At 52.2% G+C, this 115,343-nt stretch carries 107 protein-coding genes, 1 tRNA gene, 2 other RNA genes, 2 pseudogenes and 1 other annotated feature (1 of these 113 only partly in view); of the genes and pseudogenes, 49 read left to right on the top strand and 63 right to left on the bottom strand.

The window, feature by feature from the left end:
- Positions 1–513, bottom strand: partial view of a Na(+)/H(+) antiporter NhaB gene (gene nhaB, locus ACLD3P_RS06535; protein ID WP_000406446.1) — the start only. The gene continues 1,032 nt to the left of window position 1, outside the view; only the first 513 of its 1,545 coding nucleotides appear in the window; the start codon lies at positions 511–513; the stop codon falls past the left edge of the window.
- Positions 514–732: 219 nt separating this feature from the next.
- On the opposite strand from nhaB, the gene fadR reads away from it, so the two are divergent.
- A complete protein-coding gene (fadR, locus tag ACLD3P_RS06530) occupies positions 733–1,452 on the top strand; it encodes a fatty acid metabolism transcriptional regulator FadR (protein ID WP_000234826.1) in 720 nt (239 codons plus the stop codon).
- Between the two features lie 46 nt (positions 1,453–1,498).
- On the opposite strand, the gene ACLD3P_RS06525 is transcribed toward fadR, so the two are convergent.
- Positions 1,499–3,031, bottom strand: a complete 1,533-nt coding sequence (locus ACLD3P_RS06525; RefSeq protein ID WP_000190832.1) for a SpoVR family protein — start codon at positions 3,029–3,031, stop codon at positions 1,499–1,501.
- Positions 3,032–3,353: 322 nt separating this feature from the next.
- Between ACLD3P_RS06525 and ACLD3P_RS06520 the strand changes: the two genes are divergently transcribed.
- Both ACLD3P_RS06520 and dadX read left to right on the top strand, forming a co-directional pair.
- The gene (locus ACLD3P_RS06520) at positions 3,354–4,652 is read left to right on the top strand and encodes a D-amino acid dehydrogenase (RefSeq protein ID WP_001266935.1); all 1,299 of its coding nucleotides are present in this window, start codon (positions 3,354–3,356) and stop codon (positions 4,650–4,652) included.
- A gap of 13 nt (positions 4,653–4,665) precedes the next feature.
- Positions 4,666–5,736 carry a catabolic alanine racemase DadX gene (dadX, locus tag ACLD3P_RS06515; RefSeq protein ID WP_000197906.1) on the top strand — a complete coding sequence of 357 codons (1,071 nt, stop codon included), beginning with the start codon at positions 4,666–4,668 and terminating at the stop codon, positions 5,734–5,736.
- Positions 5,737–5,797: 61 nt separating this feature from the next.
- Here dadX and ACLD3P_RS06510 read toward each other — a convergent pair whose 3' ends face one another.
- Positions 5,798–7,531, bottom strand: coding sequence for a potassium/proton antiporter (locus tag ACLD3P_RS06510; protein ID WP_000338372.1), 1,734 nt, complete (start codon positions 7,529–7,531; stop codon positions 5,798–5,800).
- A 96-nt stretch (positions 7,532–7,627) separates the two neighbouring features.
- Positions 7,628–8,542, bottom strand: a complete 915-nt coding sequence (ldcA, locus tag ACLD3P_RS06505) for a muramoyltetrapeptide carboxypeptidase (protein ID WP_080108490.1) — start codon at positions 8,540–8,542, stop codon at positions 7,628–7,630.
- A gap of 170 nt (positions 8,543–8,712) precedes the next feature.
- Here ldcA and emtA point away from each other — a divergent pair, with 170 nt between their 5' ends.
- A complete protein-coding gene (emtA, locus tag ACLD3P_RS06500) occupies positions 8,713–9,324 on the top strand; it encodes a membrane-bound lytic murein transglycosylase EmtA (protein ID WP_000776974.1) in 612 nt (203 codons plus the stop codon).
- Positions 9,325–9,337: 13 nt separating this feature from the next.
- On the opposite strand, the gene ycgR is transcribed toward emtA, so the two are convergent.
- Positions 9,338–10,072: a flagellar brake protein YcgR gene (ycgR, locus tag ACLD3P_RS06495; RefSeq protein ID WP_000017415.1), complete on the bottom strand. Its 735-nt coding sequence runs from the start codon at positions 10,070–10,072 to the stop codon at positions 9,338–9,340.
- A 168-nt stretch (positions 10,073–10,240) separates the two neighbouring features.
- On the opposite strand from ycgR, the gene ACLD3P_RS06490 reads away from it, so the two are divergent.
- Positions 10,241–10,495 carry a GlsB/YeaQ/YmgE family stress response membrane protein gene (locus tag ACLD3P_RS06490; RefSeq protein ID WP_000511323.1) on the top strand — a complete coding sequence of 85 codons (255 nt, stop codon included), beginning with the start codon at positions 10,241–10,243 and terminating at the stop codon, positions 10,493–10,495.
- Between the two features lie 62 nt (positions 10,496–10,557).
- Here ACLD3P_RS06490 and ACLD3P_RS06485 read toward each other — a convergent pair whose 3' ends face one another.
- The 11 genes from ACLD3P_RS06485 to hyaA all read right to left on the bottom strand — a co-directional run bounded on the left by ACLD3P_RS06485 (position 10,558) and on the right by hyaA (position 22,512).
- Positions 10,558–12,270, bottom strand: a complete 1,713-nt coding sequence (locus tag ACLD3P_RS06485) for an alpha,alpha-trehalase (protein WP_131046291.1) — start codon at positions 12,268–12,270, stop codon at positions 10,558–10,560.
- A gap of 213 nt (positions 12,271–12,483) precedes the next feature.
- Positions 12,484–13,758, bottom strand: coding sequence for a Glu/Leu/Phe/Val family dehydrogenase (locus ACLD3P_RS06480; RefSeq protein ID WP_001519734.1), 1,275 nt, complete (start codon positions 13,756–13,758; stop codon positions 12,484–12,486).
- A 394-nt stretch (positions 13,759–14,152) separates the two neighbouring features.
- Complete coding sequence (cbdX, locus tag ACLD3P_RS06475) at positions 14,153–14,242, bottom strand: cytochrome bd-II oxidase subunit CbdX (protein WP_000270306.1); 90 nt, start codon at positions 14,240–14,242, stop codon at positions 14,153–14,155.
- Between the two features lie 12 nt (positions 14,243–14,254).
- Positions 14,255–15,391 (bottom strand): cytochrome d ubiquinol oxidase subunit II, encoded by a 1,137-nt coding sequence (gene appB, locus ACLD3P_RS06470; RefSeq protein ID WP_000888110.1) that lies wholly within the window; start codon positions 15,389–15,391, stop codon positions 14,255–14,257.
- Between the two features lie 11 nt (positions 15,392–15,402).
- The gene (gene appC, locus ACLD3P_RS06465) at positions 15,403–16,947 is read right to left on the bottom strand and encodes a cytochrome bd-II oxidase subunit 1 (RefSeq protein WP_114047112.1); all 1,545 of its coding nucleotides are present in this window, start codon (positions 16,945–16,947) and stop codon (positions 15,403–15,405) included.
- A 74-nt stretch (positions 16,948–17,021) separates the two neighbouring features.
- Positions 17,022–17,870, bottom strand: coding sequence for a hydrogenase expression/formation protein (locus ACLD3P_RS06460; RefSeq protein ID WP_001604952.1), 849 nt, complete (start codon positions 17,868–17,870; stop codon positions 17,022–17,024).
- A complete protein-coding gene (hyaE, locus tag ACLD3P_RS06455) occupies positions 17,867–18,271 on the bottom strand; it encodes a hydrogenase-1 operon protein HyaE (protein WP_001262569.1) in 405 nt (134 codons plus the stop codon). The genes ACLD3P_RS06460 and hyaE overlap by 4 nt, the downstream gene beginning before the upstream one ends.
- Positions 18,261–18,857, bottom strand: a complete 597-nt coding sequence (hyaD, locus tag ACLD3P_RS06450) for a hydrogenase 1 maturation protease (protein ID WP_000993804.1) — start codon at positions 18,855–18,857, stop codon at positions 18,261–18,263. Before hyaD ends, hyaE begins: the two co-directional genes overlap by 11 nt.
- Positions 18,854–19,585, bottom strand: a complete 732-nt coding sequence (gene hyaC, locus ACLD3P_RS06445; protein WP_000147031.1) for a Ni/Fe-hydrogenase b-type cytochrome subunit — start codon at positions 19,583–19,585, stop codon at positions 18,854–18,856. The genes hyaD and hyaC overlap by 4 nt, the downstream gene beginning before the upstream one ends.
- Before the next feature lie 18 nt (positions 19,586–19,603).
- Positions 19,604–21,397 carry a Ni/Fe-hydrogenase large subunit gene (gene hyaB / locus ACLD3P_RS06440; RefSeq protein ID WP_411006464.1) on the bottom strand — a complete coding sequence of 598 codons (1,794 nt, stop codon included), beginning with the start codon at positions 21,395–21,397 and terminating at the stop codon, positions 19,604–19,606.
- Positions 21,394–22,512, bottom strand: a complete 1,119-nt coding sequence (gene hyaA, locus ACLD3P_RS06435; RefSeq protein ID WP_001058312.1) for a hydrogenase 1 small subunit — start codon at positions 22,510–22,512, stop codon at positions 21,394–21,396. Before hyaA ends, hyaB begins: the two co-directional genes overlap by 4 nt.
- 492 nt (positions 22,513–23,004) lie before the next feature.
- Between hyaA and ACLD3P_RS06430 the strand changes: the two genes are divergently transcribed.
- Positions 23,005–24,270: a DUF4427 domain-containing protein gene (locus ACLD3P_RS06430; RefSeq protein WP_411006465.1), complete on the top strand. Its 1,266-nt coding sequence runs from the start codon at positions 23,005–23,007 to the stop codon at positions 24,268–24,270.
- A gap of 158 nt (positions 24,271–24,428) precedes the next feature.
- On the opposite strand, the gene ychF is transcribed toward ACLD3P_RS06430, so the two are convergent.
- Both ychF and pth read right to left on the bottom strand, forming a co-directional pair.
- Positions 24,429–25,520: a redox-regulated ATPase YchF gene (gene ychF / locus ACLD3P_RS06425; RefSeq protein ID WP_131046079.1), complete on the bottom strand. Its 1,092-nt coding sequence runs from the start codon at positions 25,518–25,520 to the stop codon at positions 24,429–24,431.
- Positions 25,521–25,636: 116 nt separating this feature from the next.
- The gene (gene pth / locus ACLD3P_RS06420) at positions 25,637–26,221 is read right to left on the bottom strand and encodes an aminoacyl-tRNA hydrolase (protein WP_000985595.1); all 585 of its coding nucleotides are present in this window, start codon (positions 26,219–26,221) and stop codon (positions 25,637–25,639) included.
- 275 nt (positions 26,222–26,496) lie between these two features.
- Here pth and ychH point away from each other — a divergent pair, with 275 nt between their 5' ends.
- Complete coding sequence (gene ychH / locus ACLD3P_RS06415) at positions 26,497–26,775, top strand: stress-induced protein YchH (protein ID WP_000823878.1); 279 nt, start codon at positions 26,497–26,499, stop codon at positions 26,773–26,775.
- A gap of 44 nt (positions 26,776–26,819) precedes the next feature.
- Here ychH and dauA read toward each other — a convergent pair whose 3' ends face one another.
- From dauA to lolB, 4 genes are all read right to left on the bottom strand, one after another.
- The gene (gene dauA, locus ACLD3P_RS06410) at positions 26,820–28,505 is read right to left on the bottom strand and encodes a C4-dicarboxylic acid transporter DauA (RefSeq protein ID WP_001037186.1); all 1,686 of its coding nucleotides are present in this window, start codon (positions 28,503–28,505) and stop codon (positions 26,820–26,822) included.
- Between the two features lie 124 nt (positions 28,506–28,629).
- Entirely contained in the window at positions 28,630–29,577 is a 948-nt protein-coding gene (gene prs / locus ACLD3P_RS06405) for a ribose-phosphate diphosphokinase (protein ID WP_001518537.1), read from the bottom strand.
- A 265-nt stretch (positions 29,578–29,842) separates the two neighbouring features.
- Complete coding sequence (ispE, locus tag ACLD3P_RS06400; protein ID WP_000988253.1) at positions 29,843–30,694, bottom strand: 4-(cytidine 5'-diphospho)-2-C-methyl-D-erythritol kinase; 852 nt, start codon at positions 30,692–30,694, stop codon at positions 29,843–29,845.
- Positions 30,691–31,314, bottom strand: coding sequence for a lipoprotein insertase outer membrane protein LolB (gene lolB / locus ACLD3P_RS06395; protein ID WP_000174484.1), 624 nt, complete (start codon positions 31,312–31,314; stop codon positions 30,691–30,693). The genes ispE and lolB overlap by 4 nt, the downstream gene beginning before the upstream one ends.
- A 313-nt stretch (positions 31,315–31,627) precedes the next feature.
- Between lolB and hemA the strand changes: the two genes are divergently transcribed.
- The 6 genes from hemA to kdsA are packed head-to-tail and all read left to right on the top strand — an operon-like array spanning position 31,628 to position 36,931.
- On the top strand, positions 31,628–32,884 hold the full coding sequence (gene hemA, locus ACLD3P_RS06390; RefSeq protein WP_000173208.1) for a glutamyl-tRNA reductase: 1,257 nt from the start codon (positions 31,628–31,630) through the stop codon (positions 32,882–32,884).
- A 40-nt stretch (positions 32,885–32,924) separates the two neighbouring features.
- Entirely contained in the window at positions 32,925–34,007 is a 1,083-nt protein-coding gene (gene prfA / locus ACLD3P_RS06385; protein WP_000804703.1) for a peptide chain release factor 1, read from the top strand.
- A complete protein-coding gene (prmC, locus tag ACLD3P_RS06380; protein WP_000347310.1) occupies positions 34,007–34,840 on the top strand; it encodes a peptide chain release factor N(5)-glutamine methyltransferase in 834 nt (277 codons plus the stop codon). Before prfA ends, prmC begins: the two co-directional genes overlap by 1 nt.
- Positions 34,837–35,226: an invasion regulator SirB2 gene (gene sirB2 / locus ACLD3P_RS06375; RefSeq protein WP_076935314.1), complete on the top strand. Its 390-nt coding sequence runs from the start codon at positions 34,837–34,839 to the stop codon at positions 35,224–35,226. Before prmC ends, sirB2 begins: the two co-directional genes overlap by 4 nt.
- A gap of 3 nt (positions 35,227–35,229) precedes the next feature.
- A complete protein-coding gene (gene sirB1, locus ACLD3P_RS06370; RefSeq protein ID WP_001257065.1) occupies positions 35,230–36,039 on the top strand; it encodes an invasion regulator SirB1 in 810 nt (269 codons plus the stop codon).
- A 37-nt stretch (positions 36,040–36,076) separates the two neighbouring features.
- Complete coding sequence (gene kdsA / locus ACLD3P_RS06365; RefSeq protein ID WP_000811046.1) at positions 36,077–36,931, top strand: 3-deoxy-8-phosphooctulonate synthase; 855 nt, start codon at positions 36,077–36,079, stop codon at positions 36,929–36,931.
- A gap of 53 nt (positions 36,932–36,984) precedes the next feature.
- Here the strand turns inward: kdsA and chaA are convergent, their stop codons facing one another.
- Entirely contained in the window at positions 36,985–38,085 is a 1,101-nt protein-coding gene (chaA, locus tag ACLD3P_RS06360) for a sodium-potassium/proton antiporter ChaA (RefSeq protein WP_000148418.1), read from the bottom strand.
- Between the two features lie 266 nt (positions 38,086–38,351).
- Here chaA and chaB point away from each other — a divergent pair, with 266 nt between their 5' ends.
- Positions 38,352–38,582: a putative cation transport regulator ChaB gene (gene chaB / locus ACLD3P_RS06355; protein ID WP_001146392.1), complete on the top strand. Its 231-nt coding sequence runs from the start codon at positions 38,352–38,354 to the stop codon at positions 38,580–38,582.
- 79 nt (positions 38,583–38,661) lie between these two features.
- Here the strand turns inward: chaB and ACLD3P_RS06350 are convergent, their stop codons facing one another.
- The gene (locus tag ACLD3P_RS06350; protein ID WP_001179794.1) at positions 38,662–39,015 is read right to left on the bottom strand and encodes a DsrE/DsrF/TusD sulfur relay family protein; all 354 of its coding nucleotides are present in this window, start codon (positions 39,013–39,015) and stop codon (positions 38,662–38,664) included.
- Positions 39,016–39,191: 176 nt separating this feature from the next.
- On the opposite strand from ACLD3P_RS06350, the gene ACLD3P_RS06345 reads away from it, so the two are divergent.
- The gene (locus ACLD3P_RS06345) at positions 39,192–40,616 is read left to right on the top strand and encodes a YchO/YchP family invasin (protein WP_001116352.1); all 1,425 of its coding nucleotides are present in this window, start codon (positions 39,192–39,194) and stop codon (positions 40,614–40,616) included.
- Here the strand turns inward: ACLD3P_RS06345 and narL are convergent, their stop codons facing one another.
- Both narL and narX read right to left on the bottom strand, forming a co-directional pair.
- Positions 40,617–41,267 carry a two-component system response regulator NarL gene (gene narL, locus ACLD3P_RS06340; RefSeq protein WP_001633832.1) on the bottom strand — a complete coding sequence of 217 codons (651 nt, stop codon included), beginning with the start codon at positions 41,265–41,267 and terminating at the stop codon, positions 40,617–40,619. It lies immediately after the preceding gene.
- Positions 41,260–43,056 (bottom strand): nitrate/nitrite two-component system sensor histidine kinase NarX, encoded by a 1,797-nt coding sequence (gene narX / locus ACLD3P_RS06335; RefSeq protein WP_411006467.1) that lies wholly within the window; start codon positions 43,054–43,056, stop codon positions 41,260–41,262. The genes narL and narX overlap by 8 nt, the downstream gene beginning before the upstream one ends.
- A gap of 340 nt (positions 43,057–43,396) precedes the next feature.
- Here narX and narK point away from each other — a divergent pair, with 340 nt between their 5' ends.
- The 5 genes from narK to narI all read left to right on the top strand — a co-directional run bounded on the left by narK (position 43,397) and on the right by narI (position 51,841).
- Positions 43,397–44,794 carry a nitrate transporter NarK gene (gene narK / locus ACLD3P_RS06330; RefSeq protein WP_000019848.1) on the top strand — a complete coding sequence of 466 codons (1,398 nt, stop codon included), beginning with the start codon at positions 43,397–43,399 and terminating at the stop codon, positions 44,792–44,794.
- A 387-nt stretch (positions 44,795–45,181) separates the two neighbouring features.
- Complete coding sequence (locus tag ACLD3P_RS06325) at positions 45,182–48,925, top strand: nitrate reductase subunit alpha (protein ID WP_000032887.1); 3,744 nt, start codon at positions 45,182–45,184, stop codon at positions 48,923–48,925.
- Positions 48,922–50,457 (top strand): nitrate reductase subunit beta, encoded by a 1,536-nt coding sequence (gene narH / locus ACLD3P_RS06320; RefSeq protein WP_000702629.1) that lies wholly within the window; start codon positions 48,922–48,924, stop codon positions 50,455–50,457. The genes ACLD3P_RS06325 and narH overlap by 4 nt, the downstream gene beginning before the upstream one ends.
- Positions 50,454–51,164 (top strand): nitrate reductase molybdenum cofactor assembly chaperone, encoded by a 711-nt coding sequence (gene narJ / locus ACLD3P_RS06315; protein ID WP_000571667.1) that lies wholly within the window; start codon positions 50,454–50,456, stop codon positions 51,162–51,164. The genes narH and narJ overlap by 4 nt, the downstream gene beginning before the upstream one ends.
- Entirely contained in the window at positions 51,164–51,841 is a 678-nt protein-coding gene (gene narI, locus ACLD3P_RS06310) for a respiratory nitrate reductase subunit gamma (RefSeq protein ID WP_076935308.1), read from the top strand. The genes narJ and narI overlap by 1 nt, the downstream gene beginning before the upstream one ends.
- 210 nt (positions 51,842–52,051) lie before the next feature.
- Here the strand turns inward: narI and ACLD3P_RS06305 are convergent.
- From ACLD3P_RS06305 to ACLD3P_RS06285, 5 genes are all read right to left on the bottom strand, one after another.
- Positions 52,052–52,183: non-coding RNA, RtT sRNA (locus ACLD3P_RS06305), on the bottom strand.
- Between the two features lie 44 nt (positions 52,184–52,227).
- A tRNA-Tyr gene (locus ACLD3P_RS06300) sits at positions 52,228–52,312 on the bottom strand.
- A gap of 28 nt (positions 52,313–52,340) precedes the next feature.
- A non-coding RNA gene (locus tag ACLD3P_RS06295) (RtT sRNA) lies at positions 52,341–52,482 on the bottom strand.
- Positions 52,483–52,652: 170 nt separating this feature from the next.
- Positions 52,653–53,495 carry a formyltetrahydrofolate deformylase gene (gene purU, locus ACLD3P_RS06290; RefSeq protein ID WP_001191156.1) on the bottom strand — a complete coding sequence of 281 codons (843 nt, stop codon included), beginning with the start codon at positions 53,493–53,495 and terminating at the stop codon, positions 52,653–52,655.
- Positions 53,496–53,545: 50 nt separating this feature from the next.
- Entirely contained in the window at positions 53,546–54,004 is a 459-nt protein-coding gene (locus tag ACLD3P_RS06285) for a YchJ family protein (RefSeq protein ID WP_115285964.1), read from the bottom strand.
- 110 nt (positions 54,005–54,114) lie between these two features.
- On the opposite strand from ACLD3P_RS06285, the gene rssA reads away from it, so the two are divergent.
- The 3 genes from rssA (at position 54,115) to galU (ending at position 57,235) form a co-directional block, all read left to right on the top strand.
- On the top strand, positions 54,115–55,020 hold the full coding sequence (gene rssA, locus ACLD3P_RS06280) for a patatin-like phospholipase RssA (protein WP_411006691.1): 906 nt from the start codon (positions 54,115–54,117) through the stop codon (positions 55,018–55,020).
- 90 nt (positions 55,021–55,110) lie between these two features.
- A complete protein-coding gene (gene rssB, locus ACLD3P_RS06275) occupies positions 55,111–56,124 on the top strand; it encodes a two-component system response regulator RssB (protein ID WP_000193432.1) in 1,014 nt (337 codons plus the stop codon).
- Positions 56,125–56,326: 202 nt separating this feature from the next.
- Complete coding sequence (gene galU, locus ACLD3P_RS06270) at positions 56,327–57,235, top strand: UTP--glucose-1-phosphate uridylyltransferase GalU (protein WP_000729450.1); 909 nt, start codon at positions 56,327–56,329, stop codon at positions 57,233–57,235.
- A 131-nt stretch (positions 57,236–57,366) separates the two neighbouring features.
- Here the strand turns inward: galU and hns are convergent, their stop codons facing one another.
- Entirely contained in the window at positions 57,367–57,780 is a 414-nt protein-coding gene (gene hns / locus ACLD3P_RS06265; RefSeq protein ID WP_001287383.1) for a histone-like nucleoid-structuring protein H-NS, read from the bottom strand.
- Between the two features lie 662 nt (positions 57,781–58,442).
- Here hns and tdk point away from each other — a divergent pair.
- Positions 58,443–59,060, top strand: coding sequence for a thymidine kinase (gene tdk, locus ACLD3P_RS06260; RefSeq protein ID WP_000068097.1), 618 nt, complete (start codon positions 58,443–58,445; stop codon positions 59,058–59,060).
- A 197-nt stretch (positions 59,061–59,257) separates the two neighbouring features.
- Here tdk and adhE read toward each other — a convergent pair whose 3' ends face one another.
- Positions 59,258–61,936 carry a bifunctional acetaldehyde-CoA/alcohol dehydrogenase gene (gene adhE / locus ACLD3P_RS06255; protein ID WP_000301678.1) on the bottom strand — a complete coding sequence of 893 codons (2,679 nt, stop codon included), beginning with the start codon at positions 61,934–61,936 and terminating at the stop codon, positions 59,258–59,260.
- A 476-nt stretch (positions 61,937–62,412) separates the two neighbouring features.
- Between adhE and ACLD3P_RS06250 the strand changes: the two genes are divergently transcribed.
- The 7 genes from ACLD3P_RS06250 (at position 62,413) to ACLD3P_RS06220 (ending at position 70,338) form a co-directional block, all read left to right on the top strand.
- Positions 62,413–63,060, top strand: coding sequence for a YchE family NAAT transporter (locus ACLD3P_RS06250; protein WP_000615840.1), 648 nt, complete (start codon positions 62,413–62,415; stop codon positions 63,058–63,060).
- A gap of 776 nt (positions 63,061–63,836) precedes the next feature.
- The gene (gene oppA, locus ACLD3P_RS06245; RefSeq protein WP_001527794.1) at positions 63,837–65,468 is read left to right on the top strand and encodes an oligopeptide ABC transporter substrate-binding protein OppA; all 1,632 of its coding nucleotides are present in this window, start codon (positions 63,837–63,839) and stop codon (positions 65,466–65,468) included.
- 122 nt (positions 65,469–65,590) lie between these two features.
- Entirely contained in the window at positions 65,591–66,511 is a 921-nt protein-coding gene (gene oppB / locus ACLD3P_RS06240) for an oligopeptide ABC transporter permease OppB (protein ID WP_000911097.1), read from the top strand.
- Positions 66,512–66,525: 14 nt separating this feature from the next.
- Positions 66,526–67,434: an oligopeptide ABC transporter permease OppC gene (gene oppC, locus ACLD3P_RS06235; protein WP_131046076.1), complete on the top strand. Its 909-nt coding sequence runs from the start codon at positions 66,526–66,528 to the stop codon at positions 67,432–67,434.
- An 11-nt stretch (positions 67,435–67,445) separates the two neighbouring features.
- A complete protein-coding gene (locus ACLD3P_RS06230; RefSeq protein WP_411006690.1) occupies positions 67,446–68,453 on the top strand; it encodes an ABC transporter ATP-binding protein in 1,008 nt (335 codons plus the stop codon).
- Entirely contained in the window at positions 68,450–69,454 is a 1,005-nt protein-coding gene (gene oppF, locus ACLD3P_RS06225) for a murein tripeptide/oligopeptide ABC transporter ATP-binding protein OppF (protein ID WP_000994698.1), read from the top strand. The genes ACLD3P_RS06230 and oppF overlap by 4 nt, the downstream gene beginning before the upstream one ends.
- 47 nt (positions 69,455–69,501) lie before the next feature.
- A complete protein-coding gene (locus tag ACLD3P_RS06220; protein WP_131046075.1) occupies positions 69,502–70,338 on the top strand; it encodes an ion transporter in 837 nt (278 codons plus the stop codon).
- A gap of 47 nt (positions 70,339–70,385) precedes the next feature.
- Here ACLD3P_RS06220 and ACLD3P_RS06215 read toward each other — a convergent pair whose 3' ends face one another.
- Positions 70,386–70,715, bottom strand: a complete 330-nt coding sequence (locus ACLD3P_RS06215; protein ID WP_000425070.1) for an HI1450 family dsDNA-mimic protein — start codon at positions 70,713–70,715, stop codon at positions 70,386–70,388.
- Positions 70,716–70,748: 33 nt separating this feature from the next.
- The gene (gene cls, locus ACLD3P_RS06210; protein ID WP_000206886.1) at positions 70,749–72,209 is read right to left on the bottom strand and encodes a cardiolipin synthase; all 1,461 of its coding nucleotides are present in this window, start codon (positions 72,207–72,209) and stop codon (positions 70,749–70,751) included.
- A 142-nt stretch (positions 72,210–72,351) separates the two neighbouring features.
- On the opposite strand from cls, the gene ACLD3P_RS06205 reads away from it, so the two are divergent.
- Positions 72,352–72,525 carry a YciY family protein gene (locus tag ACLD3P_RS06205; protein ID WP_001531561.1) on the top strand — a complete coding sequence of 58 codons (174 nt, stop codon included), beginning with the start codon at positions 72,352–72,354 and terminating at the stop codon, positions 72,523–72,525.
- Positions 72,526–72,568: 43 nt separating this feature from the next.
- Here ACLD3P_RS06205 and ACLD3P_RS06200 read toward each other — a convergent pair whose 3' ends face one another.
- The gene (locus ACLD3P_RS06200) at positions 72,569–72,865 is read right to left on the bottom strand and encodes a YciI family protein (RefSeq protein ID WP_131046074.1); all 297 of its coding nucleotides are present in this window, start codon (positions 72,863–72,865) and stop codon (positions 72,569–72,571) included.
- 223 nt (positions 72,866–73,088) lie between these two features.
- Between ACLD3P_RS06200 and tonB the strand changes: the two genes are divergently transcribed.
- Positions 73,089–73,817, top strand: a complete 729-nt coding sequence (gene tonB / locus ACLD3P_RS06195; RefSeq protein WP_001525247.1) for a TonB system transport protein TonB — start codon at positions 73,089–73,091, stop codon at positions 73,815–73,817.
- Positions 73,818–73,876: 59 nt separating this feature from the next.
- Here tonB and yciA read toward each other — a convergent pair whose 3' ends face one another.
- From yciA to ACLD3P_RS06175, 4 genes are all read right to left on the bottom strand, one after another.
- Positions 73,877–74,278 carry an acyl-CoA thioester hydrolase YciA gene (yciA, locus tag ACLD3P_RS06190; protein WP_000210317.1) on the bottom strand — a complete coding sequence of 134 codons (402 nt, stop codon included), beginning with the start codon at positions 74,276–74,278 and terminating at the stop codon, positions 73,877–73,879.
- Positions 74,279–74,438: 160 nt separating this feature from the next.
- On the bottom strand, positions 74,439–74,978 hold the full coding sequence (locus tag ACLD3P_RS06185; RefSeq protein WP_000808682.1) for a septation protein A: 540 nt from the start codon (positions 74,976–74,978) through the stop codon (positions 74,439–74,441).
- A gap of 56 nt (positions 74,979–75,034) precedes the next feature.
- Positions 75,035–75,778 (bottom strand): YciC family protein, encoded by a 744-nt coding sequence (locus ACLD3P_RS06180; RefSeq protein ID WP_000028507.1) that lies wholly within the window; start codon positions 75,776–75,778, stop codon positions 75,035–75,037.
- Positions 75,779–75,803: 25 nt separating this feature from the next.
- Complete coding sequence (locus ACLD3P_RS06175) at positions 75,804–76,208, bottom strand: YkgJ family cysteine cluster protein (protein WP_000114955.1); 405 nt, start codon at positions 76,206–76,208, stop codon at positions 75,804–75,806.
- A gap of 337 nt (positions 76,209–76,545) precedes the next feature.
- Here ACLD3P_RS06175 and ompW point away from each other — a divergent pair, with 337 nt between their 5' ends.
- Positions 76,546–77,184 (top strand): outer membrane protein OmpW, encoded by a 639-nt coding sequence (ompW, locus tag ACLD3P_RS06170; protein ID WP_000714799.1) that lies wholly within the window; start codon positions 76,546–76,548, stop codon positions 77,182–77,184.
- Positions 77,185–77,265: 81 nt separating this feature from the next.
- On the opposite strand, the gene ACLD3P_RS06165 is transcribed toward ompW, so the two are convergent.
- From ACLD3P_RS06165 to trpL, 10 genes are all read right to left on the bottom strand, one after another.
- On the bottom strand, positions 77,266–78,144 hold the full coding sequence (locus ACLD3P_RS06165; RefSeq protein ID WP_411006404.1) for a manganese catalase family protein: 879 nt from the start codon (positions 78,142–78,144) through the stop codon (positions 77,266–77,268).
- A gap of 19 nt (positions 78,145–78,163) precedes the next feature.
- A complete protein-coding gene (locus ACLD3P_RS06160) occupies positions 78,164–78,670 on the bottom strand; it encodes a ferritin-like domain-containing protein (RefSeq protein WP_001109977.1) in 507 nt (168 codons plus the stop codon).
- Between the two features lie 73 nt (positions 78,671–78,743).
- Positions 78,744–79,247 (bottom strand): ferritin-like domain-containing protein, encoded by a 504-nt coding sequence (locus ACLD3P_RS06155; protein WP_023219046.1) that lies wholly within the window; start codon positions 79,245–79,247, stop codon positions 78,744–78,746.
- 89 nt (positions 79,248–79,336) lie between these two features.
- The gene (locus tag ACLD3P_RS06150; RefSeq protein ID WP_000807657.1) at positions 79,337–79,519 is read right to left on the bottom strand and encodes a general stress protein; all 183 of its coding nucleotides are present in this window, start codon (positions 79,517–79,519) and stop codon (positions 79,337–79,339) included.
- 479 nt (positions 79,520–79,998) lie between these two features.
- A complete protein-coding gene (gene trpA / locus ACLD3P_RS06145) occupies positions 79,999–80,805 on the bottom strand; it encodes a tryptophan synthase subunit alpha (protein ID WP_411006405.1) in 807 nt (268 codons plus the stop codon).
- Entirely contained in the window at positions 80,805–81,998 is a 1,194-nt protein-coding gene (trpB, locus tag ACLD3P_RS06140; protein ID WP_000209485.1) for a tryptophan synthase subunit beta, read from the bottom strand. Before trpB ends, trpA begins: the two co-directional genes overlap by 1 nt.
- A gap of 9 nt (positions 81,999–82,007) precedes the next feature.
- Entirely contained in the window at positions 82,008–83,366 is a 1,359-nt protein-coding gene (trpCF, locus tag ACLD3P_RS06135; RefSeq protein ID WP_411006406.1) for a bifunctional indole-3-glycerol-phosphate synthase TrpC/phosphoribosylanthranilate isomerase TrpF, read from the bottom strand.
- Between the two features lie 3 nt (positions 83,367–83,369).
- The gene (gene trpD / locus ACLD3P_RS06130; RefSeq protein WP_411006407.1) at positions 83,370–84,965 is read right to left on the bottom strand and encodes a bifunctional glutamine amidotransferase/anthranilate phosphoribosyltransferase; all 1,596 of its coding nucleotides are present in this window, start codon (positions 84,963–84,965) and stop codon (positions 83,370–83,372) included.
- Entirely contained in the window at positions 84,965–86,527 is a 1,563-nt protein-coding gene (gene trpE / locus ACLD3P_RS06125) for an anthranilate synthase component I (protein ID WP_411006408.1), read from the bottom strand. The genes trpD and trpE overlap by 1 nt, the downstream gene beginning before the upstream one ends.
- Positions 86,528–86,549: 22 nt before the next feature.
- Positions 86,550–86,645, bottom strand: a sequence feature (Trp leader region).
- Positions 86,622–86,666, bottom strand: coding sequence for a trp operon leader peptide (gene trpL / locus ACLD3P_RS06120; RefSeq protein WP_010989026.1), 45 nt, complete (start codon positions 86,664–86,666; stop codon positions 86,622–86,624). (Overlaps the previous feature by 24 nt.)
- 121 nt (positions 86,667–86,787) lie before the next feature.
- On the opposite strand from trpL, the gene rnm reads away from it, so the two are divergent.
- From rnm to rluB, 3 genes are all read left to right on the top strand, one after another.
- Positions 86,788–87,669, top strand: a complete 882-nt coding sequence (rnm, locus tag ACLD3P_RS06115; protein WP_411006409.1) for a PHP domain-containing protein — start codon at positions 86,788–86,790, stop codon at positions 87,667–87,669.
- A gap of 7 nt (positions 87,670–87,676) precedes the next feature.
- A complete protein-coding gene (locus ACLD3P_RS06110) occupies positions 87,677–88,297 on the top strand; it encodes an L-threonylcarbamoyladenylate synthase (RefSeq protein ID WP_000077250.1) in 621 nt (206 codons plus the stop codon).
- Between the two features lie 100 nt (positions 88,298–88,397).
- Positions 88,398–89,273 carry a 23S rRNA pseudouridine(2605) synthase RluB gene (rluB, locus tag ACLD3P_RS06105; protein ID WP_001291233.1) on the top strand — a complete coding sequence of 292 codons (876 nt, stop codon included), beginning with the start codon at positions 88,398–88,400 and terminating at the stop codon, positions 89,271–89,273.
- Positions 89,274–89,359: 86 nt separating this feature from the next.
- Here the strand turns inward: rluB and cobO are convergent, their stop codons facing one another.
- Both cobO and ACLD3P_RS06095 read right to left on the bottom strand, forming a co-directional pair.
- Positions 89,360–89,950, bottom strand: coding sequence for a cob(I)yrinic acid a,c-diamide adenosyltransferase (cobO, locus tag ACLD3P_RS06100; RefSeq protein ID WP_001278865.1), 591 nt, complete (start codon positions 89,948–89,950; stop codon positions 89,360–89,362).
- The gene (locus tag ACLD3P_RS06095; protein ID WP_000559309.1) at positions 89,947–90,708 is read right to left on the bottom strand and encodes a YciK family oxidoreductase; all 762 of its coding nucleotides are present in this window, start codon (positions 90,706–90,708) and stop codon (positions 89,947–89,949) included. The genes cobO and ACLD3P_RS06095 overlap by 4 nt, the downstream gene beginning before the upstream one ends.
- A 237-nt stretch (positions 90,709–90,945) precedes the next feature.
- On the opposite strand from ACLD3P_RS06095, the gene sohB reads away from it, so the two are divergent.
- Complete coding sequence (gene sohB / locus ACLD3P_RS06090) at positions 90,946–91,992, top strand: protease SohB (RefSeq protein ID WP_000422082.1); 1,047 nt, start codon at positions 90,946–90,948, stop codon at positions 91,990–91,992.
- Positions 91,993–92,033: 41 nt separating this feature from the next.
- On the opposite strand, the gene ACLD3P_RS06085 is transcribed toward sohB, so the two are convergent.
- Positions 92,034–92,285: a YciN family protein gene (locus ACLD3P_RS06085; RefSeq protein WP_000548616.1), complete on the bottom strand. Its 252-nt coding sequence runs from the start codon at positions 92,283–92,285 to the stop codon at positions 92,034–92,036.
- Between the two features lie 402 nt (positions 92,286–92,687).
- On the opposite strand from ACLD3P_RS06085, the gene topA reads away from it, so the two are divergent.
- The 5 genes from topA (at position 92,688) to acnA (ending at position 100,315) form a co-directional block, all read left to right on the top strand.
- Positions 92,688–95,285: a type I DNA topoisomerase gene (topA, locus tag ACLD3P_RS06080; protein ID WP_411006410.1), complete on the top strand. Its 2,598-nt coding sequence runs from the start codon at positions 92,688–92,690 to the stop codon at positions 95,283–95,285.
- 403 nt (positions 95,286–95,688) lie between these two features.
- Positions 95,689–96,663: an HTH-type transcriptional regulator CysB gene (gene cysB, locus ACLD3P_RS06075; protein ID WP_000776233.1), complete on the top strand. Its 975-nt coding sequence runs from the start codon at positions 95,689–95,691 to the stop codon at positions 96,661–96,663.
- Between the two features lie 280 nt (positions 96,664–96,943).
- Positions 96,944–97,084: a YmiA family putative membrane protein gene (locus ACLD3P_RS06070; protein WP_213083417.1), complete on the top strand. Its 141-nt coding sequence runs from the start codon at positions 96,944–96,946 to the stop codon at positions 97,082–97,084.
- A gap of 280 nt (positions 97,085–97,364) precedes the next feature.
- Positions 97,365–97,457: a small membrane protein YmiC gene (gene ymiC, locus ACLD3P_RS06065; protein WP_223148964.1), complete on the top strand. Its 93-nt coding sequence runs from the start codon at positions 97,365–97,367 to the stop codon at positions 97,455–97,457.
- Positions 97,458–97,639: 182 nt separating this feature from the next.
- Entirely contained in the window at positions 97,640–100,315 is a 2,676-nt protein-coding gene (gene acnA / locus ACLD3P_RS06060; RefSeq protein ID WP_039589662.1) for an aconitate hydratase AcnA, read from the top strand.
- A gap of 55 nt (positions 100,316–100,370) precedes the next feature.
- Here the strand turns inward: acnA and ribA are convergent, their stop codons facing one another.
- Positions 100,371–100,961 (bottom strand): GTP cyclohydrolase II, encoded by a 591-nt coding sequence (gene ribA, locus ACLD3P_RS06055; protein WP_001176284.1) that lies wholly within the window; start codon positions 100,959–100,961, stop codon positions 100,371–100,373.
- A 195-nt stretch (positions 100,962–101,156) separates the two neighbouring features.
- Between ribA and pgpB the strand changes: the two genes are divergently transcribed.
- The 5 genes from pgpB to yciH all read left to right on the top strand — a co-directional run bounded on the left by pgpB (position 101,157) and on the right by yciH (position 104,810).
- Positions 101,157–101,921: a phosphatidylglycerophosphatase B gene (pgpB, locus tag ACLD3P_RS06050; protein WP_000948636.1), complete on the top strand. Its 765-nt coding sequence runs from the start codon at positions 101,157–101,159 to the stop codon at positions 101,919–101,921.
- A 149-nt stretch (positions 101,922–102,070) separates the two neighbouring features.
- Positions 102,071–102,379 (top strand): LapA family protein, encoded by a 309-nt coding sequence (locus tag ACLD3P_RS06045; RefSeq protein WP_000876301.1) that lies wholly within the window; start codon positions 102,071–102,073, stop codon positions 102,377–102,379.
- A 6-nt stretch (positions 102,380–102,385) separates the two neighbouring features.
- Positions 102,386–103,555: a lipopolysaccharide assembly protein LapB gene (lapB, locus tag ACLD3P_RS06040; protein ID WP_000891378.1), complete on the top strand. Its 1,170-nt coding sequence runs from the start codon at positions 102,386–102,388 to the stop codon at positions 103,553–103,555.
- 191 nt (positions 103,556–103,746) lie between these two features.
- Positions 103,747–104,484 (top strand): orotidine-5'-phosphate decarboxylase, encoded by a 738-nt coding sequence (gene pyrF, locus ACLD3P_RS06035; RefSeq protein ID WP_134944755.1) that lies wholly within the window; start codon positions 103,747–103,749, stop codon positions 104,482–104,484.
- The gene (gene yciH, locus ACLD3P_RS06030) at positions 104,484–104,810 is read left to right on the top strand and encodes a stress response translation initiation inhibitor YciH (protein ID WP_001285199.1); all 327 of its coding nucleotides are present in this window, start codon (positions 104,484–104,486) and stop codon (positions 104,808–104,810) included. Before pyrF ends, yciH begins: the two co-directional genes overlap by 1 nt.
- Before the next feature lie 119 nt (positions 104,811–104,929).
- Here the strand turns inward: yciH and osmB are convergent, their stop codons facing one another.
- From osmB to ACLD3P_RS05985, 9 genes and pseudogenes are all read right to left on the bottom strand, one after another.
- Entirely contained in the window at positions 104,930–105,148 is a 219-nt protein-coding gene (gene osmB / locus ACLD3P_RS06025) for an osmotically-inducible lipoprotein OsmB (RefSeq protein WP_000481166.1), read from the bottom strand.
- Positions 105,149–105,406: 258 nt separating this feature from the next.
- On the bottom strand, positions 105,407–106,159 hold the full coding sequence (locus tag ACLD3P_RS06020; protein ID WP_001088594.1) for a DNA-binding transcriptional regulator YciT: 753 nt from the start codon (positions 106,157–106,159) through the stop codon (positions 105,407–105,409).
- Between the two features lie 86 nt (positions 106,160–106,245).
- Positions 106,246–106,425, bottom strand: a complete 180-nt coding sequence (locus ACLD3P_RS06015) for a hypothetical protein (RefSeq protein WP_001279854.1) — start codon at positions 106,423–106,425, stop codon at positions 106,246–106,248.
- A gap of 121 nt (positions 106,426–106,546) precedes the next feature.
- On the bottom strand, positions 106,547–108,529 hold the full coding sequence (gene pdeR / locus ACLD3P_RS06010) for a cyclic di-GMP phosphodiesterase (RefSeq protein ID WP_410044786.1): 1,983 nt from the start codon (positions 108,527–108,529) through the stop codon (positions 106,547–106,549).
- Between the two features lie 261 nt (positions 108,530–108,790).
- The gene (locus ACLD3P_RS06005) at positions 108,791–110,725 is read right to left on the bottom strand and encodes an exoribonuclease II (protein ID WP_000485041.1); all 1,935 of its coding nucleotides are present in this window, start codon (positions 110,723–110,725) and stop codon (positions 108,791–108,793) included.
- Between the two features lie 244 nt (positions 110,726–110,969).
- Positions 110,970–111,947 (bottom strand): annotated as a pseudogene (locus ACLD3P_RS06000) (CMD domain-containing protein); the annotation flags it as partial.
- A gap of 199 nt (positions 111,948–112,146) precedes the next feature.
- Positions 112,147–112,935, bottom strand: a complete 789-nt coding sequence (fabI, locus tag ACLD3P_RS05995; RefSeq protein WP_000506501.1) for an enoyl-ACP reductase FabI — start codon at positions 112,933–112,935, stop codon at positions 112,147–112,149.
- A gap of 117 nt (positions 112,936–113,052) precedes the next feature.
- Positions 113,053–113,331: pseudogene (locus ACLD3P_RS05990) on the bottom strand (hypothetical protein).
- A complete protein-coding gene (locus tag ACLD3P_RS05985; protein WP_031601759.1) occupies positions 113,306–113,485 on the bottom strand; it encodes a hypothetical protein in 180 nt (59 codons plus the stop codon). Before ACLD3P_RS05985 ends, ACLD3P_RS05990 begins: the two are co-directional and overlap by 26 nt.
- A 34-nt stretch (positions 113,486–113,519) precedes the next feature.
- Here ACLD3P_RS05985 and steC point away from each other — a divergent pair, with 34 nt between their 5' ends.
- Positions 113,520–114,893, top strand: coding sequence for an SPI-2 type III secretion system effector kinase SteC (steC, locus tag ACLD3P_RS05980; protein WP_411006411.1), 1,374 nt, complete (start codon positions 113,520–113,522; stop codon positions 114,891–114,893).
- Positions 114,894–115,343: the final 450 nt, after the last annotated feature.

Genomic DNA, 115,343 nt, shown 5'->3' with positions numbered 1-115,343 from the left:
CGATGAGGCCACACGATGGTAAATCCCGTAAAAACCGACGGCGACGCTGATCACCACCGCAACGACGGTAAGCGCGTCAAGGAAAGCCGACAAGAACGCGGCGGCGACGCAAAAGGCCAGCGACAGAACCATCTTCGAGCGGATACTGAGTAACAGACGGGTAAAAATAAACAGCAATAACTGCTTCATAAAGTAGATGCCTGCCACCATAAACATCAGCAGCAGCAAGACTTCCAGGTTGGCGGCAACCTCTTCACGTACATGGGCGGCGCTGGTCATGCCGATGATGACGGCTTCAATGGCCAGTAACCCGCCGGGCAGCAGGGGGTAACACTTTAACGCCATCGCCAGGGTGAAGATAAACTCTGCCACCAGCAGCCAACCGGCAACAAAGGGATTAGCTAAGAAAATAAATGGGTTAACAATTAAAAAGACAAGTAGTGCCAGTTTGTACCAGTCGGGCGACTGGCCTAAAAAGTTGCGCCACATGGCGCGACCCCATGAGATCTCCATGAAATTTTTCCTTACCTAGAAAAATGAAATAGCGTTTTTATGTTTAAACACAGAGAGTAGCGAGCGCGACGAATGCAAGCAAGTCCTTAACGATATTGGCAGGCGATATCAGAAATGGTGCCTTGATCCCCTTTTTCTTCATTGCGTCCGCTATCAGGTGTTACGCCCGTCTGGTATGATGAGTACAACTATGTTTTGCTGTGTAATGGAAATCTCACTATGGTCATTAAGGCGCAGAGCCCGGCGGGTTTCGCGGAAGAGTATATTATTGAAAGTATCTGGAATAACCGCTTTCCTCCTGGCACGATCTTACCGGCAGAACGAGAACTCTCCGAACTGATCGGCGTGACGCGCACGACATTACGCGAGGTGTTACAGCGGCTGGCGCGAGATGGCTGGCTGACCATTCAGCATGGCAAACCGACAAAGGTTAATAATTTTTGGGAAACGTCAGGGCTGAATATCCTTGAAACGCTGGCCCGCCTTGATCATGAAAGCGTTCCGCAACTGATCGACAATTTGTTGTCGGTGCGTACCAATATTTCTACTATCTTTATTCGTACCGCATTGCGTCAACACCCGGATAAGGCGCAGGAAGTGCTGGCCACTGCCCACGAAGTGGCCGACCATGCCGATGCATTCGCCGATCTGGACTATAACATCTTTCGTGGTCTGGCATTTGCCTCCGGCAATCCTATTTACGGCTTGATCCTGAACGGCATGAAAGGGTTATACACCCGCATTGGTCGCCACTATTTCGCCAATCCGGAAGCGCGCAGTCTGGCACTGGGTTTCTATCATAAATTATCGTCGTTATGCGAGCAGGGCGCGCACGACCAGGTGTATGAAACGGTGCGACGTTACGGGCATGACAGCGGCGAGATTTGGCATCGGATGCAGAAAAATCTGCCCGGCGATTTAGCGATTCAGGGACGATAATCCCGCGATGCCCGGTAAGCGCAAACACTACCGGGCAGCATCTCGTTTACAGCGTGTTCATGCGCGGCGGACAACGCTCCAGCAGTTCTACGCTGCCATCCTCATTTTGTTGCTCCAGCATCACATCAAAGCCCCATAACCGATGCACATGTTTCAGCACCTCTTTGCGGCCTTTATCCAGCGGCGCGCGGTTATGCGGGATATAACGCAACGTCAGCGATCTGTCGCCGCGTAAATCCACATTCCAGACCTGAATATTCGGCTCCAGGTTGCTCAGGTTATACTGTGACGACAGTTTTGATCGAATCTCCCGATAACCTTCTTCGTTATGAATGGCGGAGATCTCCAGATAATTATGCCTGTCATCATCAAGTACCGTGAAGAAACGGAAATCACGCATCACTTTTGGCGACAGGAACTGACTGATAAAGCTTTCATCTTTAAAATCGCGCATGGCGAAGTGCAGCGTTTCCAGCCAGTCGGAACCGGCAATATCCGGAAACCAGTATTTATCTTCATCCGTGGGCGACTGACAAATACGTTTGATATCCTGGAACATGGCAAAGCCGAGCGCATAGGGGTTAATTCCGCTATACCAGGGGCTATTATAGGGCGGCTGAAATACGACATTGGTATGGCTGTGTAAAAACTCCAGCATAAAGCGTTCCGTCACTTTGCCTTCATCATACAGATGGTTCAGGATGGTGTAGTGCCAGAAGGTCGCCCAGCCCTCGTTCATGACCTGCGTCTGTTTCTGCGGATAAAAATACTGGCTGACTTTACGCACGATGCGCAGAATTTCGCGCTGCCACGGCTCGAGCAACGGGGCGTTTTTCTCCATAAAATAGAGCAGGTTTTCCTGCGGTTCAGCGGGAAAGCGGCGTGCTTCGGCGACAGTTTTTTCTTCCTCGCGTTTTGGCAGCGTGCGCCACAGCATATTCACCTGGCTTTGTAGATACTCTTCCCGGCTTTTTTGTCGCGCTTTCTCTTCCTGCAACGAGATTTTCTGCGGGCGCTTATAGCGATCGACGCCGTAATTCATCAGCGCGTGGCAGGAGTCGAGCAGTTTTTCTACTTCATCCACTCCGTAGCGTTCTTCACAGCGGGTAATGTAATTTCGGGCGAAAATCAGGTAATCGACGATAGAGCTGGCATCCGTCCAGCTCCGGAAGAGATAATTATTTTTAAAAAAGGAGTTGTGTCCGTAACAGGCGTGCGCCATGACCAGCGCCTGCATGGTGATGGTGTTTTCTTCCATCAGGTAGGCAATGCAGGGATTAGAGTTGATCACAATTTCATAAGCCAGTCCTTGTTGACCATGCTTATACAGACGTTCCGTCTCAATGAACTTTTTGCCAAACGACCAGTGCGGATAGTTGATCGGCATCCCGACGCTGGAGTAGGCGTCCATCATCTGTTCGGAAGTGATGACTTCAATTTGGTGCGGGTAAGTATCCAGTTGGTAGAGTTTCGCCACGCGGTCTATCTCTGCCAGATAGACATCCAGCAGATCAAATGTCCAGTCGGGTCCATCGCTCAAACGTGTGGTGTCCTTGTTCATGGAATCAATCGTTGCCATTCGCGCACCCTCATTGTTGGCGACGCTCTCTGTATGGAGCGCCTCCTTTCAAGCATAGAACACCATGTTAAAAAACGACTTGATCGTGAAAACTTTTCTTTGCGATTTCCTCCACATTGAACGGCAAAAAAACGGGTATTGGCATCATTTTATGCTGTATAGCCATGCCGCGTAGCAGGAGATCCCAAACCAGTGGGATCGCTTGTCTTTAGGGTATATGTGAAGCACGTCACCATAAAAAAGTCATATGTTGAATAATATTTTCATCTGGGTTATCAAGATGTAATCAGAAGATTGTTCTTTTACTATTAACGGAGTGGCTATGCGAGTTGTCATCCTGGGGAGTGGCGTAGTTGGCGTGACCAGCGCCTGGTATTTGAGTCAGGCGGGGCATGATGTCACCGTCATCGATCGCGAATCCGGCCCGGCGCAAGAAACCAGCGCGGCGAATGCCGGACAAATTTCACCGGGATATGCGGCGCCCTGGGCGGCCCCTGGCGTACCGCTGAAGGCGATAAAATGGATGTTCCAGCGCCATGCGCCGCTGGCGGTGCGTCTGGATGGCACCCCGTTTCAACTGAAGTGGATGTGGCAAATGCTGCGTAACTGCGATACCCGGCATTATATGGAAAATAAAGGCCGCATGGTGCGTCTGGCGGAATATAGTCGCGACTGCCTGAAAACGCTACGCGCCGCGACCGGTATCGAATATGAAGGCCGCCAGGGGGGAACGCTGCAACTCTTCCGCACCGCGCAACAGTATGAGAACGCCACCCGTGATATCGCCGTGCTGGAAGATGCCGGGGTGCCGTATCAGCTCCTGGAAGCCAGCCGACTGGCGGAAGTTGAACCCGCTCTGGCTGAGGTTGCGCATAAATTAACCGGCGGACTGCGCTTACCGAATGATGAAACCGGGGACTGTCAGCTCTTTACCCAGCGTCTGGCGCGCATGGCGGAGCAGGCGGGCGTAACCTTTCGCTTTAATACTCCCGTGGAAAAATTACTGTACGAAAATGATCAGATTTACGGCGTGAAATGCGCCGATGAGATCATTAAAGCAGATGCGTATGTCATGGCGTTTGGATCGTATTCGACGGCGATGCTTAAAGGCATTGTTGATATCCCGGTGTATCCGCTGAAAGGCTATTCATTAACCATCCCAATCGTCGAGCCAGACGGCGCGCCGGTATCGACGATTCTTGATGAAACCTACAAAATCGCTATTACGCGTTTTGATAAGCGTATTCGCGTGGGGGGAATGGCGGAAATCGTGGGCTTTAATACCGACTTACTGCAACCGCGCCGCGAGACGCTGGAGATGGTTGTGCGCGATCTTTTTCCGCGCGGCGGTCATATTGAGCAGGCCACATTCTGGACCGGCCTGCGCCCCATGACGCCGGACGGCACGCCGGTAGTAGGACGCACCCGTTATAAAAATCTGTGGCTTAATACTGGACACGGCACCTTAGGCTGGACGATGGCCTGCGGTTCAGGCCAGTTGTTAAGCGATATCTTGTCGGGTCGTACGCCAGCGATACCCTACGACGATCTGAGCGTGGCGCGATACCGTTCCGATTTTACGCCCACCCGCCCGCAACGTTTGCATAGCGCGCATAACTGATAAAGGAAGTGAAATGACCCGCCCTATACAGGCCAGCCTTGATTTACAGGTAATGAAACAAAATTTGGCTATTGTGCGCCGGGCGGCCCCAGAGGCGCGCGTCTGGTCGGTAGTGAAAGCCAACGCCTACGGCCACGGTATTGAACGCGTCTGGAGCGCGCTGGGCGCCACAGATGGTTTCGCTATGCTCAACCTTGAAGAGGCGATTACCCTGCGTGAGCGCGGGTGGAAAGGGCCGATATTGATGCTGGAGGGGTTTTTCCATGCGCAAGACCTGGAGGCGTATGACACTTATCGGCTGACCACCTGCATCCACAGTAACTGGCAGTTGAAAGCGCTGCAAAATGCGCGGCTTAACGCGCCGCTGGATATCTATGTCAAAGTCAACAGCGGCATGAACCGACTCGGTTTTCAGCCTGAGCGGGCGCAGACTGTCTGGCAGCAATTGCGGGCAATGCGCAATGTCGGTGAAATGACCCTGATGTCACATTTTGCTCAGGCCGATCATCCGGAAGGTATCGGGGAGGCGATGAGACGTATTGCGCTGGCGACAGAAGGCCTGCAGTGTGCATACTCGTTATCAAATTCGGCAGCGACACTGTGGCATCCCCAGGCGCATTATGACTGGGTCAGGCCGGGCATTATTTTGTACGGCGCGTCGCCGTCAGGACAGTGGCGGGATATTGCCGATACCGGACTAAAACCCGTGATGACGCTGAGTAGCGAAATTATTGGCGTGCAGACGTTGAGCGTGGGTGAAAGGGTAGGCTATGGCGGAAGGTATTCTGTGACTCAGGAACAACGCATTGGCATCGTCGCGGCGGGTTATGCCGATGGCTATCCACGCCATGCGCCGACCGGGACGCCCGTGCTGGTGGACGGTATCCGTACCAGAACAGTAGGCACCGTTTCAATGGATATGCTGGCGGTGGATTTGACGCCGTGTCCGCAGGCGGGAATCGGCACGCCGGTTGAATTATGGGGCAAAGAAATTAAGGTCGATGATGTCGCTTCTGCGGCAGGCACGCTGGGCTATGAGCTACTGTGCGCCGTAGCGCCGCGCGTGCCGTTTGTGACAACGTAACCTAACTCAGGCTAAGGCGTCGACCGGTCCACCGGGGGCGGGTCGACGTTGTCCGGCGACCTTATTCTGCTTCGTCTTCGGCGACGCGTACCCCAATCTTGCGTACCACGTTATCTTCTTTTTCAGCTACCGTCCAAATCATGCCGCCAAACTCCACCTGATCGCCGACGACCGGCGCAGCGCCCAGCAGTTGCTGTATGATTTCACCCAGGGTTTGTTGTTTATCCCGGTATTCCGTTCCTTCTTCCAGCCCGTAGATAAGCGCCACGTCGGCGAATTTCGCATTCGCTTCGAGGATAAAATCCCCAAAGAAACGCTGATCTAACGAAACCGGCGGCGACTGGCTAAACAATTTGCCCAGCGCTGGCAGATCGCGCTCCCGGCCAATCACGCAGAGTACGTCGCCTTCCTGCAGGCGAGTACTGCCCGTGGGGTGAAACAGTTCATTATTGCGAAATAGCGCGGCAATGCGGGTTTCGTTCGGCATATGCAGGTCGCGCAACGCCGCGCCGACGCACCATTTGTCGGCGCTCAACTGATAGATGAATTGCTCCCACGGATTATCAGGATGGATGTCAAGCCCCACGCGCGATACTGGCCAGCCAACCGGAGGCACGACCACTTTGGCTCTTTTCGCCGCCCATGACAGCGATGTTCCCTGCAGGAGCAGCGACACCAGTACCACAAAGAAAGCGACATTAAAGAACAGGCGAGCGTTTTCAAGCCCGGCCATCATCGGGAAAACGGCGAGAATAATCGGCACCGCGCCGCGCAGTCCGACCCAACTGATGAAAATGCGCTCCCGAAGATTGAAGCCGCGAAATGGCAGCAGGCCGGTAAACACCGACAGGGGGCGGGCGAAGAAAATCATCCAGATAGAGAGAATAAGCGCAGGGACGGCAATCGGCCACAGATCGGAAGGCGTCACCAACAGCCCCAGGACCAGGAACATGGCGATCTGCGCCAGCCAGGCTAGTCCGTCAAAGTTTTGCAGGATGCCGTAACGGTTGCGAATCGGGCGGTTTCCTAACAGGAATCCGCACAGATAGACCGCGAGAATGCCGCTGCCTTCAAGCGCGGTCGTCAAAGCAAAAATCAGAATACCGCCGCTGAGCGCCAGCATCGGATACAGGCCGCTGGGCAGAGAAATACGGTTGATCATCTGCTGTAGCAGGTAACCGCCGCCCAGGCCAAAAACAATACCGAGACCGAACTGTTGGATAATATGGATGGCAAACATCCAGTCCAGGCCGGTTTCATGTTTCTGGATCATCTCAATTAATGTAATGGTCAGAAAAACGGCCATCGGGTCGTTACTTCCCGATTCGATCTCCAGCGTGGAGCCTACACGTTCGTTTAGCCCTTTGCCGCCAAGCAGAGAAAAGACCGCTGCGGCGTCAGTGGAACCGACTATCGCGCCGATAAGCAGACCTTCGATAAGATCCAGATGAAACAGCCAGGCGGCCATCATACCTGTTAACCCCGACGTGATCAGCACGCCGAGCGTCGCCAGCGACAGCGCGGGGCCCAGCGCTACCCGGAAAGAGCTGGCCTGGGTGCGCATGCCGCCATCGAGTAAAATAATCGCCAGCGCCAGGTTACTGACCATATAAGCGAAAGGATAATTATCGAAAGGAATACCGCCAATGCCATCCACACCCGCTAACATCCCAATGGCGAGGAAAATGACCAGAATCGGGATACCCAGTCGCGATGAGAATGAACTTAACAGGATACTGCTGGTTACAAGGATGGAACCTAAAATAAATAGACTAATAATTGTTGCAGCATCCAACGTTTTATATCTCCTGACTCACACGACTTCGTATTATTTAACATTAACATAATAACGGCCAGGGCAGCGTTTTACTTAGCCTGTCGGGGACTTTTTTTACAATTGCAGCGTAGGATGACCAGATAAAGTGAGTTGAGTCCCCTGGCGCGTATTTTTAAGCGTCGCGTTTGCCCCGATAGGGAGCGTTACCGTACGCTGTTCATGCCCGAAGTCGAGACCGGTAATCAGCGGAACGGACAGACGGGAACGTAAAAACGCGTAGACGCTCTCCAGAGAATAGCCGGCGTCATACTCGTTGGGCGCCGCGCCGCTAAAGCTGCCGAGAACGATGGCGCTCTGGCGGTTTAAAATTCCGGCGTACTCCAGTTGCAAAAGCATACGCTCCACCCGGAAAGGATGCTCATTGACATCTTCCAGCACTAAAATTCCTTTATCGATAGTCGGCATCCAGGGCGTACCGATAAGGGAAATCAACATCGCCAGATTTCCGCCCCATAAGGTGCCCTGTACGTCGCACTGAGGGCCGTCGCCTTGCCACTCTACGGTAAATTGCGCCTTGCGTAGCGCCAGCCAGAAATGTTGCTCGGTGAACGTATTCAGCGTTTCGGCGCCAAAATTTGCCGCCAGCATAGGACCGCTAAAGGTGATGACATTGGCCTGCGCCAGGAGTCCAGCCTGAATCGCCGTAAAATCGCTATGACCGCAAATCAGTAAGGGATCGCGCTGTTGCCGGGAGGCGAGCGCCTGCCAGTCGATACGATCCAGCAAGCGGCTGGCGCCATAGCCGCCGCGAACCGGCATGACGATCGTATCCGGCGAAGTTAGCGAGGCCAGCGAATTAACATCGGCCAGCCGTTCCGCGTCCGTACCGGCAAAACGCTGATAGCGGCGACGAATCACCTCGTCATTCTCCACCTGATGACCCGCGTCAGTCAGGCGCTGAACGCCGCGGAACGCGGCCTGTTGGTTAATACAGTAGCCCGAGGGGGCGATTAAATGAAACAGAGACATGGTAATTCCTTGCTGACAATAGAATGCAAATGTATATCATGCCGCATATATTAGGCGATGTCCCTCGTTGTGCGACGTTTCTGGATGCGCACCTGGGAGGCAACCTAAGTGCCTGGCCGGGGCGGTATGACCTCTTCGGCAGATAAGTTACGGCTATAAGGATAGATGACGTGAAATTAAGATGGTTTGCTTTTTTGGTAGTAATACTGGCTGGCTGTAGCTCAAAACAGGATTACAGGAATCCGCCGTGGAATGCCGAAGTGCCTGTAAAGCGTGCGATGCAGTGGATGCCCATCAGTGAAAAAGCCGGGGCGGCATGGGGGGTTGATCCGCATTTAATCACCGCGATTATCGCCATTGAATCCGGCGGCAACCCTAACGCGGTCAGTAAATCCAATGCGATTGGCCTGATGCAGTTAAAGGCGTCGACCTCCGGGCGCGACGTTTACCGTCGCATGGGCTGGCGTGGCGAACCGACCACCAGCGAGCTGAAAAACCCTGAGCGTAACATCTCAATGGGCGCGGCGTATCTGAGCATTCTGGAAAATGGGCCGCTGGCCGGCATCAAAGATCCGCAGGTGATGCAATATGCGCTGGTCGTCTCTTATGCTAACGGCGCAGGCGCGTTATTGCGTACTTTTTCATCCGACAGGAAGAAGGCGATAGAAAAAATTAACGATCTGGATGCGGACGAGTTTTTTGAACATGTTGTTGATAATCATCCCGCGCCGCAGGCGCCGCGCTATATCTGGAAGCTTCAGCAGGCGCTGGACGCCATGTAGTTTAGCGTGAAGATTATTCTCGCACTTTATTCGCTCTTTCTCGGGCCTCGCGCTCAAGCGAAAAAATAATCCGCTGCAACTCCCGCTCCACCGCCGGGCTAACGTTAAGGAAACGAAAGCTCAGGCGGGGAGTGGTGATCGTTTCATTTTTCCCATCAATCACCTTACGCTCGCTGATGGAGATAAGCTGGGCGTCAACGTGAAAAATCCCCCATGGCCCCATGTTCAGTTCAACCTGCGAAAAGCGTGCGCCTTCGATTAGTCCGTCGGGGATGGCGGATTCCAGTAGCGCGCCCATGCCGCCCAGGGAAAGATCAAACAGGCGAAAACGTAACGTACGGGTGTCCGGTAGCGTGGTGACGCCGTAATAAGGCGGATACAGCGGCGCGCCAATACGAAAATACTCCCGGCGCTGGACAAACCACAGTGACGACGGCAGGGGCGTGATAAAGGCCGGCAGCCGCTGATATTCACCTGTAACGAGTTGCGGTAACGTGAACTCGACTTTTGCGCCCTGCGTTTCTGCGATAATGGCTACCTGCCCGGCACGTAATACGGCGCTATTTTCGTATTCCTGGCTGCCGTAATCTACGATGAGTTTTTCCGGGTCTACCGCCAAAATTTTACTGATGAATTGACCATGCGCCCATGAAATACGCAGTGGAACCTGATTTTTATTTAAATCCCGTAGCACGCCTAATATCGCTAATGGATTTTTTTTCAGGAACTGCTCATTGTAACCACTCACACGAAATAACCCCTGATACGCAGACTATCGTTGGGTTATCGGCATCGGTAGAAAGAACTTAATAGCGATAAATAAATTTTTATGTCCGCGAGATAAATCAGTGTTCAGAAATGCGACGCTCGACTTTGCCTATACTTAAAGCGTTTTTACTGGAAAGAGGGTTTGCAAATGGGAATTATCGCCTGGATTGTTTTTGGTTTGATTGCCGGCGTTATCGCCAAATTGCTTATGCCGGGGCGCGATGGTGGGGGATTTATCCTGACCTGTATTCTCGGTATCGTCGGGGCGGTCGTTGGCGGATGGCTGGCGACGATGTTTGGTATTGGCGGCAGTATCAGCGGCTTTAATCTGCACAGTTTCCTGGTCGCCGTGGTGGGCGCGATTGTGGTGCTGGTGATTTTCCGCCTTCTGCGACGCGGCTAACCGCTGCAAAACGTTTAAGCGTTGACCCGGTCAGCGCCGGGTCAACCTACTATAAACACGCGTTACTGTGTCGCTGCAGACGGCGTTTTTGTCGGCGTTGCGCTTAACGATGCCGGACGAGTAGACGGTACGCTATCGCACGGTTTTTCCTGCGGACAAATCAGATCGAGCATTTTCAGCGTCACGCCGTTGGTCCAGCCAAAGCCGTCCTGAAGGGGATATTCGCCGCCGCCACCGCCGGTTCCGGTACTGCTGACGTCATATTTTTCGACCAGTTTTTTCTCGCGATCGTAGGTGTGCTGCACATTGGTTAAAAAGCGCCAGGTGACTTCCATTGCCACGTCATCCTGCCCATAATTTTGCAATCCTTCGGCAGCGACCCATTGTAACGGCGCCCAGCCGTTTGGCGCATCCCATTGCTGTCCGCTTTTAACCGAGGTGGTAGCCAGCCCGCCAGGCTGTAGCAGATGCGCCTGGGCCGCCGCCGCCACTTTCGCGGCGCGATCTTTCGCGGCGGCGTTTACATAGAGCGGGAACAGCGCGGCAGCGGTGAGTTGGTCACGGATTTTATTGTTCTGCAGATCGTAGTCGGCATACCAACCCTCTTTGTTATTCCACAGATGCATTTCAATGGCTTTTTGCCGTGCGTTGGCCAGCGTGTCATATTGCGAGGCTTTGGCCCGATCGCCCGCCGCAGCGCTGGCGCGGGCGAGGGTTTTCTCCAGCTGATACAGCAGAGCGTTAAGATCGACAGGGACAATCGTGGTGGTACGAATGGTATTGAGCTGCTGCGGATTATCCATCCAGCGGGAGCTGAAATCCCAGCCGGAGGCGGCGGCAGAGCGGAGGTCCCGATAGATCTCCGTTGCCGGGCGGTTGGGGTTGCTTTTGGCGGTAGCGATATCTTCAACCCAGGATTCAGGGCGGGGCGTATCCCGATCGTCCCAGTAGCGGTTGAGAACGCTACCGTCTTCCAGTTTGACGACGCGTTGGTTTTGTTGCCCTGGCTGCAATGTCTCAACGCCCTCCATCCAGTAGGCGTACTCTTTTTGCAGTTGCGGCAGGTATTCTTTCAGCGCATCGTCACCTTCATGTTGCGCCAGTAACTCAACCATAAACGCAAAGAAAGGCGGCTGCGAACGACTCAGGTAGTAGGTACGGTTGCCGTTAGGAATATGCCCCCAGGCGTCAATTTCGTAACCAAAGTTCGCCACCATATCCGCCACTTTATCCCAGTGCCCGCTTTCCGCCAGCCCCAGCATCGTAAAGTAGCTGTCCCAGTAGTAAATCTCTCTGAATCGCCCACCCGGCACGACATAGGATTCAGGCAACGGCAAGAGCGAGTCCCACTTTTCGACGTTTTTAGTTGAACGGGTCAGCACCGGCCACAGACCATCAATATGTTCACGCAATGACTGCCCGGCAGGCGGGACATATTTTTCACCCGCTTTCGGCAGGGTGAAGTTAACATCAACAAAATGACGCAAATCGAAGCCGGACTGGTTCCGCTGCATACGATAATCCGCAAGAATCATGAGCGGATCGCTATTAGGTATGGCGTCAGCAAAGGTTTTCTGATCGGGGAAGAGTTTTGCATTCTGGACATCATTAAAAAGCGGGCCAAGCAAAATATCCGGCGGCTGCGGAGTTTCAGTGTCGGAAGACGGGTCTGCGGCAGTCGCCGAAAACGATGCAAACGTCAGCAGCGTCCCTGCCAGCGCCAGTTTTATGGCTTTCTGCAGTAGAACAGAACGGCGAATCTCTGGGGGTATCATCAAGTTATCTCCTTAGCGGTGAGCCAAAGCCAACGGCATTTACCATGACAAAACCTTAGTCTACGATGACCAGATACGCGTGATTGAACCGCTATTTTGCGAACAAACAGACATTTTATTGAGACAGAATTTATCGGCGCGCGCGTGGAAAACGGGGGATACAGACAAAAAATCCACGCCGGGACGTGGATTTTAGCGTAATGATTTGTCGCCTTAACCCGGATAGATACCGCGATCTTTACGGGCCAACAGAATGCGCTCACAGGCGACAATATAGGCTGCGGTGCGCAGAGAGCAGGATTTCTCAGTCGCTTTCTCCCAGACATGGACGATAGCGTCGGTCATGATTTTGTCCATGCGCGCGTTGATCTCTTCTTCGCTCCAGAAGAAGCTGGCCATATCTTGTACCCATTCGAAGTAGCTGACGGTTACGCCGCCTGCGTTACAGACCACGTCAGGCACCACAAGGATACCACGGCTGGCCAGAACATCATCAGCATCCGGATAGGTCGGGCCGTTAGCCCCTTCCAGCACCAGCTTACACGTCAGGGCTTCCGCGCGCTGACGAGTTATCTGGCCTTCAAGCGCCGCCGGGATCAGAATATCCATCTCCAGACGCCAGAACGCATCGCTGGCGATAGTTTCCGCGCCCGGGAAACCGGCTATCTGTTTGTGTTCTGTCTGCCATGCCGTGAGCGCCTTCATGTCAATACCGGTGGCGTTAAACAGCGTTGCGGTATGATCCTGAATCGCCACGACACGGGCGCCAGCGCCTGCAAACAGACGCGCGGCTTCGCTGCCGACGTTACCAAAACCCTGAACCGCAACGCGAGCGCCTTCAACGGCGATATTCGCCCGACGCGCGGCTTCCAGCCCGCTGACGAAAACGCCGCGTCCCGTCGCTTTTTCACGGCCCAGCGAACCGCCAAGATGGATAGGCTTACCGGTGACGACGCCAGTGACCGTCGTGCCATGATTCATGGAATACGTATCCATCATCCAGGCCATCACTTTACCGTTGGTGCCGACATCCGGCGCAGGAATATCTTTCTGCGGCCCGATGATAATGCCGATCTCGCTGGTATAGCGGCGGGTCAAACGCTCCAGTTCACCTTCCGACAGCGAGAACGGATCGACGCGGATGCCGCCTTTGGCGCCGCCGTATGGCAGGTTCAGCGCGGCACATTTGATGGTCATCCATGCTGACAGGGCCATCACTTCATTGAGATCAACGTCAGGATGGTAGCGAACACCGCCTTTACCCGGACCTCGGGAGAGGTTGTGCTGCACGCGATATCCTTCGAAATGACGAATAGTGCCATCATCCATTTGTACCGGAATATCGACGATCAGAGCGCGTTTTGGGTGGCGCAGAGTATCCACCCAGGGGGATAACTCGCCCAGATAAGGGGCCACACGCTCGATTTGTTGCAGGTAGGTATTCCAGGCAGATGTGCTGCTATCTGAAGCGTAAGATAACTTATCCATGATAAACCTTAGTGATAAAAGTAATATGTTCTTTAATTGACCGTGGTACATAGTAGATCACACCATGTAGCGATAAATTTAACACTTTTTTAAACAATTAACTCAGATCAAAAATGGCAGGCAGTTGGATTTTCGTTATGATTTTGGATGGGAAGTGGTTAACTATCCGATATAAGAGGTGATATATCGCTAACTATGCAATTAATTGCTTAAATATGCGTAATATGTGCAAGGCGGCTATTTGTCATAATTATGACGCACCTCTAAAAGTAAACATTATGATAACGACATGTATCAATGTTATGTCGTCCTGTCGGCGGGGAAACGTCTTCACCAGGCGCGTAAAAAGATAAAAATAACCGGAGTCAGACAGCGCTGACCCCGGTTTACCTCTTTATTGTTGACGCGACTCAAGCCACACCAGCACCAGCGTCGACAGTGAGCACATCAGCAGAATGCCGACAAACCACAGTAAATACCACATCGCTCCCGCTCCCTAATAAAGTTCATGATCGTTGCGGCGAAGGGTCTCCAGGTTGATACGCCCCAACATTTTGTAATAGCTCCATAGCGTATAGAGCAGTACGATCGGCAGAAAAATCAGCACAATCACCAGCATGATTTCGAGCGTCATCTGGCTGGAGGTGCTGTCCCACACCGTCAGGCTGGAGAGAGGACTAACACTCGACGGCATCACAAAAGGAAATAGCGTTATGCCGGCGGTAAAGATGACGCAGGCCTGGGTCAGGGAAGCGAACAGAAATCCACGAATAGTCTGACCGCGAAGGCAGGCATAGAAAGCCAGAATCGGCAGGATCATACCGAGCAACGGGATGATGAGCAGTAGCGGCGAGCGTATAAAGTGGTTCATCCATGCGCCAGGGAGTATCGCCACGCCTTTTAAGAGCGGGTTGGAAGGGCCGTTGGCATCTTGCGTGAGTAAGACAAAGCCATCAACGCCGGCCCACAGCCAGTAACCGGCCAGCAGGAAGCAGATCACGATCAGCAGCGCGCTGTGGCGGGTGGCCGATAGAGCCCGTTGACGAATAACGCCCTCCGTTTTCAACTGTAACCAGACGCCTCCTTGCATAATCACCAACGACAGACTCAATAATCCACACAGTAGGGCAAAGGGCGAGAGTAACTGCCAGAAGGTGCCAAAATAGTCAACATGAAGCTGCGGCGTGAAGGCAAACGGCACGCCTAAAAACAGGTTGCCGAACGCGATGCCGAATACGACTGGGGGCACCAGGCTGCCGATAACCAGCCCGGTATCCCACAGCGCGCGCCAGCGGGCATTGGCGATTTTACCCCGATAATCAAAGGCCAGCGGGCGAAAGAAGAGGGCACACAGCACCAGGATCATCGCCACATAAAAACCGGAAAACGCGGCGGCATAGACCCGTGGCCAGGCGGCGAATAATGCCCCGCCCGCGAGAATCAACCATACCTGGTTTCCTTCCCAGTGGGCGCCCACGCTATTGATCAATACCCGGCGTTCGTCATCATTGCGCGCTATCAGCGGGAGCAGGCAACCGACACCCATATCGAACCCGTCAGTTACCATAAATGCTACCAGGATGACGCCGATCAGCAGCCACCAAATGAACCGCAACGTTTCATAATCCAACATGATTGTCTCCTTTATCCCTGTTGTTGCGCTTGTTGTTGATGTTGCATGGCGCTTGGCCCAAGACGCGCGTACTTCTGCATCAGATAGACTTCCGCGATTAAAAACAGGGTGTAAAGTCCGAGGATAAGCCCCATTGAGAAGGCCAACTGGCCCGGCGTTAGCGCGGAGTGAGCGTACCAGGTCGGCAGAATGTCCTGAATCGCCCAGGGCTGACGGCCAAACTCCGTCATAAACCAACCGGCTTCAATGGCAATCCACGGTAACGGCAGGCTCCAGAGCGTCATACGCAATACCCAGCGATGCTGGTCGATACGCATTCGCAGCGTCTGTATCAACGCAATCAACATCACCACTAACAGCAGCGAACCGCAGCCGACCATAATACGGAAACTCCAGAACACCGGCGCCACCTGAGGAATAGCGCCACGCTGGGCCGCACGATACTGCTCCGGCGTCACATGGTTCATATCCGGGGCATATTTCGCCAGCAGAATGCCGTACCCCAGATCGCCCTCAACGGCGTGAAACGCATTCAGTACCTGCGGCGAGCGATTGCCTTGCGATATCTCCTGCATGAGCAGCCAGGCCTCCCGGCCACGCTTCAGGCGCGGCAGAGTGTCGTCCATTAGGTTTTTTAACCCCGGAACCGGCGTATCCAGCGAATGGGTGGCCAGAATACCCAGCAGAGCAGGGATCTTCACGGCAAATGCATTACGCTCCTGTTCCTGCTGCGGCCAGGCAATCAGATGAAACGGCGCGGGCGCGGGTTCGGTTTGCCATTCGCCTTCCATCGCCGCCAGTTTCACCGGCTGAATTTGGGCGACTTCGTAGGCCGAACTGTCCCCCAGTTGCAGGGTTCCCAGAATGGCCAGGGTGCCGAATACTGAGCCGATAGCAAACGAGCGCAAGGCCACCTCACGCTCGCGGCCACGTAGCAGATACCAGGCGCTGATGGACATAATAAACATGGCGCCGGTGACATAACCGGACATGACGGTATGGACGAATTTCACCTGGCTCACCGGGTTAAAGACCAGATCGCTGAAGCTGCTCATTTCCATCCGTAATGTATCGATGTTGAAATGAGCGCCGGTAGGATACTGCATCCAGCCATTGGCATTCAGAATCCATAATGCTGAAATATTGGAGCCGAAGGCCACCAGCCAGGTGACCAGCAGGTGTTGGTATTTATTCAGCCGCTGCCAGCCGAAAAAGAACAGGCCGACAAAAGTGGATTCGAGAAAGAAGGCCAGTAACGCTTCCATCGCCAGCGGCGCGCCGAAAATATCGCCCACATAGTTGGAATAGAGCGACCAGTTAGTCCCGAACTGAAACTCCATGGTCAGGCCGGTAGCCACACCGAGAGCAAAATTGATCCCGAAGAGCTTGCCCCAGAAACGCGTCATATCGCGGTAGACGGTTTTCCCCGTCACCACATAGATCGTCTCCATGACGGCCAGCAAAAAAATCAGCCCAAGCGTAAGAGGAACAAATAAAAAGTGATACAGCGCGGTCAGCGCAAACTGCCAGCGCGATAAGTCAATGACATCCCACATGCTAACTCCTGTAGGCAGAAAGAGAGTAAAAAGCTAATCAGTACCGGACACCGGTGACGTTCCTGTTGAGAGCCCTAGCGCGTCTCCAGCCATCGGCAGACTTCATCCAGGCGCTGGCGCGAATCGGCCAGATCTTCCGGGGCCGCCAGTACCAGCTCCGGCAAAGGACAAATCTCATAGCTATCGAGCAACGGCCCTTTAAGGGCGTCCAGACAGCGCACATGCCAGAGATGGCGCAATGCTGTGGCGTTGATTTGGCTTTCGCCATACCCGGAGATGCGAATCTGGATGTTCCCGTGTCCGCATAAACGCGCCAGAAAAAGACGATCGGCCTCGCTGAGCGGCAGTTGGGTCAAATTGATGCTGTGAGGTTGCAACGCCGGATCGCGTACGTGCGCCAATAACTCATGGGCCAGCGGCAGTCCATTCATCAGGCCAGCGACAGGCGGAGGCAGCAGAGAGTCGTCAGGCAGCGTATCGGCGGTAGCCGCTTGCCATAATGTCAGGGGCGCGCTACCCGCTTCCAGACGATCCGTCAGCAGGCGTCGGTTATGCAGATGGCGTACCCGCCACAGGCCGCAGAAGATGGTCTCCTGGATCTCGCTTTCACTCCCGTCCGGATGCTGAATGCGTACCGAGACTTCGCCTTCGCCCAATAACGTATTGAGGAATGAGAGATCATCGGCATTCAGGGGAGATAACTCCCATCCCAGCACGTCGCCGACTTCCGGAATGCGCCGGGCAAGCTGACCTCGCAGATCGGTCAACAATGCCATCACCGCCGGGCTGTGAGCGCAGTGCTCCAGCGCCGCCATACTTGGGTCGCCATTGACCTGACAGGTGAGCGGTAGGGGATTCATCGAGAAACTGGCGTCATCAGGCTGCGTACCTGGCCCCAGCAGATGAAAAAAGGCGTTGCTCATTGTGCTATCTCCTGCGCTGCGGGAGTGTCAACCATCGAACGCATCAGCGTGAGCAGTTCAGCCCAGGGATGAATGCCGCTGAGCGCGCCGCGTAGCTCGCCGTCTGTAAAAACCAACGTCGCCGGAAACCGACGAACATTAAAGCGATCGCCGATAGCTTCGCTTTGTTCAAGGTCGGCCACCGCCACCTGCCAGTCAAACTGCGGGAACTCACGCAGGAGTTCGGCAATCATCACCGGGTTATCGCTGACTTCCGGCGTACGCCGCGGATCGCTACTTAACAGGATGACGCCATCTCCAACCAGTTTGATCCAGTCGTCTACCGTGGAAGCCTCTACCGGTTGCCATCCCCGGGTTAACAGGCGTTGCCATAGCGCAGAGAACGGGGTGTCATTCGCCACTTCTTTTGCCCTCCAGACGTGTCTGATACTGACGTATGCGCACTCCCTCATAATTTTCCATCGACAGGCATTTATAGTTCAGGCAGCGTGCGACCTCGTTTGCCTGCGGTACGATCCCCCAGGCGGCCAGTTGCTCCAGGGCGGCCTGTTCCGCCGCCGGTAGCTGGCTGCGAGCTATTTCGCTCAGGCTACCGCCGTAGTCGTCCAGTAGCGCCGGTTGCAGGCCGACCAGCGCAATGTGACAGGGCAGATGCCCGCGGATGTCGGCCAGCGCCAGAACTTCGGAAAAACTGTTTTGATGCAGGCTCATTTTTTTGGCGCTGAGATACGCGGGGATTTTCTCGCCGGCATAGGTGCGCAGGCTGCCCGGCGCCAGGCCATAATCGATCGCGTCAAGGAGCAGGAGATGGCTGGCTTGCTCAACATAACCTAACAGGTTTAGCCCTTGCGTACCGCCGTCCACAATTTCAACCTCTTCAGGCCAGTGATATCGGGCATACAAACGCTCCGCGACCCGGATACCGAATCCTTCATCGGCCCACAGCAGGTTTCCTAACCCCATCACCACTACGCGTTGCGCATTCATGAGGGCTCCTTGTCGTGCGGTTTGGGGAATTTGTGGCTGCGATAGCCATTGATCATGGTGGAGATCACCGTATCGTCGGACATAATGTCTTCCCGGATAGCGAGGTAAACGTGCCCGACGATGAAGGCGGCGATCAGCCACATGCCCAGTCGGTGCCAACTGTGAATATCGATGGAGTTGCCGCCGGTCCAGTAGAAAAATTCAACTACATAGCGGAACGGCGCAAAGATGGCGTACTGGCTATGCTCGCCAAACAGAGCGAAACCGGTGAGGATCATAAATACCGATAACAGGAAATAGCCGAACATCGCGGCCTGCGCGACAGGGTTATGTCCGATGTCGCTCCCCGGTTTTTTCTCCAGAAACAGATACCAGCGGACCACGGAGAAAGCGCCTTGCCACCAACTGCGACGCCAGACCGGGACGATAAACAGCTCTCGCGAATAGCGGTTGCCGACACAGGCCCAATAAATTCGCCCCAGCAGTAACACGGTAAAGATCATCGCGGCGGCAAAGTGGATCAGCCGGATATAGCCCATGTAAAACAGATAGGTCGCCTCGCCACTCACCGACGGCAGCGGTCGGCCAATGAAGTAGCCTGTTACCATCAGTACCAACATGCAGGCCACCGTTAGCCAGTGCCACAGGCGTACCGGCGCTTCAAACACATAGTGGCTGACGGCAGTATCACGCGCCTCCCCGACGCGTGGAGATAGCTTTCCAGTCATCGTTCTTTTCCTTAACGCTTAGCGTACCTGGACGGCAATCAGTTCGCTGCCGTCGTCGCCGAGCACGTGGGTTGAACAGGCGAGGCAGGGGTCGAAGCTGTGCAGCGTCCTCAGGATTTCTAACGGTTGGTCGGGAATCGCCATTTGCGTTCCCATCAATGCCGCTTCATAGGCGCCGATCTGTTTTTTAGGATCGCGCGGGCTGGCGTTCCAGGTGGTGGGAACCACGCACTGATAGAGTTCAATCTTCTGATCGCGTATTGACGCCCAGTGTCCCAACGCTCCGCGAGGCGCTTCGGTAAAACCGATGCCGCGGCAGTGCTGCGGCCAACTGGCCGGTTCCCATTTCTCGGTATTGGCGGTGGCCAGGTCGCCGTTTTTCAGGTTGGTCATAAGCCTGTCGAAAAAATACTGCAGCTTACCGACGGCCCATTGCGCTTCGTGCGCGCGGCATAAAATACGACCAAGCGTAGACTGGATACCGGAGAGCGGCAGTTTAAGGGCGGACATCATGCGATCTACCGACTCTATGGTGGCGGCATCCCCTTTGTGGTACGCGATAAGCGTTCGGGCAAGCGGGCCGACTTCCATGGCATGACCCCGCCAGCGCGGCGCTTTAATCCAGGAGTAACGTTCCTGCTCGTTGAGCTGCTGGATATGCGTATCGCTGCCTTTGACATCACCCGGGTTGTACCAGGGATCGGTAATGCCGTCAAAAGGATGACGACCCAGCCGATCGTCCGGATAGCGGTACCAGGCGTGATCCACAAACTCCTGTATCTGCTGCGGATCGGCCAAATCTACCGGCATGACATTTTTAAAATCGCCATTGACCACCGCGCCACCCGGCATTAACAGGCTTTGCTGGCTGAAGTCGTTGGCAATGTCCGGAAATGCGCCGTAGCTCAGCACGCATGTATCCGACAGACCGGTGCCAATTTGACTCCATGCTTTATTGAACTGGCCGATAGCCAGCGCGTCCGGAACCATCACGTTGTTAATGAAGTCGGCGGTGCGGGTGATGATCGACTGCACCAGGTTGAGGCGCTCCATATTGATAGCCCCGACCGCGCCGCTTTGATCGAGATTGATCGCGCACGGCATCCCGCCGACGATCCAGTTAGGATGGGGGTTCTTACCGCCAAATATGGTATGGATTTTGACGATCTCGCGCTGGAAGTCGAGGGCTTCAAGATAGTGGGCAAAACCCATCAGATTAGCCTCTGGCGACAGTTTGTACTGTGGATGTCCCCAATAGCCGTTACGGAATATCCCAAGCTGACCGCCATCGACAAATTTCTTTAATCGATTTTGTACGTCAAAGAAGTAGCCCGGCGATGACATCGGCCAGGCGGAAAGGCTTTGCGCCAACTGCGAGGTGGCGCGCGGATCGGCTTTCAGCGCATTCAGAACATCAATCCAGTCCATACCGGCTAACTGATAAAAATGGACCAGATGATCGTGACACCACAACGTAGCCAGCATGATGTTACGTATAATATTGGCGTTATCCGGCACCTGGATACCAATCGCATCTTCGATAGCGTACACCGATGCCAGAGCATGTACCCCGGTACAGACACCACAAATACGTTCAACAAACGCCCAGGCGTCACGCGGGTCACGGCCTTGCAGAATGATCTCCAGCCCGCGGAACATTGTGCCGCAGGAAACGGCATTGGTAATGACGTTTTGCTCATCAATGTTCACTTCGCAGCGCATATGCCCTTCGATGCGGGTAATCGGGTCCACGATCAGACGACGGCCGGCGTCGTTAACGGTATAACCCTGGGTTTGATACTGGTTACTCATGCCTGTTTATCCTCATTGTCCGGCTGTTGTTCGGCTTGCGCTAACTGTTGTTTGTGGCGTTTACGTTGGTTGAGCGCGCTGGCGACAGCGTGACCGCCAACGCCCGCCGCGACCACGCCCAGCGCGGTCAGCCCCACCGTATCGGCGGTTGAATGGGTACCCATCTGGGGAATATCCACCACGCGGCTATAAAACGAGCCGCGATCCCAGAAACCATTTTCTGAACATCCCAGACATCCGTGACCGGACTGGATAGGAAAGGAGACGCCGTCATTCCAGCGTGTGGAGGAGCAGGCGTTATAGGTGGTTGGTCCTTTACAGCCCATCTTGTACAGGCAGTATCCCTTGCGGGCGGCGTCATCATCCCAGCTCTCGACAAATTCACCGGCGTCAAAATGGGCGCGGCGGTAGCATTTATCGTGGATACGCTGACCGTAGAACATTAGTGGACGGCCCATGCGATCGAGTTCCGGCAGACGATCAAACGTCACCATATAGGTGATAATGGCGCTCATGACATCCGGGATTGGCGGACATCCTGGAACCTTCACGATCGGCTTGTCGGTGATCACTTTATCGATAGGCGTTGCCTGGGTTGGATTGGGGCGGGCGGCCTGGACGCAACCCCAGGAGGCGCAGTTTCCCCAGGCGATAATAGCGCTGGCGCCCGCAGCGGCTTTCTTCAGTTTTTCAATAAACGGGCGACCGCCGCTGATACAGAACATCCCTTGTTCTCCTAACGGCGGATTGCCTTCCACCGCCAGAATGTATTTCCCGGCGTAGCGAGTGGTAATATCGTCAAAGACTTCTTCGGCCTGTGCGCCGGCGGCGGCCATCAGGGTGTCGTCATAATCGAGGGAAATCAGCGAGAGGATCACATCTTTGGCTAGCGGGTGCGAGGAACGGATAAAGGATTCGGTACAGCAGGTGCATTCCAGTCCATGAATCCAGACCACCGGAATCCGCGGTTTATTCTCCAGCGCCCAGGCGATCTTTGGCGTCATTCCGGCGCCCAGTCCCAGCGATGTGGCGGCAAGGCTACAGAATTTGAGAAAGCTGCGTCGGGTCACTCCCTTACGACGCATGGCTTGATAAAAGGTCTCCTCGTTATTCATAACGCGTATTTTTTCTCCTTTTTGCACCACGCTCCGCCAGGGGCATAAGGCGCTTTTGCGGGTCCGTTGACGTTCCGCCAGCAAGGCAAATCATTGTGTTACGCGCGAGCGCGGAAACGAGCCCGATTCACTTTGCACCGGCGTATATCGCCAGAAATAATGTGAAAAAAGCGTATCGGATTAACGATAAGAAACAATGTGAAGTGTGTGGGTATAGCTTATAGCGGTATATTTATACCCATTATCGGTTTTTCGGCGAAAGGGCCGTGGCGGGGAAGGACGGTTGAGCTTGTTCCAGGATGAGGTTTCAGCGAGTGACCTCGGGTAGATTTAGCCTGGTCTCGCCATTTCAGGATACGTAAGTTGACGCAAAAGGAGGGAGGATTTGATGTCATCGTTAAAAGAAGCATACTTCGTGAAGATTTTTATATAAAATAGTGATGCTGGTTTTAAAGGAATGCAAAAAAGAGACCGTTTGAAAGAGGGCGTCCCATGAAAAATAACATCAGATTTGACTTGTCCGATTATTTGATTCATTTTTTTCGGGACGTTGATTTAGAGACCGGTAGCCATATTTATTTGCCTGAACACTGTGGTTTTAATAATCAGCACCACGCATGTTTCATTGATGCTAAATATTTACTTCGATTATCTTTACGCAGTCATAAAATTTTCTCGTCCTGGTCATACCGAAATGGGCAACGAACCGTATATGGTGACTCCCCGGTGGTATGCTTTACAGATATGCCGATTGCAGCTTATTTAGAAACTGGTGTTCGCCGATTAGAACGAAATGAAAAAATCGGTTTATATGCAATCGTTTTACCTAAAGAGCAAATGTTTAATTATGGGGCAAGGCCAGTCATATATGGGTTGGATCAGCATAACAATGCTCTATGCTCGCAAGGCAGAAACGGGGAACGTATTCTTGATGAAACGGCTCTTCCTTTGATTGAACAATATAGATACGTTACTTATGTTCCAGGTAAGGTTGACTGGACGCATGAACGTGAATGGCGATGGCCATATCGTGGCGATATTAAAAATTTCCTTAATCATATTAAAGAGTATGGTATTCCGGAAAACATTGAAAGTACCCCAGGGTTTGATTTTAAATCAAGCGAAATAAGTGGTGCGGGAATAATCGTCCCGTTTGCAGAAGATATCCCTACCGTAGCTCACGATATTTTAACTTTAATTGACCGGGGTGTAATTGGAAGAAATACTTTCAAATTCATTATAGCTGTAGAGAGTTTACAATCATGGACCCAGCTCTCGGAACCGGGCGCGTTACTGTCTTGTATTAATGATAATACTTTCAGATTTGAATCTTTTTTTGATTTATCTGCATCTAAAGTAAAAAATTATGCTGATTCTATCAATGATTATGTAAGTGAATTATACTCAAAAAAAGATTTTCTAAATGATAGTTATGCAATGGAATTTGGAAATGCCTGGGTCTGGATTCATGATAACCAATCCCAGGTGGTACGGGCGTTACTGCAGGCTGGAATGATCAAGGTTAATAAAGAAGGGAGGTACTTATTAGATGTTAATTTGGCTTTTGTCGATTGGCCATTAGGAAGGAAACAAGCTTTCGCAAGTCATGTTGCGGGATGGCTCAAACATCGTTTTGATATCGAAGCGGGAAGGTATTCCGTTCAGGGAAAAGATGATTATGATGCGATCCCAAGTTATGAGACGCCGCTAAAGGATCAGCATCCTTTTTATAATCATACAGTGAATGTCGACTGGTAATTAAGAAAAGAACTTACCCTGTTAGCTCTGCGTTAATTGAGCCTGTCAGCATGAGTTGAGATATTATGAAATAAAAAATCCACGCGGCTGCGTGGATTTTATGACTTTCTTTGCCTCTCATGAGGTTCAATGAAACCTCATGAGACAACAAATTTTATTTAGACGTTGAACAGGAAGTTCATTATATCGCCATCTTTAACGATGTAATCTTTGCCTTCCGCTCGCATCTTACCGGCTTCTTTCGCGCCTTGTTCACCTTTATAGGTAATAAAGTCGTCAAAGGCGATAGTTTGGGCGCGGATAAAGCCTTTTTCGAAGTCGGTATGGATTTTACCTGCCGCCTGCGGCGCGGTTGCGCCAACCGGAATGGTCCATGCGCGAACTTCTTTCACCCCGGCGGTAAAGTAGGTCTGGAGGTTCAGCAGGCGATAACCTGCGCGAATAACGCGGTTCAGCCCCGGTTCTTCCAGACCCAGTTCAGCCATAAATTCGTCGCGCTCGTCATCATCCAGCTCAGCAATATCAGCTTCGACAGCAGCACACACCGGAACCACGACCGAACCTTCTTTGGCGGCGATTTCGCGAACCTGGTCGAGATACGGGTTATTTTCAAAACCGTCTTCATTGACGTTAGCGATATACATCGTCGGCTTCAGCGTCAGGAAGCTTAAATAACGGATAGCCGCTTTATCTTCGTCCGTCAGGTTCAGCGAACGCAGCATCCCCGCTTCGGCCAGGTGCGGCAGGCATTTTTCCAGCGCGGCCAGTTCCGCTTTGGCGTCTTTATCGCCGCCTTTGGCTTTCTTCTGTACGCGATGGATAGCGCGCTCGCAGGTATCGAGGTCAGCCAGCGCCAGCTCGGTATTGATAACATCAATATCTTCTGCCGGATTTACTTTACCCGCCACGTGGATGATATTGTCGTTCTCAAAGCAGCGAACCACGTGACCGATAGCTTCGGTTTCACGGATATTGGTCAGGAACTGGTTACCCAACCCTTCGCCTTTGGACGCGCCTTTCACCAGACCGGCGATATCCACGAACTCCATCGTGGTTGGTAGAATGCGTTGCGGTTTAACAATCTCAGCCAACTGGTCCAGACGCGGATCGGGCATCGGCACGACACCGGTATTCGGTTCGATAGTGCAGAACGGAAAGTTTGCCGCTTCAATACCGGCTTTTGTCAGCGCGTTGAACAGGGTGGATTTCCCGACGTTGGGCAGACCGACGATACCGCATTTGAATCCCATGATTTAACTCACCTTAATATCTTAATAATCAACCTGTTATAGAAAACAGATTGCAGAAATGGAAATAACTTCGCCTATTATACACGGCGTGCGGCAAAAATGCCGCACATCACTGGTTATTGCGCCTTAAAGGTATGTAAACGGCTTGTTGCTTTGGCCAGACCCTCTTTGAACCACAATTCCGTACAGCGTGCCGCTTCGTCAATGGCCTCATCAATTAATTTTTGTTCAGAAACAGGGGGTTTACCCAGCACGAAACCAACAACTTTATTTTTATCGCCTGGATGACCAATTCCAACGCGTAAGCGGTGAAAGTTGGGATTATTGCCCAGCTTGCTGATGATGTCTTTCAGACCATTGTGGCCGCCGTGGCCGCCGCCAAGTTTAAATTTCGCGACGCCCGGAGGGAGATCCAACTCGTCGTGAGCGACCAGAATTTCGTCCGGCTGAATACGGTAAAAACTGGCCATTGCGCCAACTGCTTTACCACTGAGGTTCATGAACGTGGTGGGTACCAGCAGGCGAACATCTTCCCCTTCCAGCGTGATGCGTGAGGTATAGCCAAAGAATTTAGGCTCTTCACGCAATGGCGCACGCAGGCGCTCCGCCAGTAAATCGACGTACCATGCGCCTGCATTGTGTCGCGTCGCGGCATATTCCGCGCCGGGATTCGCCAGACCAACAATCAATTTAATTGCCACGTTTTTTGTCCTGAGTAGATCCATAACTGGCGCGTAGTTTACTGTCTGTCTGCCCGCTTGACAAAACACAGCGACACTCTGAAGTAAATTAAATAATTGCCAGCATTGATTATTAAAAATGTAAACTGTTCAGTGTGTTATTTGTAAAGTTTTGTTAAATGAAACTTTACATTTGTGATCACAGCCGCACTTACAAACGAAAGTGTTGTCTATACTTTACACATAAAGTTTAGGGGGATTTCCTAAAAACAACCCAAAAGTTCCGGAGGTGACATATGAAACGCAAAAACGCTTCGTTATTCGGTAACGTGCTGATGGGGTTGGGGCTGGTCGTGATGGTTGTCGGCGTGGGTTACTCTATTTTAAACCAACTGCCGCAGTTTAATTTGCCGCAATTTTTTGCGCATGGCGCAATACTGAGCATTTTTGTCGGTGCAGTTCTTTGGCTGGCGGGGGCTCGTGTAGGGGGGCATGAGCAGGTGAGCGACAAATATTGGTGGGTACGTCACTATGACAAACGTTGCCGCCGTAACGACAATCGTCGTCATAGCTAACCGGTTCAGGCCCGGTAAGCGTTATCGCCACCGGGCATTGTCCATTAACTGAGTAAATCCGCTAACGCCTCCGTCCTGTTCGGGAAGAAGGTCAGACGCCCGGGAATAGGTTTGATACCGGCACGCGCCATTGTGCGCAGCGGTTGGAACTCCAGGTTACTGATACGCAATTCGCAACCCTCCGGCAGACGCTTCACAAAACGCTGAAAAGCATCAAGCCCGCCTGCATCCAGTACTGGCACTGCGTCCCATTTCAGAACGACGATACGTTTGCCCTTAATACGTGACTCAAGGTCGGTAAACAGCCCTTCCGCCGCAGCGAAAAAGAGCGGACCGATAACACGCAGCACCAGCACATCATCAGGCACATCGACATTGACCGGCGCAAGTCGAGTCATTCGCGCAATACGGCGCATAAACAGCAGGGAAGCAAGGACAATCCCCACGCTGATGGCGATGACCATATCAAACAGAACCGTTAATGACATGCACAGCAGCATAACGATAATGTCGTCTTTCGGTGCATGGCGTAACAGATCCACCACTTTATGGGCTTCACTCATATTCCATGCCACCATCAGCAGTAGCGCCGCCATCGCGGAAAGCGGCAGCCAGGAGAGTAGCGGGGCTAAGACCAGTAGCGCCAGAATAACCAGGATAGCGTGAATTACCGCTGAGACGGGAGAGGTCGCGCCAGCGCGGACGTTGGCGGCAGAGCGGGCAATCGCGGCGGTGGCGGTGATGCCGCCAAAGAACGGCGCGACCATATTCCCCAGCCCCTGGCCGATAAGTTCGCTGTTAGCTTTATGTTTGGTGCCGGTCATGCCGTCCAGCACGACGGCGCAGAGCAATGATTCGATTGCCCCCAGCATTGCCATCGAGAAGGCCGCTGGCAGCAGCGCGCGCAGTGAATCCCAGCTTAGCGTGAAATCGGAGCCAGGAAGACTCCACGGCAGCATCAGTTGCGGCAGGAGCTGCGGGATGCCGTTGCCCTGAGTGCCGTCAGCCAGAACATAATGGAACTGTGAGCCGATAGTCGCCACATTGCCGCCCAGCAGATTAACGATCCCCATCACGGCGCAACCAGCCAGCAGCGCGGGAAGATGTCCTGGCAGACGAATACCGAGACGCGGCCAGAAAATCAACGTTCCCAGCGTTACCACGCCAATGGCGGCATCGCCAATATTGACGGTGGGCAACGCCATAAACAGCGCGCCGACTTTCTGCAAATAGTGCTCTGGCACATGGGCCATCTGCAGACCAAGAAAATCTTTAATCTGCATGGTACCGATGGTAATACCAATCCCTGATGTAAAACCCAACGTGACCGACACCGGGATATATTCAATCAATCGCCCCAGTCTCGCCAGGCCGAAAAGGATCAGGAAGAAGCCCGACATCAGCGTGGCGACCAGTAGGCCCGCCAGACCAAACTGTTGCGATACCGGATACAAAATCACCACAAACGCGGCGGTAGGGCCGGAAACGCTAAAGCGCGAGCCGCCGGTTAGCGCGATCACGATCCCGGCGACAGCGGAGGTATAGAGGCCATATTGCGGCGCAACGCCACTGCCAATTGCCAGCGCCATCGCCAGCGGGATAGCAATAATCCCGACGGTGATCCCGGCTATCACATCACGGGTGAACCGGGAGGCGGTATATTTTTCTTTCCAGCAAGCATCGATGAGAGCGCGGAAAGGCATCACATGTGAGGAAAATAATTTGTTCACAATAATGTTTCATCCATGAGCGCATCATCTGTCAACTAAATGGCAGGTGAAGGAGGCATAAGTCATACAAAAGGGTGTTACAGACAAAAAAACCCGCCGCAGCGGGTTTCAGATCCGGGTTCGATCAATGCTCGAACATGGCGGAAATCGATTCTTCGTTGCTGATACGGCGAATCGCTTCGGCCAGCATACCTGACAGGGTCAAAGTACGCACGTTCGGCAGCGCTTTGATTTCGTCGGTCAGCGGAATGGTGTCGCAGACAACGACTTCATCAATGACGGAGTTGCGCAGGTTGTTTGCCGCATTGCCTGAGAAGATCGGGTGCGTCGCGTAGGCAAACACGCGTTTAGCGCCACGTTCTTTCAATGCTTCTGCTGCTTTGCACAGAGTACCGCCGGTATCGATCATATCATCAACCAGCACGCAGTCACGGCCAGCGACGTCGCCGATGATGTGCATCACCTGAGAAACGTTCGCGCGCGGACGACGTTTATCAATGATAGCCATATCGGTATCGTTCAGCAGCTTAGCGATAGCGCGGGCACGAACCACGCCGCCAATATCCGGGGAAACCACGATCGGGTTATCCAGATTCAGTTGCAGCATATCTTCGAGCAGGATTGGGCTACCGAACACGTTATCAACCGGAACGTCAAAGAAGCCCTGGATCTGTTCAGCATGCAGATCTACGGTGAGAACGCGGTCAACGCCGACGCTGGACAGGAAGTCAGCGACAACTTTTGCGGTAATCGGCACACGGGCGGAACGTACGCGACGGTCCTGACGTGCATAGCCAAAGTAGGGGATAACGGCGGTGATACGACCTGCGGAAGCACGACGCAGGGCATCAACCATAACGACCAATTCCATCAGGTTGTCGTTGGTTGGGGCACAAGTGGACTGGATGATGAAAATATCACCACCGCGTACATTTTCGTTGATTTGTACGCTGACTTCGCCGTCGCTAAAGCGACCTACGGCGGCGTCGCCGAGAGAAGTGTACAGGCGGTTGGCAATACGTTGTGCTAGTTCCGGGGTGGCGTTACCAGCAAAAAGCTTCATATCAGGCACGAGAAGAACCTCAGGCATGCGTCCATTGGTGGAAAGAATCTGCCGAAAACTGTGCGGGCCAGGCAAAATCCTATCCAGGCGGTGTATTAAAGAGCGCGATGCAACGTCTGGAACAAGGTGACGTTGTCACCGAAGCTCAGCTTGCCCGGCTTACTCGTCTTCATTCACGTTTCATGTGCGCTGGTATCGATGCCTCACACCGGTCAAATACGGCATATATGACCGGCGATTCGTCATTTCGCCATCTTCCTGAAACCCGAATGCGTTAGAGTAACTCTCGATGCAATGGGGAGAGGTTGACACCCTTCGCCACAAAAGCATTGAGCCATTCCGGGGCTTGCTCAAGCACCTGGCGAGCACAAGACTCTGTATCGAATTCAGCAAAGACACAGGCCCCTGTCCCAGTCAGGCGCGACGGCGCGTATTCTAACAGCCAGGAAAGCGCCGCATCAACCTCGCGAAAACGTTTTCTTGCGATAACCTCGCAATCATTGCTGAATTCACATTTTAGTAACGTATCTATTGACCTTTTTGGCGTATTACGCGGCAATTGAGGATCTTTAAAGATAACCGGCGTCGGAATGCTTACGCCAGGGTGCGCGACCAGATACCATTTTTCCGGCGGATTCACCGGCGTTAATATTTCGCCTACGCCTTCGGCAAACGCGGCGTGGCCACGAACAAAGACCGGGACGTCGGCGCCGAGCGTCAGGCCGAGCGTCGCCAGTTCATCAATGGAAAGCCCGCATTGCCAAAGATGATTGAGCGCCACCAGAACGGTCGCGGCGTTAGACGAGCCGCCACCCAGACCGCCGCCCATGGGAAGGCGCTTCTCAATGCTGATATCCGCACCGCTTCCGGCGGGCAGGCGTCCACTCTCCGAGGCGACTTTCATCAACAGCCGCGCGGCGCGGACGATCAGATTGTCTTCATTTTCAACGCCGGTAACCGGCGTTAATAAATGGATTTCGCCATCGTGACGCGGTTCGATGTGGAGTGTGTCGCCATAATCCAGAAACTGAAACAGCGTCTGCAGCGTGTGGTAGCCGTCTGCACGCTGTCCGGTGATATATAAAAACAGGTTTAATTTTGCCGGAGAAGGCCAATGGGTCATCATTTCACAATCCAGTTATCCATTTTCAGCTTAATGCGCTGACTGCCGTCTGAAAGCTCCATATTGGCAGGCATGGCAGGCTGCGTTTTGCTGTCATAGCCACCGTAAACCACTTTCCAGTTTTTACCATCCTGGCGGTAGTTCACTTCGCTCAGGCGGTACTGGTCGTCCAGTTTGTAGTCGGTGGCATCGCCAGGCAGGCCGAGGATCCACTGCCGCAGGCTGTTTAACGGAATCGGCATCCCGGTGAGTTTGCCGATCATCTCTTCGGCGTCATCGGCGGTATAACGCTGGCCTTTGTTATCCACCAACTGGACGTTGCCCGGCTGGGCGTTAAGCTCCAGCTCGGTGCTGCCCAGCGGGTTGGTAAGCAGCAGGCGGTAGCGATCCTGTCCGGTCTGTTGCCAGAAGAAGCGCGCATAGACTTTCTGATCATCTGAGATGTAAGCAAAGGCGCCGCGCGTCTGGTATTGATTCAGATGACGCACCTCTTGCTGATGCTGGCGCCACTGAGGGGAATCCGGGCTCTTGCCCGGGCCTTTATGCCCAGGAAGCGTACAGGCGGTGAGAACCAGGCTTGCTAACGGCAGTAGACGAATCAGGCGAAAATCGGGCAGGGTCATAGTGATGACGAATCCTTGTGATACGGTGCAATAATTGCCTGATGGCGTTACGCTTATCAGGCCTGAAAACTGAACCTGCAGGCTGTAAAAACGTTCGCGCCGCGATTCGGCAAATTTTTGCTATCGGTTACAGTTATAGCCTTTAATGCTAGCGCCGCCTGGTGACATCGTCTACTTTCAAGTTGTCTTAAATCATCAAATTAGCGAGCGCTGCCAATTACTCCAAAAGGGGGCTCTCTCTTTTATTGACCACGCGCATCCTGTATGATGCAAGCAGACTAACCATATCAACGCTGGTACTACTCCCGCAGACATGACCCTTTTAGCGCTCGGTATTAACCATAAAACGGCACCTGTATCGCTGCGAGAACGCGTAACGTTTTCGCCGGACACGCTTGATCAGGCGCTGGACAGCCTGCTTGCGCAGCCAATGGTGCAGGGCGGGGTCGTGCTGTCAACCTGTAACCGTACAGAGCTGTATCTGAGCGTGGAAGAGCAGGATAACCTGCAAGAAGCGCTGATCCGCTGGTTATGCGATTACCATAACCTGAACGAGGACGATCTGCGCAACAGTCTGTACTGGCATCAGGACAATGACGCCGTCAGCCACCTGATGCGCGTCGCCAGCGGTCTGGATTCACTGGTGCTGGGCGAACCGCAAATCCTCGGTCAGGTGAAAAAAGCGTTTGCGGATTCGCAAAAAGGCCACCTTAACGCCAGCGCGCTGGAGCGAATGTTTCAGAAGTCGTTTTCCGTCGCCAAGCGAGTGCGGACTGAAACCGATATCGGCGCCAGCGCCGTCTCCGTCGCGTTTGCCGCCTGTACGCTCGCCCGCCAAATCTTCGAATCGCTGTCGACGGTCACTGTACTGTTAGTTGGCGCGGGTGAAACTATTGAACTGGTGGCGCGCCACCTGCGCGAGCATAAAGTACAAAAGATGATTATCGCCAACCGAACCCGCGAGCGCGCGCAAGCCCTGGCGGATGAGGTTGGCGCTGAGGTTATCTCGCTCAGCGATATCGACGCCCGCTTGCAGGATGCCGATATTATCATCAGTTCGACCGCCAGCCCGCTGCCGATTATCGGTAAAGGCATGGTGGAGCGCGCATTAAAAAGCCGTCGCAACCAGCCGATGCTGCTGGTGGATATCGCCGTACCGCGCGACGTTGAGCCGGAAGTCGGCAAACTGGCGAACGCTTATCTTTATAGCGTCGATGATTTACAGAGCATCATTTCGCATAATCTGGCGCAGCGTCAGGCTGCGGCGGTGGAAGCGGAAACGATTGTTGAGCAGGAAGCCAGCGAGTTTATGGCCTGGCTACGCGCCCAGGGGGCCAGCGAGACCATTCGGGAATACCGTAGTCAGTCGGAGCAGATTCGTGACGAACTGACTACCAAAGCGCTGTCGGCCCTTCAACAGGGCGGTGATGCGCAAGCCATCTTGCAGGATCTGGCATGGAAACTGACCAACCGCCTGATTCATGCGCCAACGAAATCACTTCAACAGGCTGCCCGTGACGGGGATGACGAACGCCTGAATATTCTGCGCGACAGCCTCGGGCTGGAGTAGCAGCACACACCACACTTTTTTACAGGGTGAATTTACGCCTATGAAGCCTTCTATCGTTGCCAAACTGGAAGCCCTGCACGAACGCCATGAGGAAGTTCAGGCGTTGCTGGGCGATGCGGGAATTATCGCCGACCAGGACCGCTTTCGCGCATTGTCGCGCGAATATGCGCAATTAAGCGACGTTTCTCGCTGTTTTACGGACTGGCAACAGGTTCAGGACGATATCGAGACGGCTCAGATGATGCTCGACGATCCTGAAATGCGAGAAATGGCGCAGGAAGAACTGCGCGAAGCGAAAGAAAAAAGCGAACAACTGGAGCAACAGTTACAGGTACTGCTGCTGCCGAAAGATCCGGACGATGAACGAAACGCGTTCCTTGAGGTTCGCGCCGGCACCGGTGGCGACGAAGCCGCGCTGTTTGCCGGCGATCTGTTCCGCATGTACAGCCGTTATGCCGAAGCGCGCCGCTGGCGCGTGGAGATCATGAGCATGAGCGAAGGCGAGCATGGCGGTTATAAAGAGATCATCGCCAAAATCAGCGGCGACGGCGTGTATGGCCGACTGAAATTTGAGTCCGGCGGACACCGCGTACAGCGTGTTCCGGCGACCGAGTCGCAGGGGCGTATCCATACCTCCGCCTGTACCGTCGCCGTGATGCCGGAGCTGCCGGAAGCCGAGCTGCCGGATATTAACCCGGCGGATCTGCGCATTGATACGTTTCGTTCTTCCGGCGCGGGCGGTCAGCACGTTAACACCACCGACTCCGCTATCCGTATTACCCACTTGCCGACCGGCATCGTGGTGGAATGCCAGGACGAACGTTCGCAGCATAAAAACAAAGCGAAAGCGCTCTCGGTGCTCGGGGCGCGCATTCACGCCGCCGAAACGGCAAAACGCCAGCAGGCCGAGGCGTCAACGCGCCGCAACCTGCTTGGCAGCGGCGATCGCAGCGATCGTAACCGGACCTATAATTTCCCGCAGGGGCGCGTGACCGATCATCGTATTAATCTGACGTTATATCGCCTTGATGAAACGATGGAAGGTAAGCTGGATATGCTGATTGAGCCGATTGTTCAGGAACACCAGGCTGACCTGCTGGCCGCCTTATCCGAGCAGGAATAATGGATTTTCAGCACTGGCTGCATGAGGCGGTAAACCAGCTCCGGGACAGCGACAGCCCCCGGCGCGACGCCGAGATCCTGCTTGAGTACGTCACGGGCAAGGGGCGGACGTATATCATGGCCTTTGGCGAAACGCCGCTTACCGACGTCCAGCAACAACAGCTCGCGGATCTGCTGCAGCGGCGTAAACAGGGCGAACCCATTGCGTACCTGACGGGCTTACGCGAATTTTGGTCGCTGCCGCTCTTCGTTTCTCCCGCCACGCTAATCCCGCGCCCGGATACCGAATGTCTGGTTGAACAGGCGTTGGCGCGATTGCCGGTCAAAACCTGTCGTATTCTGGATTTAGGCACCGGAACCGGCGCGATTGCGCTGGCGCTGGCCTGCGAGCGACCGGATTGCGAGGTGACTGCGGTCGATCGTATGCCTGATGCGGTTGCGCTGGCGATACGCAACGCGGAACATTTGGCTATCCGGAATGTGCGTATACTGCAAAGTTGTTGGTTCAGCGCGCTATCGGGGCAGCAGTTCGACATGATTGTCAGCAATCCGCCCTACATTGATGCGCAGGACCCGCACCTTAGCGAAGGCGATGTACGCTTTGAACCGCGCTCGGCGTTGGTGGCGGACGAAAACGGTATGGCGGATCTGACGCATATTATCGATAACGCCCGTCAGATGTTAACGCCCGGCGGCTTCCTGCTGCTGGAACACGGTTGGCAGCAAGGCGAAGCGGTAAGAGCGGTTTTCAGGCGGTCTGGTTACTCGGATGTAGAAACGTGTCGTGATTATGGCGGGAATGAACGCGTGACCTGCGGACGTTTTACGCCATGACAATTGCAATGTTGCTCACGCTTCATCTTATCTGTGTTGCGCTCTCCGTCAGTTTGTTTATCGCTCGTTACTGGTGGCGCTATTGCGGCCATGCGTTGGCCGCCGCGCGCTGGACACGAATCGTGCCTCCCGTCATAGATACCCTGTTACTGTTTAGCGGTATCGGGTTAATCGTTAAAACGCACATCCTGCCATTCACGGAATCGGGCGCATGGCTGACTGAAAAACTGTTTGGCGTTATCATCTACATCGTTTTGGGTTTTATTGCGCTTGATTATCGTCAGGCGCGCAGCCAGCAGGCGCGTTTTATCGCTTTCCCGCTGGCGCTGGTGGTGCTGTACATCATCATTAAACTCGCCACCACAAAAATACCGTTACTGGGGTAAGTCATGAGGTCGTTAGCTGATTTCGAATTTAACAATGCGCCGCTGTGTGATGGCATGATCCTGGCATCAGAGATGATTCGCCTGGATTTTCCCACGCAGTTTGTCTACGACGAACTGGAACGTCTGGTCAGTCTGGCGCAGGAAGAAATTAGCCAGCTCCTGTCTCAGGATGAGCAACTGGAAAAATTGCTGGCACTTTTTTACGGCGAGTGGGGGTTCACGGATTCCCGCGGCGTCTACCGTCTTTCTGATGCTTTATGGCTCGATAAAGTCCTGAAAAAACGCCAGGGTAGCGCGGTATCGTTGGGCGCTATTTTATTATGGATAGCAAACCGTCTTGATTTGCCGTTGGTGCCCGTTATCTTCCCAACGCAGTTGATTTTGCGTATTGAATCGCTGGAAGGAGAAATGTGGCTGATTAACCCGTTCAACGGTGAAACGCTTGATGAACATACTCTGGAAGTCTGGTTAAAAGGCAATATTAGTCCGGTCGCCGAGTTGTTTAACGAAGATTTGGACGAGGCGGATAACGCCGAAGTGATTCGTAAGCTACTGGATACGCTGAAATCCTCGCTGATGGAGGAACGGCAAATGGAGCTGGCGCTACGCGTTAGCGAAGCATTGTTGCAATTTAACCCGGAAGATCCTTACGAAATCCGTGACCGCGGGTTGATCTACGCGCAGCTTGAGTGTGAACACGTTGCGCTGACTGATTTAAGCTACTTCGTTGAACAGTGTCCGGAAGACCCGATCAGCGAAATGATTCGTGCGCAGATCAACACCATTGCGCACAAGCAAATTGTTCTACATTAATTAACCGACATTTTACCTATAAGAGTAAGGCGATCCTATGAAACAAAAAGTGGTTAACATTGGCGACATTAAGGTGGCAAATGACCTGCCGTTTGTGCTGTTTGGCGGTATGAACGTGCTGGAGTCGCGCGATCTGGCAATGCGCATTTGTGAGCACTACGTAACCGTTACCCAGAAGCTGGGTATTCCTTACGTGTTCAAGGCCTCTTTTGATAAAGCCAACCGTTCCTCTATTCACTCTTACCGTGGGCCGGGTCTGGAAGAAGGGATGAAAATCTTCCAGGAACTCAAGCAGACATTTGGCGTAAAAGTGATCACTGACGTCCATGAAGCCAGCCAGGCGCAGCCTGTTGCTGATGTGGTTGACGTGATTCAGCTCCCGGCGTTTCTGGCGCGCCAGACCGACCTGGTGGAAGCGATGGCGAAAACCGGCGCTGTGATTAACGTGAAAAAGCCGCAGTTCGTAAGCCCGGGTCAGATGGGCAATATCGTGGATAAGTTCCATGAGGGCGGTAACGATAAGGTGATTCTGTGCGATCGCGGCGCGAACTTCGGCTATGACAACCTGGTGGTGGATATGCTGGGCTTTAGCGTGATGAAAAAGGTCTCCGGCAACTCGCCGGTGATTTTCGACGTTACTCATGCGCTGCAATGCCGCGACCCATTTGGCGCTGCCTCTGGCGGTCGTCGTGGTCAGGTGACCGAGCTGGCGCGCGCCGGCATGGCTGTCGGTCTGGCGGGCCTGTTCTTGGAGTCGCATCCGGACCCGGCTAACGCGAAGTGCGACGGTCCTTCCGCGCTGCCGCTGGCGAAACTGGAGCAGTTCCTGACCCAGATAAAAGCGATTGATGATTTGGTGAAAAGCTTCGACGAGCTGGATACCGAGAACTGATTGCGGTTTTTAGCTTGTGTAGGCCGGATAAGATACTATCCGGCTTTTTTATATCAGGCAAAAATCGTCATCAGATAGGCGGCAAATAAAGCCAGATGCGCCGCGCCGTTTAGCACGTTGGTGCGTCCGGTAGAGAACGAAATATGGCACAGTACTAACGAGGCCACCATCACTACCATTTCCGGCGCGCCTAAACCAAACACCAGATCATTACCTGTCGCCCAGGCGATGAGCGTGACGACCGGCACGGTTAATGAAATCGTCGCCAACACCGATCCGAAGAACAGATTCATTGCCCGCTGAACCTGATTATTCAGTACCGCCTTCAGCGCGCCCAGTCCTTCCGGCGAGAGAATTAACAGCGCGACCAGGAAACCGGTAAAGGCGACCGGGGCGTTCATGCTGGTCAGCAACGCCTCCAGCGGGCTGGCATTCATTTTGGTAACGGCAATGACCGCAATTAAATGAATGAGTAACCAGACCGTATGCCAGCCGCTACTGTGCGCGGAGGGTTTACCGTGGTGTGGATTGTCATCATCGCCTTCATCTTCATGTTCATAGATAAATAAGCTCTGGTGCGTTTTGGTTTGAATCAACAAAAATACGCCGTACATCGCGGCGGAAATTAACGCGACCAATAATGCCTGACCGGTAGAGAAATTGGCTTGCGGCAATGCCATGGGAAAAACCAGCACAATAATCGCCAGCGGAAACAGCGCGATAAGATACTGCTTAATCCCAAATAAATTCATATATTGCGTTGCGAATTTACGCCCGCCCAACAACAACGAGAAACCGACCAGTCCCCCGGTGACAATCATAATAATAGAGTAGAGCGTATCGCGCATAAGCGTTGGCGCAGCATCGCCGGTAGCCATCAGCGCGGAAATTAAACTCACCTCAAGAATAACGACGGACAGGCTTAAAATAAGCGATCCATAGGGTTCGCCGAGTCGGTGCGCTAATACATCGGCATGACGGACCACGCTAAATGCGCTGCTTAAAATACCAATAAGTGCAAGGATATTGATGCCAATAACCACTGGTAGTGACTGGCTGCTTCCCCAAAGGAACAGCACTACCAGCGCAAGAACCGGGAAAATAAGCGAAGTCTCCTTATGGCGGGTTTTCACCGCCTCACAGGCATGTGTCATGAGGGTCTCCCTTGTGCAGGTGTTAATATTTTGGAAAGAGTAAAGAAGGTAAAAATAGCAGAAATTTGTATTTTTTTAGTGGTTTTTTACGTAGTTTTACGGCGTAGACGATTTTTTTCTTTCAAGGTTAGTAAAACAAGCATCTTGTTTTAACAGTGTTTAAATAACAAAAAGTTAATTTCCGTAAAAAGCAAAAATCCTCCTCGACTGGCGTAATAACGCATTGTTTACCACACTTAATGTTTTCCCTGAAGACGGAGGCGCTGATGCCGTATAAAGCCAAAAGTGATTTACCCGATAATGTGCGGAATGTTCTTCCAGCCCATGCCCAGGACATTTACAAAGAAGCGTTTAATAGCGCCTGGGAGCAATATAAAGATAAAGCCGATCGTCGTGATGACGCCAGTCGCGAGGAAACCGCACACAAAGTCGCCTGGGCGGCGGTTAAAAACGATTATGAAAAAGGCGAGGATGATAAATGGCATAAGAAAAAATAAACGCGGTATTACTCACGCGTTAGCCTGATTTTCTTGCCGGAAGTCTATCCTGACGCGGGAGCTTTTCCCGCGTACAGATTCAAAATGTCAGCACTTTGTCCGCCGCCAGCGTCCATTGCGCCAGCTCGACCAGCGTTCCGATTTCCACACCGTCAATCAGCGGCAGGGGAGTGATACCACGTCCGTCCGCACAGGTTTTGCATAATTTTACCGGTACGTTTTGCGCGGTCAGAATTTCCAGCATTTGCTGAATATTGTAGCCTTCGGCTGGTTTTTGACCGCGTAACCCTGCGGTTACGGCATCTGACATCAAAAACAGGCGTAAATCGAGATGGCTTTCCTGCTCGCGCAGCGCAATGGCCAGACGCAGGCTATTAAATAATGATTCGCTGCCGTAGGCGGCGCCGTTAGCGATAATGACGATATTTTGCATGGATAACCCTTCTCCTTGAGAAATTTTGTCGGCAATGGCGTTATGTTACCTCGGGAACCGGGTACCGCCAAATGCGTGGAGAAAATCCCGGGACGCTCTGCGGAAAAAATAAGGATATTCCTGGAAGCACGAGAAAAGGCTGCAAAACCTGTCCGGACACGTTATGGTTTACTCTGATGCCATTCCTCTTATCTTTTGTTGTAGAAGTTGCCGACACGTTGAGCCGTATTGTTTTTCGTTCATTCTCACTCTCGCTTCTCTTGCTGGCTGCCAGCGGTACGATCCGTGCGCAGGCGCAAGACCCTTTCACGCAAAACCGTCTGCCGGATTTAGGCATGATGCCGGAATCCCACGAAGGGGAAAAGCATTTTGCCGAGATGGCCAAAGCGTTTGGCGAAGCCAGCATGAAAAATAACGATCTGGATACCGGTGAACAGGCGCGGCAATTCGCTTTCGGACAGGTACGCGATGTGGTCAGCGAGCAGGTTAACCAGCAGCTTGAAAGCTGGCTATCAGCCTGGGGCAGCGCCAGCGTGGATATTAACGTCGATAACGAAGGTCATTTTAACGGCAGTCGCGGAAGCTGGTTTATCCCTTTACAGGATAAACAGCGCTATCTGACCTGGAGCCAGCTTGGTCTTACGCAACAGACTGACGGACTGGTAAGCAACGTTGGCATAGGACAGCGCTGGGCGCAGGATGGCTGGCTTCTTGGCTATAATACCTTTTACGATAATCTGCTGGATGAAAATCTGCAGCGCGCCGGCTTTGGCGCGGAGGCGTGGGGAGAATATTTGCGTTTATCCGCCAACTATTATCAGCCTTTTGCCGACTGGCAGACGCATACGGCGACCTTAGAACAGCGAATGGCGCGCGGGTATGATATCAACGCGCAAATGCGGCTGCCGTTTTACCAGCATATCAATACCAGCGTTAGTCTGGAGCAGTACTTTGGCGATAGCGTGGATCTGTTTGACTCCGGAACGGGGTATCACAATCCTGTCGCGTTAAAACTGGGTCTCAACTATACGCCAGTACCTTTGCTTACCATGACCGCCCAGCACAAACAGGGCGAGAGCGGGGTCAGTCAGAATAACCTGGGGCTGACGCTTAACTACCGCTTCGGCGTGCCGCTCAAAAAGCAGCTTGCCGCCAGTGAAGTGGCGCAAAGCCAGTCATTACGCGGTAGCCGCTATGATACGCCGCAACGTAACTCGTTGCCGACAATGGAGTATCGGCAGCGTAAAACGTTAACGGTTTTTCTGGCGACGCCGCCCTGGGATCTTACGCCTGGTGAGACGGTTGCGTTAAAATTGCAGGTGCGCAGCGTGCACGGTATTCGTCATTTGAGCTGGCAGGGCGATACACAGGCATTAAGTTTGACGGCAGGAACGGACACCCGCAGTACCGAGGGCTGGACAATCATTATGCCGGCCTGGGATCACCGCGAAGGCGCGGCAAATCGCTGGCGTTTATCGGTGGTGGTTGAGGATGAAAAAGGTCAGCGTGTCTCTTCCAATGAGATCACGCTCGCGCTGACTGAACCGTTTATCACGATGCCGGACGATAATCCGCATTGGCAACCGTTCCAGGAGCAATAATTAAAAGATGCGTTCCTGATGCACCCAGACGGCGGCCTCCACGCGCGATTTCAGCTTCATTTTCTTGAGCATATGTTTCACGTGCACTTTGACCGTACTTTCGGTGATATCCAGACGTCGGGCAATCATCTTATTTGGCAATCCCTGCGCGATGAGCTTCAGAATATCGCGCTCACGCGGGGTGAGTTGCGTTACATCGCGATCGGTGGTGGAGCGGTTGGCCCGCAGGCTGGCCGCCAGTACCGGCGTTAACGCTTCACTTAATACCATTTCGCCGGCGGCGGCCTGTTGTAACGCTTTGAGCAAGTCCTCCGGCTCCATGTCTTTTAACAGATAACCGTCCGCGCCGCGCTTTAGCGCCGTGACGACATCTTCTTCATGGTTGGATACGCTGAAAACGACAATACGTCCTGACAGCGCTTTTTCGCGTAATTTATCCAGCGTTTCGAGACCATTCATTCCCGGCATATTCAAATCAAGGAGGATCAGATCGGGATCGAGCGATTCCGCCAGGTCAATACCCTGCTCACCGTTGCTGGCTTCTCCGACCACGCTGATATCGGGCGCCATACTCACAAGCTGCTTTACACCCGTGCGTAGCATCGGATGGTCGTCAATTAACAGGATAGTTGCCGGTTCCTGATTATTCATGGGTATCTCCCTGGGTTTCTGTGAAGTTTGTTTCTGGAATAAAAGTAACAGTGACCTCTGTTCCGCCAGTCTCGCGTCGGCGTACCTGGCAATCGCCGCGCAAACTTTGCGCCCGATCGCGCATGATGATCATGCCGTAGTGATTACTGCGTTCGGCGTTTTCCGGGACGCCGCAGCCATTATCCTGCACTTTTAGTTTGACCTGTTTGCCACATTGCGTCACTGTCACCACCACATCGTCGGCATGAGAGTGTTTAAGGGCGTTGCTGAGGGCTTCCCTGGCAATTTGCAACAGGTGTATCGCCTGGTGTGAAGGCACCAGGCGGGGGGGAAGCTGATAATCCAGTTTTACCGTAAAGCCAAACCGGGCGCTGAACTCCTGGCAGCTTGCCTCCAGCGCCGGACGTAGCCCGGGTTCCGTCAACTGTAACCGGAAAGTAGTTAACAGTTCGCGCAGTTGCGCCCAGGAGCAGTTTAGCTCATTGCGAATTTGGCTGAGTAACTCACGGCTGCTTTCCGGTAACACGTCGCCCTGCATTTGCAGGCAGCTCACCTGCATCTTCATACAAGAGAGCGACTGGGCAATAGAATCATGCAGTTCGCGGGCAATGGTGGCACGCTCTTCCATGACAATCAACTGCTGCTGGCGCTCCTGATGCCTGTCGAGCGCCAGAGTCGCGGTAAGCTGTTCAACCAGCGTGTCCACCAACTGTTGCTGATCGTGGCTGAGATGGCGTCCATAGGGCAGCGTCGCCAGCAAAATACCGTATTGGGTGTGAGCATCGGTGAGCCGCCATTTTAAAGTGGTGCCGCCGTTAATCATCGGCAGGGCGCTACGTGGGCAAAGGTGGCAGCCTTTATCATCGCAACTGATGTCCGACTGACAAGTAAATTCCTGGTGATTATCTTCATCTTCCAGGTCATAGACTCGCAGCTCAATATCATGCAACTGGGTTAAATTTTGCAGGCCATTCAGTACCGGTGAAAGACGTTCACATAGCGGAGCCTGTGAATGCAGTCGGCGGTTGGCTTGCCACAAAAACGAGAGAATCTGGTTTTTATGTTCCAGACCGGCTGTTTTTTCCTGTACGCGCTGTTCCAGTACCGCATAACTTTCGGCCAGCTCTTCAGACATGTTATTGAGCGCAGAACCCAACGCGGCCATCTCATTGCGTCCACTGATATTGGCACGTTGGGTAAAGTCGCGCTGACTGACGGCGCGCGCCATTGATAACAACTGTTTCCAGGGCTGCAAAAGGCGAACACGTAGCCAGATAATCGTAAATACCAGCAATAGCGCCATAAAGATCGCCATTACCCGGTGAACTAATACCACGCGTTCGATACGCAATTCAGTAGTATGGTCGAACGACGTCACCAGGCGATCCAGGCCCGCCACAAAGCGCGTGACATCTTCTGCGACCGCGTGCGCGTTTTGCGCGTGCTGTAGTCCTGGCGAGAGTTCGTTATGCCAGTAATCCTGCAACGCTTTAAGCTGCTTCTGCTGCCCGTCTCGCTCAGCGGCGCGGGTCAGTTCCGGGCTGAATGCCGTTTGCTCCATCTCATCCAGCAGCTTTTGATCTTTAGAATCCAGCGGGACAGCGGCCAGTAGTCGATAGCTTTGCATACGCAATGAGCCCGCTTTATTAATCGCATGAGCGCTACCCTGTACGCCCTGAACCAGCCAGCCGGAAACCGCCATCCCCGCTACGCCGATAGCGGTAGAGAGCATGACAATCAGCGCCAGTTGGTTAACCAGCGTAAGAGGAGAGAAACACCGTTTAAACATGTTACCTTCTTTCTTCGGGGTAATGTCGCCGAAAAAACGTAGCAAAAAAGAGGGGCGTCAATCGGCTGTGCCGCTATTCTCAACGATACAGCGGAGTATACCCATACCTATAACGAGTTACTCCTTAATTGCCGCCGTAGAGAGGTATCTGCGACGGGAAGGAGTAGACAGACACAGCATGGTGAAAAACCACAGCTTTTTTACCAAAATAGCCTACTCATTAAGGGTGATAACGCTTTTTAGTCGCCGGTGATGACGACTTTTCCTTTGATTTATATCAACTTACCTTCGGCAGTAAACCCTAATGTGGCAGACATCAAATCAAGAATCAGAGGTGTCTATGAGTCACTCATCCGCCCCGGAAAGGGCAACTGGCGCTGTTATCACGGAATGGCGTCCGGAAGATCCGGCATTCTGGCAGCAGCGCGGCCATCGTGTCGCCAGCCGTAATCTGTGGATTTCTGTGCCGTGTTTACTGCTGGCGTTTTGCGTCTGGATGCTATTTAGCGCAGTGGCGGTAAACCTGCCGAAAGTGGGATTTAATTTTACGACCGATCAGCTCTTTATGTTGACTGCGCTGCCATCTGTTTCCGGCGCGCTGCTACGGGTGCCTTACTCCTTTATGGTGCCGCTATTTGGCGGACGTCGCTGGACAGCGTTCAGTACCGGTATCCTCATCGTGCCTTGCGTATGGTTAGGCTTTGCCGTTCAGGATACCAGTACGCCATTTAGCACTTTCATTATTATTTCCTTGCTGTGTGGTTTTGCCGGCGCGAACTTTGCCTCCAGTATGGCGAACATCAGCTTTTTCTTTCCTAAACAAAAGCAGGGCGGCGCGCTGGGTTTGAACGGCGGTCTGGGCAATATGGGCGTGAGCGTGATGCAGCTGGTTGCGCCGCTGGTGGTTTCGCTCTCTATCTTTGCCGCCTTTGGCAGCCACGGTGTAGAGCAGCCGGACGGTTCTCAGCTCTATCTGGCGAACGCGGCCTGGATTTGGGTGCCTTTCCTGGCCATTTTTACGCTGGCAGCGTGGTTCGGCATGAACGAACTGGCGACGTCTAAGGCCTCGCTAAAAGAGCAACTGCCGGTGCTCAAACGTGGTCATCTGTGGATCATGAGTCTGCTGTATCTGGCAACCTTCGGATCGTTTATCGGTTTCTCCGCGGGGTTCGCTATGCTGTCTAAAACGCAATTCCCGGATGTGCAGATCCTGCATTATGCGTTTTTCGGTCCGTTTATCGGCGCGCTGGCGCGTTCGGCAGGCGGCGCAATTTCTGACCGTCTGGGGGGGACTCGCGTCACGCTTATCAACTTTGTCCTGATGGCGATTTTCAGCGGTCTGCTGTTCCTGACATTACCTACTGGCGGCGTTGGCGGTAGCTTTATCGCGTTCTACGGGGTATTTCTGGCGCTGTTCCTGACGGCTGGGTTGGGGAGTGGTTCTACCTTCCAGATGATCTCCGTTATCTTCCGTAAACTGACGATGGACCGGGTAAAAGCGGAAGGTGGGTCGGACGAAAGAGCCATGCGTGAAGCGGCGACCGATACGGCGGCGGCGCTGGGCTTTATTTCCGCGATTGGCGCGATTGGCGGCTTTTTTATTCCGAAAGCGTTTGGTTCATCTTTAGCATTAACCGGTTCGCCAGTCGGCGCGATGAAGGTCTTTCTTATTTTCTATATCGCCTGCGTCGTTATTACCTGGGCGGTATATGGACGTCATTCTAAAAATAAAAAGTAACTTTTGATTATCCTTTGCGCGGCGTTAGACCGCGCTTTTTTTTACCCGCATTTAGTTACAACATACTTATAGTCAAGAAGAGAGGCGCGACAGGGCTGACCACGCACATTTTTATCGGTCATCCAGGGGGATACCCCTTAATACCCACTTGTTGAAAATTTAACATTCATGTCGTGCGTAAATTTAATTTTATGTAATTAAATCAGTGATATATATAAATAAAACTCCTCCTCCAAAAGGAGTATGCAGGAGGTTTGCGCGCCATTTGCATCCCTGTCCGCCTTGATCGTTATCAATTCTCACGCCCATTCAGCGCGTTACCTTCGCCCTTAGTTAAGCAATGTCGATTTATCAGAGAGCCGTAAGGTTCCACACAGGAGAAACCCGATGAGTAAATTCCTGGACCGGTTTCGCTACTTCAAGCAGAAGGGCGAAACCTTTGCCGATGGGCACGGCCAGCTTCTCGAAACAAACCGGGACTGGGAGGACGGATACCGCCAACGTTGGCAGCATGACAAAATTGTGCGCTCAACCCATGGGGTGAACTGCACCGGTTCTTGTAGCTGGAAAATTTATGTCAAAAATGGTCTGGTGACCTGGGAAACACAGCAAACCGATTACCCGCGCACCCGTCCTGACATGCCAAACCATGAACCTCGCGGCTGCCCGCGCGGGGCAAGCTACTCCTGGTATCTCTACAGCGCTAACCGACTGAAATATCCGCTAATGCGCAAACGTCTGATGAAGATGTGGCGCGAGGCGAAAAAACTGCATCGCGATCCGGTAGAGGCATGGGCCTCCATCATTGAAGATGCCGATAAAGCCAAAAGCTTCAAACAGGCGCGTGGTCGTGGCGGCTTTGTTCGCTCCTCATGGCAGGAAGTGAACGAGCTGATCGCCGCTTCCAACGTGTACACCGTGAAAACCTATGGCCCTGACCGCGTCGCGGGCTTCTCACCCATCCCGGCGATGTCGATGGTCTCCTACGCTTCCGGCGCACGTTATCTTTCGCTGATTGGCGGTACCTGCCTGAGCTTCTACGACTGGTACTGCGACCTGCCGCCAGCCTCCCCGCAAACCTGGGGCGAGCAGACCGACGTGCCGGAATCCGCTGACTGGTACAATTCCAGCTATATTATCGCCTGGGGCTCTAACGTGCCGCAAACCCGTACGCCGGATGCCCACTTCTTTACCGAAGTACGTTACAAAGGCACTAAAACCGTCGCGGTGACGCCGGACTATGCCGAAATCGCCAAACTGTGCGATCTGTGGCTGGCACCGAAGCAGGGGACCGATGCGGCGATGGCGCTGGCGATGGGCCACGTCATGCTGCGCGAATTCCACCTCGACAACCCGCGCCAGTACTTCACCGATTATGTCCGCCGCTATACCGACATGCCAATGCTGGTGATGCTTGAAGAGCGTGATGGTTATTATGCCGCAGGTCGTATGCTGCGCGCTGCCGATCTCGTTGATTCGCTGGGGCAGGAAAATAACCCGGAATGGAAAACCGTCGCCATTAACAGCAACGGTGAAATGGTGGCGCCAAACGGTTCAATTGGTTTCCGCTGGGGCGAAAAAGGCAAATGGAACCTCGAACAGCGCGACGGGACTACCGGTGCAGAAACTGAATTGCAGCTCAGCTTGCTGGGCAGCCAGGATGAGATTGCTGACGTGGGCTTCCCGTATTTCGGCGGCGAAGGTTCAGAGTACTTTAATCATGTGGCGCTGGATAACGTCCTGCTGCATAAACTGCCGGCAAAACGTCTGCAACTGGCCGATGGTTCTACCGCGTTAGTCACCACCGTGTATGACCTGACCATGGCGAACTATGGTCTGGAACGCGGCCTCAACGATGAAAATTGTGCCGCCAGTTATGACGATACCAAAGCATATACGCCAGCATGGGCCGAGCAGATCACCGGCGTGCCGCGGGCGCAGATCATCCGTATCGCACGGGAGTTCGCCGATAACGCGGACAAAACGCACGGGCGTTCAATGATTATCGTTGGCGCCGGTCTGAACCACTGGTATCACCTCGATATGAACTATCGCGGGCTGATTAATATGTTGGTGTTCTGTGGTTGCGTTGGTCAGAGCGGCGGCGGCTGGGCGCACTACGTCGGCCAGGAAAAACTGCGTCCGCAGACCGGCTGGCAGCCGCTGGCGTTTGCCCTTGACTGGCAGCGTCCGGCGCGTCACATGAACAGCACCTCTTACTTCTATAACCACTCCAGCCAGTGGCGCTACGAGACGGTGACCGCCGAGGAGTTACTGTCGCCTATGGCGGACAAATCCCGCTATAGCGGGCATCTGATTGACTTCAATGTGCGCGCCGAGCGTATGGGCTGGTTGCCGTCGGCACCGCAGTTAGGCACCAACCCGCTGTATATTGCGCGTGAAGCGGAAAAAGCCGGTATGACGCCGGTAGATTATACCGTCAAATCCCTGAAAGAGGGTTCGATTCGCTTTGCCGCCGAGCAGCCGGAAAACGGTAAAAACCACCCGCGTAACCTGTTCATCTGGCGTTCTAACCTGCTTGGGTCTTCCGGTAAAGGCCATGAGTACATGCTGAAATATCTGCTGGGTACTGAGCATGGTATTCAGGGGCTGGATCTGGGTAAACAGGGCGGTGTGAAGCCGGAGGAAGTGGAGTGGCGCGACAATGGCCTGGACGGCAAACTGGATCTGGTGGTGACGCTGGACTTCCGCCTGTCGAGCACCTGCCTGTACTCCGATATCGTACTGCCGACGGCGACCTGGTATGAAAAAGACGATATGAATACCTCGGATATGCATCCGTTTATTCATCCGCTGTCTGCCGCCGTAGATCCGGCCTGGGAATCGAAAAGCGACTGGGAAATCTACAAAGGCATTGCGAAGAAATTCTCCGAAGTCTGTGTAGGCCACCTGGGTAAAGAGACTGACGTCGTGACGCTGCCGATCCAGCACGACTCTGCCGCTGAACTGGCGCAGCCGCTGGACGTGAAAGACTGGAAAAAAGGCGAATGCGATCTGATCCCAGGGAAAACCGCGCCGCACATCATGACCGTTGAGCGCGATTACCCGGCGACTTACGAACGCTTTACCTCTATCGGCCCGCTGATGGAGAAAATCGGCAACGGCGGGAAAGGGATTGCCTGGAACACGCAAAGCGAAATGGACTTGCTGCGTAAGCTCAATTACACCAAAGCGGACGGTCCGGCGAAAGGCCAGCCGATGCTCAACACGGCGATTGACGCGGCAGAGATGATCCTGACGTTAGCGCCGGAAACCAACGGTCAGGTGGCGGTGAAAGCCTGGGCGGCGCTGAGCGAGTTTACCGGTCGCGACCATACGCATCTGGCAACCAATAAAGAAGAAGAGAAAATCCGCTTCCGCGATATTCAGGCCCAGCCGCGCAAAATTATCTCCAGCCCGACCTGGTCTGGTCTGGAAGATGAGCACGTTTCTTATAACGCCGGTTATACCAACGTTCACGAGCTGATCCCGTGGCGTACGCTGTCTGGTCGCCAACAGTTGTATCAGGATCACCAGTGGATGCGCGACTTCGGCGAAAGTTTGCTGGTGTATCGTCCACCGATCGACACCCGCTCGGTGAAAGCGGTGATGGGGCGTAAATCCAACGGTAATCCGGAGAAGGCGCTCAACTTCCTGACGCCGCACCAGAAATGGGGTATCCACTCGACCTACAGCGATAACCTGTTGATGCTGACCTTGTCGCGTGGCGGCCCGATTGTATGGATGAGCGAAACCGACGCCAAAGATCTGGGCATTGAAGATAACGACTGGATCGAAGTCTTCAACAGCAACGGCGCATTGACCGCACGCGCAGTGGTCAGCCAGCGTGTACCGGCGGGCATGACCATGATGTACCACGCGCAGGAACGTATCGTAAACCTGCCGGGGTCGGAAATTACCCAGCAGCGCGGCGGTATTCATAACTCGGTGACGCGCATTACGCCGAAACCGACCCATATGATCGGCGGCTATGCGCAGTTAGCCTACGGCTTTAACTACTACGGTACCGTCGGCTCCAACCGCGATGAGTTTGTGGTGGTACGTAAGATGAAGAACATTAACTGGTTGGATGGCGAAGGCAATGACCAGGTACAGGAGAGCGTAAAATGAAAATTCGTTCACAAGTCGGCATGGTGCTGAATCTCGATAAGTGCATCGGCTGTCATACCTGTTCAGTCACCTGTAAAAACGTCTGGACCAGTCGCGAAGGTATGGAATACGCGTGGTTCAACAACGTAGAAAGTAAGCCTGGCGTTGGTTTTCCGAATGACTGGGAAAATCAGGAAAAATGGAAAGGCGGCTGGATCCGCAAAATCAACGGCAAACTACAGCCGCGCATGGGCAACCGGGCGCTGCTGCTGGGTAAAATCTTCGCTAACCCACATCTGCCGGGCATCGACGACTACTACGAGCCGTTTGATTACGACTACCAGAACCTGCATACCGCGCCGGAAAGCAAACATCAGCCGATCGCGCGTCCGCGCTCGCTGATTACCGGCCAGCGGATGGACAAAATTACCAGCGGGCCAAACTGGGAAGAGATTCTGGGCGGCGAGTTCGAAAAACGCGCCAAAGACCAGAACTTCGAAAACATGCAGAAGGCGATGTACGGCCAGTTCGAAAACACCTTCATGATGTATCTGCCGCGCCTGTGCGAGCACTGTCTCAACCCGGCGTGCGTGGCGACCTGCCCGAGCGGTGCTATCTACAAGCGTGAAGAAGATGGCATCGTGCTGATCGACCAGGACAAGTGCCGCGGCTGGCGGATGTGCATCACCGGTTGCCCGTACAAGAAGATTTACTTCAACTGGAAGAGCGGCAAGTCCGAGAAGTGCATCTTCTGCTACCCGCGTATCGAAGCCGGTCAGCCGACCGTTTGCTCGGAAACCTGCGTGGGCCGTATCCGTTATCTTGGCGTACTGCTGTATGACGCAGATGCCATTGAAAGCGCCGCCAGTACGGAAAACGAAAAAGATCTGTACCAGCGTCAACTGGACGTGTTCCTCGATCCAAACGATCCGGCTGTCATTGAGCAGGCGCTGAAGGACGGCGTGCCGCAGAGCGTGATCGATGCGGCGCAACAATCGCCAGTGTACAAAATGGCGATGGACTGGAAGCTGGCGCTGCCGCTGCATCCGGAATACCGCACGCTGCCGATGGTCTGGTACGTGCCGCCGCTGTCGCCGATTCAGTCTGCCGCCGACGCGGGTGAACTGGGCAGCAACGGTATTCTGCCGGATGTAGACAGTCTGCGTATCCCGGTGCAGTACCTGGCGAACCTGTTGACCGCTGGCGACACTCAGCCGGTACTGTTGGCACTGAAACGGATGCTGGCGATGCGTCACTACAAACGTGCGGAAACCGTAGACGGTAAAGTGGATACCCGCGCGCTGGAAGAGGTGGGTTTAAGCGAAGCCCAGGCGCAGGAAATGTATCGTTACCTGGCGATTGCCAACTATGAAGATCGTTTCGTGGTGCCGAGCAGCCATCGTGAACTGGCGCGTGACGCATTCCCGGAGAAAAGCGGTTGTGGCTTTACCTTCGGCGATGGTTGCCACGGGTCTGATACCAAATTCAATCTGTTCAACAGCCGCCGCATCGACGCTGTTGATGTGACCAGCAAAACGGAGCCGCACGCATGATTGAACTCGTCATTGTTTCGCGTCTGCTCGAGTACCCGGATGCTGCCCTGTGGCAGCATCAGCAGGAGTTGTTCGATGCGCTCGCGTCATCTGAGAACCTGGATAAAGAGGATGCCCAGACTCTGGGCGTTTTCCTGCGCGATTTAACCGCGCAGGACCTGCTGGATGTACAGGCCGCTTATAGCGAACTGTTTGACCGTGGTCGCGCCACATCGCTGCTGCTGTTTGAACATGTACACGGGGAATCCCGCGATCGCGGTCAGGCGATGGTTGACCTGATGGCACAGTATGAGCAGCACGGTTTGCAGCTCGACAGTCGCGAACTTCCCGATCATCTGCCGCTGTATCTGGAATACCTTGCGCAATTGCCGAAAAGCGAAGCGTTAGGGGGGTTACAGGATATCGCGCCGATTCTGGCGTTGCTCAGCGCACGTTTGCAACAGCGTGACAGCCGTTATGCGGTGCTGTTCGATCTGCTGTTAAAACTGGCGAATACCGTTATCGACAGCGACAAAGTGGCTGAAAAAATTGCGAATGAAGCACGTGATGATACCCCACAGGCGTTGGATGCGGTCTGGGAAGAAGAGCAGGTGAAATTCTTCGCCGATCAGGGGTGTGGCGAGTCGGAGATCTCCGCTCACCAGCGTCGTTTTGCCGGTGCCGTGGCGCCGCAATATCTGAATATCACCACCGGAGGACAGCACTAATGCACTTCCTGAATATGTTCTTCTTTGATATCTACCCGTACATTGCCGGATCGGTATTTCTGATCGGTAGCTGGTTACGTTACGACTACGGCCAGTACACCTGGCGGGCGGCCTCCAGCCAGATGCTGGATCGCAAAGGAATGAACCTGGCGTCAAACCTGTTCCACATTGGGATTCTGGGTATTTTCGTCGGTCACTTTCTGGGCATGTTAACGCCGCACTGGATGTATGAAGCTTTTCTGCCGGTCGACGTGAAACAGAAGATGGCGATGATTGCCGGCGGCGCCTGCGGCGTGCTGACGCTGGTTGGCGGTATTTTACTGCTCAAGCGTCGCCTGTTTAGCCCACGTGTCCGCGCCACTACTACCGCCGCAGATATTTTGATTCTCTCATTGCTGGTGATTCAGTGCGCGCTGGGTCTGCTGACCATTCCGTTCTCCGCCCAGCATATGGACGGGAGTGAAATGATGAAGCTGGTCGGGTGGGCGCAGTCAGTTGTGACCTTCCACGGTGGCGCATCCGCACATCTGGACGGTGTAGCCTTTATCTTCCGTATGCACCTGGTACTGGGGATGACGCTGTTCCTGTTATTCCCATTCTCGCGCCTGGTGCATATCTGGAGCGTGCCGGTCGAGTACCTGACCCGCAAATACCAGATTGTTCGTGCACGTCACTGATTTTCTCTCGATGCCCTAAACTCCGCTTCGGCGGAGTTTTTTTATGGCTGTTTGCCGGATGGCGGCATAAATGCCTTATCCGGCCTACGCAGGCGTCAACTCTCCTGTAGGCCTGATAAGCGCAGCGCATCAGGCATATTGCGGGCAAGTATTGAGGGCAGAATATAGGACATTAAGGTTTGATTTTGCTGAAGTGCGACTGGGAAGTGATAGTGGTGGGGGAAGGATGACTCAGCGCTGCGCGCTTCGCCCTTCGGGTCGTTGCCTGCGGCAACGCTTTCTCGCTTTCGCTCGAATCGAACCTTAGTCGAAGCTTCTCATCCTTCCCCGTACGGAGAGATATGAGACACTATGCTTAACGGGGATAAGATACGCGACGGGAGTGATGGTGGTGGGGGAAGGATTCGAACCTTCGAAGTCGATGACGGCAGATTTACAGTCTGCTCCCTTTGGCCGCTCGGGAACCCCACCATGGGGTAAATTCATTATGCTGCTTGCATTCTATAGCGGGAAGGATTATTCGGAGCTAAAGCTCCTCACCCTTCGGGCCGTTGCCTGCGGCAACGTTCTCTCACTATTGCTCGAGTCGAACCTTGAAGTCGATGACGGCAGATTTGCAGTCAGCTCCCTTATGATCGCTCGGGAACCCCACCACGGGGTAATGCTTAATACTGGCCCGCTTCCTTTTGGGAAGCGGGGCGCATCATATCAAATGACACGCCGCTGTAAAGCATTCCTTTGCCTGAAATGAACTGTTTGCGTACTTTTCATCCGTAACGGATTAAAGCTAATCAATTCATATTACTGACGATTAAAGAATAATCGTCCGATTGCCGTAAACAAAGACCCGCTGCGCCAGAACCTGATACAGCGCGCGGCTTAATACGTTTTTCTCAACGTCGCGCCCGGCACGCATCATATCTTCTGCGGTGTAGGTGTGATCGACGTGAATCACGTCCTGCATAATGATTGGGCCTTCATCCAGATTATCATTCACATAGTGCGCGGTAGCGCCGATGATTTTCACGCCGCGCTCATAGGCCTGATGATAAGGACGCGCGCCGATAAACGCCGGCAGGAATGAGTGGTGGATATTGATAATTTTGTTCGGGAAGCGCGCCACAAAACCTGGCGTCAAAACACGCATATACTTGGCCAGCACTACATAGTCCGGTTGATGGGCATCAATGGCGTCCGCCATCTTCGTGTCATGCTCTTCACGCGTTAATCCCTCATGGCTGACCAGTTCGAAAGGGATCTCAAAACGTTCAACCAGCGAGCGTAACGTTTCATGGTTGCCAATGACCGCGGCGATTTCAACATCCAGCCCGCCATAGTTGGCTTTCATCAGCAGGTCGCCCAGACAATGCGCCTCTTTGGTAACCAGAATCACTACCCGACGGCGTCCGGCGGGATTGAGTTCACGAACAGAGCCTTCCGGTAAGGCGCTGTCCAGATCGGCCAGGAGAGTGGAATCATTGAAGATGCCTTCCAGCTCGGTCCGCATAAAAAAGCGTCCGGTGCGATGGTCCACAAATTCATTGTTTTGCACAATATTAAGCTCGTGCTTATAGCAAATGTTGGTAATCCGCGCGATAAGGCCTTTTTGATCGGGACAAATAGTACGCAGAACTTTACGTTGTAGTGATTGCATTGCCGGAAAAATCCTGTTGAGAGTGTTTGCTGTATCGATACTGTCAGGCGTCACTGGCCGCAGCACTTTTTAAATTTTTTGCCTGAACCGCACGGGCAGGGATCATTTCGACCCAACTGCGGGCGGGTACCGTCAATATAATACCACTGACCGTTTTCTTTGATAAAACGAGAACGTTCGATAATCGCCCCGATTTTCCCTTGTTCGGAAAAACGCGCGATAAAACTAACATACCCTGTATTTTCTGCTTCTGACCAGGTATGTTCAAAAATAGTCAGGCCGAGCCACCTGGTATTGGCAAATCCGGCGATGATATCATCACGAAACGCGGCCGCATTGCAGGTTGGATGCCAGCTCTTAATTAAGTAATCTGCGTCTTTCATCACAAAAGCGCAGTAACGAGAGCGCATGAGATGTGACGGATCGGGTGCTACTCGTTCTCCGGACACAATACGACCACAACATAGGCTATACTCGTCAGCGCTACCACAGGGACAAGGCTGAGACACAATAATCTCCCTGAATATAAAAAACGGCGTTGAACGCCAGGGTGGCATTATGTTAACTGAGCAGTGGCGATGTTGCTACGTCTTGAAGCCAGGGGAAGTCGTTAAGTACGATGAGAAAAATGAAAATAGGGCTGGCGCTGGGATCTGGCGCAGCGAGAGGATGGTCTCATATTGGGGTCATCAAAGCCCTCAAGCAAACAGGCATTGATATTGATATCGTTGCAGGATGCTCAATAGGTTCACTGGTCGGCGCCGCGTATGCCTGTAATAAATTATCGGCGCTTGAACAGTGGGTATGTTCATTCCGCTACTGGGATGTTTTACGCCTGATGGATGTATCCTGGGGCAGAGGAGGGTTGCTTCGCGGCGAACGCGTATTTAATCCCTATCGGGATATTATGCCCGTCACGGATTTTGACCACTGTTCAAGACGTTTTGGCGCGGTCGCGACGAATCTTAGCACTGGACGAGAGCTATGGTTTACTGAAGGCGATCTACACCTTGCCGTACGCGCGTCGTGCAGTATGCCAGGGCTGATGTCTCCGGTTGAGCATAACGGTTACTGGCTGGTAGATGGCGCAGTCGTTAATCCGGTACCTGTTTCGTTAACCAGGGCGCTGGGGGCTGATATCGTTATTGCGGTAGACCTGCAACATGATGCCCACCTCATGCAGCAAGATTTGCTCTCTGTAAATGTCGGGAATATCAATGAAGAGAGCGATGATGCGCTGCCCTGGCATAAGCGTTTAAAAGAACGTTTCAGTGGCCTGACTTCACGCCGTGGCGTGAGTTCGCCTGGGGCAATGGAAATCATGACAACCTCCATTCAGGTGTTGGAAAATCGTCTTAAACGTAACCGTATGGCTGGCGATCCGCCTGATATTCTCATTCAACCATTCTGTCCGCAAATCTCTACGCTGGATTTTCATCGCGCCCATGCCGCTATTGCGGCGGGTCAGTTAGCCGTAGAGAAAAAGATGGACGAACTTATACCCTTGGTGCGTACCGACGTTTAATGTACCTTTTACGATCACTTAAGCAAATTCTGACAGGCGCAAGCGGCAATACCATGCCACTATTGATTAAAGCCAGTCAGGGGAGAGAACATGACGCAGCCATTGGTCGGAAAACAGATTCTTATTGTTGAAGACGAGCCTGTATTTCGCTCGCTTCTGGATTCGTGGTTTTCCTCTTTGGGAGCGACAACGGCATTGGCAGGCGACGGGGTGGATGCCCTGGAGTTGATGGGGCGTTTTACCCCTGATCTCATGATATGTGATATCGCTATGCCGAGAATGAACGGTCTCAAACTGGTAGAAAACTTACGTAATCGCGGAGACCAGACGCCTATTCTGGTTATTTCCGCAACAGAAAATATGGCGGATATCGCCAAAGCGTTACGCCTTGGGGTTGAAGATGTCTTGCTGAAGCCGGTAAAAGATCTCAACCGCTTGCGGGAAACCGTATTCGCTTGCTTATACCCTAATATGTTTAACTCGCGGGTTGAAGAAGAAGAACGCCTGTTTCGTGACTGGGATGCAATGGTGAGTAATCCGACCGCCGCAGCGCAATTGTTGCAGGAATTGCAGCCCCCGGTACAGCAGGTGATTTCTCATTGCCGCATTAATTACCGGCAGCTCGTCTCCGCCGATCAGCCTGGACTGGTGCTGGATATTGCGCCGCTATCTGATAACGAACTGGCATTTTATTGCCTGGATGTCACCCGGGCGGGCGATAACGGCGTGTTAGCCGCATTGTTGCTGCGGGCGCTATTTAACGGCTTATTGCAGGATCAGCTCGGCCAACAAAAGCACCGTTTACCGGAGTTAGGCGCGCTATTAAAACAGGTAAATCATCTGCTCAGACAAGCCAATTTACCTGGGCAATTCCCGCTATTTGTCGGCTACTATCACAGTGAGCTCAAAAATTTGATTCTCGTCTCCGCCGGATTGAACGCCACCTTAAATACGGGCGCTCATCAGGTTCAAATTAGCAGCGGCGTGCCGCTAGGAACATTGGGTAACGCCTACCTTAACCAATTAAGCCAGCGTTGCGACTCATGGCAGTGTCAAATATGGGGCGCAGGAGGGCGTCTGCGATTGATGTTGTCTGCGGAATGACCAAACGGAAGAGTGAGCGGAAATTGCTTTACCGGCCTTTCCCGACGAGTGTTACTATCTGCGGCAGATTTATAAGTATTTGTCTTAATTATACCAATATAAGTCCTTTTTGGACCTGAGGCTTGTTCTGGTACTGATATACTGGAACACGATACAGATTAATGAACACGTTCAATACATGAACAGTCCAGGAGAATTTTAAATGGCTGCCCTTAATTCGAAAGTCAAAAAAGCCGTTATCCCGGTCGCGGGATTGGGAACCAGGATGCTGCCAGCGACCAAAGCTATCCCGAAAGAGATGCTGCCGCTGGTTGATAAGCCATTAATTCAGTACGTCGTGAACGAATGTATCGCTGCTGGCATTACTGAAATCGTGCTTGTTACGCACTCGTCTAAAAACTCTATTGAAAACCACTTTGATACCAGTTTTGAGCTGGAAGCGATGCTGGAAAAACGCGTTAAGCGTCAGCTTCTGGAGGAGGTTCAGTCTATTTGCCCTCCGCATGTCACTATTATGCAGGTACGTCAAGGGCTGGCAAAAGGCCTGGGCCATGCCGTATTGTGTGCGCATCCCGTTGTCGGAAACGAACCTGTCGCTGTTATTCTGCCAGACGTTATTCTTGACGAATATGAGTCCGACCTGTCTCAGGATAACCTGGCTGAAATGATCCGCCGTTTCGACGAAACCGGCAATAGCCAGATTATGGTTGAGCCAGTAGAAGATGTGACTGCATACGGCGTGGTAGATTGCAAAGGCGTTGAGCTGGCGCCGGGCGAAAGTGTGCCGATGGTTGGCGTGGTTGAAAAACCAAAAGCGGATGTCGCGCCGTCTAACCTTGCGATTGTCGGGCGTTATGTGTTGAGCGCGGATATCTGGGCGTTGCTGGCGAAAACCCCTCCGGGCGCCGGGGATGAAATTCAGTTGACCGATGCTATCGATATGCTGATCGAAAAAGAAACGGTTGAAGCCTACCACATGAAGGGTAAAAGCCATGACTGTGGTAATAAGTTAGGATATATGCAGGCATTCGTTGAATATGGCATCCGTCATAATTCGCTGGGTGCTGAATTTAAAGCCTGGCTTGAAGAAGAAATGGGTATTAAGAAGTAACGATACGTTATAAATTTTTTAACAGAAGCGCTGTTAAATCCGGCGCTTTTTTTATGCCTGGGATCGTCAGCGGAGAACTCAGGCAAAAAAAATCCCGCCAGCGGCGGGATTTTAAGCATCCAGGAAGTAAATTATTCCTTGATCAGGAAATCTTCCAGTTGCTTACCTTGTTCTTCCATTGCTTTTTTGATTACAGCCGGTGTACGACCCTGGCCAGTCCAGGTTTTAGTTTCACCGTTTTCGTCAACATAGCTATATTTAGCCGGACGAGCTGCGCGTTTAGCTTTGGTACCGGATTTAGCGGCAGCCATGCTATTCAGCAGTTCATTCGGGTCAATGCCGTCGGCAATTAACATTTCACGGTACTGTTGCAGCTTACGAGTGCGTTCTTCCACTTCAGCAGCAGCAGCGCTTTCTTCTTCACGACGCTCATTAACGACAACTTCTAATTTTTCCAGCATTTCTTCAAGCGTTTCCAGAGTACATTCTCTTGCCTGCGCACGAAGAGTACGGATGTTGTTCAGAATTTTAAGTGCTTCGCTCATTGTAGTAATCTCAAACTTATATTGGGGTGGTTTGTTGAGCTAATAATAGAGCGATAAATTCAGTTGTGCAATAGCCAGGAATGTAAGGAATTCAAAATTACGCTTTATTAAGCACACGTTTTAATTATCTCAACTTAAATTTTCCTTGAGGCGCCGCACAAAAAAGAGCTTATTGGTAGGGGGGATACTCACCGTCTGTCGCTAAAAATTTAGGAGTCAGGTCACATTTTATCATGATGAAATACGATCTCATTGCAGAGATATCAATCTCTTGTATTAGCTTTCCTTACAAGAAAACCCTATTACTTTGCACCGGGTATGAGTAACGGTAACAATAAGTACAAGGTTTTCATATTGGCGGGTGATGATAAGCATTGTTGATGAATTTTAACGGCATAATTTGTGAAGGAATGTGTATATACCCTTCATACTTCAAGTTGCTTATGTGTTGGCTACGCTCGCTCACCCCAGCCACATAGATATCTATGCTCCTGGGCACTCACTCCCTTGCCGCCTTTAAGCAACTCGAATTATTTTGGGTATAGTGAGCGATGTTTGTACAATTCTTAATACTCACCGGAGCGCGAGCCGCGCCGTCGCGTCGGTAAATTATGGTACAATCCCGCCAATCTTTATTTCACTCAGGTGAGGTCCTGCGACCAATGGCACAGCTATATTTCTACTATTCGGCAATGAATGCGGGTAAGTCGACTGCACTGCTGCAATCTTCATACAATTATCAGGAACGCGGGATGCGTACCGTCGTATATACGGCGGAAATCGACGATCGTTTCGGCGCAGGCAAAGTCAGCTCTCGTATCGGTTTGTCGTCGCCGGCAAAATTGTTTAACCAAAATACATCCTTGTTTGAAGAGATTCGTGCCGAGAGCGCGCGGCAGACAATACATTGCGTGTTAGTCGACGAAAGCCAGTTTTTGACTCGCCAGCAGGTTTATCAATTATCCGAGGTTGTCGACAAATTAGATATTCCAGTACTTTGCTATGGGCTACGAACAGACTTTCGTGGGGAGCTCTTTGTCGGCAGCCAATACTTGCTGGCATGGTCAGATAAGCTGGTGGAATTAAAAACTATCTGTTTCTGCGGTCGTAAAGCCAGTATGGTTCTGCGCCTTGATCAGGACGGCAGGCCTTATAACGAAGGCGAACAGGTGGTTATTGGCGGGAATGAACGCTACGTTTCAGTTTGCCGTAAGCATTATAAGGACGCGCTGGAGGAGGGCTCACTGACGGCGATTCAGGAGCGTCATCGGCACATATGATACCCGAGGTAACGATCGGCTTACAAAACGCCCTGTAGCGCTTTGGACGTCATTATTCAGGCCTCCTGACGAAGGGCGTGCCGTGAGCGCGTAGGCCAGGTGATAAGCATAGCGCCTTCAGGCATCAGATAAACCGGTAAAACAAAAAAAACGGCCTCAATTGAGGCCGTTATTGTCATGCTAAAGCAGATAACGAATTAAGCGGATTTTTTCGCTTTTTTCTCTGCTTTCGGTGCGGCAACGACGTCTTTCTTCGCTGCAACTTCACCTTCGGTGAAATCACGACCGTAGTAGGTATCCAGCAGAATCTGTTTCAGTTCGGAGATCAGCGGATAACGCGGGTTAGCGCCGGTGCACTGGTCATCGAAGGCATCTTCAGACAGTTTGTCAACGTGTGCCAGGAAGTCAGCTTCCTGCACGCCTGCTTCACGGATAGACTTAGGAATGCCCAGCTCAGCTTTAATGCTTTCCAGCCATGCCAGCAGTTTTTCAATCTTAGCGGCGGTACGGTCGCCCGGCGCGCTCAGGCCCAGGTGGTCAGCAATTTCAGCGTAACGACGGCGTGCCTGCGGACGATCGTACTGGCTGAAAGCGGTCTGCTTGGTCGGGTTGTCATTCGCGTTGTAGCGGATAACGTTACAAATCAGCAGGGCGTTCGCCAGACCGTGCGGAATGTGGAACTGAGAGCCCAGTTTGTGCGCCATGGAGTGACATACACCGAGGAAGGCGTTGGCAAACGCGATACCGGCGATAGTCGCTGCACTGTGAACACGTTCACGCGCAACCGGATTTTTAGACCCTTCGTGGTAAGACGCCGGCAGATTTTCTTTCAGCAGTTTCAGGGCCTGCAGAGCCTGACCGTCAGAGAACTCAGAAGCCAGTACGGAAACATAAGCTTCCAGAGCGTGAGTTACCGCATCCAGACCACCGAACGCACACAGGGACTTCGGCATATCCATCACCAGGTTGGCGTCGACAATCGCCATATCCGGGGTCAGGGCGTAGTCAGCCAGCGGATATTTCTGACCGGTTGCATCGTCGGTCACAACCGCAAACGGTGTGACTTCAGAACCGGTACCGGAAGTGGTGGTGACGGCGATCATTTTCGCTTTCACGCCCATTTTCGGGAACTTGTAGATACGTTTACGGATGTCCATAAAGCGCAGCGCCAGTTCTTCGAAGTGAGTTTCCGGGTGTTCGTACATGACCCACATGATTTTCGCGGCGTCCATCGGGGAACCACCGCCCAGCGCGATAATCACGTCCGGTTTGAAGGAGTTAGCCAGCTCAGCGCCTTTGCGAACAACGGAAAGCGTCGGGTCGGCTTCAACTTCGAAGAAGACTTCGGTTTCAACGCCAGCCGCTTTCAGCACAGAGGTGATCTGGTCTGCGTAGCCGTTGTTGAACAGGAAGCGGTCAGTCACGATGAGCGCACGTTTGTGGCCATCAGTAATCACTTCATCCAGCGCGATGGGCAGAGAGCCGCGGCGGAAGTAGATAGATTTCGGAAGTTTGTGCCACAACATGTTTTCAGCTCGCTTAGCAACGGTTTTCTTGTTGATCAGGTGTTTCGGACCAACGTTTTCAGAGATGGAGTTACCACCCCAGGAACCACAACCCAACGTCAGGGAAGGTGCGAGTTTGAAGTTGTACAGGTCACCGATACCACCCTGAGAGGCCGGGGTGTTGATCAGGATACGCGCGGTTTTCATCATCTGACCGAAGTAAGCAACGCGTTCTGGCTGGTTATCCTGGTCAGTGTACAGGCAGGAGGTGTGACCGATACCGCCCATAGCGACCAGTTTTTCTGCTTTTTCTACCGCTTCTTCGAAATCTTTCGCACGATACATCGCCAGAGTCGGAGACAGTTTTTCGTGTGCGAACGGTTCGCTTTCATCAACGACTGTAACTTCACCGATCAGAATCTTGGTGGTTTCTGGTACGGAGAAGCCTGCCAGTTCAGCAATTTTGTAGGCTGGCTGACCGACGATAGCGGCGTTCAGAGCGCCATTTTTCAGGATAACGTTTTGAACCGCTTTCAGCTCCTGGCCTTGCAGCATGTAGCCGCCGTGGCTGGCGAAACGTTCGCGAACGGCATCATAGACGGAATCAACAACGACAACAGACTGTTCAGAAGCACAGATTACGCCGTTATCGAAGGTTTTAGACATCAGAACAGACGCCACAGCGCGTTTGATATCAGCGGTTTCATCAATGACAACCGGGGTGTTGCCTGCGCCTACGCCGATAGCCGGTTTACCGGAGCTGTATGCTGCTTTAACCATGCCTGGGCCGCCAGTGGCGAGGATCAGGTTAATATCCGGGTGGTGCATCAGCGCATTAGACAGTTCTACGGAAGGTTGATCGATCCAGCCAATCAGATCTTTCGGCGCGCCGGCAGCGATAGCCGCTTGCAGAACGATGTCTGCCGCTTTGTTGGTTGCTTCTTTAGCGCGCGGATGCGGAGAAAAGATGATGGCGTTACGGGTCTTCAGGCTAATCAGTGATTTGAAGATCGCGGTAGAGGTTGGGTTAGTGGTTGGAACGATACCGCAAATAATGCCGATAGGTTCAGCAATGGTGATGGTCCCGAAGGTGTCGTCTTCAGACAGCACGCCGCAGGTTTTTTCATCTTTATAAGCGTTGTAAATGTATTCAGAAGCGAAGTGGTTTTTAATCACTTTGTCTTCCACGATACCCATACCGGATTCGGCGACGGCCATTTTGGCCAGCGGAATGCGGGCATCAGCGGCTGCCAAAGCAGCGGCGCGGAAGATTTTGTCGACCTGTTCTTGAGTGAAACTGGCATATTCACGCTGGGCTTTTTTTACACGCTCTACGAGTGCGTTAAGTTCAGCGACATTAGTAACAGCCATAATGCTCTCCTGATAATGTTAAACTTTTTTAGTAAATCATCTGCGCGATACGTGAGTATAGACAGATCGACGATACTTTGTATAAATGCCTGAAATTCAGGTGGTTACTTAACGTCCGTTTCGCTCTGATTTACTAAAAGAGCTTCTGCGTTAGTATCATTTAACTCTAACGCGTTACGTCCAGGTGGCGTAAGCAAGATTACTCACTTCTGAGTAGCGATTGTGTGATCTAAATCAATATTACGCAAAGCTGACACCTTTCAGCAGGCCATTTTAGCGTTTTATGTAAATTGTTAAGAAATTGTTGTCATGAAGAGTAAGTGGATTAGCATAACGAGTACATATAAATAACAGCGATGAATGGATGAAATTAGGTGTAGATAAGAGGTGAACTATGCGAATAAAAGGCGTATCTTCTGCGCGTTTTGATCATTAACGAACATTGACTTCATCCGGCTAACGCTTCGGAGCTAACCGTGATTCAACCGCTTTTTGATTTTCCTGTTTACTTTAAGTTCTTTATCGGGCTCTTTGCGCTGGTTAACCCGGTGGGGATTATCCCCGTTTTCATCAGCATGACCAGCTACCAGACGGCCACGGCGCGTAATAAAACTAACCTCACCGCGAATCTGTCGGTCGCGATTATCTTGTGGAGTTCCTTATTCCTCGGCGATGGCATCCTGCAGCTGTTTGGTATTTCTATTGATTCGTTCAGAATTGCGGGCGGTATCCTGGTTGTCACCATTGCAATGTCGATGATCAGCGGGAAGCTGGGGGAAGATAAACAAAACAAGCAAGAAAAGTCAGAGACGGCCATACGCGAGAGCATTGGCGTTGTGCCGTTAGCGCTGCCGTTAATGGCGGGGCCAGGGGCGATTAGCTCCACTATCGTCTGGGGGACGCGTTATCACAGCATCGCGCATTTGCTTGGTTTTTCAGTTGCCATTGCGCTTTTTGCGCTTTGCTGCTGGGGCGTGTTCCGTATGGCGCCGTGGCTGGTTCGTTTGCTGGGGCAAACCGGTATCAACGTTATTACCCGAATTATGGGGTTGTTGTTAATGGCGCTCGGCATCGAATTTATTGTCACAGGAATAAAAGGCATTTTCCCCGGCTTGCTCAACTAAACTCCCACCTGTTGATTTACAGGCGGCGCCCTAAGGGGGCCGCCTTGTGACATTCCCAGTGACATTCCCACGTAACACTTCTTACTTTGATAAGCATTCAGCGTTTTAATGATAAAAAATACTAATATAATCTAACGCTATTTATTTTTATTAATCAAACTATTATGAACATTACTGAGTCCGTGAGAAGCGGTAGGTCTGTTATTTTATTCACACCATACTCTGGGGCTTGATGAAGGATTATTGAAATGTTATTAGTTGTTTCAGCTCCATCGTAGATGAATGTGCTAAATAATGAGCATTTGTTAAATTTGTGTGTGTTTTATGGCGAAGGCATAACCTACGATGTGACAGAGAGATATTTTTCTTTCAACTTGTTGATTATAAATAATAAATTAAAGCTTTTTAACATTCTTGAACTGTTTTTCTGGGCAGGAAATTTTCCATAAAAGAGAATTGGTTAACAAAATTGTAAAATGAATTGGCGGTTCAGAAACGCATTTGATACTTTTCGGCCAAACATTTTGCAGAAGATTTCACATTGTTGATAACTATTTTCATTTAGATGGTTGTCAGAAATAACATGCGACGTGGGCAGGTACGTCGTATACCGAATCGACGAAAGGCGATCGAACGAATCGTCAGAATAAATAAAGTCGGTGATAGCAAAAGCAGTGACAGACCTGGCAGTACACCACCAGTGCTGCACAGGAACCCTGACGGGATTAAACAGGCTGGTAAAAACCAGTAATTATAATGAGTGGAGTACAAACACAATGTCTAACATCACGAAAAAAAGTTTGATTGCAGCGGGAATACTCACTGCGCTCATCGCCGCCAGCGCCGCGACTGCGGCAGACGTGCCCGCCGGCGTTCAGTTAGCCGACAAGCAAACGTTGGTACGTAATAACGGATCAGAAGTGCAGTCTCTCGACCCGCATAAAATTGAAGGCGTGCCGGAATCGAACGTCAGCCGTGATCTCTTTGAAGGCTTATTAATTAGTGATGTCGAGGGGCATCCTTCACCGGGCGTCGCGGAAAAATGGGAGAATAAAGATTTTAAAGTCTGGACATTCCATCTACGTGAAAATGCGAAATGGTCAGATGGTACGCCTGTCACCGCCCATGATTTCGTTTATAGCTGGCAACGCCTGGCCGATCCTAATACGGCATCGCCGTACGCCAGCTATCTGCAATACGGTCATATCGCTAATATCGATGACATTATCGCCGGTAAAAAACCCGCCACCGATCTGGGGGTAAAAGCGCTTGATGATCACACCTTTGAAGTGACCTTAAGTGAGCCGGTGCCTTATTTCTACAAATTGTTGGTCCACCCTTCAGTGTCTCCTGTACCGAAATCAGCGGTCGAAAAATTTGGCGATAAATGGACGCAACCAGCCAATATTGTCACTAACGGCGCTTATAAGTTAAAAAATTGGGTGGTGAACGAACGTATCGTGCTGGAGCGTAACCCGCAATACTGGGATAACGACAAAACCGTCATCAATCAGGTAACTTATTTGCCTATCTCTTCGGAGGTGACGGATGTTAACCGCTACCGCAGCGGCGAGATCGATATGACTTATAACAATATGCCGATCGAATTATTCCAGAAACTGAAGAAAGAGATCCCGAATGAAGTCCGCGTAGACCCTTATTTGTGTACCTATTATTACGAAATTAATAATCAAAAAGCGCCGTTTAACGATGTCCGCGTGCGTACCGCGCTGAAACTGGCGTTAGATCGCGACATTATTGTTAATAAGGTTAAAAATCAGGGCGATTTACCCGCTTATAGCTACACGCCGCCGTATACCGATGGCGCAAAACTGGTAGAGCCTGAGTGGTTCAAATGGTCCCAGCAAAAGCGTAATGAAGAAGCGAAGAAATTGTTGGCTGAAGCCGGCTTTACGGCGGATAAGCCCTTAACATTCGACCTGCTGTATAACACCTCCGATCTACATAAAAAACTGGCCATTGCCGTGGCGTCTATCTGGAAGAAAAATCTGGGCGTCAATGTGAATCTGGAGAATCAGGAATGGAAGACCTTCCTGGACACCCGTCATCAGGGCACCTTTGATGTCGCCAGAGCCGGGTGGTGCGCAGATTATAATGAACCGACCTCATTCCTGAATACTATGTTGTCCGACAGTTCAAATAACACCGCGCATTATAAGAGCCCGGCGTTTGATAAGCTGATTGCCGACACGCTGAAAGTGGCGGACGATACGCAGCGCAGCGAACTCTACGCTAAAGCGGAGCAGCAGTTAGATAAAGACTCGGCTATTGTGCCGGTGTATTACTACGTTAACGCGCGCCTGGTGAAACCCTGGGTGGGCGGGTATACCGGTAAAGACCCGCTGGATAATATTTATGTGAAAAACTTATATATTATCAAACATTAATGGCAAGACATGGGACAACTGCGGTTGTCCCATGGTGTCTTTTTTCATCGCACTATAACGTTCCCTGGCGGATCTGTTTGTCACGTCCGGGAAGTAAAGGCACAGGCCAGAAGGTACGGGCAATGTTGAAATTTATTTTACGCCGCTGTCTGGAAGCGATTCCGACGCTGTTTATTCTTATTACCATCTCTTTCTTTATGATGCGCCTCGCGCCGGGGAGTCCTTTTACCGGCGAGCGCGCATTGCCGCCGGAAGTGCTGGCCAATATTGAAGCAAAATATCATCTGAACGATCCTATCATGACGCAGTACTTCAGCTACCTGAAGCAGCTGGCGCATGGCGATTTTGGACCATCGTTTAAATACAAAGATTACACGGTCAACGATCTGGTTGCCGCCAGCTTCCCCGTTTCGGCGAAACTTGGCGCCGCCGCTTTTTTGCTGGCGGTCATTATTGGTGTCAGCGCTGGCGTGATTGCCGCGCTAAAGCAAAATACGCGATGGGATTATACGGTGATGGGATTTGCCATGACCGGCGTCGTTATCCCCAGTTTTGTGGTAGCGCCGCTACTGGTGATGGTCTTTGCGATAACCTTGCAATGGCTGCCTGGCGGCGGCTGGAACGGCGGGGCGTTAAAATTTATGATCCTGCCGATGGTCGCGCTTTCACTAGCCTATATTGCCAGCATCGCTCGTATTACGCGCGGCTCAATGATTGAAGTTCTGCATTCGAACTTTATTCGTACCGCGCGGGCAAAAGGATTACCGATGCGTAGAATCATCTTCCGCCATGCGTTAAAACCTGCGCTGCTGCCGGTTTTATCCTATATGGGGCCAGCCTTTGTCGGCATTATTACCGGCTCAATGGTGATTGAAACGATTTATGGCTTACCGGGCATTGGGCAGCTTTTCGTTAATGGCGCGCTCAACCGCGATTACTCGCTGGTGTTAAGTTTGACCATTTTAGTCGGGGCGCTGACCATATTGTTTAACGCCATTGTCGATGTGCTCTATGCCGTTATCGACCCGAAAATTCGCTATTGATACTGGAGCTCGCGATGATGTTAAGTAAGAAAAACAGCGAGACGCTGGAAAATTTCAGTGAAAAGCTGGAGGTGGAAGGTCGCAGCCTTTGGCAAGATGCCCGTCGGCGCTTTATGCATAACCGTGCGGCGGTGGCCAGTCTTATTGTCCTGTTTCTGATAGCCCTGTTCGTGACAGTAGCGCCTATGCTGTCGCAATTTACCTATTTCGATACCGACTGGAGCATGATGTCCAGCGCGCCGGATATGGCGTCCGGCCACTATTTCGGCACTGACTCTTCCGGGCGCGATCTGTTGGTGCGCGTTGCCATCGGCGGGCGTATCTCATTGATGGTCGGGATTGCCGCCGCGCTGGTGGCGGTCATTGTCGGAACGCTGTATGGCTCGCTGTCCGGCTATCTGGGCGGCAAAATTGATTCTGTGATGATGCGGTTGTTGGAGATCCTCAACTCGTTCCCGTTTATGTTCTTTGTGATTTTGCTGGTGACGTTTTTTGGGCAGAACATTCTGTTGATTTTCGTCGCCATCGGCATGGTCTCCTGGCTTGATATGGCGCGTATTGTGCGTGGTCAAACCCTAAGTCTTAAACGTAAAGAGTTCATCGAAGCCGCGCAGGTGGGTGGTGTGTCGACCGCCAGCATTGTGATCCGCCATATTGTGCCTAACGTCCTGGGCGTAGTAGTAGTGTATGCATCGTTGCTGGTGCCCAGCATGATTCTGTTTGAGTCTTTCCTCAGTTTCCTGGGGCTTGGGACGCAGGAACCGTTAAGCAGTTGGGGAGCGTTGTTGAGCGATGGCGCAAATTCAATGGAAGTCTCACCGTGGCTGCTGCTGTTTCCGGCTGGCTTTCTCGTGGTGACGTTATTCTGTTTTAACTTTATTGGCGATGGCCTGCGTGATGCCCTCGACCCGAAAGATCGTTAAGGAGTACAGCCATGAGCTTATCAGAAACCGCAACTCAGGCGCCGCAACCGGCGAATGTACTGCTGGAGGTAAACGATCTTCGTGTTACGTTCGCTACGCCTGATGGCGATGTGACGGCGGTCAACGATCTGAACTTTACGCTTCGCGCGGGAGAAACGTTAGGTATTGTTGGCGAGTCTGGATCGGGGAAATCGCAAACGGCGTTCGCATTAATGGGATTGCTGGCGACGAATGGCCGAATCGGCGGTTCTGCGACCTTCAACGGACGTGAAATTCTTAATCTACCTGAGCGCGAACTGAATACGCTGCGCGCAGAACAGACTTCGATGATTTTTCAGGACCCGATGACCTCGCTAAATCCTTATATGCGCGTTGGGGAGCAGTTAATGGAAGTCCTGATGCTGCATAAAGGAATGAGCAAAGCGGAAGCTTTTGAAGAGTCCGTCAGAATGCTGGATGCCGTAAAAATGCCGGAAGCGCGCAAACGGATGAAAATGTACCCGCACGAATTTTCCGGCGGAATGCGTCAACGTGTGATGATTGCGATGGCGCTGTTGTGCAGGCCGAAACTGCTTATTGCCGATGAGCCTACCACCGCGCTTGATGTTACCGTGCAGGCGCAGATTATGACCTTGCTTAATGAGCTAAAGCGCGAATTTAATACCGCCATTATCATGATTACCCACGATCTGGGTGTGGTCGCGGGTATTTGCGATAAGGTCCTGGTAATGTATGCCGGGCGTACCATGGAATACGGTAAGGCGCGCGATGTCTTTTATCAGCCCGTTCATCCGTATTCGATAGGCCTGCTTAATGCGGTGCCGCGTCTGGATAGCGAGGGGGCGGAAATGCTGACGATTCCGGGCAATCCTCCCAATTTATTGCGTTTGCCTAAAGGGTGTCCGTTCCAGCCGCGTTGTCCTCATGCGATGGAGATCTGCAATAATGCGCCGCCACTTGAAGCGTTCAGTCCTGGTCGCTTGCGCGCCTGTTTTAAACCGGTGGAGGAACTGCTATGAATGCTGTGATTGAACAACGTAAAGTTCTCCTCGAAATCGCCGATCTGAAAGTACATTTTGATATCAAAGAAGGGAAGCAGTGGTTCTGGCAACCGCCGAAAACCCTGAAAGCGGTGGACGGCGTTACGCTACGCCTGTATGAAGGCGAAACGCTGGGCGTGGTGGGGGAATCCGGCTGCGGCAAGTCGACGTTTGCGCGCGCCATTATTGGTCTGGTGAAGGCGACAGATGGTAAAGTCGCCTGGCTGGGAAAAGATCTGTTGGGCATGAAAGCGGATGAGTGGCGCGAGGTGCGCAGCGATATCCAGATGATTTTCCAGGACCCGCTGGCGTCACTCAACCCGCGAATGACGATTGGCGAAATTATCGCTGAACCGCTGCGCACTTATCATCCTAAACTTTCGCGCCAGGACGTGCGTGACCGTGTGAAAGCCATGATGCTGAAAGTGGGGCTGCTGCCGAATCTCATCAACCGTTATCCCCATGAGTTTTCCGGGGGGCAGTGCCAGCGCATCGGTATCGCCCGGGCGTTGATCCTGGAACCTAAGCTTATTATTTGCGATGAGCCGGTGTCGGCGCTGGACGTTTCTATTCAGGCGCAGGTAGTGAATTTGCTCCAGCAGTTACAGCGAGAGATGGGGCTGTCGTTGATTTTTATTGCGCACGATCTGGCGGTCGTAAAGCACATATCCGATCGTGTCCTGGTGATGTATCTCGGTCATGCGGTAGAATTGGGCACCTATGATGAGGTGTACCATAATCCACTGCATCCTTATACCAAAGCGCTGATGTCGGCGGTACCGATTCCCGATCCCGATCTGGAGCGAAATAAGAAGATACAATTGCTGGAGGGCGAATTACCTTCGCCCATTAACCCGCCTTCCGGCTGCGTGTTCCGTACACGCTGTCCGCTAGCCGGGCCAGAATGCGCGCAAACGCGACCGGTGCTGGAAGGGAGTTTTCGCCATGCCGTTTCCTGCCTTAAAGTAGACCCGTTATAATCGCAAGGGCTGACAATTCGTCAGCCCTTCTTTTAGGTGAGGTTACCGTGTCACTTTCTTTGTCGTCGGTTCGCCGTCGTCTTTATCATAATCTGTTCGATTTGACTACGCGCTCAGGTCGCCGTTTTGAAGGGTTATGCGCGCTGTTTGCGCTGCTTAGCGTACTGGTCATTTTTGTTGAATCAGGCGTAGGAACGGAATATCACCTGACATTTGATGAATGGCATATTTTTGTCTGGCTGGAGCTCTGCGTTACCCTGATATTTACCGGTGAATACTTGCTCAGACTGTTTAGCTGGCCCGAAACGGCAAAATACGTTTTTAGTTTCTGGGGATTTATTGATCTGGTGACGATTTTGCCGCTGTACGTCATGTGGCTATGGCCGGAAATTAGCCTGAACTATATGTTTGCCTGGCGCGCTATGCGAGCGATTCGCGTGCTGCGTATCCTTAAACTGCTACGCTTTATGCCATCCCTGCGGGTATTCTGGAGCGCCATTATTAGCGCGCGTCATCAGCTTATTCTGTTCTATTCATTTATTGCGATCGTGATGATTATTTTCGGTGCCCTGATGTATCTTATTGAAGGACCGAAATATGGCTTCACGACGCTTAATGCCTCGGTGTATTGGGCGATAGTGACAGTCACAACCGTGGGGTACGGTGATATTACGCCGCATACGCCGCTGGGACGTATTGTCGCGTCGGTGCTTATTTTGATTGGTTATTCGGTGATTGCGATTCCTACAGGACTGATTACCACGCACATGAGCAGCGCGTTTCAAAAACGTCACTGGCAGCGAAAATGTCCGCAGTGCCAGCAAAGCCAGCATGAACATAGCGCGCAATATTGTAACCGATGCGGCAGTAAGCTACCGGATTAAACAGGCTTGCCGGAGGGCGCAATCAAACGCCATCCGGCCTGAACCGCTTATTCGCGCCAGAGAATATGGCACAGCTTGTGGTCCTTTTCCCGGCACAGCAGAACGCGGGCAAAAATGTCGTTAATTTCGCCGTCTTCGGTATCCGCCAGGCCAATCACCACCTCGGCAAAAAAGTCTGGATTCAGGTCAAAATCGACGTGCTCTTGCCAGTCTTCAGCGGGATCAAACAACTCCGCGCCACCGCGCTCCTCGAATTGCAAATTGAACAGAATGATATCAGCCGGATCAAGATTATCCGCCGCCAGCTCAAGAAAAATATCGTAAGCCTGCTCAAGCGTTTCGTCTTCAGTCAGGCGATTGTTCAGATCCATTTCCATAGTGACTACCTGTTTACTCATGTTGGTCACGTTTTACAGCAATGGACTAAAGAAGTAAAACAATCGCTCGGTAATACGCTGCCATAACGGACGTTTTACCCACAAACGCGCATCTAACAGGCGGGAGCGCGAAATATAATCGTCCTGTACCGCAGCCAGATCGGCGCCGAAACCCGTATCATCAATGACCAGCGTAATCTCGAAATTAAGCCACAGGCTACGCATGTCGAGATTCACGGTACCGACCAGGCTCAGTTCGCCATCGACCAGCACGCTTTTAGTATGTAACAGCCCGCCTTCGAACTGATAGATTTTCACGCCCGCCGCCAGTAACTCGCTGAAAAAGGCGCGACTGGCCCAGCCGACGAGCAGTGAATCATTTTTACGAGGCAGGATAATACTGACATCCACGCCGCGCTGCGCAGCGGTACAAATGGCGTGCAGCAGATCGTCGCTGGGGACGAAATATGGCGTGGTCATAATTAAATATTCGCGCGCAGCATAGGTGGCGGTTAATAGTGCCTGGTGAATGAGATCCTCCGGAAAACCAGGACCGGAAGCAATGGTATGAATGGTATGCCCGCTGGCCTGCTCAAACGGCATAATATTCACATCCGGCGGGGGAGGCAGAATGCGTTTACCCGTCTCAATTTCCCAATCGCAGGAGTAAACAATCCCCATTGCTGTCGCCACGGGGCCCTCCATCCGCGCCATTAAATCGACCCATTGCCCAACGCCGGCATCCTGTTTGAAAAAACGCGGGTCCACCATATTCATACTGCCGGTATAGGCGATGTAATTGTCAATCATCACCATTTTACGGTGCTGGCGAAGATCCATACGGCGTAAAAAGACGCGCATCAGATTCACCTTCAGCGCCTCTACGACTTCAATGCCAGCGTTACGCATCATGGCCGCCCAGGGGCTGCGGAAGAAAGCGACGCTACCCGCGGAGTCCAGCATAAGCCGGCAGTGGATGCCGCGGCGGGCGGCGGCCATTAACGATTCAGCGACCTGATCCGCCATGCCGCCTGGCTGCCAGATGTAAAACACCATTTCGATATTATGCCGCGCCAGTTGGATATCGCGAATAAGCGCCTGCATGACATCATCGGAGTCGGTAAGCAATTGCAACTGGTTGCCTTTGACGCCCGCAATCCCCTGACGTCGTTCGCACAGCTTAAACAAGGACGATGCGACGCTACTGTTTTCTTGCGCGAAAATGTGTTTGCAGGCTTTGAGGTCATTCAACCATTTGGCGGTAGACGGCCACATGGCGCGGGCACGCTCGGCGCGACGTTTGCCTAAATGCAATTCGCCCACGGACAAATAGGCGATGATCCCGACCAGCGGAAGGATATAGATGATTAATAACCAGGCCATTGCGGAGGGAACTGCGCGCCGTTTCATTAGAATACGTAATGTGACGCCGGCAATGAGAACCCAGTATCCCAAAATGACCAGCCAACTCACCACGGTGTAGAAGGTTGTCATAACTTTAAAAATCCTTTAGAAAGCGTGTTGTTAAGAGTTTACGCGTCAGGATTCACATGGCAAATAAAAACACGGGAAAAGCGCTGGTCTGCATCCGGCGAGGGGGTATAATGGCGCTTCTGTTACAGTGAGAGTCGTAAACATGAAGCGTAGTAGAACGGAAGTGGGGCGCTGGCGAATGCTACGTCAGGCGAGCCGCCGTAAAGCGCGTTGGCTTGAAGGGCAATCACGCCGTAATATGCGTATCCATACCATCAGGAAATGCATCTTTAATCGTCAGCGTAATTCATTACTCTTTGCGATTCACGGTGTGTGAGCCAGAAAGGGCACCGTATGCGGTGCCCAACAGGCCATCCTTTTCAAAAGATCTTCTTATATGGTTTGACCGAAACCTGCGCATAGACGCCCGCTGCGACGTAGGGGTCCGCATCAGCCCAGGATTGCGCCGCTTCTAAAGATTCAAATTCAGCAATCACCGTTGACCCGGTAAATCCGGCTACCCCAGGTTCGTTACTGTCCACTGCGGGCATCGGCCCGGCAGTTAATAATCGCCCTTCATCATGCAGAAGTTGCAGGCGCGCCAGATGCGCGGGCCGTACCGAGAGGCGTTTTTCAAGCGAGTTGGCATTATCCTGAGCGTAAATAACATACAGCACGGGTAGAGCTCCTTAATCGGTAAAAGTTGCTGATTACGTTATTGGAAAGGGCATTTAACTGCAATGTAAAGATACCGACTTTGTTAAACATGCACATTTTGTGTGGTGTTTTTGCGCGATATCATCTTTTAAATGCCGCTATCGGCAATGCCTTATTGAATATGATTGCTATTTGCATTTAAAATTCAGCTCTGGTTTTTCAACTGAAACGATTATGACTTCAATGACCCTTGATTTACCTCGTCGCTTTCCCTGGCCGACACTCCTTTCCGTAGGCATTCATGGTGCTGTAGTGGCAGGTTTGCTCTATACCTCGGTACATCAGGTTATTGAATTGCCTGCGCCAGCGCAGCCTATCACGGTGACAATGGTTTCACCCGCTGACCTGGAGCCGCCCCAGGCGGTTCAGCCGCCGCCGGAGCCGGTGGTTGAACCCGAACCGGAGCCAGAGCCGATCCCTGAACCGCCTAAAGAAGCGCCCGTGGTGATTGAGAAACCCAAACCTAAGCCAAAACCCAAGCCAAAACCGAAACCGGAACCGGTGAAAAAGGTTGAAGAGCAGCCGAAGCGCGAAGTCAAACCAGCCGCGCCGCGTCCTGCCTCACCGTTTGAAAATAGCGCCCCGGCGCGGCCAACAAGCAGCACCGCGTCGGCGACCAGCAAGCCGGCGGTGAGCGTGCCCACTGGACCTCGCGCTCTGAGCCGTAACCAGCCGCAGTATCCGGCGCGAGCACAGGCGTTACGTATTGAAGGCCGCGTAAAGGTGAAGTTTGACGTGACCTCTGCTGGGCGAGTGGAAAATGTACAGATTCTGTCCGCGCAGCCAGCCAATATGTTTGAGCGTGAAGTTAAGAATGCGATGCGCAAATGGCGCTATGAAGCAGGCAAGCCGGGTTCCGGGCTGGTGGTCAATATTATCTTCCGTCTGAACGGTACGGCGCAGATTGAGTAATCTCTGGCGCCGCCAGCCAGGAATATACCATCACCTGCTGGCGGCGTAAGCGGGTATACTTAACCCTGAACCGGGAGCGGGCGAGGTTTACCGTCCGGATCGACGGCAACATAAATAAACAGCGCCTCGGTGGCCTTGTAGCGCTGTCCAATCGGTTCTGACGCGACTTTTTTCACCCAGACTTCAATATTGATGCTAATAGACGTCGTACCGCGTTTAACGCAGCGCGCGTAGCAGCATACGACATCGCCAACCGCGACGGGGCGCAGAAATGTCATTCCTTCCACGCGTACGGTTACAACCCGACCGTGCGCGATCTCTTTGGCCAGTATCGCGCCGCCAATATCCATTTGCGACATCAGCCAGCCGCCAAAAATATCGCCGTTCGCATTGGTATCGGCAGGCATGGCCAATGTACGTAAAACCAGCTCGCCCTGAGGAGTATTATCCATTGTTGTCATTGTAAAACCGACTATCAGAAAAAATTACAGCCGCGATGCTACTATGAATTTTGTGTGGAGAATAGTGGGAATAAAGGTACTGACGGGAAAGCGCAGGGCGTAAAGGCGGAGAAAATATCGCCAGGCGTTCGCAGTCTGGCGATGATAAGTCACGGGAGGGTTATGATTTATCTTCCTGTGGCAGATGCCGGTAGATATAGACGCCGCTCAGCAGGGTAAAAATGAGCGTCAGCGCCGTGAGTCCAAAGACCTTAAAGTTGACCCAGATATTTTGCGGCAACCAGAAGGCGATATAAATGTTAGCCAGACCGCACGCAATAAAAAACAGCGCCCACGCCAGGTTCAGCTTTGACCAGACCTGCTGCGGCAACGCCAGTTCTTTACCTAACATACGTTGGATTAACGGTTTTTTCATCACCCACTGGCTTATTAACAGCGCGCCGGCGAACAGCGCATAAATAACCGTCACCTTCCATTTAATAAATTCATCGTTATGGAAGAAGAGCGTCAGACCGCCGAAGACGGCAACCAGAACAAAGGTAATCAGCGCCATCTTCTCTATTTTCCGATAGCGCACCCAGCTATAAATCAGCACGATTGCCGTCGCGACAATCAGTGCGGAGGTCGCCGCATAGATGTCATAAAGTTTATAAAACGCAAAAAAGACAACCAGCGGTAAAAAATCCAGAAACTGCTTCATTCTTCGATTCCATCATCAACGAGCGTCGAATGCGCCGCGTAACGGCGCATTGCGGATTATTGGCGAATCAACATATACAGGCGGAATAAGTAGATAAGCAATACTGCGGAAATCAGATTGCTCAACGTATTCGCCAGTACAGCGCCTACATTTGGGGTCAGTACAGCGAAGCTGGGCGCGAACAGCAATAGCAATGTTTTAGCCAGTAACCAGCCTATCACCGCAGGCGCGACCAGTCTCATGTTAGCCCAGGCTAAACGCATACTGCTGCGCATTGCGGCAAACACGCCCATTTTCTCTTCAACCAACATCACTGGCGCAAGCGCCAGCACAATGGCCATAATAATCCCCGGAACGACAATCAGCATTATACCGATTTGCACTAACAGGGTAGTGAGAAAAATGAGAATAAACAGTTTAGGCAATGCAGGGGCGCTGGCGCCGATAGCGCGCAGCGCGCTAACCCGATGTCCCGCTGAAACTAACTGAATCATCAGTATGATACCGCCGGCCAGAATAGCGTTGCCGATAAGCCCGGAAAACGTCGAGGCGGCAGAGGCGCGCAACAGGATCTGCTGCTGCTCCGGCGTCATATTTTGTACCAGCTCAAACAGGCCAGCGCTGCCTGCCAGATGTTCTCCTTCACTGAGTTGCGCGATTTGCGCATCGCTGGGTGAAAAGGCATGACCTAAGACCACCGTGATAAATGCGCACAGCAACGAAACCAGCAAGATAGTAATAAATTGATTTCGGAAAAAATTTCCGGCGTCACGGTAAACGGACTTCGCCGTGATAGACATGCACTCTCCTTGAGTTTTGCAGGTGTTAATTTGCGGGCAATTGTACCCTGGATAACTCTACAGTGGCAGCATCAGCAGTTGTATGGAAAAGCATATCTTTGTAAAGCGGCGGTAATCCGTATCGCGCGCGGGCGCGATTGCACGCCTCATTCACTTCGCCTCCTTCGCCCGATATCGAAAATTCGCGACAGGTTGAAGGGCGGTTTTCATAAATAGCGCAACTGACGTTTTCACCCGGCGTGCCAATTAGCGCTTTACAGTGCGGCTGTTTTTGGTTGGTACCGGCCATACAACGTAAAAAAGGGGTAACGGGCTCGGTTAATGACGCCGGAACGCGTCCGCTGGCATCGTCGCCTTCAGCCCAATAAAAGGAGACACGAAAATAGGCACAACAGGCACCGCATGTCATGCATGGGTTAAGAACGCTCATGATTCACCTGCAAAAAACTCACGTATCAATAGATTACAACGGCAATTAAGCTGTCCCGCAGTGTTCGCGAATCTTAACGCCACGCGCCATTGCGGGACATTGATTACCTTAGCCAGCCTTTATCGCCAGGGCAACAGGAGCAGACAAATATTTGCATAGCGTGAATATGTCAAAATTGATCTGAATTCCTATAACCAGGATTTTCAATACAAGTTCTAAATTAATCTGGATCAATAAATGTTAAATTATAAGAACAAATGTGATCTGTGTTAGATCACTTATTACTTCATTGTGGGTATATTCATCACGCTTTTATAACCATAACGATGGAGCGGGTATGAAAAAATTTACAGTGGCGGCACTGGCGTTAACAACTCTTCTCTCAGGCAGCGCGTTCGCGCACGAAGCCGGAGAATTCTTTATGCGTGCAGGTCCGGCAACCGTCAGACCTACAGAAGGGGCGGGTGGTACGCTGGGGCATTTAAACGGGTTTGATGTGAGTAATAACACGCAACTCGGCCTGACATTCACTTACATGGCGACGGACAATATCGGGGTTGAATTGCTGGCGGCTACGCCGTTCCGCCATAAGGTGGGTACGGGCGCGACGGGCGATATCGCCACGGTCCACCTGTTACCTCCAACGTTAATGGCGCAGTGGTACTTCGGCGATTCCAGCAGCAAAGTGCGTCCTTATGTCGGCGTGGGGGTGAACTACACCACCTTCTTCGATAACGACTTTAACGATAATGGTAAAAATGCCGGGCTGTCCGATCTGAGCTTTAAGGATTCCTGGGGCGCGGCAGGGCAAGTTGGGGTAGATTACCTGATTAACCGCGACTGGTTAATTGGCGCCTCTGTCTGGTACATGGATATTGATACTACCGCCAATTATAAAATGGGCGGCGTTCAGCATCATGACAGCGTGCGTCTGGACCCATGGGTATTTATGTTCTCGGCAGGCTATCGTTTCTAATCGCGTGATGTTGTGACGAAAAAAGACCCCGCCAGGCGGGGTCAAAAAAGGACATGACACACGGATTTTACTTGTCGGAACTCACTTGTCTTCTTTCGGTTCGCCGCAGCCTAGTTCTGCGCCAGTGAGAGGATCAACGGTGGGGTCCGATTTCGTTCTTTCTGCCATCGCTTTGAGCAGCGCCATCTGCTCGCGCGGCAATTTCACTGTCGCCAGGCCATCGCCGCCATCAACAGCAGGCATCGGTTCTGCGACATAGTTGAAGTTCTCATCACTATTCCAGCTACCTCGCGGATCGTCGCCTTGCGACATGTTGTAATACACGTCGGTATACTGTTCTACCGGCGGTAATTTACCCGGCGGGAAGTTGTTACGAATCGAATACAGAGCTTTTTCAAAAGAGAGCTGGTGCGCGACTTCACGGGTCATTAAGAAACTGAGCGTGTCTTTTACGCCAGGATCGTCGGTCAGATTAATCAGGCGTTCATAAATGATCTTCGCTCGCGCCTCTGCCGCGATGTTTGAGCGTAGATCGGCTGTGACTTCGCCGATAGTATCAATATAAGCCGCGGTCCACGGTACGCCGCCGGAGTTCGTCAACGCAGGGCCGCCGCCATACAGCAGAGAGGTGATATGGCTGTCATTACCATTCTGCGTCAGCGAGCGATAAAGTTCCGCTTCGTTTTCGGTGCCTTCCGCTAGCTCGCCTTTAGCGCCTTTATTAAGCATTCCTACCAGTGAGCCGATAATTTCCAGATGACTCAGCTCCTCGGTGGCGATGTCCATTAACATCTCTTTACGACCGGCATCATCATCGCTTAAACCTTGCGTGAAGTAGCGGCAGGCGGCCGCCAGTTCGCCCTGCGGGCCGCCAAACTGTTCCAGCAGCAGGTTCGCTAATCCAGGATTAGGTTCGCTCACTCGCACAGTATATTGAAGTTGTTTTACGTGTCGAAACATATTGCCTCCTGCTTATTATTTATTTTTTGGCTTCAACGCCATCTGCTTCAGATCGCAGTAAAAATTGTTCCGTTGTCTGCGGAATATGTTTGATAAGCCAGTCAGCCATTTGCATTTCTTCTTTCAGAATGGCTTCAATCGTCGGAATTGAGGCCGTGTCACCAGCTTTTTTTGCCGCCGCCAGCAGGGAGGTATAACAAGCAATTTCGAACTGCTCGAAAACATAACCGCTAATGGAGCCTTTGACAATTTCATCGGAAGGGAACATGCCACCGATAGATTGCCCCATTGCTGCCATTTTACTCATGGAGTCTTTCAACACCGAACGAGAAATGCCATTACGGTCCAATACTTCTTCGAGCATGGTAATTTGATGTTTGGTTTCACTAATATGTTGTTCAATTCTGGCTTTTATATCAGGATAATTTTCAATACGGCTGGCCATAGATTCAAGCATCGATTCTGCCTGTTTTTCCATGGCATGGGCGTCACGAAGCCAGTCATGATAATGTTCAGTATAATTCATTTTAAATTCCTCAATGCGTGATAATCTGCTCCGATAATAAAATCGGAATCATGCAAGCTGATAATTAAAAATATTATTTCGATTTGCGTTCAGCACTTTTATTAACATTGCTGACTGCTAAATCGGTAAGTTTTAAATCAGTTTGTTTTTCCTCGTCGAGGGTTTCTTTGAGCAGTTTTAATGCCTTGCTATAGCCGAGCTGCTCGGCCAGGGTGGCTAGCGTGCCGTAGCTGGCGATTTCGTAATGCTCGACTTTTTGCGCCGCGGCGATAAGCGCTGCATCGCGTACTTCGTTTTTCTCCGTACTTTCGATGACTTCATTGGCTTCTTCAATCAGCCCTTCCATAGCGACGCATTTCATTCTTTTCAGTTTAATGCCAGATTCAGATTCGACGATCTGATCAATACGTTCAATCTGACCCTGGGTTTCTTCAAGATGAGATTGAAAGGCCTGGCTTAATTTTTCATTGGACGTGGATCTGGCTAGTTTAGAAAGAGCCTTGGTTAATTGTTTTTCTGCACTATAGGTATCTGAAAGTAGATGGATAAAAAGGTCTTCAACGGTTTTAATATTCATAAATCTAATTCTCCTGGGCAAAATACTGCGAGCCAGAAGACTCGCAGATTGCTTGATAAAAGCCTGTGTTATATTTACATTACAGTAAATCAGGAATTATCGGATTTACGTCCGCCGTGACTATTCTGACCACCTTTTTTACCGGCTTCAGAAGCTCGTTGCGGATCGTTTTTGAAATTCCCGCCGCTATGCTGACCGCCTTTGCGGCCCGCTTCAGATGCTTTTTCACGATTCTCGGCGAAATTTCCTGAACCACCACGATGTTCGGCCATATTATTTCTCCTGTCTCGTTGCTTGCTGAAAAAATCGGTTTTAACCGTGTCGACACCCTATTAAAATTAGTTGGTTAAACCGATTAGTCAAATTGACGGAAATAGTTGTGATTTACCGCGTAAATAACGCACAAAAAATGGTTTAGAGATAATATATTCTATATTTTCTTTTAGAATAAGCGATTTAACAGAAAATGCTTTGCATTATTATTAATAACAAGCGTCACTATCTGCGGCCACAAAAACGTTAATGCATTGTTTGTTGACATTTCTTTACATAAAGGCGGGGGAAATTGACGTGAAAACGCTAAATTTTTCGGCGTGATTAGGAGTTTTCTTAGCAAAAATTGACTTCAGACTTTTTGAAAGCTGGACGGGGAATAACACCAAAAAGATTGATGATGTACGTCTGAATCGTGATTCTGGTTCGGCGCCAGCCACTCATTAAGCCGCCAGCGTTATGCTGACGGCTTAACCCGTTATGCGCGGCTGGCGGCTTTCATCGCTGAGACAAAGGACCTGAGCTCCGCCAACATCTGTTCGGGAGACGCGAGGTTTTTCTCGATAATGTTGACAATGGCTGAGCCGGAGATAGCGCCAGCCGCCCCGGCACGCACGGCCGCAGACACCTGTTCCGGCGAGGAGATACCGAAGCCCTGTAACGCAGGCGCGGCATGGTACTCTTTAAGCTTCTCAATGAGATGATGCAACGGCAATGCGCCACGGTTTTCCGCGCCGGTGACGCCCGAACGCGAAAGCAGGTAGGTGTAACCGCGGCCGTAAGATGCGACCTGGCGCAGAAGATCGTCATCCGCATTTGGCGGGCAGATGAAGATCGGCGCGATATTATGCCGTAACGCCGCCTGGCGGAAGGGGGCCGATTCTTCAACCGGGACATCTGCGACCAGCACGGAATCTACGCCAACCTGTTCACAGCGGGCATAGAACGTATCTATGCCGTTATTGAACACCAGATTCGCGTACATTAGCAGGCCAATCGGAATGGTCGGGTGTTTTTCACGAATCAGCGCCAGCATTTCAAAACACTGAGCCGGCGTGACGCCAGCGGCGAAGGCGCGTAAGTTCGCATTCTGGATGGTAGGGCCATCGGCCAGCGGATCGGAGAAGGGAACACCCAGTTCCAGAGCGTCGGCGCCAGCGTCAATCAGTGTGTCGATAATTTTCAGTGACTGTTCAATGCCAGGGTCGCCCAGAGTCACGAAGGGGACAAAAGCGCCTTCCCGGCGATCGTTGAGCTGTGCAAATAAATTTTCGTAGCGTTCCATCAGATTTCCCCTCGCGCTTTCAGGATATCGTGTACGGTAAAGATGTCTTTATCACCGCGGCCAGAGAGATTGACCACCAGCAGTTGCTCTTTTTCCGGCTGCTCGCGCATCATTTTCAGAGCGTGCGCCAACGCGTGGGAGGATTCCAGCGCCGGGATAATTCCCTCATGGCGGCACAACGTTTTGAAGGCTTCCAGCGCCTCATCATCGGTAATGGAGACATAATCCGCGCGTCCGATGCTGTTCAGGTACGCATGTTGCGGCCCAACGGATGGGAAATCGAGCCCGGCGGAAATGGAATAGGACTCTTCAATTTGCCCGTCTGCTGTTTGCATCATCGGCGCTTTCATCCCGAAATAGATGCCAACGCGACCATGTTTAAGCGGCGCGCCATGCTCGCCGGTTTCAATACCGTGACCGCCAGGTTCAACGCCTATTAGCCCGACGCTGGTATCATTAATAAAATCCGCAAACATCCCGATAGCGTTTGAGCCGCCGCCGACGCAAGCGATAACGGCATCTGGCAGACGGCCCTCTTTGTCGAGGATTTGCGCTTTCGTCTCTTCGCCAATCATGCGTTGGAACTCGCGAACGATGGTGGGATAGGGATGCGGTCCTGCCGCCGTGCCGAGCATATAGTGCGCGGTTTCGTAACTACCGGACCAGTCGCGCAGCGCCTCGTTACAGGCATCTTTTAGCGTAGCGGAGCCGCTATGAACCGGGATAACCTCAGCGCCCATCAGACGCATACGGAAGACGTTCGGCGACTGGCGCTCAACGTCTTTGGCACCCATATAGATACGGCATTTCAGACCCAGCAGGGCGCTGGCGAGCGCAGAGGCGACGCCGTGCTGACCGGCGCCGGTTTCAGCGATAATCTCGCTTTTCCCCATCCGTTTGGCCAGCAGCGCCTGACCCAGTACCTGATTGGTTTTGTGTGCGCCGCCGTGCAGTAAATCTTCGCGCTTTAAATACAACGTGGTACGCGTACCGGCGGTAATGTTCTGGCATTTCGTCAGCGCGGTGGGGCGTCCCGCGTAGTTTTTTAGCAGATCGGCGAATTGCGCCTGAAATTCAGGATCTTTTTGCGCGCTGACGAAGGCCTCTTCAAGCTGGTTCAGCGCAGGCATCAGGATCTGCGGCACATACATGCCGCCGAATTCACCAAAGTAGGGGTTGAGAAGTGTTGTCATGTTTTTTCCTTAATATGCGCGCAATGTCTGAAAAACCGAGGCCAGAAGACGAGCATCTTTGATGCCCGGCTGTGACTCCACACCTGAATTAAAATCGAGACCGGCACAGCCGACTTGCGCCGCCTGGACGCAATTATCGGCCGCCAGCCCGCCCGCCAGTAACACATTATCCAGCGGTTGCCCCTGTAGCAGTGACCAGTCGAAGCGCTGCCCGCTACCGCCTTGCCCATTGTCGAAAATGTATTTATCGACATGGTGGTAATCGCGTGCGGGAAGGGCATCGCTAACGCTCAGCGCCTTCCAGATTTGCACATTGCGCGGCAACGCCTCGCGCAGCGCGTTGACATACGCCTGGTCTTCGCTGCCATGTAGCTGTACGGCAGAAAGCGGCAGGACGGCAGCTTTCTGGCAAACATCGGCGATATCAGCGTCCTGGAAAACGCCGACATACTGCAATGGCGCGGCGCTTATCACTTCTCGCGCCTGCTCAACGCTCACTGCGCGCGGAGATGAGGGTACAAAAATCAACCCGCCATATATTGCACCAGCGTCACAGGCCGCTTTAGCGTCCTGGGCGCGGGTCAGGCCGCAGACTTTATTCTCGCCAAGCAGCACGCGACGGACGGCGGCGTTAAGATCGTCATGCGCCATTAACGCGGAGCCAATTAAAAAACCGTTGGCGAAGTGGCTCAGTTCGCGTACCTGACCATAGGTGTTAATCCCGGACTCGCTGATGACAGTCACGCCGTGGCCCAGTTTTGGCGCCAGCTGGCGGGTGCGATTCAAATCAATCGACAGATCGCGCAGATCGCGATTGTTGATACCTACCACTTTTGCGCCTAACGCTATCGCGCGCTCCCGTTCTTCGTCATTACTGACCTCCGTGAGCACGCCCATTTTCAGACTGTGCGCGACGGCGGAGAGTTGGCGATACTGTTCGTCATCCAGAACCGAGAGCATCAGTAAACAGGCATCGGCCTGATAGTAACGGGCAAGGTAGATCTGATAGGGATCGATAATAAAATCCTTACACAGAATCGGCTGCGGCGCGCTTTGGCTAACGACCGGCAGAAAATCGAAGCTCCCCTGAAAATATTTTTCGTCGGTGAGCACCGAGATCGCCGAGGCGTAATGTTGATAAATACTGGCAATACGCGCCGGATCGAAATCATCGCGAATCACGCCTTTTGATGGCGATGCTTTCTTACACTCCAGAATAAAGGCGGTACGCGCGCCCTGGAGCGCATCATAAAAATGGCGTGTACTTGGCTGGATCTCATTTTGAATACTGGCCAGCGGCTGTTGCTGTTTGCGGGCTTCTACCCAAATCGCCTTGTCTGCGACGATTTTCGCTAAAACGGTTTGCATTATTTACCCTCTCGCCGCCAGTGCGGTGACTCTGTCATATGCGGTGCCGTTGCGCAGAACATCAAGCACGGTTTGCGCGTTGGCTTTGAGATCTTCCTGACCATGCAGACGCATCAGCATCGCCACGTTGGCGGCGACGGCGGCCTCATGCGCGGCATCGCCTTTACCTTGTAATAACCGCGTCAGAATGTCACGGTTTTCTTCCGGTGTGCCGCCAGCCAACTGATCCTGATGGTAAGGCGTCAGGCCAAAATCCTCCGCCGTAAGTTGATAGCTTTTAATTTCGCCATCATGCAGCTCCGCGACAATCGTCGGCGCATGGAGCGAAACCTCATCCATGCCGCCGCTATGTACCACCGCCGCGCGCTGATAGCCCAGTACCCGTAAGGTTTCCGCAATCGGTAGCACCAGTTCCGGGCTATAGACGCCAATCAATGCCAGCGGCGGATGCGCCGGGTTGATCAGCGGGCCGAGTACGTTGAACAGGGTTCGCGTTTTTAACTGTTGGCGAACCGGCATCGCGTGACGGAATCCGGTGTGATATTTCGGCGCAAACAGGAAACAGACGCCCAGTTCATCTAACGCCTGGCGTGATTTATCGGCGTTCATATCCAGATTAATGCCGAACGCCGCCAGCAGATCGGATGACCCCGATTTGCTGGACACGCTACGGTTGCCGTGTTTCGCCACTTTCAGTCCACAGGCCGCCGCGACAAAGGCGCTGACGGTAGAGATATTGATACTGTTACTGCCATCGCCGCCGGTACCAACGATATCCGCAAACAGATAGTCCGGGCGCGGGAACGGGGCGGCATTTTCCAGCAACGCAGTGGCGGCGCCGGCAATTTCATTGGGATGCTCGCCGCGAATTTTCATGCTCACCAGCGCGGCGGCGAGCTGTTCAGGCTTAAGTTCGCCGCGGACGACCGCCGAAAACAACTGATGGCTCTCTTGTTGCGTCAGAGTTTGCGCCTGATAGAGTTTCTCCAGAATCGGCTGTAGGGTGTTGGTCGGCTCCAGCTTTTGCTGCGCCCAGGCTAATGTTTGCTCCAGTAGACGCGCGCCCTGTGTCGTCAGGATGGACTCAGGATGAAATTGAAAACCGCAAACGCGATCCGCATCATGACGTACCGCCATCACCATGCCGTTGAAATGGGCGTTAATGGTTAGCCCGGCAGGAACATTACTGCCGACCAGCGAATGATAACGCGCGACCGGTAGCGGATTCGCCAGCCCGGCGAACATCGCCTGACCGTCATGCTCAATGCTGGAGGCTTTGCCATGCAGGATTTCTCCCGCCTGACCGACATAACCGCCGTAAGCTTCGACAATCGCCTGATGCCCCAAACAAATGCCGATGATCGGTAACTTGCCGCGTAGTCGGGTCAGCAGCTCCGGCATACAGCCTGCCTCGCTGGGAACGCCCGGACCGGGGGAGAGCATTAGCACCGGATTTTTCATTGTCGCCAGGCGATCGATAAGCGTCTGTGCCGGAATATGGTTACGGTAAATCACCACGTTATGACCGTTGGTCCGTAGCTGATCTGCCAGGTTCCAGGTAAACGAGTCGATGTTATCGAGCAGCAGAATATCAGCCATCAGAAGGTCTCCTGTGCATGATGCGCGGTGGCGATAGCACGCAATACGGCGCGCGCTTTATTACGGGTTTCATCGGCTTCAGACTGCGGAACAGAGTGCAGCACAATTCCGGCGCCCGCCTGTACGGTGGCGATACCGTTCTCCACCAGCGCGGAGCGGATAACAATACAGGTGTCCAGATCGCCGTGGGCGGTGAAGTAACCGACAGCGCCGCCATAGCTGCCGCGGCGCTGTCCTTCCGCATCGGCAATCAACTGCATGGCGCGTACTTTTGGCGCGCCGCTCAGGGTGCCCATGTTCATGCAGGCGCGATAGGCGTGCAGCGCGTCGAGATCGTGACGCAGTTCGCCCACTACCCGGGAAACCAGATGCATCACGTACGAATAGCGGTCAACTTTTGTCAGATCGGCAACGTAGCGACTGCCCGGCGTACAGATGCGCGCCAGGTCATTGCGCGCCAGATCGACCAGCATCAGATGTTCGGAAAGCTCTTTATGGTCGGTACGCATGTCCAGCTCAATACGGCTGTCGAGATCTCTGTCCAGCGTACCATCGGCGCGGCGACCGCGTGGACGGGTACCCGCGATGGGGTAAATTTCAATCTGACGGCTGGTGGCGTCATATTTCAGCGAGCTTTCCGGCGACGCGCCGAAAAGCGTGAAATCATTATCCTGCATAAAGAACATATACGGGCTGGGGTTGCTCTTTTTCAGCACGTAGTAGGCAGCCAACGGCGACGGGCAGGGCAGTGAAAAGCGGCGCGACGGCACCACCTGAAATATCTCCCCCGCGCGGATGGCTTTTTGCAACTGGCGTACCACCGCGCCGAACGCGTCATCGCTTTGATTGCATTCGCAGCGCATGTCCGGCACCGGCGTGACCGGCAACAGCGGCGCAGGCTGGGTTAACTGTTGGCTAAGGTAGGCCAGGCGGGCGTTCAGGCGCTGTTTTTCCCGGTCACTGGCGGTGAACAGACTGGCCTGAATACGGGTGCTTTTTTTCTGATGATCTATCACCATTAGCGTTTCCGCTAAATAAAAGCAGTAGTCCGGGCAGTTATTGCCAGCCTCAAGGTGTGGCAGCGCTTCAAAGCCAGCGACCAGGTCGTAGGCAAACAGACCGCCGAAAAACATAGCCTCCCGCTCTTGCGTCGGTATGTTCACCACCCCCTGTAACAGGCGGAACGCATCAAATACCGACAGAGAGCATAAACGGGCGTCTTCATCTAATAATGGGCTGACGGGCGGAAAGCGTAGAATGCGACCGGCAGGCAGGACTTCGTTCTCCACGCCAGCGGGCAGGGCGGTATCCAGTAGCGGCAATAACGAGGCGCCATTATCAGATAACGCCTGAATAGTGACAGTGTCACCTAGAGCGGTAATGCGCAGCGCACTATCTACCAGCAGCAGGCTTTTTAAATCGTCTTTACTGTCGATATCTGCGGACTCCAGCAGCAGCGTTGCTGGGCGATCGCCGCAGACCTGGTGAAAAAGCGCCGTTGGGTTTTCCCGGTAGGCGGCATCGCAGGTCAACAGTTCGAGCGTGGGTTTTGGTGTTTGCATGGTTATTCTCATTATTTTGTTCAAAAAAAAGCCCGCTTAACAGGCGGGCCGGGTATCGTTTGGCTGATTACAGCTGTTCATACACCGCCCGCTATCAGGAAGTGCGCCACCAACCGTGTAATGCAAATGTCGCTGCCATTTTAGATACCCTCTTCATGTGAACTTTCGTACTAGTTAACTAGTTCGATGGAATAATGTCAACACCTATTTCAGTATATTTGCCGGAACCGTTATGATGTACATGACATACCTTTATCTCTATGGGAGCCGCCTTGAGCGACACGAATTACGCAGTGATTTACGATCTGCACAGTCATACCACGGCGTCCGATGGACTGTTGACGCCAGAAACATTAGTACACCGTGCGGTAGAGATGCGAGTCGGCACGCTGGCGATTACCGATCATGACACCACAGCTGCGATTCCTGCGGCAAGAGAAGAAATTTCACGTTCCGGGCTGGCCCTGAATCTTATTCCCGGCGTGGAGATTTCAACGATCTGGGAGAATCATGAGATTCACATTGTGGGTCTGAATATTGATATTGCGCACCCGGCAATGCGCGATTTTCTGGCGCAGCAGACACATCGGCGTCAGGCGCGTGGTCGGCTCATTGCGGAGCGTCTGGAAAAAGCTCATATTCCCGGCGCGTGGGAAGGGGCATTGAGACTGGCCAATGGCGGCGCGGTGACGCGCGGCCACTTCGCCCGCTTTCTGGTGGAGTGCGGCAAAGCCGCGACCATGGCGGATGTTTTTAAAAAATATCTCGCGCGTGGGAAAACCGGTTACGTTCCGCCGCAGTGGTGTACAATAGAACAAGCTATTGATGTCATTCATCATTCTGGCGGTAAGGCGGTGTTGGCCCACCCGGGACGCTACGACCTTAGCGCTAAGTGGCTGAAAAGATTAGTGGCGCATTTTGCCGACCATCACGGCGACGCGATGGAAGTGGCGCAGTGCCAACAATCGCCCAATGAACGCACCCAACTGGCGACGCTTGCGCGTCAGCATCATTTATGGGCATCGCTTGGATCTGATTTCCATCAGCCCTGCCCGTGGATTGAGTTGGGGCGTAAACTCTGGCTGCCCGCTGGCGTTGAAGGCGTATGGCAGTCATGGGAACAGCCGCAAATATCACAGTGAGGGAAGTATGAGCCAGTTTTTTTATATCCATCCGGATAACCCACAGCAACGGCTGATTAATCAGGCCGTCGACATTGTGCGTAAAGGCGGTGTTATTGTTTATCCAACCGATTCCGGCTATGCCCTTGGTTGTAAAATTGAAGACAAAGGCGCAATGGAGCGCATTTGCCGCATCCGTCATCTGCCGGACGGCCACAACTTCACGCTGATGTGCCGCGATTTGTCCGAGTTGTCAACCTACTCCTACGTCGACAACGTGGCATTTCGTCTGATGAAAAACAATACGCCGGGTAACTACACCTTTATCCTGAAGGGAACAAAAGAGGTGCCGCGCCGTCTGTTGCAGGAAAAGCGTAAAACTATCGGCCTGCGCGTACCGTCAAACCCGATTGCGCTGGCGTTATTGGATACGCTGGGCGAACCAATGCTCTCGACGTCGTTGATGCTGCCTGGCAGCGACTTTACCGAGTCGGACCCGGAGGAGATTAAAGATCGGCTGGAGAAGCAGGTGGATCTGATCATCCACGGCGGTTACCTCGGTCAACAGCCTACCACGGTAATCGATTTGACCAATGACTCCCCGGTGGTGCTGCGCGAAGGCGTCGGCGACGTTACACCTTTCTTATAAGGGTGTAAGCCTGTATACTACGCGGCCTTAAAATGGCGCGGCAACGCGCCGTTCATTCTCCTGTTCGACGCCTGTGAAGGCGACACTTGAAGGAAGCTCTATGAGCGAAAAGTTACAAAAAGTGCTGGCGCGCGCTGGCCACGGCTCTCGCCGTGAAATCGAATCCATTATTGAAGCGGGACGTGTCAGCGTTGACGGTAAAATCGCCACGCTTGGCGATCGTGTTGAAGTCACTCCCGGTTTGAAAATCCGTATCGACGGTCACCTGATTTCGGTGAAAGAGTCGGCGGAACAAATTTGCCGCGTTCTGGCCTATTACAAACCAGAAGGTGAACTGTGTACCCGCAATGACCCTGAAGGGCGGCCAACCGTTTTTGATCGCTTACCGAAACTGCGCGGCGCGCGGTGGATTGCGGTAGGACGTCTGGATGTCAACACCTGCGGGCTATTGTTGTTTACCACCGACGGTGAACTGGCGAACCGCCTGATGCACCCTAGTCGTGAAGTTGAACGTGAATATGCCGTGCGCGTGTTCGGTCAGGTGGATGAATCGAAACTGCGTGATTTAAGCCGTGGCGTACAGTTGGAAGATGGTCCGGCGGCATTTAAGACCATTAAATTCAGCGGCGGCGAAGGCATTAACCAGTGGTATAACGTAACGCTGACGGAAGGGCGCAACCGCGAAGTTCGCCGACTGTGGGAAGCGGTAGGTGTTCAGGTCAGCCGTCTGATCCGCGTTCGTTACGGCGATATCCCGCTGCCGAAAGGCCTGCCGCGCGGCGGCTGGACTGAGCTCGACCTCGCGCAAACGAACTATCTGCGTGGTCTGGTAGAGCTCCCGCCGGAAACCTCGTCGAAGGTTGCCGTCGAAAAAGACCGTCGTCGTATGAAAGCGAACCAGATCCGTCGGGCGGTAAAACGCCACAGCCAGATAGCTGGCGGACGCCGCTCCGGTGGGCGTAATAACAACGGGTAATCTCTACCACGGTCTATAGGCCGAGAATCATCAGACAAGAGGGTTTGTGCCGGATGGCGGCGCAAACGCCTTAATCCGGCCTACGGTTAATAATCAATTCCCATCTGGGCTTTTACGCCCGCGTCGAAAGCATGTTTAACCGGACGCAGTTCGCTGACGGTATCCGCAAGATCAAGAATATCCCGATGACAGCCGCGACCTGTAATAATCACCGTCTGGTGACCAGGGCGCGCGTTTAGCGCGCTTATGACCTCTTCCAGCGGCAAATAGTCATACGCCACCATATAGGTCAGCTCATCCAGTACCACCATATCAAGCAGCGGGTCGGCCAGCATCCTTTTCCCATGCTGCCAAACGGCCATACATGCTGCGGTGTCTGCCTCGCGATTTTGCGTCTCCCAGGTAAATCCCGTTGCCATCACCTGAAATTCGACGCCATGCGGTTCCAGCAGATTACGCTCGCCGTTGGGCCAGGTGCCCTTAATAAATTGCACCACGCCTACGCTTTTACCGTGTCCTACGGCACGGGCGGCAGTCCCGAAAGCCGCCGTGGTTTTGCCCTTACCATTGCCAGTAAACACGATAATAATACCGCGCTCTTCCTGTGCCTGGGCGACGCGGGCGTCAACCCGATCTTTTACCTTCTGCTGGCGCTGCTGATAACGTTCATCACTCATTGGGCGATTCCTGGTTTACGGCCCGGTTGGGCGTCAAAGGTCATACCGGTTTTACGGCGACTGTCGTCGCCCATAAGCCACAGGTAAAGCGGCATAATATCGGCAGGCGTTTTTAATTTCTGTGGATCTTCCGTCGGAAAGGCGCTGGCGCGCATACCGGTGCGCGTGCCGCCCGGGTTAATGCAGTTAACACGCAGAGAGCGGTTCTGGTATTCGTCCGCCAGCACCTGCATCATTCCTTCAGTAGCAAACTTCGAGGTGGCATAGGCGCCCCAGTTGGCGCGTCCCTGACGGCCAACGCTTGATGACGTAAAGACCAGCGAGCCGGCATCGGACTTCAATAATAACGGTAACAGCGCCTGGGTGAGCATAAAGGTGGCGTTAACGTTTACCTGCATGACATCCTGCCAGATCTGCGGATCTTGTTCGCTCATTGGACCGATTTCCCCCAGTAACCCGGCATTGTGCAGGACGCCATCCAGGCGGGGATAGTGCGCGGCGATGCGGTCGGCCACTTGCCGGCACTCTTCAGCGGTGCAGGTCAGCAGATCGAGCGTAAACCACTGTGGTTGAACATGTTGCTCGTCAGCAATGTGCTGCGCGACCCGACGCAGTTTCTCTTCGTTGCGTCCCAGCAGAATCACCGTTGCGCCGTAACGCGCATACGTAAGCGCGGCTTCCCGCCCAATGCCATCGCTGGCGCCAGTGACCAGAATAATGCGGTTTTGCAATAGATCTTGTTTCGGTTGGTAATGCATGGCTACTCCTCAACGGCGTGGTGCACCGTCCTGCCAGGTTGTCTTATCTTCGCGTTAACTTTTCGGGTTTATGCCTGAAAGCGCCTTTTTTTTCAATCAGACAGGGGCGATAACGCCGTAAAATGAACGTCTTGTCATACTTTTTCTTCCTCAACAGGCATACGGATGAAGAGAGACTGGCTTCGATGCCTGTTGTACACTGAGCGCAAGTCGCGTTATTTAATCAAGGTGGGAGTCGTGGAATTGTTGTCTGAATATGGCTTATTTTTGGCAAAAATCGTCACTGTTGTGGTGGCCATTGCCGTCATTGTGTTGCTGATCGTGAATGCTACGCAACGCAAACGTCAGCGCGGCGAGCTGCGCGTGACCAATTTGAGCGAGCAGTATCAGGAGATGAAGGATGACCTTGCTGCGGCGTTGATGGATGGCCATCAGCAAAAACTGTGGCATAAAGCGCAGAAAAAAAAGCATAAGCAGGAGGCGAAAGCCGCCAAAGCGAAAGCGAAGCTGGGGGACATTGCGACATCGGACAAACCGCGCGTATGGGTGATAGATTTCAAAGGCAGTATGGACGCTCACGAAGTTAATGCGTTACGCGAAGAGGTCACGGCGGTGCTGGCAGTGGCGAAACCCGGCGATCGGGCGGTTGTGCGTCTGGAAAGCCCCGGCGGCGTTGTGCATGGCTATGGCCTGGCGGCATCGCAATTGCAGCGCCTGCGCGATAAAAATATTCCGCTGACCGTGACGGTGGATAAAGTCGCGGCAAGCGGAGGCTACATGATGGCCTGCGTGGCGGAAAAAATTATTGCGGCGCCGTTCGCTATTGTGGGGTCAATTGGTGTTGTCGCGCAAATTCCGAACTTTAACCGCTTTCTCAAAAGTAAAGACATTGATATTGAACTGCATACCGCAGGGCAGTACAAACGTACCCTGACATTGTTAGGCGAGAATACGGAAGAAGGGCGGCAGAAGTTTCGTGAAGATCTCAACGAAACGCACCATCTGTTCAAAGAGTTTGTGCAACGGATGCGTCCGGCTCTGGACATTGAACAGGTCGCTACGGGCGAACACTGGTACGGTCAGCAGGCGCTGGAGAAGGGGCTGGTTGATGAGATTAACACCAGCGATGAGGTTATTCTCGGCCTGATGGAAGGGCGCGAGGTGCTGAATGTGCGCTATATGCAGCGTAAAAAACTGATCGATCGTGTTACCGGCAGCGCGGCGGAAAGCGCGGATCGGCTGCTGCTGCGCTGGTGGCAGCGTGGACAAAAGCCGTTGATGTAAACCGCTATTGCCGGATGGCATTCAGTGCCATCCGGCATGGATTAATCAACCAGGTGATACTTCTCAGACAGCACATGCGCCAGGTGTTTAAACATGTTAAACACCGCGGTGCTTTTAGGGGTCGGTAACCCTTGCTCGTCTAAAAAGTAATCGCCGCTGAAAACCAGCACGCCATTTCTCTGCGTTACGCCGGTGGCGACAATACCTGCCATCGTGTCTTCATGTTCCCGAATAATTTTGTTGGCTTCAAGCAACAGTGTTTCGCGATCGATAGGTTGCGTCTCTTTATGCATTTTTTACTCCTTAAACAAGGAGATTAGTCTACGCTGAGCACTTCTGATGGGCAAATATTCTCACAGGAAATTGATGGATTTGTCATGTTGCGTTCACTGGCAAGATTTGTTTTTGCATGCTAATAAAGTTGCGTATCGAATTTTATCAGGTACAGTGTGACGCTTTCGTCAATCTGGCAACAGAATTGCTTGACATTCGACCAAAATTCCGTCGTGCTATAGCGCGTGTGTGCAAAAAAGCCTGTTAACTCAGTCACCTGAGGGTTACATTTCGTACACAAAGCCAGTACAAGGGGTTGATATCCGCAGACGCAGAGACCATATATCGTTGTCTCGTCGCCAGTGGAAGGTGAATCAACGTGCGACGCATTCCTGGAAGAATCAACTTAGGTAAAGGTGAATATGGGTAAAGCTCTTGTCATCGTTGAGTCCCCGGCAAAAGCCAAAACGATCAACAAGTATCTGGGTAATGACTACGTGGTGAAATCCAGCGTGGGTCATATCCGTGATTTGCCGACCAGTGGCTCAGCAGCTAAAAAGAGCGCCGACTCTACCTCCACCAAAACGGCTAAAAAGCCCAAAAAGGATGAACGTGGCGCTCTCGTCAACCGTATGGGGGTTGATCCGTGGCACAACTGGGATGCGCACTATGAAGTGCTGCCCGGTAAAGAGAAGGTCGTCTCTGAACTGAAACAGTTGGCGGAAAAAGCCGACCACATCTATCTCGCAACCGACCTTGACCGCGAAGGGGAAGCCATTGCATGGCACCTGCGGGAAGTGATCGGCGGCGATGACGCGCGCTACAGTCGCGTAGTCTTTAACGAAATAACCAAAAATGCCATTCGCCAGGCGTTTGAACAGCCGGGCGAGCTGAACATTAACAGGGTCAACGCCCAGCAAGCGCGCCGCTTTATGGACCGCGTGGTAGGCTATATGGTCTCGCCGCTGCTGTGGAAAAAGATCGCCCGTGGTTTGTCGGCAGGTCGCGTTCAGTCTGTCGCGGTCCGTCTGGTCGTTGAGCGCGAGCGCGAGATTAAAGCGTTTGTTCCGGAAGAGTTCTGGGAAATTGACGCTAATACGACGACGCCGTCTGGCGAGGCGCTACCGCTACAGGTCACGCATCAGAACGACAAGCCATTCCGGCCGGTAAATCGCGAGCAGACGCTTGCCGCCGTCAGCTTGCTGGAAAAAGCGCGCTATAGCGTACTGGAGCGTGAAGACAAACCGACCAGCAGCAAACCTGGCGCGCCGTTTATCACCTCCACGCTACAACAGGCGGCCAGCACCCGGCTGGGCTTTGGCGTGAAGAAAACCATGATGATGGCGCAGCGTCTGTATGAGGCGGGCTACATCACCTATATGCGTACAGACTCCACCAACCTGAGTCAGGATGCGGTCAACATGGTGCGTGGTTATATTGGCGATAATTTCGGCAAGAAATACCTGCCGGATAACCCGAACCAGTACGCCAGCAAAGAAAACTCTCAGGAAGCGCACGAAGCGATCCGTCCTTCCGACGTTGCTGTCATGGCGGAGTCGCTGAAAGACATGGAGGCTGACGCGCAGAAGTTGTATCAACTAATTTGGCGTCAGTTTGTCGCCTGTCAGATGACGCCAGCACAATATGACTCTACTACGCTTACCGTTGGCGCAGGCGAATTCCGTCTGAAAGCGCGTGGGCGTATTTTGCGCTTTGACGGCTGGACAAAAGTGATGCCGGCGCTGCGTAAAGGCGATGAAGATCGCACATTGCCTGCCGTGAATAAGGGCGATGCGCTGACGCTACTTGAATTGACGCCTGCTCAGCACTTTACTAAACCGCCAGCCCGGTTTAGCGAGGCTTCTCTGGTTAAAGAGCTTGAGAAGCGCGGTATTGGTCGTCCGTCTACCTATGCGTCGATTATCTCGACCATTCAGGATCGCGGCTATGTTCGTGTTGAAAACCGTCGCTTCTATGCGGAAAAAATGGGTGAAATCGTCACCGATCGGCTGGAAGAAAACTTCCGCGAATTGATGAACTACGATTTTACCGCGCAGATGGAAGATAGTCTGGATCAGGTTGCAAATCACCAGGCCGAGTGGAAAGCGGTACTGGATAACTTCTTCAGCGATTTTACTCAGCAGCTCGATAAAGCCGAGAAAGATCCGGAAGAAGGGGGGATGCGCCCTAACCAGATGGTGCTGACCAGCATCGACTGTCCAACCTGTGGCCGTAAAATGGGAATTCGTACTGCCAGTACGGGGGTTTTCCTTGGATGTTCAGGTTATGCGCTTTCGCCGAAAGAGCGTTGTAAAACGACCATTAACCTGGTGCCGGAAAATGAAGTTCTGAACGTGCTGGAAGGCGACGACGCCGAAACCAACGCCCTGCGCGCCAAACGTCGCTGTCAGAAGTGCGGTACGGCGATGGACAGCTATCTGATCGATCCGAAGCGTAAATTGCATGTGTGTGGTAATAACCCGACCTGTGACGGCTACGATATTGAAGAAGGCGAGTTCCGCATCAAAGGGTATGACGGCCCGATCGTTGAGTGTGAGAAATGTGGTTCCGAAATGCACCTGAAAATGGGGCGTTTTGGTAAGTACATGGCCTGTACTAACGACGAATGTAAAAATACCCGTAAGATCTTGCGTAACGGCGAAGTTGCGCCGCCGAAGGAAGATCCTGTTCCATTGCCGGAACTGCCGTGTGAAAAATCGGACGCGTACTTTGTGCTGCGCGATGGCGCCGCAGGGATATTCCTGGCGGCCAATACGTTCCCGAAATCACGCGAAACGCGCGCGCCATTAGTCGAGGAGCTATACCGGTTCCGCGATCGCCTGCCGGAAAAACTGCGTTATCTGGCGGATGCGCCGCAGCAGGATCCGGAAGGCAATAAAACCGTTGTTCGCTTTAGCCGCAAAACAAAACAGCAGTACGTTGCGGCGGAAAAAGACGGGAAGGCGACGGGATGGTCAGCGTTCTTCGTCGACGGCAAGTGGGTTGAAGGCAAGAAATAATCCCTGCCTGTCGCCACTATAGTCAAGCGGGCCGCGTAAGCGGCCCTTTTTTATATACCCTTCATATTTCAAGTGGCTGATGTGTTGGCTACGGATTACTCGGCCCATCCATGGGCCTCGTCCTGACGGGCCGTCGCACGCGACGTTCAAATCTGCTCCCGGCAGATTTGTCGCTCATCCCAGTCACCTTATGCTCCTGGGGACTCACTCTCTTGCCGCCTTTAAGCACTCGAATTATTTTGGGTATAGCGGCCTTATTATTTTATCGCGCTGGCTATACAGTTCAGATATAAATGATATAGTGGTTATAGTTAACACCTTTTTTATTATTAAATCGTATTAGCAGCCCGATTAAGTCTGCAGATAAACGATGGCCTGATGGCGCTAATCTGGATGATGTATTATGAAATTGCAGCAGCTTCGTTACATTGTTGAAGTGGTTAATCATAACCTTAACGTCTCCTCTACCGCTGAGGGGTTGTATACTTCCCAGCCGGGGATCAGCAAGCAGGTTAGGATGCTGGAAGATGAGCTTGGCATCCAGATTTTCGCCCGCAGCGGTAAGCATCTGACTCAGGTGACGCCCGCAGGACAGGAGATTATTCGTATTGCGCGTGAGGTGCTTTCCAAAGTCGATGCCATTAAGTCGGTCGCCGGCGAGCATACCTGGCCGGATAAAGGCTCGCTCTATATTGCGACTACCCATACTCAGGCGCGTTACGCATTGCCAGGCGTGATTAAAGGCTTCATCGAGCGTTACCCGCGCGTTTCGCTGCATATGCACCAGGGGTCGCCAACGCAGATTGCGGAAGCGGTATCGAAAGGGAACGCCGATTTCGCGATTGCCACGGAAGCGCTGCATTTATATGACGATCTGGTGATGTTGCCATGCTATCACTGGAACCGTTCGATAGTGGTGACGCCGGATCATCCATTGGCGGCAACGTCTTCCGTAACGATTGAAGCGCTGGCGCAGTATCCGCTGGTGACGTATACCTTCGGCTTTACCGGGCGTTCCGAACTGGATACCGCTTTTAATCGCGCAGGATTAACGCCGCGGATCGTCTTTACTGCAACCGATGCGGATGTGATTAAAACGTATGTCAGGTTGGGACTGGGCGTTGGCGTCATTGCCAGCATGGCGGTCGATCCGCTTGCCGATCCTGATTTAGTGCGGATTGACGCGCACGATATTTTTAGCCACAGCACCACAAAAATTGGTTTTCGCCGTAGTACTTTTTTACGCAGTTATATGTATGATTTTATCCAGCGTTTTGCGCCGCATCTGACGCGTGATGTGGTGGATACGGCGGTGGCGTTGCGTTCTAATGAAGAAATTGAAGCGATGTTTCAGGATATAAAGCTGCCTGAAAAGTAATAGCACCGTCGGTTTGCGTCGTAGTGGCATGGCAGACAAAGCCGCTTTTTGCAATATCCCTCAAAGTATTACGGGTAATGATCAGCAAAATAGTGTTGAATTACCCGTCCCGCCAGTTTCTTTTTCCAAATAGTTATCTTGAGTCAAAAGATTGATTTATTCACTGGCAACGATTCGTAAATTGACTGGATTTTTGACTAAAGTTTATTTAGGATTTGTCTCATCTGATGATTAATTGTACCGATTGTTTGGTGCTGAAATGATAAGTGATACCGATAGCATGAGGTTAGTAATGCCTTCTGAAAACCAGGAACCGCGCCGCGACCCTGAGCTCAAACGTAAAGCATGGCTGGCGGTTTTTGTGGGTTCTGCGCTGTTCTGGGTAGTGGTAGCGCTTGTTATCTGGCATTGGTGGGGCTAAGTGAGCATTACGTCGGAACGCGAGCGCGTGGTCGCGCCCCCGATTCAATCTTGTGACGATGATAACACCCCGAATACGACCGTTTTTCGGTCTGTTCCGCAACACTGGACGCTCACACCGCAGCAGCGGGCATTTATTGATGCTTTTGCTGATGAGGTGTCACAAAAATAATATCCGTCTTTTTATTGGCGTTATTGTTTTATTAACGCTGTCTTATTACACCGCAGCAACCGTGTGCTGAGCGCCTCTCAGTATTGATTAAACACAGTTGGTGTCGCCTATGTTAACGTCAAATATAAAGTATTGGTCATGGACTGGCGCGTTTATATTATCGCTACTGTTCTGGGCCGAGTTAATCTGGATTGCCGTCTAATCTCGTCAAAGCCCGATAATGCGCTATTTATCGGGCTTTTTCATCTTCGCTCCTCGCCTGTTAGGTTTCTCCTCTTTTAGCAATTTGGGTTGTTATCAAAACGTTACATTTTGTTTGTGTTATCTTTAATACAACCCTGTGGAGAATCAGGGTAACGCAACCCTGTCATTTAAGGAGGAGCTATGTCGTCAACCCTACGAGAAGCCAGTAAGGATACATTGCAGGCCAAAGATAAAACGTATCATTACTACAGTCTGCCGCTGGCTGCCAAATCCCTGGGCGATATCGCCCGTTTGCCCAAATCACTTAAAGTGTTACTGGAAAACCTGTTGCGCTGGCAGGACGGCGAATCTGTGACTGATGAAGATATTCAGGCGCTGGCCGGTTGGCTTAAAAATGCCCATGCCGATCGTGAAATTGCCTGGCGGCCCGCCCGTGTCCTGATGCAGGACTTTACCGGCGTGCCTGCCGTTGTCGACCTGGCGGCGATGCGTGAAGCCGTTAAACGCCTCGGCGGCGATACGTCGAAAGTGAACCCGTTATCGCCGGTTGATCTGGTTATTGACCACTCTGTGACGGTCGATCATTTCGGCGATGACGATGCGTTTGAAGAAAACGTGCGGCTGGAAATGGAACGTAACCATGAGCGTTATATGTTCCTGAAATGGGGAAAGCAGGCATTCAGCCGTTTCAGCGTGGTGCCGCCCGGCACCGGCATTTGCCATCAGGTTAACCTGGAATACCTGGGTAAAGCCGTCTGGAGCGAATTACAGGACGGGGAGTGGATTGCTTACCCGGACTCGCTGGTGGGGACTGACTCCCATACGACCATGATTAATGGTCTGGGCGTATTGGGGTGGGGCGTGGGCGGTATTGAAGCGGAAGCGGCGATGCTTGGTCAGCCCGTGTCGATGCTTATCCCGGATGTCGTCGGCTTTAAGTTAACCGGTAAACTTCGGGAGGGGATCACTGCCACTGACCTGGTGCTAACCGTCACGCAAATGCTGCGTAAGCATGGCGTCGTGGGTAAATTTGTTGAATTTTATGGTGATGGTCTGGATTCGCTGCCGTTGGCGGATCGCGCGACCATCGCTAATATGTCGCCGGAATATGGCGCAACCTGTGGTTTCTTCCCTATTGACGCCATCACCCTGGAATATATGCGATTAAGCGGACGTAGCGACGATCTGGTCGAGCTGGTTGAAACCTACGCGAAGGCGCAGGGAATGTGGCGCAATCCCGGTGATGAACCAGTATTTACCAGTACGCTGGAACTGGATATGGGCGATGTCGAGGCCAGCCTGGCCGGGCCGAAACGCCCACAGGATCGCGTGGCGTTAGGCGATGTGCCGAAAGCCTTTGCCGCCAGCGCCGAGCTGGAGCTGAATACCGCGCAAAGAGATCGCCAGCCGGTTGACTATACGATGAACGGACAGCCATATCAGCTTCCGGATGGCGCTGTCGTCATTGCCGCCATCACCTCCTGCACGAATACCTCGAATCCCAGCGTGCTGATGGCGGCGGGATTACTGGCGAAAAAAGCAGTAACGCTGGGGTTGAAGCGTCAACCGTGGGTCAAGGCTTCTCTGGCGCCGGGGTCAAAAGTGGTATCTGACTATCTGGCGCAGGCCAAACTTACGCCTTATCTGGATGAACTCGGTTTTAACCTGGTCGGTTATGGCTGTACGACCTGTATCGGGAACTCCGGTCCGTTGCCGGAGCCTATTGAGACCGCGATTAAAAAAGGCGATCTGACGGTAGGGGCCGTGCTTTCCGGTAACCGAAATTTTGAAGGGCGTATCCATCCGCTGGTGAAAACGAACTGGCTGGCGTCGCCGCCGCTGGTGGTCGCGTATGCGCTGGCCGGAAACATGAATATTAACCTCGCGACAGACCCGCTGGGGTACGATCGTAAAGGCGATCCGGTATACCTGAAGGATATCTGGCCTTCAGCGCAGGAAATTGCCCGCGCCGTTGAACTGGTATCATCGGATATGTTCCGTAAAGAGTATGCGGAAGTGTTTGAGGGCACGGAAGAATGGAAATCGATTCAGGTTGAATCGTCCGATACCTACGGCTGGCAGTCGGATTCAACCTATATTCGCCTGTCGCCTTTCTTTGATGAAATGCAGGCCCAGCCTGCGCCCGTCAAAGATATCCACGGCGCGCGTATCCTGGCGATGCTGGGGGATTCGGTAACGACCGACCATATTTCTCCGGCCGGCAGTATCAAGCCGGACAGTCCCGCCGGACGCTATCTGCAAAACCACGGCGTTGAGCGGAAGGATTTTAACTCTTATGGATCACGGCGCGGCAACCATGAAGTGATGATGCGCGGTACGTTCGCCAATATTCGTATTCGCAACGAAATGCTGCCCGGCGTCGAAGGTGGGATGACGCGGCATTTGCCGGGTACGGAAGCGATGTCGATTTATGATGCCGCGATGCTCTACCAGCAAGAAAAAACGCCGCTGGCGGTAATTGCCGGGAAAGAGTATGGGTCAGGATCGAGCCGTGACTGGGCGGCAAAAGGCCCGCGGCTGTTAGGTATTCGCGTGGTGATCGCCGAGTCGTTCGAACGTATCCACCGCTCAAACCTGATTGGGATGGGGATCCTGCCGCTGGAGTTTCCACAGGGCGTAACGCGTAAAACGCTGGGACTGACCGGGGAAGAGGTGATTGATATCGCGGATCTGCAAAATCTGCGCCCTGGCGCGACCATTCCGGTTATGTTAACGAGAGCGGACGGCAGCAAAGAAACGGTGCCTTGTCGCTGTCGCATTGATACCGCCACCGAGCTGACTTACTACCAGAATGACGGCATATTGCACTATGTCATTAGAAATATGCTGAACTAAAGCCGTTTATCGGGCCTGCCGTAAACAGGCAGGCCCGCGCTTTAATACCGGTGGCTTACTTGCTTAGCAGGTGGCCCATTTTGGCCGCTTTAGTATCGAGATAATGCTCATTATTTGGATTACGACCCACAATGAGCGGAACGCGTTCCACGATATTAATTCCCGCCTCGGTCAGTATTTCGACTTTCTTCGGATTATTGGTCAGCAGGCGAACTTCATCCACGCCGAGTAATTTGAACATATCCGCGCACAGGGTGAAATCACGCTCATCGGCGGCAAAGCCGAGCTGATGATTGGCCTCCACCGTGTCATAGCCTTGATCCTGTAACGCATAAGCGCGAATTTTATTAAGCAGGCCGATATTGCGGCCTTCCTGACGGTGGTAAATCAGAATACCGCGTCCTTCTTCCGCAATATGCGTCAGCGCGGCTTCCAGTTGAAAACCACAATCACAGCGCAGACTAAAAAGCGCGTCCCCGGTAAGACATTCGGAATGAACGCGAGCCAAGACCGGCGTTTTACCTGAAATATCGCCAAAAACCAGCGCGGCATGGTCGTGTCCGGTTGCCAGTTCTTCAAATCCCACCATCAGAAAGTCACCCAATGGGGTTGGCAGTTTGGCTTCTGCCACACGTTTAAGCTGCATGTATTTCTCCAGATTATGCTGACGCCTGCGGTGTCGTCGCCTGTTGGATTGTATCCCGCTATTTTGCCATAAGGCGGCGGTCATCACCTAATCACTACCACGTAATTGCTCAGGAATGGCACAAATTTGTCAATTTTCCAGTCCGGCGAGAATTTTCAGTTATGATTGTGATACTTACTTATAAAAGGAGCATCCATGCTTTCAATTGCGAAGCGCACCGCGGCAGGAGCCGCCCTGTTGCTTATCATGCCGCTTGCCGTATGGGTATCAGGCTGGCAGTGGCAGCCAGGACATCAGGTCTGGTGGCTAAAAACGCTATTCTGGATAACGGAAACCGTGACCAAACCCTGGGGCGTTATCACGCATGTGATTCTTTGTGGATGGTTCTTATGGTGCCTGCGATTTCGCCTGCGCGCCGCCATTATGCTGTTTGCGATTCTCGGCGGGGCGATTATCGTCGGGCAGGGCGTGAAGTCATGGGTAAAGGAGCGCGTACAGGAGCCGCGGCCATTTGTGGTCTGGCTTGAAAAAACGCACCATATTCCCGTCGATGAGTTCTACACTTTAAAGCGTACAGAACGCGGACATTTAGTGAAAGAGCAGTTGGCCGGGCAACAGAACATCCCCGTTTTCCTGCGTCAGCACTGGCAAAAAGAGACGGGCTTTGCGTTTCCCTCCGGACACACCATGTTTGCAGCGAGCTGGGCGCTTTTGGCCGTGGGTCTGTTATGGCCGCGCAGACGGACTTTCACCATCGCGTTTTTGTTAGTCTGGGCGACCGGCGTAATGGGCAGCCGTTTGCTTCTGGGAATGCACTGGCCGCGAGATTTAGTGGTCGCCACGCTTATCTCCTGGCTATTAGTTACCCTGGCGACCTGGCTGGCGCAGCGAATTTGCGGGCCGCTTATGCCGCCTCGTGAAGAAGCGCAAGAAATTGCTGAACGCGAGCAGGAAAGCTGACAACGGTTGATTTTCTGACTATTGCCCTTAAATCATCTGATGGCGGGCGCATTTCCATTTCGCGCGAGGCGGGAAAATGGTAATTTAGAAGGCTGGATGCGGTAAGTTGGACACGATTTATTCGCGCAAACCACATAACGGGAAGTAATGTGAAATATTTACTCATTTTCTTACTGGTATTGGCGATTTTTGTTATTTCGGTGACGCTGGGCGCGCAGAATGATCAACAGGTGACGTTTAACTACCTGCTGGCGCAAGGGGAGTATCGTATCTCCACGTTGCTTGCTGTGTTGTTCGCCGTCGGTTTTGCGATTGGCTGGCTGATTTGCGGCCTGTTCTGGCTGCGGGTCCGCGTTTCCCTTGCCCGTGCTGAACGTAAAATTAAACGACTGGAAAACAAGCTTTCGCCAGCAACCGACGTTGCGGTCCCTGCCGATTCGTCGGTTGTAAAGGAATAATCATTTATGTTGGAGTTGTTATTTCTGCTGTTGCCTGTAGCCGCTGCCTATGGGTGGTATATGGGTCGCAGAAGTGCGCAACAAACAAAACAGGATGAAGCTAACCGCCTGTCGCGCGATTATGTCGCAGGGGTTAACTTCCTGCTGAGTAACCAACAAGATAAAGCGGTGGATCTGTTCCTCGATATGCTTAAAGAGGATACGGGCACCGTTGAGGCTCATCTCACTCTCGGTAATCTGTTTCGCTCTCGCGGCGAAGTCGATCGCGCCATTCGTATTCATCAAACGCTCATGGAAAGCGCTTCATTGACCTATGAACAGCGTTTACTGGCTGTTCAGCAACTGGGGCGCGACTATATGGCCGCCGGTTTATATGACCGCGCGGAAGATATGTTTAACCAACTTACCGACGAAACGGAATTTCGCGTAGGCGCGTTACAGCAGCTCTTGCAAATCTATCAGCTAACCAGCGACTGGCAAAAGGCGATCGAAGTAGCAGAACGGCTGGTGAAACTGGGCAAAGATAAACAGCGTATCGAAATCGCCCATTTTTACTGTGAGTTAGCGTTACAGCAGATGGGCAACGACGATATGGATCGCGCGATGGCGTTGCTGAAAAAAGGTGCCGCCGCAGATAAAAATAGCGCCCGGGTGTCTATCATGATGGGTCGCGTTTATATGGCGAGAGGGGATTACGCCAAAGCGGTCGAAAGCCTGCAACGTGTGATCGTTCAGGATAAAGAGCTGGTCAGCGAAACGCTGGAGATGCTGCAAACCTGTTATCAACAGCTCGGTAAAAATGCCGAGTGGGCGGAGTTTTTACGTCGCGCCGTTGAGGAGAATACCGGTGCTGGCGCTGAGTTAATGCTTGCCGATATTCTGGAAGCGCGTGAAGGTAGTGACGCAGCTCAAGTCTATATCACGCGTCAGCTACAGCGACATCCTACCATGCGGGTGTTCCATAAGCTGATGGATTACCATCTCAACGAGGCGGAAGAAGGGCGAGCGAAAGAAAGCCTGATGGTACTGCGTGATATGGTTGGCGAGCAGGTGCGCAGTAAACCGCGGTATCGTTGTCAGAAATGCGGTTTTACCGCCTATACCTTGTACTGGCACTGTCCGTCCTGCCGGGCATGGTCGACCATCAAACCTATTCGCGGACTTGATGGGCAGTAGTATATAAAAAAAAGCCTTACTTTAGTTACAACATACTTAATGACATAAGACAAGAAACGACGCTGGCATCGGCGACCAAGGCTTATCAGGTCGTCAATCGAACCTGTTAATTTTCCTGCGCCACAGGTAGAATGCACGCCGTTTATCCAATTTGCGCCACTTCCGGTGCCCATCATCAAGAAGGTCTGGTCATGACGTTTACTGCTTCATCTTCTTCCTGCGCTATTACTGAATCGCCTGTCGTTGTGGCGTTGGATTACCATGAACGCGATAAAGCCCTGGCGTTTGTCGATAAAATCGATCCTCGCGATTGTCGCTTAAAAGTGGGCAAAGAGATGTTCACGCTGTTTGGTCCACAGCTCGTTCGGGATCTCCAGCAACGTGGGTTTGATGTCTTTCTTGATCTAAAATTTCATGATATTCCCAACACCACGGCCCGGGCAGTCGCTGCAGCGGCAGACCTGGGCGTCTGGATGGTAAACGTTCATGCGTCTGGCGGGGCGAGAATGATGGCCGCAGCGCGCGACGCGCTGGTGCCATTCGGTAAAGATGCGCCGTTGCTCATTGCCGTGACCGTGTTGACCAGTATGGAAACCAGCGATCTGCGCGATCTGGGCGTGACGTTGTCACCGGCGGAACATGCGGAGCGGCTGGCGCGCCTGACGCAGCAATGCGGGCTGGATGGCGTGGTCTGTTCCGCTCAGGAAGCGGTCAGATTTAAACAGGCCTTTGGCGCTGCATTTAAGCTGGTGACGCCGGGCATTCGGCCCGCAGGCAGCGAGGCAGGCGACCAGCGACGCATTATGACGCCCGAACAGGCATTATCCGCCGGCGTCGACTATATGGTGATTGGCCGCCCGGTTACGCAATCGGTAGATCCGGCGCAAACGCTGAAGGATATTAACGCGTCACTGAAACGGGAGGCATAATGAGCGATTCCAATAGTCGTCTGGTTTATTCAACACAGACGGGGCGCATTGAAGAACCTAAAACGGCGCCGGTTCGTCCCAAAGGGGATGGTATCGTTCGCATTCAGCGTCAAACCAGTGGCCGTAAGGGTAAAGGCGTATGTTTGATTACCGGTATCGAGATGAATGATGCGGAATTAACCAAACTGGCGGCTGAACTGAAGAAAAAATGCGGCTGTGGCGGGGCAGTAAAAGAAGGGATTATTGAAATTCAGGGTGATAAACGCGACTTGATAAAATCATTGCTGGAAGCTAAAGGAATGAAAGTAAAATTAGCTGGCGGCTAATGAAAACGCCACGGTTGTAAATTACCGTGGCGTAAAAGTCAACTTTGTCTATTTTTGTAATCCAGACCTGAAAAGAATAAACGTATTATTTTGAGCCGTTCAATATTTAAACGTCTGGATTATTTTCCAACCTGGTGACCAATCACGCCGCCGACCGCCGCGCCGCCCAGGGTGCCTAATGTACTGCCGTCCGTTAACACTGCGCCGCCTAACGCCCCCGCACCTGCGCCAATAGCCGTGTTGCGATCGCGCTTGGACCAGTTTGAGCAGGCGCTCAGAGACATTGCTACGGTGATTGCCAGCACAGCAGCGGCCATTTTTTTGCTCGTCATAAACATAATACTCTCTCCTGAATTAACGATTCACGGAATTAAGCTCACTATAACTATAGTTAAAATAAAACCTGTTAAGAGATTTTCCGTAAAACCTGATTGCGCAGGGGTATATCACGCAGGTGATAGTCACTTCCTGTTATTTCGCTAATATTAATTTTACGACGTTACGCTCGTTACAACAGGTAAATAGTCTTAATTGGGATGTCAGAAAAGTCTTAGAGAGAGGATGATTTGCCATAGGGCAAACCATCGGGAAATATTTTAAACGGATGAGCCAATAACATTGACTAGCAGCCCCGCATGTTCTAACTGCATTTGATCGCTGGCGGAAATTCTGGAATCCGTAATGACACGATGGAAGCGAGAGAGCGGGCCCAGGGGATAGGGATGCACACAGCCAAATTTGGAGCTGTCGGTGAGGACAATCGCTTCTGAGCCTTTTTCCAGAACAGCGTTAACCACATCCGAGCGCATCATATCGCGTCCGGTAAAGCCGGTATCAGCCTGCCAGCCATCAATACCGATAAATGCTTTGCTGAAATGCACTTGATGGATAAACTGTCGCGTCAACGGCCCTACCATGCTTTCACTTTTTTTCTGATAGATTCCACCGAGGAGAATGACTTCGCAAGGGGTTTCTTTGAGCAGATGCGCGATATAACTGCTCACGGTGATGATCGTGACATCTTTTTGTTCCGCCAGCGTCCGGGCCAATAGCGCATTGCTACTGCCATTTTCAATAAAAACGGATTCCCCTGGACTGACCAGCGAGGCGGCGAACTCCGCCAGTCGGCGTTTTAGCGTGTAGTTCGTCATCATGCGAGTCTCTACGTCATCGCTCTCAAGCGAAACGGCGAAACCGTGCGCACGGCGTAAATAGCTCTGTTTTTCCAGGGTATTCAGATCCTGACGAATCGTGACTTCAGATACGCCGGTAATTTTCGCCAGTTCAGCAACGCTCATCTGGCCTTTATCAACCACCATTTGCAAAATTGATTGTTGTCGGGAGTTCATAGTATTAATTTTATACGTTAAGAGGAGTCAACAGACAGTCAGAGAGCCGGGAAGGGCTAACGGCCATCCCGGACAAATAATCGCTATCAGATTTCCCAGGGCGATCCGGGCGCCTGGGATGGCGAGATACCGTCTTTAACCTGATCTAACAGCTCTGCTCTCAATATTTCAAGGTTATTGATGGCCGAGTGGTAATCGCCAGCAACAAGGATATCCAGCACGGTATCAATGCGTGCGGCAATTCGTTGTGCTTCGATATCAGACATGTTTGTCATCCTTAATGTCAGAAAAGGTTTCAATTCATGATGCAGAAATTAATCTGAAAAGAGAAGGGAAAAATAGGGTTACGCCTGTCTGCACAGGCTGTTCTCCCTATTATCGCCGCCATTAACGCATTTTTTTCGTCTGATAACGTTTGTACCAGCGTTCAAAAGAAACGGCGGGCATAGGTTTGGCGAATAAAAAGCCCTGTCGTTCATTGACGCCGTTTTTTGTCAGGAAGGCATCTTCTTTAACATTTTCTACGCCTTCGGCAATCACTTGTAAATTTAGCGCCTGAGCCACCGCGACAATCGCCCGAACCAGAGATTGCGACAGCGGTTGCTTATGGATATCTCTGACGAAAGCCTGATCCAGTTTAACGGCATCAATAGGGAACCGGGCGAGTTGAGAAAGCGAAGAATACCCGGTGCCAAAATCATCCAGATGAATCTGGGCGCCGAGCTGACTAAATTGCTGGATAACCGATAGCGCCAGCGTGTCGTTTTCGATCAGGCAGCTTTCCGTTAGCTCGACATCGATCGGGCAATACTCAAAATTCAGATCGTACAAAGCCTGTTTAAGCGCAGTAAAAAGCGTCTGGTCGGCCAGTTGTCGCGCCGAAAAGTTAACGGCTACGCGCAAGTTAATCCCCTTATCGCGCCATCTCGCAATCTGGCGAACCACATCCAGAATCACCCAGCGGCCCAGCGGGACGATGAGTCCTGACTCTTCGGCGTATGAGATGAACTCCAGCGGCGGAATTAATCCGCGTTCCGGCGATTGCCAGCGTACCAGCGCTTCCAGGCTACGTACTTCGCCGCGCCAGGTAATTTTGGGCTGATAGTGAATAAGTAACTGGTCGTTTTCCAGCGCTTTTCGCAGGTTTGTATCCAGCCAGTGATAGTCAAATACGCGCTGATTCATTTCCGGCGAAAAAACGCAGAACTGACCGCGGCCGCCTTCTTTGGCGTTATACATTGCGGTGTCGGCAGTGCGAATGAGACTTTCGCTGTCCTGTCCGTGCCGGGGGGCCAACGAAATGCCAATGGCGCATCCCGTGTAAACTTCAATGAGTCCAATACGAAACGGTTGCCGCAGACGGGTAAGGATTCGTGAGGCTACTGCTTCCAGCGCGGCCTGAGACGTATGGGCAGCGAGGACAATGAATTCATCTCCCCCCAGTCTGGCCAGCAATTGATCTTCCTCCAGACAACTCAACAGCGCCAGCGAAACGGCCTGTAAGAGCTGATCGCCAAACATATGCCCATAGGCGTCATTAATTTTCTTGAAGTTATCCAGATCGAGATAAACGATACCCACCTGCGACTCGCCAGCCGAGGCAATAGCATGATTAATAAATTCATGGATAGCATTGCGATTGGGCAGGCCGGTGACGGTGTCTGTATTCGCCAGTATGCGTAAACGCTCCTGAGCCCGCCTTTCTTCGGTGATATCCGTGCCTGCGCAGATCAGGAAAATTTCGTTTTTTCCGCTGCCGTTATGGACGAATTTATTACGAAATAAGAACAGGCGTTGGCCTTTACGGGTCTTTATCCAGCGTTCGATTTCATAGGCATTGCCATTGCGAAAAAAATTCTCAATGTAGTGTCGGGAGGCAACCGCCTCCCGGCGGCTCATAAATAATTTAAAGACGCTTTGACCAATTACATCTCGCTCTTTTAAGCCTGTGTACTCTTCGCATAACCGATTAAATCGACAGATTTTTCCCCGACTATCCAGTATCGCAATGACTGAGTTGGCTTCTGATACGATTTGCTCGGCAAAAGAGAGCTCCTGCGCCTGCGTTGGCGCGATGGCTGGCGTATCAGGCCAGGTTGCCAGGCTGCCAGCCCATTCACGGTTATTAATCTTACGGCCTACCAGGTGCACAGCGGTAACCTGTTTTTCTATCAACAACGTTATCAGCAGACTGGACGTAATCGCCGTTATTTCCCGGATACGCCCGGCTTGTTCCGGCGATAGCTCAACCGTTTTTTCTGCATCCGTTTCACCTGTCGGGGAGAGATACAGCACGTTGCGGTCATCAGCTAGACGCCAGTGAGAGTGAAGGGGATTTAGCGCCGTTTGTTCCTGAATCTGTTTCATCATGCGTACCATCCCATTTAAGCGCCAGGTGCCCGAAAAGAAAGGTTAGCCATGTTATAAATAAGGGTAATTATGGCTGAACGTATTGTTTTATCTATATATTCATATGTAATCCAGATTCTGGAAAAAGCATAGTCGCCAGCTAAAAATAACAAGAAATGGGGCGTTTGAATAAGATTAAACGCAGAGCATGACGGAAGGGAGAAGAAGAAAAGAAACGGCCTTTGCCTTCTCAGCAAAGGCCGTTGAGCGAGCTAAGCGTGGTTACGCTGCCGGTCGGGCAATAATGCTGCGGGTTTCCATGCGAACTTCCGCAATAGTGACATCAATGACATCCGTCACTTTATAAACCGTCTCACCTTTAATCTGTACCGTACCGTTTTCCTGGCTGCATACCAGTTCATCGCGAACGGCGTGCAGGAACGGGGCAGGGATAAAGGCGATAGCGCCGTTATCGACCAGTCGCACACGCATACCACCGCGGCTGACGTCAATAATTTCTGCCGCGAAACGGGTATTTGTCCCCGCCTTATCGTTAAGGAAGCGTGCATATAACCAGTCGCCGACATCGCGCTCCGCCATACGGTTCAGGCGACGGCGTTCCGCCATTTGCTGGGTGATATCTTCCTGCGGACGCGCAATAGCCTCCCCCTTGATGACCGCTTTCAGCAGGCGATGGTTAATCATATCGCCATACTTACGGATGGGAGAGGTCCAGGTGGCGTAAGCCTCAAGACCAAGACCGAAATGCGGCCCCGGCTCGGTGCTGATTTCCGCAAAAGACTGGAAGCGACGAATGCGGCTGTCAAGGAAACCGGAGGGCTGCGCATCCAGTTCGCGACGCAGTTTACAGAAGCCTTCCAGCGTCAGCACCTCTTCGGCATCGACATGAAGACCATGCGTTTTCAGCAGTGCGGCCAGCGCGTCGGCATTCGCGGGATCGAAGCCCGTATGTACGTTGTAAATACCGAAACCGAGCTTATCGCGCAGTACGCGCGCGGCGCAAAGGTTAGCGGCGATCATCGACTCTTCTACGATACGGTTAGCGATACGGCGCGGTTCCGCCACAATATCCAATACTTCGCCTTTTTCGCCAAGCACAAAGCGGTAATCCGGGCGGTCCTTAAAGACTAACGCATGATGATGACGCCACTCACTGCGGCTTAAACAAATACGGTGCAACAGACGAATTTGCTGGGCAATGCCTTCGTTATCCGGCTGCCAGGTGCCATTATTTTCCAGCCAGTCGGAGACATTGTCGTACGCCAGCTTGGCCTTCGATTCGATGGTGGCCGCAAAAAAGGCGATATCATCGTCAATGGTGCCGTCCGCGGCGATTATCATGCGACAGGCGAGCGCCGGACGCACTTCGTTGGCGCGCAGTGAGCACAGATCGTCAGACAGCTCACGCGGCAGCATAGGAATATTGAAGCCCGGCAGGTAGTTGGTGAAGGCGCGAATTTTCGCGGCATTATCCAGCTTACTGCCTTCGGCAATCCAGGCGGTAGGATCGGCGATAGCCACCGTAAGCTGGAGTCTGCCGTCCGCTAATTCCTCAGCATAAAGCGCGTCATCCATATCTTCAGTGCTGGCGCTATCGATAGTGACGAAATTCAGCGCGGTAAGATCCTGGCGCTCCAGCCCTTCGTCCAGCATCTCCGTCGCTACGCCGTTCGGCGCTTCTTTTTCCAGGTTATGGCGGGCAAGCGTAACCCACCAGGGAACAAAGTGATCGTCGGCAAAGGTGATGTACTGCGTTAAATCGGCGTAAAACGAACGGTCGCCTTTAAGCGGATGGCGGCGCATTTCGGCAACCGCCCAGTCACCTTCTTTGAACTCATGCTGAACGCCGCGCGCGGCGCGGCAGGGAATCGCGTCTTTCAGCAACGGATGATCCGGCACGATGGACAGGCGGTCATTTTTACCCTGAACTTTTCCCACAAAACGCGTCAGGAACGGTTCGATCAGTTCTTCCGGCTCGGCAGACTCCCGTTCTTTTTCCGTGTGGATGACCGCGACGATACGATCGCCATGCATCACTTTTTTCATCTGCGGCGGAGGAATGAAATAGCTTTTTTGCGCGTCAACTTCAAGGAAGCCAAAGCCTTTTTCCGTGGCTTTTACGACCCCTTCAGCGCGCGGCGTCTGGGAATGCAGTTGCTGTTTAAGCTGCGCTAGCAGCGGGTTGTCCTGAAACATATTCGTCTATTTTCGTAGCCAAAAGAGCGGCTGACAGTTTTACGCGATTCTGCCTGGCGCAGCAAGCGCTCTTTCAGTAATGGATGAGTTAATAGGTTTCGCCCAACGCGATTTTTAAACGATTTAACCATCCGCACACGCCGCACCAGCCTAACATATTAATGGCCTGCTCCGATGAAACTCCCCTGGTGAGTAGCGGGAAAAAATGCGCGGCGCTAAAGCGATCGGGCGCTCTGGTGAGCCATTGTATCGCCTGTGTCAGCGCAGGCTCAAGCTCCCAACGAGCGATATCGTCGTCTTCCTGGCGTAACGTGATAACAGCGCGACGCCACGCGCCAGGTTGGGTTGCCTGTTCGTTAAAGCAGGCGGCGCTGCCGTTGATACGTGATGTGAGGAGCGTGATAAGTGGAAGTAAAGAAGGGGGCGACGCAGTGTGTAATGTGCTGGTCAGTATGCGTTCGAGTAACGCGAATGAAGACGGATCGCGCATGAGTACCGGCGCCATCATTTGGCATTGTGAAGACGAATATTGCCGCCGAACTTTGGTATGGGCGGGAGGATATTCTACCAGACTGGCGGCGGGCCGCCATGTCGTCTGGGGGTTTTGAAACCGCGCGGCCCTGGCAAAGCGCTGCATCTCCTGGCCGGGCAGCTCGCGCACGGGCAGACGGCAAAACGCCTGAAATATCGCCGCTACCCGCGCCTGAAAACCGATAAACCCAATGATCTGATTGATGAGTACGGTATCCCGGGCGGTTAATCCCACCTCTGCAAGCTGTTCGCGGGCTCGCGTATTGATAACGGAGGGGGAGCCGGCAAGTTGACGAGCGTATTGCGTAATTTGCGCCAGCCGTTGATTGCTCTCTCTTGAGGCATCAGGGCCGGGTAGCGGCGCCAGACGCGCGGCATAATAGCGGCACAAACGCTGAACCCCAAATACCTGAGCGGCGGTCAGCGCGGTGCTCATACGTTCATAGGCGCTAAACGTATGAAGCCGGTCGTTGAGAACCGTGCGGGGAAATAAGACATCCGCCAACTGGCGAGCTGGCTTTAACCATGATTCAAAAGGCGTCAACGCGGTTTTTGCTACCGCTAAATCCAGTAAAAATCGATCGTTAACATACGCTGCTTCCGGCATCAGCGAAAGCGGGGTTTGTGACGACATAGTGGATTGTGTTTCATGATACCAGTGGCTTTTACCCGCTTTTCGGCATTGTTCCATAGGGTTTCCCGAGGATGAAATGGCGATCGATAATGATTCGGCGTCGGATCGTTTATGCTGGATTATCCTGGCGTATGCGGGAAAGGGATGAAAGATTGTTAGGTGATAACAAATATCAGAACGCTATATAACGAGATGAGCGGTGAGTGAGGGGAATGGGGCAGCACAGCCGTGCCGCCCGCTAATAAACTTAATGCGCTTACTTCAGTTCCAGTTCATTCATTGCCGCAATGCTGAACCCGCCGTCAACATGGACGACTTCGCCAGAAATGCCTGCCGAGAGATCGGAACACAGAAACGCCGCTGAGTTACCCACATCTTCAATGGTCACGGTGCGACGAATTGGCGTAACGGCTTCACAATGCGCCAGCATTTTACGGAAGTCTTTAATACCGGACGCCGCCAGCGTGCGGATCGGGCCCGCAGAGATGGCGTTGACGCGAACCCCTTCCGGTCCCATAGCGTTTGCCATATAACGCACGTTGGCTTCCAGAGAGGCTTTCGCCAGACCCATGACATTGTAGTTCGGGATGGCGCGCTCCGCTCCCAGATAAGACAAGGTCAACAGCGCAGAACCCGGATTCAGCATGGTGCGGCAGGCTTTCGCCATGGCAACAAAGCTGTAAGAGCTAATATCGTGAGCGATTTTAAAGCCTTCGCGGGTAACCGCATTAACATAATCGCCGTCCAGCTGATCGCCAGGCGCGAAACCGATCGAGTGTACGAAACCGTCAAATTTCGGCCAAACGTTACCCAGCTCTGCAAACATAGCGTCAATGCTGGCATCTTCAGCGACATCACACGGTAAAACGATGCTGGAACCCAGCTGGGCAGCAAATTCTTCTACGCGGCCTTTCAGTTTGTCGTTCTGGTAGGTGAACGCCAGTTCAGCTCCTTCGCGGTGCATCGCCTGTGCGATACCGTAGGCGATGGACAGTTTACTGGCCACGCCAGTGACCAGAATGCGCTTACCGGAAAGAAAACCCATAGCTTTAATCCTTATAGTCATTGCTTATTTTTTGCTTTTACGAACAATGGTTAACAGCAACTTTTCAACATTATTCGAAATTAGTCTGAAATTATATCCCACTCCTGGCCCCGTGTGTCACGCTATTTTTCCGCTGCTATCTCCAGCTGGTGACGTTCTAAAACCACACGGTAACGAAGTCCCTGAGGATTTTGAGCACTCCCCAGGGCCAAGCTAGAAGGCCCTACGGTGCAGTATACCAGCTGGTGTAAGGTTCGCCTCATCCAACCAGAGACACCGGGACGGATAGCAAGTACGCATAGCGATGCACCTTCCACCAGACAAATAAAGGTTCTGTAGGAAGACTGAATATTCATCCGAATGGTTTTCCTCACCTATTAACGATGTTATGGACATGTAACTTTAACCAGCAAATGCTTAACAAAAATAATTTCTTTTTTAGGCGCTGTAGGTTTTCTCTATTTATTGATACAGAGTAATACTGAATATGAAAAATTTTTGAAATCAGGTGATTACAGTAGTTACAAATCGGGTTTTTATATGTTTGCATGTGTATTATAATAAATTTTCAGAGGATGAGACATATGCCGTTTACATTTCAGATCGGAAATCATAGTTGCCAGATATCAGAAAGGTATTTAAGAGATATCATCGATAATAAAAAAGAGCATGTTTTTTCAACGTATGAGAAATTCATAGATTTTTTCAGGAATATATTTACCAGGCGAAGTTTAATTTCTGATTATAAAGAGATATATAATCTACTGTGCCAAAAAAACGAGCATCCCGATATTTCGAAGCCTTTCTCGCTACGACCATTTTCGAGGCGAGATGAAGACTGTACACGATGGCGCCCCCTTCTTGGATATATTAAACTTATTGATGCCTCCAGACCTGAAACAATGGATAAATACACTGTAGAGGTATTAGCACATCAAGAAAATATGTTACTACTACAGATGTTTTACGATGGAGTATTAGTGACCGAGACGGAGTGTTCTGAACATTGCGTCGATTTTTTAAAAGAAACGATGTTTAATTATAATAATGGGGAAATTACGCTTGCCGCTTTAGATAATGATAACCAGCCGTCGAGCGAAGCAGGTAGTAATGGAGTCTATGAGGCTTTTGAGCAACGTTTGATAGACTTCCTGACCACGCCCGCCATGGCGTCTGGTGATGAGAGCGGCGATACTGATCAGACGGATGCATCACAACCAGCGGCAATAGAGGCGTTTATTAACTCGTCGGAGTTTAAAAAAAATATCCGCATGCATGATATTGAAAAAAATAAAATAGGTAGCGGAAGTTATGGGACAGTCTATCTGTTAAATGATGAGTTTGTTGTTAAGATTCCAATTAATGAGCGGGGAATAAAAGTGGATGTTAACTCTCCGGAACATCGTAATTGTCATCCTGATCGTGTCAGTAAGTATTTGAACATGGCCAATGGCGACAAGGATTTTTCTCGTTCGGCCATCATGAATATTAATGGTAAAGACGTTACGGTTTTAGTTTCAAAATATATTCAAGGTCAGGAGTTCGATATTGAAGATGAAGATAACTATCGAATGGCGGAGGCGCTTCTTGAATCCCGGGGGGTTTATATGCATGATATAGATAACTTAGGTAATATTCTGGTTAAAGAGGGGGTACTTTTCTTTGTGGATGGCGATCAAATCGTGCTGTCACAAGAATCCCGGCAACAGCGAAGCGCTTCTCTTGCAACAACACAATTGGAAGAGCAAATTAAGGCCCGTTACCTGATAAAATTAAAGCAGGCCGAGACCGAAGGAAATACTGAAGATATTGAATATTATAAGTCACTTATTACAGAGCTTGATGAGTTAATCGGAGAGGAAGAACAGACACCTGCGTCAGGAAGACGTTTTAAACTAGCCGCGCCGGAGGAAGGGACTCTTGTGGCTAAAGTATTAAAGGATGAATTAAAAAAATAGCATTTAGTTCCGTTCTTTTCTGCGAATCGCCGGGGCTCATTCGCTACAGATTTGCCGATCAATTATTGAGAGTTGCTATTCGTTTAAAGGTCGTTCAGGGGATCTGGACAGCCTGCAGCGGAGATGCAACTCGCAAGTACGGTTGGTGATGCCGCGCCGCCATAGTGGATGAAATGCCTCGCGATGGTGCAACAACATTAACTCGCCTTGATTTTTCCCCTCTACCTGGCAAGAAGACCCCGGCTTTACGGATGGTCTCATGCCGTCGTATTAGCGTTGTTCGGCGTAGTATGTAAATTTCATTATAGCAATAGAAGAACATTCTCAAAACATAAAATTAGCAAGTTATCATGGAGTTAACATATATTGTTTTTTTCGATCATTTTTTATATATTGATCGTTTTTATTGATTGATTTGCGTTAAAAGCGCATTATCAGGGAGTTAAGATC

Source organism: Salmonella sp. 741265073_HBA (assembly GCF_046569105.1).
Lineage (GTDB): Bacteria > Pseudomonadota > Gammaproteobacteria > Enterobacterales > Enterobacteriaceae > Salmonella > Salmonella enterica.
This window is presented reverse-complemented; position numbering and strand designations above follow the sequence as displayed.

What these genes read in the sequence shown, in the direction of transcription:
- fadR (WP_000234826.1), top strand. Translation starts at nt 733, where the DNA reads ATGGTCATTAAGGCGCAGAGCCCGGCGGGTTTCGCGGAAGAGTATATT.
- ACLD3P_RS06525 (WP_000190832.1), bottom strand. Translation starts at nt 3,031, where the DNA reads ATGGCAACGATTGATTCCATGAACAAGGACACCACACGTTTGAGCGAT.
- ACLD3P_RS06520 (WP_001266935.1), top strand. Translation starts at nt 3,354, where the DNA reads ATGCGAGTTGTCATCCTGGGGAGTGGCGTAGTTGGCGTGACCAGCGCC.
- dadX (WP_000197906.1), top strand. Translation starts at nt 4,666, where the DNA reads ATGACCCGCCCTATACAGGCCAGCCTTGATTTACAGGTAATGAAACAA.
- ldcA (WP_080108490.1), bottom strand. Translation starts at nt 8,542, where the DNA reads ATGTCTCTGTTTCATTTAATCGCCCCCTCGGGCTACTGTATTAACCAA.
- ACLD3P_RS06490 (WP_000511323.1), top strand. Translation starts at nt 10,241, where the DNA reads ATGGGAATTATCGCCTGGATTGTTTTTGGTTTGATTGCCGGCGTTATC.
- ACLD3P_RS06485 (WP_131046291.1), bottom strand. Translation starts at nt 12,270, where the DNA reads ATGATACCCCCAGAGATTCGCCGTTCTGTTCTACTGCAGAAAGCCATA.
- ACLD3P_RS06480 (WP_001519734.1), bottom strand. Translation starts at nt 13,758, where the DNA reads ATGGATAAGTTATCTTACGCTTCAGATAGCAGCACATCTGCCTGGAAT.
- cbdX (WP_000270306.1), bottom strand. Translation starts at nt 14,242, where the DNA reads ATGTGGTATTTACTGTGGTTTGTCGGCATTCTGCTGATGTGCTCACTG.
- appB (WP_000888110.1), bottom strand. Translation starts at nt 15,391, where the DNA reads ATGTTGGATTATGAAACGTTGCGGTTCATTTGGTGGCTGCTGATCGGC.
- appC (WP_114047112.1), bottom strand. Translation starts at nt 16,947, where the DNA reads ATGTGGGATGTCATTGACTTATCGCGCTGGCAGTTTGCGCTGACCGCG.
- ACLD3P_RS06460 (WP_001604952.1), bottom strand. Translation starts at nt 17,870, where the DNA reads ATGAGCAACGCCTTTTTTCATCTGCTGGGGCCAGGTACGCAGCCTGAT.
- hyaD (WP_000993804.1), bottom strand. Translation starts at nt 18,857, where the DNA reads ATGAATGCGCAACGCGTAGTGGTGATGGGGTTAGGAAACCTGCTGTGG.
- hyaC (WP_000147031.1), bottom strand. Translation starts at nt 19,585, where the DNA reads ATGACTGGAAAGCTATCTCCACGCGTCGGGGAGGCGCGTGATACTGCC.
- hyaB (WP_411006464.1), bottom strand. Translation starts at nt 21,397, where the DNA reads ATGAGTAACCAGTATCAAACCCAGGGTTATACCGTTAACGACGCCGGC.
- hyaA (WP_001058312.1), bottom strand. Translation starts at nt 22,512, where the DNA reads ATGAATAACGAGGAGACCTTTTATCAAGCCATGCGTCGTAAGGGAGTG.
- ACLD3P_RS06430 (WP_411006465.1), top strand. Translation starts at nt 23,005, where the DNA reads ATGAAAAATAACATCAGATTTGACTTGTCCGATTATTTGATTCATTTT.
- ychF (WP_131046079.1), bottom strand. Translation starts at nt 25,520, where the DNA reads ATGGGATTCAAATGCGGTATCGTCGGTCTGCCCAACGTCGGGAAATCC.
- ychH (WP_000823878.1), top strand. Translation starts at nt 26,497, where the DNA reads ATGAAACGCAAAAACGCTTCGTTATTCGGTAACGTGCTGATGGGGTTG.
- ispE (WP_000988253.1), bottom strand. Translation starts at nt 30,694, where the DNA reads ATGATGACCCATTGGCCTTCTCCGGCAAAATTAAACCTGTTTTTATAT.
- lolB (WP_000174484.1), bottom strand. Translation starts at nt 31,314, where the DNA reads ATGACCCTGCCCGATTTTCGCCTGATTCGTCTACTGCCGTTAGCAAGC.
- hemA (WP_000173208.1), top strand. Translation starts at nt 31,628, where the DNA reads ATGACCCTTTTAGCGCTCGGTATTAACCATAAAACGGCACCTGTATCG.
- prfA (WP_000804703.1), top strand. Translation starts at nt 32,925, where the DNA reads ATGAAGCCTTCTATCGTTGCCAAACTGGAAGCCCTGCACGAACGCCAT.
- prmC (WP_000347310.1), top strand. Translation starts at nt 34,007, where the DNA reads ATGGATTTTCAGCACTGGCTGCATGAGGCGGTAAACCAGCTCCGGGAC.
- sirB2 (WP_076935314.1), top strand. Translation starts at nt 34,837, where the DNA reads ATGACAATTGCAATGTTGCTCACGCTTCATCTTATCTGTGTTGCGCTC.
- sirB1 (WP_001257065.1), top strand. Translation starts at nt 35,230, where the DNA reads ATGAGGTCGTTAGCTGATTTCGAATTTAACAATGCGCCGCTGTGTGAT.
- kdsA (WP_000811046.1), top strand. Translation starts at nt 36,077, where the DNA reads ATGAAACAAAAAGTGGTTAACATTGGCGACATTAAGGTGGCAAATGAC.
- chaA (WP_000148418.1), bottom strand. Translation starts at nt 38,085, where the DNA reads ATGACACATGCCTGTGAGGCGGTGAAAACCCGCCATAAGGAGACTTCG.
- chaB (WP_001146392.1), top strand. Translation starts at nt 38,352, where the DNA reads ATGCCGTATAAAGCCAAAAGTGATTTACCCGATAATGTGCGGAATGTT.
- ACLD3P_RS06350 (WP_001179794.1), bottom strand. Translation starts at nt 39,015, where the DNA reads ATGCAAAATATCGTCATTATCGCTAACGGCGCCGCCTACGGCAGCGAA.
- ACLD3P_RS06345 (WP_001116352.1), top strand. Translation starts at nt 39,192, where the DNA reads ATGCCATTCCTCTTATCTTTTGTTGTAGAAGTTGCCGACACGTTGAGC.
- narL (WP_001633832.1), bottom strand. Translation starts at nt 41,267, where the DNA reads ATGAATAATCAGGAACCGGCAACTATCCTGTTAATTGACGACCATCCG.
- narX (WP_411006467.1), bottom strand. Translation starts at nt 43,056, where the DNA reads ATGTTTAAACGGTGTTTCTCTCCTCTTACGCTGGTTAACCAACTGGCG.
- narK (WP_000019848.1), top strand. Translation starts at nt 43,397, where the DNA reads ATGAGTCACTCATCCGCCCCGGAAAGGGCAACTGGCGCTGTTATCACG.
- ACLD3P_RS06325 (WP_000032887.1), top strand. Translation starts at nt 45,182, where the DNA reads ATGAGTAAATTCCTGGACCGGTTTCGCTACTTCAAGCAGAAGGGCGAA.
- narH (WP_000702629.1), top strand. Translation starts at nt 48,922, where the DNA reads ATGAAAATTCGTTCACAAGTCGGCATGGTGCTGAATCTCGATAAGTGC.
- narJ (WP_000571667.1), top strand. Translation starts at nt 50,454, where the DNA reads ATGATTGAACTCGTCATTGTTTCGCGTCTGCTCGAGTACCCGGATGCT.
- narI (WP_076935308.1), top strand. Translation starts at nt 51,164, where the DNA reads ATGCACTTCCTGAATATGTTCTTCTTTGATATCTACCCGTACATTGCC.
- purU (WP_001191156.1), bottom strand. Translation starts at nt 53,495, where the DNA reads ATGCAATCACTACAACGTAAAGTTCTGCGTACTATTTGTCCCGATCAA.
- rssA (WP_411006691.1), top strand. Translation starts at nt 54,115, where the DNA reads ATGAGAAAAATGAAAATAGGGCTGGCGCTGGGATCTGGCGCAGCGAGA.
- rssB (WP_000193432.1), top strand. Translation starts at nt 55,111, where the DNA reads ATGACGCAGCCATTGGTCGGAAAACAGATTCTTATTGTTGAAGACGAG.
- galU (WP_000729450.1), top strand. Translation starts at nt 56,327, where the DNA reads ATGGCTGCCCTTAATTCGAAAGTCAAAAAAGCCGTTATCCCGGTCGCG.
- hns (WP_001287383.1), bottom strand. Translation starts at nt 57,780, where the DNA reads ATGAGCGAAGCACTTAAAATTCTGAACAACATCCGTACTCTTCGTGCG.
- tdk (WP_000068097.1), top strand. Translation starts at nt 58,443, where the DNA reads ATGGCACAGCTATATTTCTACTATTCGGCAATGAATGCGGGTAAGTCG.
- adhE (WP_000301678.1), bottom strand. Translation starts at nt 61,936, where the DNA reads ATGGCTGTTACTAATGTCGCTGAACTTAACGCACTCGTAGAGCGTGTA.
- oppA (WP_001527794.1), top strand. Translation starts at nt 63,837, where the DNA reads ATGTCTAACATCACGAAAAAAAGTTTGATTGCAGCGGGAATACTCACT.
- oppB (WP_000911097.1), top strand. Translation starts at nt 65,591, where the DNA reads ATGTTGAAATTTATTTTACGCCGCTGTCTGGAAGCGATTCCGACGCTG.
- oppC (WP_131046076.1), top strand. Translation starts at nt 66,526, where the DNA reads ATGATGTTAAGTAAGAAAAACAGCGAGACGCTGGAAAATTTCAGTGAA.
- ACLD3P_RS06230 (WP_411006690.1), top strand. Translation starts at nt 67,446, where the DNA reads ATGAGCTTATCAGAAACCGCAACTCAGGCGCCGCAACCGGCGAATGTA.
- oppF (WP_000994698.1), top strand. Translation starts at nt 68,450, where the DNA reads ATGAATGCTGTGATTGAACAACGTAAAGTTCTCCTCGAAATCGCCGAT.
- ACLD3P_RS06215 (WP_000425070.1), bottom strand. Translation starts at nt 70,715, where the DNA reads ATGGAAATGGATCTGAACAATCGCCTGACTGAAGACGAAACGCTTGAG.
- cls (WP_000206886.1), bottom strand. Translation starts at nt 72,209, where the DNA reads ATGACAACCTTCTACACCGTGGTGAGTTGGCTGGTCATTTTGGGATAC.
- ACLD3P_RS06205 (WP_001531561.1), top strand. Translation starts at nt 72,352, where the DNA reads ATGAAGCGTAGTAGAACGGAAGTGGGGCGCTGGCGAATGCTACGTCAG.
- tonB (WP_001525247.1), top strand. Translation starts at nt 73,089, where the DNA reads ATGACCCTTGATTTACCTCGTCGCTTTCCCTGGCCGACACTCCTTTCC.
- yciA (WP_000210317.1), bottom strand. Translation starts at nt 74,278, where the DNA reads ATGACAACAATGGATAATACTCCTCAGGGCGAGCTGGTTTTACGTACA.
- ACLD3P_RS06185 (WP_000808682.1), bottom strand. Translation starts at nt 74,978, where the DNA reads ATGAAGCAGTTTCTGGATTTTTTACCGCTGGTTGTCTTTTTTGCGTTT.
- ACLD3P_RS06180 (WP_000028507.1), bottom strand. Translation starts at nt 75,778, where the DNA reads ATGTCTATCACGGCGAAGTCCGTTTACCGTGACGCCGGAAATTTTTTC.
- ACLD3P_RS06175 (WP_000114955.1), bottom strand. Translation starts at nt 76,208, where the DNA reads ATGAGCGTTCTTAACCCATGCATGACATGCGGTGCCTGTTGTGCCTAT.
- ompW (WP_000714799.1), top strand. Translation starts at nt 76,546, where the DNA reads ATGAAAAAATTTACAGTGGCGGCACTGGCGTTAACAACTCTTCTCTCA.
- ACLD3P_RS06165 (WP_411006404.1), bottom strand. Translation starts at nt 78,144, where the DNA reads ATGTTTCGACACGTAAAACAACTTCAATATACTGTGCGAGTGAGCGAA.
- ACLD3P_RS06160 (WP_001109977.1), bottom strand. Translation starts at nt 78,670, where the DNA reads ATGAATTATACTGAACATTATCATGACTGGCTTCGTGACGCCCATGCC.
- ACLD3P_RS06155 (WP_023219046.1), bottom strand. Translation starts at nt 79,247, where the DNA reads ATGAATATTAAAACCGTTGAAGACCTTTTTATCCATCTACTTTCAGAT.
- ACLD3P_RS06150 (WP_000807657.1), bottom strand. Translation starts at nt 79,519, where the DNA reads ATGGCCGAACATCGTGGTGGTTCAGGAAATTTCGCCGAGAATCGTGAA.
- trpA (WP_411006405.1), bottom strand. Translation starts at nt 80,805, where the DNA reads ATGGAACGCTACGAAAATTTATTTGCACAGCTCAACGATCGCCGGGAA.
- trpB (WP_000209485.1), bottom strand. Translation starts at nt 81,998, where the DNA reads ATGACAACACTTCTCAACCCCTACTTTGGTGAATTCGGCGGCATGTAT.
- trpCF (WP_411006406.1), bottom strand. Translation starts at nt 83,366, where the DNA reads ATGCAAACCGTTTTAGCGAAAATCGTCGCAGACAAGGCGATTTGGGTA.
- trpD (WP_411006407.1), bottom strand. Translation starts at nt 84,965, where the DNA reads ATGGCTGATATTCTGCTGCTCGATAACATCGACTCGTTTACCTGGAAC.
- trpE (WP_411006408.1), bottom strand. Translation starts at nt 86,527, where the DNA reads ATGCAAACACCAAAACCCACGCTCGAACTGTTGACCTGCGATGCCGCC.
- rnm (WP_411006409.1), top strand. Translation starts at nt 86,788, where the DNA reads ATGGGAGCCGCCTTGAGCGACACGAATTACGCAGTGATTTACGATCTG.
- ACLD3P_RS06110 (WP_000077250.1), top strand. Translation starts at nt 87,677, where the DNA reads ATGAGCCAGTTTTTTTATATCCATCCGGATAACCCACAGCAACGGCTG.
- rluB (WP_001291233.1), top strand. Translation starts at nt 88,398, where the DNA reads ATGAGCGAAAAGTTACAAAAAGTGCTGGCGCGCGCTGGCCACGGCTCT.
- cobO (WP_001278865.1), bottom strand. Translation starts at nt 89,950, where the DNA reads ATGAGTGATGAACGTTATCAGCAGCGCCAGCAGAAGGTAAAAGATCGG.
- ACLD3P_RS06095 (WP_000559309.1), bottom strand. Translation starts at nt 90,708, where the DNA reads ATGCATTACCAACCGAAACAAGATCTATTGCAAAACCGCATTATTCTG.
- ACLD3P_RS06085 (WP_000548616.1), bottom strand. Translation starts at nt 92,285, where the DNA reads ATGCATAAAGAGACGCAACCTATCGATCGCGAAACACTGTTGCTTGAA.
- topA (WP_411006410.1), top strand. Translation starts at nt 92,688, where the DNA reads ATGGGTAAAGCTCTTGTCATCGTTGAGTCCCCGGCAAAAGCCAAAACG.
- cysB (WP_000776233.1), top strand. Translation starts at nt 95,689, where the DNA reads ATGAAATTGCAGCAGCTTCGTTACATTGTTGAAGTGGTTAATCATAAC.
- ACLD3P_RS06070 (WP_213083417.1), top strand. Translation starts at nt 96,944, where the DNA reads ATGAGGTTAGTAATGCCTTCTGAAAACCAGGAACCGCGCCGCGACCCT.
- ymiC (WP_223148964.1), top strand. Translation starts at nt 97,365, where the DNA reads ATGTTAACGTCAAATATAAAGTATTGGTCATGGACTGGCGCGTTTATA.
- acnA (WP_039589662.1), top strand. Translation starts at nt 97,640, where the DNA reads ATGTCGTCAACCCTACGAGAAGCCAGTAAGGATACATTGCAGGCCAAA.
- ribA (WP_001176284.1), bottom strand. Translation starts at nt 100,961, where the DNA reads ATGCAGCTTAAACGTGTGGCAGAAGCCAAACTGCCAACCCCATTGGGT.
- pgpB (WP_000948636.1), top strand. Translation starts at nt 101,157, where the DNA reads ATGCTTTCAATTGCGAAGCGCACCGCGGCAGGAGCCGCCCTGTTGCTT.
- lapB (WP_000891378.1), top strand. Translation starts at nt 102,386, where the DNA reads ATGTTGGAGTTGTTATTTCTGCTGTTGCCTGTAGCCGCTGCCTATGGG.
- pyrF (WP_134944755.1), top strand. Translation starts at nt 103,747, where the DNA reads ATGACGTTTACTGCTTCATCTTCTTCCTGCGCTATTACTGAATCGCCT.
- yciH (WP_001285199.1), top strand. Translation starts at nt 104,484, where the DNA reads ATGAGCGATTCCAATAGTCGTCTGGTTTATTCAACACAGACGGGGCGC.
- osmB (WP_000481166.1), bottom strand. Translation starts at nt 105,148, where the DNA reads ATGTTTATGACGAGCAAAAAAATGGCCGCTGCTGTGCTGGCAATCACC.
- ACLD3P_RS06020 (WP_001088594.1), bottom strand. Translation starts at nt 106,159, where the DNA reads ATGAACTCCCGACAACAATCAATTTTGCAAATGGTGGTTGATAAAGGC.
- ACLD3P_RS06015 (WP_001279854.1), bottom strand. Translation starts at nt 106,425, where the DNA reads ATGTCTGATATCGAAGCACAACGAATTGCCGCACGCATTGATACCGTG.
- pdeR (WP_410044786.1), bottom strand. Translation starts at nt 108,529, where the DNA reads ATGATGAAACAGATTCAGGAACAAACGGCGCTAAATCCCCTTCACTCT.
- ACLD3P_RS06005 (WP_000485041.1), bottom strand. Translation starts at nt 110,725, where the DNA reads ATGTTTCAGGACAACCCGCTGCTAGCGCAGCTTAAACAGCAACTGCAT.
- fabI (WP_000506501.1), bottom strand. Translation starts at nt 112,935, where the DNA reads ATGGGTTTTCTTTCCGGTAAGCGCATTCTGGTCACTGGCGTGGCCAGT.
- ACLD3P_RS05985 (WP_031601759.1), bottom strand. Translation starts at nt 113,485, where the DNA reads ATGCAAACATATAAAAACCCGATTTGTAACTACTGTAATCACCTGATT.
- steC (WP_411006411.1), top strand. Translation starts at nt 113,520, where the DNA reads ATGCCGTTTACATTTCAGATCGGAAATCATAGTTGCCAGATATCAGAA.